We start from the raw sequence: 115,343 nt of genomic DNA, 5'->3' as shown, positions 1-115,343 counted from the left end.
TCCGACGGTGATTTATGGCCTCGGTGATCGCTACACCGGCAAACTGACCCGCGCACATTTGAAAGAGCCGACGCCTTACAACACCTACGTGATTCCAGGCTTGCCGCCGACGCCGATTGCGATGGTCGGGCGCGAAGCGATTCATGCTGCGCTCAACCCGGTGGAGGGCAGCAGCCTGTATTTCGTCGCCCGTGGCGATGGCAGCCATGTGTTCTCCGATGATCTGGATGCGCACAACAACGCAGTGCGCGAATACCAGCTCAAGCGCCGTGCCGATTACCGTTCCAGCCCGGCACCAGTAACCGCGCCGGCCACCGATGAGGCCATTCCGGCGGCCTCGCCGAACACCGCGCCCGAGGTGCTGCCCGAAGTGCCATCGAAAGCGCCGCCGCAAGATCCGGCGCCAGCCCAAGAACCGGACGCCGCTGCACCACAGAACGCGCAATGACTTTGATGAAGGACTGCCTGTGACTGGCTTGTTTATTACCCTGGAAGGCCCGGAAGGCGCGGGCAAGAGCACCAATCGCGAATACCTCGCCGAGCGCCTGCGCGCCGCCGGTATCGAAGTGCTGCTCACCCGTGAGCCTGGCGGTACGCCGCTGGCCGAGCGGATTCGTGACGTTCTGCTGACCCCGGCCGACGAAGTGATGCATCCGGACGCCGAGCTGTTGCTGGTGTTCGCCGCGCGCGCCCAGCACCTGGCCGAGGTGATTCGCCCTGCGCTGGCCCGTGGCGCTGTGGTGCTGTGTGATCGTTTCACCGACTCGACATACGCCTATCAGGGCGGCGGTCGTGGTTTGTCGCTGGAACGCATCGCCACCCTGGAAACTTTCGTGCAGGGCGACTTGCGGCCCGATCTGACACTTATTTTCGATCTGCCCGTAGAGATCGGTCTGGCCCGCGCCAGTGCCCGTGGTCGCCTGGACCGTTTCGAACTCGAAGGCCGGGCATTTTTCGAGAACGTGCGCAATGCGTTCCTGAAGCGCGCCGAAGCCGACCCATCGCGTTACGTGCGCATCGATGCCGGTCAGCCACTGGCCAAGGTCCAGCAATCGCTGGACACCTTGCTGCCGAATCTGCTGGAGCTGGCTCGTGGCTGAGGCCTATCCATGGCAGGACAGCCTCTGGCAGCAACTGGCCGGACGCAGTCAGCATGCCCACGCGTACCTGCTGCACGGTCCCGCCGGTATCGGCAAACGTGCTCTGGCCGAACGCCTGATGGCCAGCCTGCTGTGTCAGCGTCCTACGCCTGAGGCGTGCGGCGAGTGCAAATCCTGCTTGCTGCTCAAGGCCGGCAGTCATCCGGACAATTACATTCTGGAACCGGAAGAGGCGGACAAGGCGATCAAGGTCGATCAGGTTCGTGATCTGGTCAGTTTCGTCGTGCAGACTGCGCAGCTCGGCGGGCGCAAAGTGGTGTTGATCGAGCCGGTCGAGTCGATGAACATCAACGCTGCCAACGCCTTGCTCAAAAGCCTTGAAGAACCGTCCGGCGATACCGTGCTGCTATTGGTCAGCCACCAGCCAAGCCGTTTATTGCCAACAATCAAGAGCCGTTGCGTGCAGCAGGCCTGCCCGCTGCCTGGCGAGGCGATGAGCCTGCAATGGCTGGCCCAGGCGCTGCCGGATTGCGCGGAAGACGAACGCGTCGAACTGCTGACGCTGGCCGCCGGCTCGCCGCTGATGGCGGTCAGCCTGCAAGCCCAGGGTGTGCGTGAACAACGTGCACAAGTGGTCGAAGGCGTGAAGAAGTTGCTCAAGGGCCAGCAATCGCCGACGCAACTGGCGGAAGAGTGGAAAAGCATTCCGATGTTGCGTCTGTTCGACTGGTTCTGCGACTGGTCGAGCCTGATCCTGCGCTATCAACTGACTCAGGACGAAGGCGGCCTCGGCCTGGCCGATATGCGCAAGGTCGTGCAGTACCTGGCCCAAAAGAGCGCGCAGGGCAAAGTGCTGGATATTCAGGACTGGATTCTCGCCCAACGGCAGAAAGTGTTGAGCAAGGCCAACCTCAATCCGGCCCTGTTGCTGGAAGCATTGTTGGTGCAATGGGTGGGATTGCCTGGTCAAAGATAAGAATGTGTACCTAGACTCTGAAGATCAGCAGTGGAGGTGAACATGATTGAACCTGTCAGCCCGGGGCCGCGTAACGGCATCTTGTCCCTGACCATCAAGGACAAGTCGGTGCTATACGCCGCCTACATGCCGTTCATCAAGAATGGTGGCCTGTTCATCCCGACCAACAAAAGCTACCGGTTGGGCGACGAGGTGTTCATGCTGTTGCACCTGATGGACGAAGCGGAAAAAATCCCCGTCGCCGGCAAAGTCGCCTGGATCACCCCCAAAGGCGCACAAGGCAATCGCGCCGCCGGTGTCGGCGTGCAGTTCAATGACGGCGACGACACTGCGCGCAGTCGCATCGAAACTCATCTGGCCGGAGCGCTGAAATCCGACCGTCCCACTCATACGATGTAAGTTGCAGTCCTTTTTATGCTCGTAGATTCCCATTGTCACCTTGATCGTCTCGACCTCGCCGCCCATGACGGCTCGCTGGATGCCGCACTCGCTGCGGCCCGCGAGCGTGGGGTCGGACATTTTCTGTGCATCGGCGTCAGCGCCGACAACGCCGCCGACGTCAAAGCCCTCGCCGAGCGTTATGACGACGTCGATTGCTCGGTCGGCGTGCATCCGCTGGATGTGCAGCCGGGCGCGGCACCTGCGCTGGACTGGCTGCTGCACGAACTCAATCACCCGAAAGTGGTGGCGATCGGCGAAACCGGTCTCGACTATCACTACGAGCCCGAAGCTGCCGAGTTGCAGCAGGAGTCGTTTCGCCTGCACCTGCAAGCGGCGCAGCAGACCGGCAAACCGGTGATCATCCACACCCGTGGCGCCCGTGCCGACACCCTGGAACTGCTGCGCGAAGCGGCGTTGCCTCAGGCCGGTGTGTTGCATTGCTTCACCGAAGACTGGGACATGGCCAAAGCGGCACTGGACATGGGCTACTACATTTCCCTGTCGGGCATCGTCACGTTCCGCAATGCCGACGCCTTGCGTGATGTGGCGAGCAAAGTGCCGGCCGATCGCCTGCTGGTGGAAACAGACTCGCCGTACCTGGCGCCGATCCCGTATCGCGGCAAGCCGAACCTCCCGCAGTACGTGCGCGAAGTGGCGGAGTTTCTGGCGATGTTGCGTGGTGAGAACTACGAGCGCTTTGCCGAGCAGACCACAGAGAACTTCAAGCGTCTGTTCCCGCTGGCGAGTGTTAAATCTGCCCTGTGACGGCTGGCCAAATCGCAGGCAAAAAAAACCCGGGTTCTGGGGGGGGAATCCGGGTTAAGACCATTAGGAGTAAAACAAAGGCACGCGGTCCGTTGGTACCTTTACCGGCGCGACACTTGGGGGAGATGTCGCCCGACAGTTCAAGTATTGATCAGTCTGGCGTGCAGTCCAGTGAGCCGGTCGGGGTTTTTAAACAAATTTGGAATACGTTTGCTTCAGTTGAGTTCTCATTGCACCCGAATCGTTCTCGAAATGAACAAGAAACACAGATTTGGTCGATGAACCGTGCTTTTTTGCGCAAGTTAGGCATAATACGCGGCTTCGAATTTTGACCCTTCAGACCTTTTTCTTATGCATAAAGAACCTCGTAAGGTCCGTGAATTTCGTCGCCGCGAGCAGGAAATTCTCGATACCGCGCTCAAGCTGTTCCTCGACCAGGGTGAAGACAGTGTCACCGTCGAGATGATTGCTGATGCCGTGGGTATCGGCAAAGGCACGATCTACAAGCACTTCAAATCCAAGGCGGAGATCTACTTGCGCCTGATGCTCGACTACGAGCGCGATCTGAACGAGCTGCTGCATTCGGCAGATGTCGACAAGGACAAGGAAGCGCTGTCGCGCGCCTACTTCGAATTCCGCATGCGCGACCCGCAGCGCTATCGCCTGTTCGACCGCCTCGAAGAGAAAGTGGTCAAGGGCAATCAGGTGCCGGAGATGGTCGAGGAACTGCACAAGATCCGTGCCTCGAACTTCGAACGCCTGACCCTGCTGATCAAGGGTCGCATCAGCGAAGGCAAGCTCGAAGACGTGCCGCCGTACTTCCACTACTGCGCATCCTGGGCGCTGGTGCACGGCGCGGTGGCGCTGTATCACTCGCCATTCTGGAGCAATGTGCTGGAAGATCAGGAAGGCTTCTTCCAGTTCCTGATGGACATCGGCGTGCGCATGGGCAACAAGCGCAAGCGCGACCCGGAAACGCCGAGCACATAAGTCATTCAGCGGGCTGATTGCGCCGTGTTTTCGCAACATGGCGCAATAGCACAGGAATATACTCAGGCATAGGGCTTGCTAAAACCTGATTTCTCAGTCAAGTTTTGCTCGCTCGATTTTCTTTCGCCGGAGTGTTTCATGATCGTTGACCGTCAAGGCAGGCGTTTTCGCAATCTGCGCATCAGCCTGACCTCTGCCTGCAATTACGCCTGTACTTACTGCGTGCCCAACGGCAAGCGGTTGGTCGCTGCGCAGGATGAACTGTCGGCCGAAGCCATGGCACGCGGCGTCGAATACCTGATCGAAGCGGCCGGCATCGAGCGCCTGCGCATCACCGGCGGCGAGCCACTGGTCAGCCCCAAACTCGAATCGTTCATGACTGCCGTCGGCCAGATGGGCCTCGACGACATCAGTCTGACCACCAACGGTCAACTCCTCGCGAAAAAACTGCCGCTGCTGGTCGATGCCAGACTGCGCCGGATCAACGTTTCCCTCGATACTCTCGATGCCGCGGCTTTTCGCAGCATCGCCCGTGGCGGCGACCTGGCCAGCGTGCTCGATGGCATGGATCAGGCTGCCGCCGCCGGGATGAAGATCAAGGTCAACATGGTGCCGTTGCGCGGGCAGAACCTCGATCAGGTCATGCCGTTGCTTGATTACTGTCTGGAGCGCGGCTTCGAACTGCGCTTCATCGAGCTGATGCGCATGGGCCATCTGGCCAAGGATTCCAATGTCTTCCTGCAGCAGTTCGTCAGCCTTGAGCAGTTGCTCGGCCTGATTGGCGAGCGTTATGAATACGCCCAGACGGACGCACCGGTGGACGCCACCGCTGTGCGCTACTCGATTCCCGGTCGCGGCAATTTCGGGGTGATCGCCAACGAAAGCGTGCCGTTCTGCCGCACCTGCTCGCGTTTGCGCCTGTCGTCGACCGGTTGGCTGCATGGCTGCCTTTCGTCGAGCAACCGCCACTATGTCGGCGATCTGCTCGACAAGCCGCGCCACCAGGCTTTGCCGGCGCTGCAACGTTTGCTGGTCAAGGCGTTGGGTGACAAGCAGGAGGTGGCGTTTTCCGGTGGTGCGACCGTCATGAAGATCATTGGCGGCTGATTCATCGCCTTCGCGAGCAGGCTCGCTCCCACAGGGAACGCCTTTCAAGGAAAATGCCGAGCTGGCGCAAAAGCTGCATCCAACGGCCATTCGCCGGTTTTCCGACACCGGCTTCTGGAGGAATAGGATGCGTAGCCTGGTTTTGCTGCTGGCCGTTTTGGCGCTTGGTGGCTGCATGAATGTCAGCGATATGGCCGAAGGCACTCGTTATCACATGAGCGATGCGGGGCTTCTGGACCACAGCGACAGCCGCCGGGTGAACAATATCCGCATTCAGCCGGACTCGTTCATCTTCATCGCCCAGGGTGCGTTCGCACCGCCGGGAGGTTCCTATCCGCGGCCGAACGTGGTCGCCGAAGAAGCCTTCAAGGGCTTTGTCGAATATTTCCCGATGGTCCGCCGCGCCCGTGCGCCGGAAGGCCTCGATCAAGCCATGGGCGAAGCCCGTGATGCCGGCGCGCATTATCTGCTGTACACACGTTTCGCCAAGGCTGACGACCGCATCGGCAACTCTGACGAGTGGCTGGACCAGGAAGCCGTGGATCGCCTCGGTATCGACGGCGGCGTGATTCAGATCATGTTGATCGAGACCAGCACCCAGTATTTGATTGATACTGCACGGATCAAGAGTCGTGGCGGTTTACTGACGTTCCATGACTCCAAACCCGAAGACCTCATCGGTCCGCCGCTGGCGCAATACGCACGCAGCCTGCTGGGGATCGGCGACCAGTAATCAAGGAGTACGCCATGAGTGACCCGCAAACAGCCAATGACCTGCTGGGGCAGATCCCCAAGACCAAAGGCCTGCCACCGGTGCATTTGTGGAACCCGGATTTCTGCGGCGAAATCGACATGCGCATCGCCCGCGACGGCACCTGGTACTACCTTGGCACGCCGATCGGGCGCAAGCCAATGGTCAAACTGTTCTCCACCATCATCCGCCGCGACGGCGATGATTACTTCCTGATCACCCCGGTCGAGAAGGTCGGGATCAAGGTCGATGACGCGCCGTTCGTGGCGGTTGCCGTGGAAGTGCAAGGCGAGGGCGAGGCGCAGGTTTTGCGCTTTACCACCAATGTCGAGGAAACCATCGAGGCGGGGGCTGAACATCCGATCCGCGTCGAGATCAATCCTGAGACCCAGGAGCCTGCGCCTTATGTGCATGTGCGCAGCAACCTTGAAGCGCTGATTCACCGCAATGTGTTTTACCAGTTGGTGGAACTGGCGGTGAGCCGCGAGATCGATGGCCAGCGCTGGTTGGGCGTGTGGAGCGGCGGCGAATTCTTTCGCATCGGCCTGGAACCCTGACACAACATCAAAATGTGGGAGCGAGCCTGCTCGCGAATGCGCTGTATCAGTCGGTAGCAATGTTGACTGACACGACGCTTTCGCGAGCAGGCTCGCTCCCACAATGGTTTGTGCAAGCTGAAAAAAATCCGATTGACTGTTATTCGTATGATGATTAGCGTAGGCACCCATCGCGATTCGCCGTGAGGTGTACATGTCCAGCAGCTTTCATGCGTCGACCGTTGACTGGCTGGGCAGTTGGATTGCTGCCGGTCAGGTCAAGCCGGGGCAGACCATCAAGGTCGAGGCGGATCTGGGCGAACAGCTTGGTGTCAGCCGCACGGTGATTCGCGAAGCCATCAAAACCCTCGTCGCCAAAGGTATGCTCGAAGTCGGGCCGAAAGTCGGCACGCGGGTGTTGCCGGTCCGGCGCTGGAATCTGTTTGATCCGCAAGTGGTCGGTTGGCTATCGCGCAACGGCTTGCCGGAAAACTTCGTCGATGACCTGCTGGATTTGCGTCGCACCATCGAGCCGATGGCGGTGCGCTGGGCCTGTGAGCGGGCGACGCCGGAGCAGATCGAAGCGGTGCAACTGGCCTTCAACGCACTGGAACGTGCGGTCGACAGTGGCATCGATTACAACCGTGCCGACCAGGCCTTCCACGAATGCATCCTGGCCGCCAGCCATAATCAGTTCATCGAACAAATGGTCCCGGCCCTCGGCGCGTTGCTGGCGGTGTCGTTCGAAGTCTCCGCCGCCGACCCCGATGAACTGCGCCGCACCTTGCCGATCCATAAAGACATGGCCGACGCCATCGCCGCGCGCGATTCGACCCGTGGCGTGTGGGCGTGCATGACCTTGATCGACAACGCCGATCTGGCGATAAAACGCTTTTACCCGAAAGTCATGGCCAGTAAAAAAGCTAGCTGAAAATGTCGAGACATCCTGTGGGAGCGAGCTTGCTCGCGAATGCGTCAGGTCAGATAAATCATCATTGACTGACACTCCGCCTTCGCGAGCAAGCTCGCTCTCACAGTAAAACAACAACTCAGAAGGACTTGATATGCCGTTCACCGCCCTGACCCAACACCGCGCGCAACTCGGCGAAGGCCCGTTCTGGGATGCGCCGACCCAGGCGTTGTACTGGGTCGATATCGCCGGTAAACAAGCGTTGCGCCTGATCGGTCAGAACGTGCAGATCTGGCAGATGCCGGAGCACATCTCCGCCTTCATTCCCTGCGCCAGCGGCGATGCGCTGGTCACGCTGAGCAGCGGTGTCTATCGACTGGATCTCGATTCGCCCGGCCTCGAGCCACGCTTGACGCTGTTCTGCGTCGCCGACCCGCAACCGGGCAACCGCCCCAACGAAGCCCGTTGCGATGCCTTGGGCCGGTTGTGGTTGGGCACCATGCAGAACAACATTGGCGAGCACGGCGAGGATCTGCCGCTCGTACGCCGTTCCGGTGGCCTGTTCCGCATTGACCCCGATCAGCGCGTCACACCGCTGATACTCGGTCTGGGCATCCCCAACACCCTGCTGTGGAGTGACGACGGCACCACGCTGCTGTTTGGTGACAGCCTCGACAGCACGCTCAATCGATATTTCATCCGCACCGACGGCAGTCTTGATGCGCCGCAGGTGTTTTACTCGTCCGATCAACACGGTGGTCCCGATGGCTCTGCGATGGACGCCGAAGGCTACGTGTGGAATGCACGCTGGGACGGCAGTTGCCTGTTGCGCCTGACGCCGGACGGGCAGGTGGATCGCAAAATCGATCTGCCGATCAGTCGCCCGACCAGTTGCGTGTTCGGTGGCGAAGACTTGAAAACCCTGTTCATCACCAGTGCCAAGAGCCCGCTGAATCATCCTTTAGACGGTGCGGTGCTGAGCATGCGCGTTGATGTTGCAGGAAAACTCTGTACGCGTTTTGCTGGTTAGATCCCAAAATATGGGATGCAAAATTATATATTGAGATTATTTGGCGGTCGGGTTTATAGTCGGCTCCAGCAGTAACACGCACTCACACTTAAAAAGAACAAAACAGGTGAAGTGATGCAGCGAATTCTTCTCGCCCGCGCAAGCGGGATCCGCCTTTCGTCACGGCTTAATGCCGTCGGCGACGCTTGCCTGTTTGTTTTCCCCAGCCGTCAAAACCGGACATCGACCAATGCCCGGTTTTTTTGCGCCAGCGTGCAGGAGGCCTGAGCCATGGCTGAAGCGCTGACATTGCCGGCAGTGCCGGCGCCGCCGAAAGGCGAGCGCCTGAAAAACAAGGTCGTGCTGTTGACCGGGGCCGCTCAGGGCATCGGCGAAGCTATCGTTGCCGCGTTCGCCTCGCAGCAAGCCAGATTACTCATCAGCGATATCCAGGCCGACAAGGTCGAGCAGGTCGCCGCCCATTGGCGCGATCAGGGCCATGACGTGCAGGCGCTCAAGGTCGACGTATCGAATCAGCAGGATCTGCATGCCCTGGCCCGACGTGCTGTGGAATTGCATGGCCGCATCGATGTGTTGGTCAACTGTGCCGGGGTCAATGTATTCCGCGATCCTTTGCAGATGACCGAAGAAGACTGGCGCCGCTGCTTCGCCATCGATCTGGACGGCGCCTGGTATGGCTGCAAAGCGGTGCTGCCGCAGATGATCGAGCAGGGCGTCGGCAGCATTATCAACATCGCCTCGACCCATTCCAGCCACATCATTCCCGGCTGCTTTCCGTACCCGGTGGCCAAGCATGGCTTGCTCGGCCTGACTCGTGCGCTCGGCATCGAATACGCGGCCAAGGGCATTCGCGTCAACGCCATCGCGCCGGGCTACATCGAAACGCAGCTGAACGTCGATTACTGGAATGGCTTTGCCGATCCGCATGCCGAGCGTCAACGCGCCTTTGACCTGCACCCGCCCAAGCGCATCGGCCAGCCGATCGAAGTGGCAATGACGGCGGTGTTTCTGGCCAGCGATGAGGCACCGTTTATCAACGCTTCGTGCATCACCATCGATGGTGGTCGCTCGGTGATGTACCACGACTGAACAAAACGGATCTCCAGCGCTGAACTACGCTTGAAATCCAATCATCATACGATATGACTATTTTCAACCAGCTTCACTGAGAACACGCTTCAACGCTTTTCAAACCTTGCTCAAAAAAAATAACAAGGAGTCATCTGATGAAACGTCGTTTCGGGATTCGTACCCTGTGCAGCACTGCCCTGGCGGTCACTGCGTTCAGCCTGAGCAGTGCGCTGCTCGCCGCCGACGCGGTGAAGATCGGTTTTCTGGTCAAGCAAGCCGAAGAACCGTGGTTCCAGACCGAATGGGCTTTTGCCGAAAAAGCCGCCAAGGACAAAGGCTTTGAACTGATCAAGATTGCCGTACCGGATGGCGAGAAGACCCTCTCGGCCATCGATAGTCTGGCCGCCAACGGCGCCAAGGGCTTCGTGATCTGCCCGCCGGACGTGTCCCTCGGCCCGGCCATCATGGCCAAAGCCAAGATCAACGACCTGAAAGTAATTGCCGTCGACGACCGTTTTGTCGACGCCAACGGCAAATTCATGGAAGACGTGCCGTACCTGGGCATGGCCGCGTTTGAAGTCGGCCAGAAGCAGGGCGCCGCCATGGCTGCCGAAGCGAAAAAGCGTAACTGGGACTGGAAAGACACCTACGCGGTGGTCAATACCTACAACGAACTCGACACCGGCAAGAAGCGCACCGACGGCTCGGTCGATGCCCTGAAGAAGGCCGGCATGCCCGAGGATCACATCCTCTTCGCCGCACTGAAAACCCTCGACGTACCGGGCAGCATGGACGCCACCAACTCGGCGCTGGTGAAACTGCCGAGCGCGGCGAAAAACCTGATCATCGGCGGCATGAACGACAACACCGTGCTCGGCGGCGTGCGCGCCACCGAAGCGGCCGGGTTTGCCGCGAGCAACGTGATCGGCATCGGCATCAACGGCACCGACGCCATCGGCGAGTTGAAAAAGCCTAACAGCGGCTTCTTCGGTTCGATGCTGCCAAGCCCGCACATCGAAGGCTACAAGACCGCCGAGATGATGTACGAGTGGATCACCGCCGGCAAAGAGCCGCCGAAGTACACCGCCATGGATGACGTCACCTTGATCACCCGCGAAAACTTCAAGCAAGAGCTGGAAAAAATCGGCTTGTGGAACTGAGGCAGCGACGGCCCGGGCAGCCGGGCCGTTTTTCGGTGTGAAGAGGTGGCTTTATGCACGCGCAAGTACAGACACAAGAACAACACGGCGCCAGCGGCAGCCTGCGCTTCAACGGGATCGGCAAAACCTTTCCCGGCGTGAAAGCGCTCGACGGCATCAGCTTCGTCGCCCACCCCGGTCAGGTTCATGCCTTGATGGGCGAGAACGGCGCGGGCAAATCGACCCTGCTGAAGATTCTCGGTGGTGCTTACATTCCGAGCAGCGGCGAGCTGCAGATCGGCGAGCAGGCGATGGCGTTCAAGTCAACCGCTGACAGCATCGGCAGCGGCGTCGCGGTGATTCACCAGGAACTGCATCTGGTCCCGGAAATGACCGTGGCCGAAAACCTGTTTCTCGGTCATCTGCCGGCCAGTTTCGGCCTGATCAATCGCAGTGAGCTGCGCCAGAAAGCCTTGAATTGCCTGAAAGGCCTGGCCGACGAAATCGATCCGCAAACCAAGGTCGGACGCTTGTCGCTGGGGCAGCGGCAGTTGGTGGAAATCGCCAAAGCGCTGTCGCGCGGCGCACACGTTATCGCTTTCGACGAACCGACCAGCAGCCTTTCGGCACGCGAGATCGATCGCTTGATGGCGATCATCGGTCGTCTGCGCGACGAAGGCAAAGTGGTGCTCTACGTGTCCCATCGCATGGAAGAAGTCTTCCGTATCTGCGACGCCGTCACCGTGTTCAAGGACGGCCGCTACGTGCGTACCTTCGAGGACATGAGCCAGTTGACCCACGATCAACTGGTGACCTGCATGGTCGGCCGCGACATTCAGGACATTTACGATTACCGCCATCGCCCGCGTGGCGCCGTGGCGTTGAAAGTCGATGGTTTGCTCGGCCCGGGCCTGCGCGAGCCGATCAGTTTCGAAGCGCACAAAGGCGAAATCCTTGGCCTGTTCGGACTGGTCGGGGCAGGGCGCACCGAGCTGTTTCGCCTGCTCAGCGGACTGGAGCGCAACACCGCCGGCCGTCTCGAATTGCGCGGTCATGAGCTGAAGCTGCGCTCGCCCCGTGACGCGATTGCCGCCGGCATTCTGCTCTGCCCGGAAGATCGCAAGAAAGAAGGCATCATCCCCCTGGCCAGCGTCGCCGAGAACATCAACATCAGTGCCCGGGGCGCGCATTCCGGGCTCGGCTGCCTGATCCGCGGCCTGTGGGAAAAGGGCAACGCCGACAAACAGATCAAGGCCCTGAAAGTGAAAACCCCGCACGCCGGCCAGCAGATCAAGTTCCTTTCCGGCGGCAATCAGCAAAAGGCCATTCTCGGTCGCTGGCTGTCGATGCCGATGAAAGTCCTGCTGCTCGACGAACCGACCCGTGGCATCGACATCGGCGCCAAGGCCGAGATCTACCAGATCATTCATAACCTCGCCGCCGACGGTATTTCGGTGATCGTGGTGTCCAGCGATCTGATGGAAGTGATGGGCATTTCCGACCGCATCCTGGTGCTGTGCGAAGGCGCCCTGCGCGGCGAAGTCAGCCGCGACCAGGCCAATGAATCCAACCTGCTGCAACTGGCTTTGCCACGCCACCGCGCTGACGGCGTGGCGAACTGAGAGGTGACTATGATGACTACGCAAAATGAAACCCTGCCGACCGAGCGCAAACCGCTGGACCTGCGGCGCTTCCTCGATGACTGGGTCATGCTGCTGGCGGCGATCGGCATCTTCGTCGCCTGCACACTGCTGATCGACAACTTCCTCTCGCCGCTGAACATGCGCGGTCTGGGTCTGGCGATTTCCACTACCGGTATCGCCGCGTGCACCATGCTTTATTGCCTGGCATCCGGGCACTTCGACTTGTCGGTGGGCTCAGTGATCGCCTGTGCCGGCGTGGTCGCGGCGGTGGTGATGCGTGACACCAACAGCGTGTTTCTCGGCGTCAGCGCAGCACTGGTGATGGGCCTGATCGTTGGTCTGATCAACGGCATCGTGATTGCCAAGTTGCGCGTCAATGCGTTGATCACGACGCTGGCGACCATGCAGATCGTTCGCGGTCTGGCCTATATTTTTGCCAACGGCAAAGCGGTCGGTGTTTCTCAGGAATCGTTCTTCGTCTTCGGTAACGGCCAGCTGTTCGGTGTGCCGGTGCCGATCCTGATCACCATTGTCTGCTTCCTGTTTTTCGGCTGGCTGCTGAACTACACCACCTACGGGCGCAACACCATGGCCATCGGTGGCAACCAGGAAGCGGCGCTGCTGGCGGGCGTCAACGTTGACCGGACCAAGATCATCATCTTCGCCGTGCATGGTTTGATCGGTGCGCTGGCGGGTGTGATTCTGGCCTCGCGGATGACTTCCGGGCAGCCGATGATTGGTCAGGGTTTTGAACTGACGGTGATCTCGGCTTGCGTGCTGGGCGGGGTTTCGTTGAGTGGCGGCATCGGCATGATTCGCCATGTGATTGCCGGGGTGTTGATTCTGGCGATCATCGAAAACGCGATGAACCTGAAGAACATCGACACGTTTTATCAGTATGTGATTCGTGGTTCGATTCTGTTGCTGGCCGTGGTCATTGATCGCTTGAAACAACGCTAACGTCAAAAGCTACCCCTCACCCCAGCCCTCTCCCAAAGGGAGAGGGGGCCGACCGAGGTGTCTTGCGTTCTACATCGACCTGAAATATCGGGTCGATTGTGGATTCTCTAACACAACATCAGTTCGGCGCATTTCCTGAGCACTCCCCAATCAGTTCCCTCTCCCTCCGGGAGAGGGCTAGGGTGAGGGGCTCTTGATTTTGCTCTCTCCACCGGTCACCTCCCTCAAATTTTTGTTGCCCGCCACGTCCCGTTTCGGTTATCAATTTGTACATGATTAGACAGGTACGATTCGACAAGAAACAACGGGTGGTCGACGAGCTCGTCCGACGCATCGAGAGCGGCCTCATGGAGGACGGTTTTCTGTTGCCCGGCGAACATCAGTTGGCTCAAGAATTCCAGGTCAGCCGTGGCACCTTGCGTGAGGCGCTGGCCGAACTGAAGCGGCGTAATTACATCGTCACGCAGAGCGGTGTCGGTTCCATCGTCACTTTCGACGGTGTCGCGCTGGATCAGCGCAGCGGCTGGGCGCAGGCGTTGGCCGACAGCGGGGCGCTGATCAATACCGAAGTGTTGCGCCTCGAAGCCGTGACTCGCCCGGATCTGCTGGTGCGTTTCGGCACCGATCAATTCATCACGCTCGACCGTCGCCGGCGCGCCACCGACGGTACGCTGGTGTCTCTGGAACGATCCTTGATGCCGGCCAACGGCGGCCTGGAAAGCCTGCCCCGCGTCGGCCTGATCGACAATTCCCTGACCATCACCCTGGCCGCCTACGGCTACATCGGCGAGCGCGGCGATCAGTGGATCGGCGCCGAGCCGCTGAATGCCGAAGACGCCGAGCTGCTCGGCCGTCCGGTCGGCACTGTGTTTCTCAAAGCCCTGCGCACCACCTACGACCGGCAGAACCGTTTCATGGAACAGGTCGAAAGCCTGCTCGACCCGGTGCACTTTCGTCTGCACCTGCAATTCGGAGAATCGAAATGACCGCGCTCAATCGTGCGCTTGGCGCTTTCTATGGTCTGGCCCTGGGTGACGCGCTGGGCATGCCGACGCAATCGCTCGATCGTGAAACGATCAAGGCGCGCTTCGGCCAGATCACTGATCTGCAAGACGCCGGCCCACTGCAACCGATCGCCGCGAACATGCCCAAAGGCTCCATCACGGACGACACTGAACAGGCGATCCTGGTCGGCGAGTTATTGGTCGAAGGTCACGGCCGTATCGAGCCGGCGGTTCTCGCCCAGCGCTTGATCGAATGGGAAGCCGAGATGCAGGCCAAAGGCTCGCAGGACTTGCTCGGCCCCTCGACCAAACGCGCCATTGAGATGATCCTCGCCGGGCATTCCCCGGAAGAAGCCGGGCGCTACGGCACCACCAACGGCGCGGCGATGCGTATCACCCCGGTGGGCATTGCAGCGAACGTGGCCGATCCGCAGCGCTTCATTGCGGCGGTCGTGCAGGCGTGCCAGGTGACGCATAACACCACGCTGGGAATTTCCAGTGCGGCGGCGGTGGCGGCGGTGGTCTCCGCTGGCATCAATGACGTCGATCTCGGCGAGGCGCTGAACCTCGGCCAGCAGATCGCCCAGCAGGCCGAAGCCCACGGACATTGGGTGGCTGGCGGGCGCATCGCCTCGCGCATCAGTTGGGCGCGCAGCATCAGTGTCGACAGCGACAAAGCATTGCTTGCCGATCTGCTCTACGACGTAATCGGCACATCGGTGGCTTCGCAGGAGTCGGTGGTGGTTTCATTCGCCCTGGCCCAGCAAGTGGCCATCGGCGAGATGACGGCATTCGAAGCGCTGTGCATGGCGGCCAGCCTGGGCGGCGACACGGATACCATCGCGGCGATTCTCGGCGCCATGCTCGGGGCTTGCCTGGGGCTTGAGTGCTGGCCGGAGCCGATGATCGAGACGGTGAAAGCTGTTAATCAGCTGGAGCTTGAGCCTTTGGTGCAGGGGCTGTTGGCCTTGCGTTGACTGGCTGGCCTCTTCGCGAGCAGGCTCGCTCCCACAATTGGAATGCATTTCCTTGTGGGAGCGAGCCTGCTCGCGAAAGGGGCCGCGCATTTCTAATGAATTCACACAGCAATGGATCGCACAGACAGGCCTCGGAAGGCCGGTTGTCTTGTCGTTTTGCATCATTGCCACAACCACAAAAAAGGCAAACAGGAGCATCTTCATGAGTTCATCAACCGCCGGGCAAAGCGTCGGGCAATTGGAAACCCGGGGCATCGAGCCGGTACCGGAAGCGGAGTGCAACGGTCATCCGCTGCAACTGTTCTGGGTCTGGTTCGCGGCCAATATTTCCATCCTCGGCCTGCCGCTTGGCGCGACACTGGTGGCGTTTCGCGGGCTGGCGATCTGGCAGGCGATCATCGTCGCCATCCTCGGTGCCGCCGGTTCGTTTGCCGTGGTCGGGATCATCTCGATTGCCGGGCGGCGTGGCCGCGCGCCGAGCCTGACGCTGTCCCGGGCAATCTTCGGCGTACGCGGCAACATCGGCCCGACGCTGGTTTCGCTGATGTCGCGTCTGGGTTGGGAAACCGTCAACACCACCACCGCTGCCTTCGTTCTGCTGTCGCTGTGTTCGATCCTGTTCGGCTCGCCGGTCGAGGCGAAAAGTGCGCCGATACTGACGCTGATCTTTATCGCCATCTTCGTCCTGCTGACCTTGTCGGTGTCCGGCCTCGGCCACGCGACCCTGCTGGTGATCCAGAAGTGGGCGACGTACGTGTTCGGCGCGCTGAACATTCTCGTCGGTGGTTTTCTCTGCGCGACGATCGACTGGAGCGCGGTATTCAACGCCACGCCAGCACCGCTGAGCGCAATGATCATCGGCATCGGCACCATGGCCGCCGGTACGGGCATCGGCTGGGCCAACGCTGGCGCTGACATGTCGCGCTATCAGCATCGCAGCGTCAAGGCTGTGCGCCTGGTGGCGTCGGCGGCGTTCGGCGCGGGCATTCCGCTGGTGCTGCTGATCACTCTCGGCGGCTTGTTGTCGGTGGGCAACAATGATCTGGCGTCGGCGACTGATCCGATCGTGGCGATCCGCGACATGCTGCCGACGTGGATGGCCGTGCCGTACCTGATCACCGCGTTCGGTGGCCTGCTGCTGTCGAACAACCTGTCGGTGTATTCCGCCGGCCTGACCACGCTGACCCTGGGCCTGAAGGTCAAACGCGTCTACGCGGTAGTGGTGGATATCGTCGCGATCTTCGCCGGCTCGATCTACTTCATGCTGATCGCCGACAGTTTCTACGGCCCGTTCATCACCTTCATTTCCCTGCTGGCAGTGCCGATCACTGCCTGGGTCGGGATCTTCGTGGTCGACCTGATTCACCGTCACTACTACAGCCCCAAAGACCTGCTCGACGTCAGCCCGAGCAGCGCCTATTGGTATCGCGGCGGCATCGAGTGGCGCGCGTTTGGGGCCTGGGCGATCGCCATCGTCCTCGGTTTCAGCTTCACCACCATCGGCACCACGGCAGAAAACGTCTGGTTCAAGGGCTTTCTGTCCGACTCCTGGCTGGGCCACAACGGCCTCGGCTGGATCGTGACCTTCGTCGTCGCCGGTGGCATTTACCTGATACTTGGCGGTGCGAAAGATCGCCGCGCCGCGCAACCCGAGAATGCTCATGCCTAAGATGTTGCACACCGGCCAGGTCATCATCGACCTGGTCATGGCCGTGGAAAAACTGCCGCAGATTGGCGGCGACGTGCTGGCGCAGTCGGCAGGGTTCGAAGCCGGCGGCGGCTTCAACGTGATGGCCGCTGCGGTGCGTAACGGTCTGCCGGTGGTTTACCTCGGTCGCCATGGCACGGGGCGTTTCGGTGACCTGGCGCGCCAAGCGATGCAGGCGGAAGGTATCTGCATCGCCATCCGCGAACCGGCCGAGCGCGATACCGGTCTGTGCGTGGCGCTGACCGATGCGTCGGCTGAACGCAGTTTCATTTCCTACATCGGCGCCGAAGGCGAGGTGACCGAGGACGATCTGAACAGTGTGGCTGCCGAGCCCGGCGATTACGTTTATCTCAGCGGTTACAGTCTGCTGCACGAGGGCAAGGCGCAGGCGTTGCTCGACTGGACGCTGGCGCTGCCGGCGTCGGTCAATGTGGTGTTCGACCCGGGGCCGTTGGTGGAGTCACCTGACGCGCCGATGATGCAGACGTTGCTGCCGCGCATTGATGTGTGGACCAGCAACAGTGTTGAGGCGCTGCGGTTTACCGGAGCTGATGAGATTGGTATCGCGATGGATCGCCTCGCGGAACTGCTGCCGGAAAGTGTGCTGATGGTGGTGCGCGACGGGCCGCAGGGTTGCTGGATTCAGCAGCGTGGCGCGCGTCGACAGGTGCCGGGGTTTGCTGTCAAAGCAGTGGACAGCAATGGCGCTGGTGATGCACATGCCGGGGTATTTATTGCCGGATTGGCGCAGGGGCTGGATGCACTGGAAGCGGCACGGCGGGCCAATGCGGCAGCGGCACTGGCGGTGACTCGCTGGGGACCGGCTACATCGCCGGGTACGGCGGAGGTGGATGCGTTTATCCGCGAGTCCTGCGGCGGGTGACCCGACGCCTTCGCGAGCAAGCTCGCTCCCACTTTATATCTACGTCGTACACAAATCTTGTGTAGCTGCCGAAGGCTGCGATCTTTTGATCTTGAAAAGCAAAAGATCGCAGCCTTCGGCAGCTCCTACAGTGGGCGTCGTTCTAGCTCGCCTTGCGCAACGCCTCGATCAACTCCTGCTTGCGCATCGATGAGCGCCCCGGAATGTTCTTTGCCCGGGCCTCTTTCATCAGGCTATCGACAGTCTGCGTATCCTTCGAAGTTTCGCTGTTACGCGAATGACCCTTGCGGCTGGCCACCGCGCGGCGCGATGACTCTTTGCGATCTTCCGACTTGGCACTGGCGGGCTTCTTGCGCCCCGAGCCACCGGAATTCTCGCCGCCACCGGATTGTTTGTTCACCGTCGCCCAGGCGCGCGCCTCAGCTTCATCTTTCGACACGCCCTTTTTCTCGTAGCTGTCTTCGATGTGCTCGGCTTTGCGCTTCTGTTCGCTGGTGTATTTGTCTTTGCTTCCACGAGGCATGGGATTTCTCCTCAAATTGCGGATCCGGCCGCTCGCCGCTTCGACGGCGAGCGGCTTGGCACTACTGCAGATCCAGTTTGCGCGCCGCTTCGACGCCGGCAGAACTGAGCTTGATCGGCAGGTTCAGCGAGTGTTCACCCGCTTCGCTCAAGGTCACGTGACCATGATGAATCAGCCCGCGATCCTGCAGGGCGGCGAGGGCGCTGGCCACGACTTTCTCGCCCCGGTAATTGTCCAGCACCTCCTTGCCCAAGCCGTTGGGATGCGCGTGCAGCAGGCGGGTGAGGACTTCTTTTTCCAGGTCTTTGTCGACGTTCATGGTTACCTCTTCATGGGAGTGAATAGGGCGCTCGCGTCGGCGAACTACTGACCGGCACCTTCGGAACCGGAGCCACCAGTGGTGGTCTTCGAGCCGACACCGGGGCCGGCATTGTCAGGCGCAGTGGCAGGAGAATCAGGCGTGTTCATGCCACCCTGACGCCCCGGATCGCTGCCTTGAGTGCGCGGATCGGTGCCGGTGGCGGGTGGCTGATTGATCAGCGGCACGCCGGAACCATCGGTATTCATACCGGGGGCACTGTTAATGGCGGGCGCGCGTGGCGGGGTCGGATCGGTAGGGCCAGTGCCCGCTGCCGTGGACGAGGCGACGAACACCGCAGGGCAAAGCAGGGCGCTGAAGACTAAAGCGGTCAACCTTGACGGGATCATAGGGCTTCTCCAGTGATTGGAATCCTTACACTTGGTTGGTCAGCCCTGGTGACGGATTGGTGCCTGATGATCGACGAACGGTCTATGCCGGGCGCGCGTGTCTGCTGTTCAGACGATACCGATCGCTAGTGTTTCCGGCGGCGCAAAACAGTTAACGGTCATAAGCATCCTTTCAGAATTTGCGATATCAACTGTGGGAGCGAGCCTGCTCGCGAAAGCGTCATATCAGTCAGACGTTGATTCAACTGACAGAATGCTTTCGCGAGCAGGCTCGCTCCCACAAGGGCAACAGTGTTCAGCAAATTGGACAGATCAGTATGTTTGCCATGTGACGAGCGCCGCTGCGCGCCTTAGTATGGCGCTTTAATTTGCATACAAGGCCCGTCCATGACGATCGAAATCCGCCCGGCGACCCCCAGCGATGCGCCGCAAATCCTCACCTTCATCACCGAACTGGCAGATTTCGAGAAGGCCCGTCACGAAGTCATCGCCAGCGTCGCTGACATCGAACGCAGCCTGTTCGGCGAAGGCGCCACCGCCCACGGCCTGATCTGCCTGCGCGACGGCTTGCCGATTGGCTTCGCGGTGTTCTTCTTCAGTTATTCAACGTGGCTGGGCAGCAATTGCCTGTACCTCGAAGACCTCTACATCACCCCCGAACAACGTGGCGGCGGCGCCGGCAAAACCCTGCTGCGCCACCTGGCGAAAATCGCCTGCGCCAACGACTGCGGCCGCTTCGAATGGAGCGTGCTGGAATGGAACACCCCGGCCATCGAATTCTATAAATCGCTCGGTGCGCAACCGCAGGAGGAATGGGTGCGGTATCGCATGGATGGCAAGGTGTTGCGCGAATTTGCCGAGGGCTGAGCACAATGATGGCAATCTACTGCTGATTCAGTTGTCGCCACCGCTCTAGTCCGGCATTCTGTGCGCCATTTTTGCGCGCTCACGGACGACACCTGCAATGCATCTGGCAAAATTTCTCCGCGCCTGTGGAACCCTCGCTGCGTCAATGAGTGACCAGCTATGAGCGGACTGCAGGCGTCCATGCGTCTGTATGGTCTGGTGAAAACTACCGGCTCTTCTGACGACCCGAATCGACAGGCTGTGGAAATTCTCTGCATGGCCCAGCGCACTGGCGGCGTGGCTATACGGGCTTTCGTGTCGCGGCTTGATGCCGAGTTGATGACGCGCAGTGCCGACCTTGGCGACTACCGCGTGGTAGCGCTGAGAACCTTTGATCCCACAGCGATTATCGACGCCCATCAAGGCTGGCTGATGCTGCACGTCTGTTGCGGCTTCGTCGCTCTCGCCGGCCATTCTCTGTTGAAAAACGGTGCGTTGATCCCGATGGGCTGGCACGTCTACTCCGAAGTGGGGCGCTGGACCTCCAGGCATCATCTGGACCTTGGCGTGGAAATGGGCGACTTGCTGCAATCGACTTTCGAGCGCAATCACCTGCGCAACTACAACGCCTGGCTCAACGAACTTGATGATGCAACGCCTGCCGAGTTGAGTTGGCAAGCCAACGAAGTCTGGCGTGCCATACAAACCGCGACATCACCTGAAAGCCGTGAGCATTGTCATGCTCTGTTCGACCCGGTCGATAATCGCTGGCGCTTTGCCGCGACCGACATCGACAGCTATCAGCCATCCCCGGCACCCCTTAAGCAAGGAGCTTTGAATTGAGTGGTAAACCCGCAGCTCGCGTCACCGACCCAACCGCCTGCCCACTGCCAGGTCACGGCACCAACCCGATTGTCTCCGGCTCGCCGGACGTATTCTTCGACGGCCTCGCTGCTGCGCGCATGACCGATAAATCAGCGTGTGGCAGCCCTATCACCGGAGCGGTCTCCGGCACTGTTTTCATTAACGGCCTGAATGCCGCGATGCTCGATAGCACTGGTGGGCATGGCAATGTCGTGACCGGTGGCTCGGGCACGGTGATCATCGGCCAAAGTGGGGGAGGGGCCGCATTTAGTGGGCTGTCGCCGATGCCGGTGCATTTCACTGACAGGTTGCAAGTAGTCAATCAGGACACCGGAGAGCCGGTCTCTTATCACCCTTACATCATTCAGCGGGGTGACGGCAGTGAAGAGTCTGGCGTGACGGATGCGGCGGGATTTACCCATACCGTCAGTTCGCACCTGGCTGAGACGATTAAATTATTTGTGGAGTAATTAGAGATGGCAAATGGAAGTGCTACAGCAGAGGCTCCACCACCGCCAATGGCGAAAAGGGATCCGGTGAGTCATACACTTACTTGCAAGACAGATCAATCGGTCAAGCAAGTAACAGTAAGCGTCCGCGATGCAATGGTTTTTCTTGTTGGTGGAGCTGGCGATCAGGAACGGTATTACGTTGATGGTCCCAATCACAATGTCGACTATGTGCGAGACATGGTCGACGCGGACATCGAAGCGCTGGAAATACAGAAATCTTGTACGACGTTGCCTCTTGGTTATAACTCATTTATGAGTGAGGAGGATTTGGAGCGTAACGTTATTCGAAAAATTCCAAGTTGCAATACTGCGATTTATATCATTGGCCACAGTTTGGGCGGCTGGAACGGTGCTCATTTGTCTGCGATTTTAACCGAGCGCGGTTTCAAAATAAAAATTTTGGTGACCCTGGATCCCGTAGGACACGGCAAAATCGTATATGGTATTTCGAAAATATATCGTCAGGTTCCCAAGCCTAAAGCGCAGTATTGGATAAATATCAGGGCAGCTGCGGTCGATTGGAACCTGTCAGATCTGGTTGCAGACTTCGGTGAGCAATGGGAGATCTCCGAAGGACCGAACGTCATGGGGCGGCTCGATATCAATCACGCAGATGCCAACTCTATGTATGCTCACGCCTTGCCCGGTGGAAAGTCAGCGCGACAGATTGTAGCGGAGTCAATATTCAAATGGATTAAGGGGTAACTACCTGTGAAGGTTTTAATCTTGACAATATGTATGTCGGTACTCTCGGCTTGTTCTTTGAATCATGGTCGGCCCATTGCTAACCTCAAATACGAAAAGACAGAGCGGCTTCGTACTACCGGAATTTATCAAATTTATTTCAAGTCCGACGTGGAACTTCTCGGCCTGTTCAAGTCGTCTATAGGGCGTGGGCTGGTCTGCTCGTTGACGAATGACCTTGATTTCTCTCAGGCACACCGAATTAAACAGTCCGGCTTCGGGTTTATCGAGAGGGTTTCGCCGGACTCGTTAATCTATAGAGCAGATGTCATTTTTGACGAGTCGGTAGACGATGAGGGGGGAGAAAGGCGCCTGAAAGGGGAAACACTGGATCCCTTTTTAAAAGCCAGAGATTCCTTTTCCTGTGTTTATAGAGTCCACTCCACTACATACAAGACGTATTTTTCCAAGATTATGCGGGTACCTAGCGCGGATTTGCTGACAACTGGACCTGCAAAATAAAAAGTATCCCGTCCGGCCTTGCCTCTTTCGAGGGCCGCTCTCCCTGAGTATTTCCCGACCGCAGCGGCATGGCGAACCTTGCATTTTTGTCCGTGCAAGCCTGACTCGGCCCTTCGATCGCCATCGTTGCAGCCCAAGAGGGGGCGCTTTGAGTGAGGTGATACCGTTACTGTTGATCTTCCCATAATGTGGGATTGATATTTATATATTGAGATTTCCCGTCCCTCGGGTTTATAGTCCGTCGCACTCACTGCCAAAAACAAAACAGGTGAAGCGATGCAGGCGCAATTGATCGCGCTCGATTGGGGGACGACCTCATTACGTGCTTACAAACTCGCGGCGGACGGTGTGGTGCTGGAGCAGCGTGCGCTGTCGTCCGGGATCATGCAGTTGCCCAAGACCCCGCGGATCATCCACGGCCGTGAATGCGCCGATGGTTTTGAACTGGCCTTCGACGAAGCCTGTGGTGACTGGCTCGATGCGCAGCCGGATCTGCCGGTAATCGCTTGCGGCATGGTCGGCAGTGCGCAGGGCTGGCGCGAGGCGGCTTACTGCGAGACGCCGGCCGACGTCGCCCATCTCGGAAATTCCCTGCAAACCGTGGTCAGCTTGCGCGGTACGCCGGTGCATATCGTCCCGGGCGTGATTCAGCGTTCGCGACTGCCGAATGTAATGCGTGGCGAAGAAACCCAAGTCCTCGGCGTGCTGCAAAGTCTGCCGGCCGAGGCGGGTAGCGATCTGCTGATCGGCCTGCCCGGCAGCCACTCGAAATGGGTGGATGTGGTCGATGGCCGCATCATCCATTTCGACACGTTCATGACCGGCGAAGTGTTTGCCGTGCTCAGCGAGCACAGCATTCTTGGCCGTACCCAGAAGCCGAGCGCGACCTTCGATGCGCAGGCATTCGATCGCGGCGTACAGATCGCGCTGTCGACAGATGCCGCGCTCGGTGTGCTCTCGACCTTGTTCAGCGCCCGCACCCTCGGCCTGACCGGTGAACTGAGCCCGACTGCTCAGGCGGACTATCTGTCCGGCCTGATGATCGGCCATGAGCTGGCCGCGCTCGCCAATGTGCAGCGGCGCCGGCGCAATCAAGCGAATCTTCCAGCGATCGTGCTCATCGGCAATGCGCAATTGTGCACGCGATATCGCCGTGCCCTCGACGCCTGCGGCTTTGCTCAGGTGACGCTGGCCGAGCAGGCCACCGAGCGTGGCCTGTGGCAACTGGCGCGCGCCGCCGGACTGATCGATTCCTCATCCCGTTAACCCTGACTGGAGGCCTGACATGCTCAAGCAAGCACTGGCACAAAACGGTCTGATCGCGATTCTGCGTGGCCTGCAACCGCAGGAAGCGGCGGCTGTCGGAGAAGTCCTGTATTCCGCCGGATTTCGCGTCATCGAAGTACCGCTCAATTCCCCATCGCCGTACGAAAGTATCCGCATCCTGCGTGATGCGCTGCCCGCCGATTGCCTGATCGGTGCCGGCACCGTGCTCAGCCCTGAGCAGGTCGAGCAGGTCAAAGCGGCTGGCGGCCAAGTGATCGTCATGCCGCACAGCGATGCCAAGGTGTTGCGCGCGGCGAAAGCGGCGGGGCTGTACCTGTCGCCGGGCGTGGCTACGCCGACCGAAGCCTTCGCCGCATTGGCCGAGGGCGCGGACATTCTCAAGCTGTTTCCGGCCGAGCAAACGAGCCCGGCGGTCGTCAAGGCCTGGCTCGCGGTGTTGCCAGCCGGCACGGTGCTGGCGCCGGTCGGCGGCATTACGCCGGACAACATGCAGGCCTTTATCGATGCCGGTGTGAAAGGTTTCGGTCTCGGTTCCGGCCTGTTCAAACCGGGCATGACGGCCGAGCAGGTGGCGGTCAATGCCAAGGCCTACGTGGCTGCCTGGAAAGCCCTGCGTTAAGAATTTTTGGGCGCTGTGTGCGCTGCATCTAATAAAAGCTGCATTTACAAAAGAGAGCAGAGATGAAAATCACCAAACTCACGACCTTCATCGTTCCGCCGCGCTGGTGCTTCCTCAAGGTCGAAACCGACGAGGGCGTGACCGGTTGGGGCGAGCCTGTTGTCGAAGGGCGCGCGCATACCGTAGCGGCTGCGGTGGAAGAATTGTCCGACTACCTGATCGGCAAAGACCCACGCAATATCGAAGACATCTGGACCGTGCTCTATCGCGGCGGCTTCTACCGTGGCGGTGCGATCCACATGAGCGCGCTGGCCGGTATCGATCAGGCGCTGTGGGACATCAAGGGCAAGGCCCTTGGTGTGTCGGTCAGCGATCTGCTCGGTGGCCAGGTGCGCGACAAGATTCGTGTCTATTCGTGGATCGGCGGCGACCGTCCGGCCGACACCGCGCGTGCGGCGAAAGAAGCAGTGAGCCGTGGTTTCACGGCGGTGAAAATGAACGGCACCGAAGAACTGCAGTTCCTCGACACTTTCGAGAAAGTCGACCTCGCCTTGGCCAACGTTGCCGCCGTGCGTGATGCGGTCGGGCCGAACGTCGGTATCGGCGTCGACTTCCACGGCCGCGTGCACAAGCCGATGGCGAAGGTGCTGATGAAGGAACTCGACCCGTACAAACTGATGTTCATCGAAGAACCGGTGCTCAGCGAAAACTACGAAGCATTGAAAGAACTGGCGCCGCTGACCAGCACGCCGATTGCCCTCGGCGAGCGGCTGTTCTCGCGCTGGGACTTTAAACGGGTGTTGAGCGAAGGCTACGTCGACATTATCCAGCCGGATGCCTCCCACGCCGGCGGCATCACCGAAACCCGCAAGATCGCCAACATGGCCGAAGCCTACGACGTCGCGCTGGCGCTGCATTGCCCGCTGGGACCAATCGCCCTGGCGGCGTGTTTGCAACTCGACGCGGCTTGTTACAACGCGTTTATCCAGGAGCAGAGCCTGGGCATCCATTACAACGAGAGCAACGACTTGCTCGACTATGTGAAGGATCCGCGTGTGTTCGACTACGACCAAGGCTTCGTGAAGATTCCGAACGGCCCGGGGCTGGGCATCGAGATCAACGAGGAATACGTGATCGAGCGTGCCGCCGTCGGCCACCGCTGGCGCAACCCGATCTGGCGTCATGCCGATGGCAGCTTTGCCGAGTGGTGAGTCTCTGACTCGCTAGCATCAGATCGTTCCCACGCTCTGCGTGGGAATGCCTCAATGGACGCTCTGCGTCCGCTGCTGGGACGCGGAGCGTCCCGGGCTGCATTCCCACGCCGAGCGTGGGAACGATCAGTTCTCCGAGGGAGAGGAGATCTGCGTCATGACCTCAACAAACATAAAAAGAGGCATCTCTCATGCAAACGCACACCCTCTCCGGGCAGGCGTCTTTAGTCACGCCTAGCCGCAAGCGGTTTTTCATCATGGTGTTGCTGTTCATCACCGTGGTCATCAACTACCTCGACCGCAGCAACCTGTCGATTGCCGCGCCGGCGCTGACCAGTGAGCTGGGCATCGATCCGGTTCATGTCGGTCTGATCTTCTCCGCGTTCGGCTGGACTTACGCCGCGATGCAGATCCCCGGCGGCTGGCTGGTCGATCGGGTGCCGCCGCGCATCCTTTACAGCGTCGCGCTGCTGCTGTGGTCGGTGGCCACAGTGATGCTCGGATTCGTCAGCAGCTTCATCGCGCTGTTCGTGCTGCGCATGGCCGTCGGTGCGCTGGAAGCGCCCGCCTATCCGATCAACAGCCGCGTGGTCACCACCTGGTTTCCTGAGCGCGAGCGCGCCACGGCGATCGGTTTCTACACCTCCGGACAGTTTGTCGGTCTGGCTTTCCTGACCCCGGTGCTGGCGTGGCTGCAACATGCATTCGGCTGGCACATGGTGTTCGTCGCCACCGGCGCGGTGGGCATTCTCTGGGCGCTGATCTGGTACGCGGTGTATCGCGAGCCGCGCGATTTCAAAGGCACCAATCAGGCGGAAATCGACCTGATCCGCGAAGGCGGCGGGCTGGTCGATATCCAGGCCGAGGCGGCCAAGGTCAAAGCCAGATTCAGTTGGACCGATCTGGGCATCGTCCTCAGCAAGCGCAAGTTGTGGGGCATCTACCTCGGCCAGTTCTGCCTGAACTCGACGCTGTGGTTCTTCCTCACCTGGTTTCCGACCTATCTGGTGAAATATCGCGGCATGGACTTCATCAAGTCCGGTCTGCTCGCATCGCTGCCATTTCTTGCCGCGTTCGTCGGCGTGTTGTGCTCGGGATTCTTTTCCGACTTCCTGATCCGGCGCGGCTACACCGTGGGCTTCGCGCGCAAGTTGCCAATCATTGGCGGGCTGCTGATTTCGACTTCGATCATCGGCGCCAACTTTGTCGAGTCGACGCCGCTGGTGATTGCCTTCCTCGCCCTGGCATTTTTCGGCAACGGTCTGGCGTCGATCACCTGGTCGCTGGTGTCAACGCTGGCACCGGCGCGGTTGCTCGGCCTGACCGGTGGCGTGTTCAACTTCATCGGCAACCTGTCGGCGATTGCTACGCCGATTGTGATCGGCTTCCTCGCCAGCGGCGATTCGTTCGCGCCGGCGATCACCTACATCGCCGTGCTCGCACTGGTCGGTGCCTTGTCCTACGTGCTGCTGGTGGGCAAGGTCGAGCGTATCGAGTTGTAGTGCTCAGTCTCGGGCGACCATAATGCCGCCCGTTCCTTCGCTCAACGGTAAAAGGCTGGATATGCAGGAAGACGCCCCGGAAAAAACCAAGGACGCCGCGCCCACCGGCACCCAGACGCTGCTGCGCGGCCTCGGTGTGGTGCAGGCGGTGGCCAGTGGCGCGCGTGATCTCAAGGAGATTGCCCGGCTGATCGGCACCACGCGCAGCACCACCCATCGTCTGGCCAGTTGCCTGGTCGACGAGCGTTATCTGCGCGTGGTGCCGCAGATCGGTTATCTGCTCGGGCCGAAACTGATCGAACTGGGCTTTCAGGCCCGTGAAGAGTTGCCGATGGTGACCCTGGCCGGGCCGTATCTGGACGAGCTTTCGGCACTGACTGGCGATACAGTGCACCTCGGAATCCGCGAAGGCGACGAAGTGCTGTACCTGCTGAAGAATCCAGGACGCAACGGCCCGGAAATGCGCTCGCGGGTCGGCCATCGCATGCCGCTGGTGCGCACCGGGATCGGCAAGGCCTTGATGCTCGATGATTCGCCGCAGGATTGGCGGCGGCTGTACGACATCAGCCTGCCGGCAGGTGGGAAAAGTCAGTTCTGGCCGCAGCATCCGCAGCAGTCGTGGGAACAGCTTGAGCAGCGCATGGGCGAATACGTTGCCGGTGGCTATGCGTTCGATCTGGAAGACAACGAACCGTCGATCCGCTGTGTGGCGGCGCCGATTCGTGATGCGAGCAAGGGCATCGTCGCGGCGATCAGTATCGCCAGCACCGTGCCGTACATGCCGCTGGAAAAAATGGCCGAGTTGATCCCCCTGCTGAAAGGGGTCACAACCCGGCTGTCGGCGGAGCTGGGCTTGAAGGTGTAAGCCGTGAAGGTTTAGGCCTTCAGCGTGGCCATGTCGATGACGAAGCGGTACTTGACGTCACCGGCAATCATCCGCGCGTAGGCTTCGTTGATCTGGCGGATGTCGAGCATTTCGATGTCGCAGGTGATGTTGTGCTCGGCGCAGAAATCCAGCACTTCCTGGGTTTCGGCGATACCGCCGATCAAGGAGCCGGCCAATACGCGGCGGCTCATCACCAGTTTGCCGGCGTGAACGGGCGGGTTCACCGGCTCGATCAGGCCGACCAGAATGTGCACGCCGTCGAAACGCAGGGTGTCGAGGTACGGGTTCAAATCGTGTTGCACCGGAATGGTGTCGAGCAGGAAGTCGAAGTAGCCGGCCGCGGCCTTCATCTGCTCGGCATCGGTGGAGACGATGACGTGATCGGCGCCCTGACGGCGACCTTCTTCAGCCTTGCTCGCCGAGCGGGTGAACAGCGTGACTTCCGCGCCCATCGCCTTGGCGAACTTGATGCCCATGTGGCCGAGGCCGCCCATGCCGAGAATCCCGACCTTGTCACCGGCCTTGACGCCGTAGTGCTTGAGCGGCGAGTAGGTGGTGATGCCGGCGCAGAGAATCGGTGCGGCGCTGGCTAGAGCGAGTTTCTCGGGGATGCGCACAACGAAGTGTTCGCTGACCACGATGCTGTCGGAGTAACCGCCCATGGTGTTGCTGCCATCGACCCGGTCCGGGGTGGCGTAGGTCATGGTCGGGCCTTCGAGGCAATATTGCTCAAGGTTCGCCTGGCAGGCTTCGCAGCTGCGGCAGGAGTCGACCATGCAGCCGACGCCAACGAGATCGCCTACCTTGTGACGGGTGACATTCGCACCAACAGCGGTGACTTTTCCCACGATCTCATGGCCGGGCATCAGCGGATAAACGGCAATGCCCCATTCGTTGCGTGCCTGATGGATGTCGGAGTGGCAGACGCCGCAGTAGAGAATTTCGATCGCCACATCGTCGGCGCGCGGGCTGCGGCGTTCGAATTTCATCGGGGCGAGGGGAGTGGTGGCCGATTGGGCGGCATAGCCGATGGCGGTGTACATGGGTGACCTCGCAAAAACAGTGACAAGTGAGGCGGTGAATTCTGGCCGCCAGAGGCGGGTGCGGCCATGACGATTTCTCCGGGTCTCATGCCTAATCCTCCGGCATGCGGGTTTCGGCGATCGCATTGGCCAGCGGATCTGCGATGATGTTTTCATCCCTTTTTCCGTGAATTTTACGAAGACCTATTTGATGCAGTTGACCCGTCATCTTGATGCCAATGCCCGGCTGGTTTCGCTGATCGAACCGCTGGCGCTGCGCGATGGCTACAGCCAGACCGGCCTGCCCGGTGTGCAGATTTTGCGCGCCAGTTGCGACGTCGCCCGTGGCCCGCATATCTACGAGCCGAGCCTGATGATCATCGCCCAGGGCAGCAAACTGGCGTTCCTCGGCCCACGGACCATGGAATATGGCGCCGGGCATTACCTGATCCAGGCGCTGCCGGTGCCATTCGAATGTGAAACCTTTGCCTTGCCCGATGCGCCATTGCTCGGTGTGTCGGTGGCGATCGATCGCGTCCTGCTCGGCGAACTGGTGCTGGCCATGGGGCTGGCGCCGGGTCGGCATATTCCGGCGCAGACGCCGGAGTCGATGACCTCGGTGGTGCTCGACGATGGCATGCGCGGTTGTGTCGAACGGCTGCTCAGCTGTCTGCACGATCCGCTGGAATGCCAGATTCTCGGCCCGGCACGGGTTCGCGAGTTATTGTTCGTCGCGCTGCGCGGACCGCAAGCGGATGTGTTGCGGGCGTTGGTCGAGCAACAAGGGCAATTCGCCCGGGTGGCGGCGTCGATCAGCCATCTGCATGCGCATTACACCGAGCCGCTGAATGTCGAGACCTTGGCCGGTTGCGCGAACATGAGCGTGTCGACCTTTCATGAGCATTTCAAACGCAGCACGCTGTTGTCGCCGGTGCAGTATCTGAAGCGGTTACGTTTGTTGAAGGCGCAGACGCTGCTGGTGGCGGAGGGGCTGGGCGTGGCGCAGGTGGCGCATCGGGTGGGGTATCAGAGCACGTCGCAGTTCAGCCGCGAGTACAAGCGTTACTTCGAACGCAGTCCGGGGGATGAGCGCGCTGCCTGATCCACCGATAATCCCCTGTGGGAGCGAGCAGGCTCGCTCCCACAGTTGTTTTGTGGTGGCAGAAGAATTTTGGGCAACAAAAAGGCCCCCATGTCGGGAGCCTTGTTGTTCAGCGTTTCGACTTACATGTTCGGGTAAGTCGGGCCGCCGGCGCCTTCCGGCGCGACCCAGGTGATGTTCTGCGCAGGGTCCTTGATGTCACAGGTCTTGCAGTGCACGCAGTTCTGGGCGTTGATCTGGAAACGCTTCTCGCCGTCTTCCTTGGTGATCACTTCGTATACGCCGGCCGGGCAGTAACGCTGCGCCGGTTCGTCGTACAGCGGCAGGTTTTTGCTGATCGGGATGCTCGGATCGGTCAGCTTCAAGTGGCACGGCTGCTCTTCTTCGTGGTTGGTACCGGAGATGAACACCGAGCTGAGTTTGTCGAAACTCAGTTTGCCGTCAGGTTTCGGGTAATCGATCTTCTTGCAGTCGGCCGCGAGCTTGAGGCAGGCGTAATCCGGCTTGGTGTCGCGCAGGGTGAACGGCAGTTTCCCGCCGAAGATGTTCTGGTCCAGCCAGTTGAAACCACCGCCGATGATCGCGCCGTACTTGTGAATCGCCGGGCCGAAGTTACGGCTGGCGAACAGTTCTTCGTGCAGCCAGCTGTTCTTGAATGCGTCGACGTAAGTGGTCAGTTCGACGGTGCAATCCTGCTCGGCGAACAGCGCATCGGCCACCGATTCCGCCGCGAGCATGCCGGACTTCATCGCGGTGTGGCTGCCTTTGATCTTGGCGAAGTTCAGGGTGCCGAGGTCGCAACCGATCAGCGCGCCGCCCTTGAAGACCATTTTCGGCAGCGAGTTCAGGCCGCCCTTGGCGATGGCGCGGGCGCCATAGCTGACGCGCTTGCCGCCTTCCAGATATTGCTTGAGCACCGGGTGATGCTTGAGGCGCTGGAACTCATCGAACGGCGACAGGTAAGTGTTGCTGTAGGACAGGTCGACGATCAGACCGACCACCACCTGATTGTTTTCCAGGTGATAGAGGAACGAGCCGCCGGTGTTCTCGGTGCCCATGATGTCCAGCGGCCAGCCGGCGGTGTGCACCACCAGGCCTGGCTGATGCTTGGCCGGGTCGATTTCCCAGATCTCTTTCAGACCAATGCCGTAGTGCTGAACGTCGGCATCGCTGTCGAGGTTGTAGCGCTTGATCAGTTGCTTGCCGATGTGGCCACGGCAGCCTTCAGCGAACAGCGTGTATTTGCCACGCAGTTCCATGCCTGGGGTGTACAGGCCTTCTTTCGGGTTGCCTTCACGGTCGACGCCCAGATCACCGGTGATGATCCCGCGCACCACACCGTTTTCATCGAACAACGCTTCCTGAGCGGCGAAGCCCGGGTAGATTTCCACACCGAGGTTTTCCGCCTGCTGAGCCAGCCAGCGGCACAGGTTGCCCAGGGAGATGATGTAGTTGCCTTCGTTGTGCATGGTCTTGGGCACAAAGAAGTCAGGAATCTTCTGCGCGCTGTCAGCGTTTTTCAGCACGAAAATGTCATCGCGTGTGACGGGCGTGTTCAGCGGCGCGCCGAGCTCTTTCCAGTCCGGGAACAGTTCGTTCAGGGCGCGGGGTTCGAATACCGCACCGGAAAGGATGTGTGCACCGACTTCGGAGCCTTTTTCGACCACGCAGACGCTGATTTCCTTACCGGCGTCAGCGGCCTTCTGCTTCAAGCGGCAGGCGGCGGACAGACCAGCGGGGCCGGCACCGACGATGACGACGTCGAATTCCATGTATTCGCGTTCCACAGGCTATCTCCTACTCAAGGCTCAACAGTTTTTTTTCTAATATGGAGGTTTGATCTCGCATCCGTATTGCCTTTACGTTAACGTCAAAGGGAATATTGGCGAATCCACCTTTCTCTCTAGGCGGCGCATTATATCTACACCACTCCTAGCGTCCAATACAAACGTTTGTTTGAATCGCCTCCAGCCCTGATAAATCAAAGAAGCGCGGCTTATGACAGGGCATTTTGGCGTATTGACCAGAATGGGCGTTCCGGTCAAGATACGGGCGGTTTTGCGCTCGCCGTAGGCAGACTGGCGGTTTCAAGAGCACCTCTAAAGACAGGGCACAGGCAGTAGACGGTGATGCGCAGCGCAAGTCCGGCGCGCAGTTTACACAGCGTGAGAATGAATGACCCGGCAGTCACCCCTGACGAACGGTCACCTCCCTTCGCGAAGTGAATCACCTCACATTCAAGCCGGCGTTTTTAGAGGTGCCCTTGTCGCCCGATGAGCATCATCCGCCAGGTTCGCCTAGGCGACTTTCTTTTCACCGGAGAGTAACGAGGAATCCATGAAGGTTCTTGTAGCTGTCAAACGCGTTGTGGATTACAACGTCAAGGTCCGCGTCAAGGCGGACAATTCCGGCGTCGACCTCGCCAACGTCAAGATGTCGATGAACCCATTCTGCGAAATCGCCGTGGAAGAAGCCGTACGCCTGAAAGAGAAGGGCGTTGCGACTGAAATCGTCGTCGTCTCCATCGGCCCGACCACCGCTCAGGAGCAGCTGCGTACCGCACTGGCTCTGGGTGCCGATCGCGCCATCCTCGTCGAATCCGCTGAAGACCTGACCTCGCTGGCCGTGGCCAAGCTGCTCAAGGCTGTTGTCGACAAGGAACAGCCGCAGCTGGTGATTCTTGGCAAACAGGCGATCGACAGCGACAACAACCAGACCGGCCAGATGCTCGCGGCACTGAGCGGCTACGGTCAGGGCACCTTCGCTTCGAAAGTCGAAGTCTCCGGCGACAGCGTTGCCGTGACCCGCGAAATCGACGGCGGCGCGCAGACCGTTTCGCTGAAACTGCCAGCCATCGTCACCACCGACCTGCGTTTGAACGAGCCGCGCTACGCGTCCTTGCCAAACATCATGAAAGCCAAGAAGAAGCCTCTCGAAGTGCTGACTCCGGACGCTTTGGGCGTTTCCACCGCCTCCACCAACAAGACCCTGAAAGTCGAAGCGCCGGCTGCACGCAGCGCGGGCATCAAGGTCAAGTCGGTGGCTGAACTGGTTGAAAAACTCAAGAACGAAGCGAAGGTAATCTAAATGACTATCTTGGTTATTGCTGAACACGACAACAAAGTGCTGGCCCCGGCCACACTGAACACCGTGGCCGCTGCTGCCAAAATCGGCGGCGACATCCACGTTCTGGTAGCAGGTCAGGGCGCTGGCCCGGTGGCCGAAGCCGCGGCTAAAATCGCTGGCGTGAGCAAAGTCCTGAATGCTGACAACGCCGCTTACGCGCATCAGTTGCCAGAGAACGTAGCTCCGCTGGTTGCAGAGCTGGGCGCTGGCTACAGCCACATCCTCGCTGCCGCCACTTCCAACGGCAAAAACATCCTGCCGCGCGTTGCTGCTGCGCTGGACGTTGACCAGATCTCCGAGATCATCTCGGTCGAAAGCGCTGACACTTTCAAGCGTCCGATCTACGCCGGTAACGCCATCGCTACCGTGCAATCGACCGCCGCGATCAAAGTGATCACCGTGCGTGCCACCGGTTTCGATCCGGTTGCTGCTGAAGGTGGTTCGGCTGCCGTTGAAGCCGTTGGCGCTGCCCACGACGCCGGTACTTCGAGCTTCGTCAGCGAAGAGCTGGCCAAGTCCGACCGTCCTGAGCTGACCGCTGCCAAGATCGTCGTTTCCGGCGGTCGCGGCATGCAGAACGGTGACAACTTCAAACACCTGTACGCGCTGGCCGACAAACTCGGCGCTGCTGTTGGCGCTTCGCGCGCTGCGGTCGACGCAGGTTTCGTACCGAACGACATGCAGGTCGGTCAGACCGGCAAGATCGTTGCGCCACAGCTGTACATCGCCGTCGGTATCTCCGGCGCGATCCAGCATCTGGCCGGCATGAAAGACTCCAAAGTGATCGTTGCGATCAACAAGGACGAAGAAGCGCCGATCTTCCAGGTGGCCGATTACGGTCTCGTGGCGGATCTGTTCGAAGCAGTACCTGAGCTGGAGAAGCTGGTCTAATCCGGCGGCTTCACTTATAAAGAGCCCGGCCTGTTGGTCGGGCTTTTTTTTGTCTCGAATTTCAAGCGGGAGCGTTTTGCCATGGATCTGCGCTGCGGATGGTTGTTGGGATGGTTGCTGTTGCCAGGTTTGGCCATGGCCGCGGGCAAGTGCGAGCGCCTGGTCGTCACCGGCAGCCCGGACGCGCCGCCGTACTTGTGGCAGGACCCGCAAAACCCCAAGCGCCTGATCGGCGCCAGTGCCGATCTGTTGCAGCAAGTGGCCAAGGATCTGGGCATCAAAGTCGACCTGCTGTATGCCGGCAAACGCTCGCAGGCCCTCGATGAAGTGCGCAGTGGGCGCATGGACATGCTGGCCGACGCGCCGCTGACCGTGACCGAGCTGGAAAACTTCGACTTCATTCATCCGCCACTGCTGGAAAACGACTATCTGGTGTGGACGCGCAAAGGCTCGACGCTGACCTATGCCGAGGCCAGCGACCTGAAAGGCCATGCCGGCGCGGTGTCGGAAAAGTCGCGGATGACCCAGGCATTCGGCACTTTCGCCGAGCAGAATCTGACCCTGACCCGCACAGCAAACCTTACCGAGGCACTACAGAAGTTGCTGTTGGGCGAGGTGGAATATGTCCTCGCCGGCCGTTACTCAGGCCTTGCCGCCGCGCAGACATTGGGCATGACCAGCGATCTGTTGGCGTTCGAACAACCCATCGACCGGCCGGGTCTGTTCCTCGCGGTTTCGCATAACTCGGCCTGCAACGATCCGTGGTTGCGCGGACAGCTCGCCAAAAAGATGACAGAATTGCCCGCGTCCGGACTGACGGAAGCCGCGCTGCAACGCAACATCGAGCGCTGGAAGGCGCAACAGCAACAGCCGCCACTACCTGTCAGTGCCCCAAAACAGTAGGGATTCTTAGTGAGTATTCGACCTCTTTTCGCGGCAGTGGCCGTTCTGGCCCTGGCCGGGTGCGCATCCGATCCGGCACCCAGTGAACAAATGCGTTTGACCGAACAAGCCATCGTGCAGGCCAAGGCAGTCGGCGCCACCGCTGACGAAGTGCCGGAAATGCAACTGGCCGAAACCAAGTACAACCGCGCCAAAGGCAGCATGGTCGACGAGTCCTATCGCAATGCGCGCATGCGTGCCGAGCAGGCGGAACTGGATGCACGTCTGGCCGAAGCCAAGGTGCTGACGAAAAAAAGTGAAGAACAGCTGAATGTGCTCAATACCCGCATTGTCCGCCTGCGCAAGCAGCTGCAACTGGGGGAAGCACAATGAGCCTCAAGTCCAATGCTCTCGGCATTCTGCTCCTCGCCGGTTGCGCCAGCCTCTACGGCTGCGCCGGCCAGCACAGCGAGGCGGCGCTGCAACAGGCCGGCGCTGATTTCCAGAAGGTCAAGGAAGATTCCAACGTGCTGCGCATCGCGCCGAAGGACGTGATCCGCGCCGGCGAGTCCCTGGCCCGCGCCGATCGGCTGTCGACCTATTGGGGCAGCGGTGCCGACGTGGTGCATTACGCCTACCTGAGCCAGCGCTACAGCGAAATCGCCCGCGAGCACACCAACCAGGCGCTCAACGAGGAGCGCGCCGCCAAGCTCGAGCTTGAGCGCCAGCGTCTGCAACTGGCCCTGCGCGAATCGAAACTGCTCAGCGTGCAGCAACAAGGCAAGTGGCTGGAGGAACAGATCGTCGCGCTGGCGACCACGCAGACTGATCGCGGCCTGGTGATGACCCTCGGCGACGTGTTGTTCGACACCGGCCAGGCGGAACTGAAAAACTCGGCCAACCGCGTCGTGCTGAAGATCGTCCAGTTCCTGCAACTGAACCCCAAGCGCGTGGTGCGCATTGAGGGTTACACCGACAGCACCGGTGGCCGACAGGAAAACCTCAAACTGTCCCGCGATCGCGCGCAATCGGTGGCTGACGTGCTGGTCGATCTGGGTATCGACGAAAAACGCATTCAGGTCGAAGGTTACGGCGACCAGTTCCCGGTCGATGCCAATGCCTCCGAGCGTGGACGGGCGCAGAACCGCCGCGTAGAAATCGTGTTCTCTGACGAAAAAGGCCAGCTCGGCGCCGCCCGCTAAGGGCTGCGTCTCTGGAAAGCCCGGACTGTCATGCAGTGCCGGGCTTTTTTGTGTCTGTCGATTGCCGCGCAAAACCGTACAGATGGGGCAGACACCGCACTGTACGGTCGAGTAATCTGGCAACTGTCCCAGTACACTTCTAAACTGTTCCGGTATTGTTTCAGACAAGAATAAAACGCCCGTGAAATCGAGTGCTGCGTCATGACCAATCTCTTGCTCTACCAACGTATTGCTCAGCAACTGGCCGAAGACATCCGCCGTGGTGTCTATCAACCGGGGGAGCGCGTGCCTTCGGTGCGCAAGATGAGTTCGCAGCTCAACGTCAGCCATGCGACGGTGTTGCAGGCGTATGCCAACCTTGAAGATCAGGGCCTGATCCGCGCCCGGCCGCAGTCGGGTTACTACGTACACCAGACCCCGGCGCTGACCGCGCCTACGCCGGACATTGCCCGAGTCGAACGGCCGGGACTGGTGACGCGCAGCAGCATCATTCAACAGGTATTGGTCGAATCCCGCCGCGAAGGCGTGTTTCCGCTGGGCGCTGCGGTGCCGAGTGTCGATTATCTGCCGGTGCGCGCGCTGCATCAGCAATTGGCCAAGGTCACCCGCTTCCACAGCCCTCGGGCATTCAGCTACATGTTCAGCCCCGGCTTCGAACCGCTGCGCCGGCAAGTGGCGATCCGCATGCGTGACGCTGGCGTGGTGGTCGATCCGTCGGAAGTGGTGATCACCCACGGCTGTGTCGACGCCTTGCAGATGTCGTTGCGCGTGCTGACCCGGCCGGGCGATCTGATCGCAGCCGAATCGCCGACCTATTACGGCCTGCTGCAACTGGCCGATCTGCTCGGCCTGAAAGTCATCGAAATCCCCAGCGACCCCGCCACCGGCATGAGTCTGGAAGCCTTGCAACTGGCCGCCAACCAGTGGTCGATCAAGGCGCTGGTGCTGACCACGCGCCTGAGCAATCCCCTTGGCGGGACCATGCCGGAAGAGCGGCAGAAACAGTTGCTGCGCCTGGCCTCGGATTTCGACATTCAGATCGTCGAAGACGATATCTACGGCGAACTGATGTTCGAACAGGGCCGCACCAAAGCGCTGAAAGCCTACGACCGCCTGGATCGGGTGATCTACTGCTCAAGCTTCTCCAAAACCCTGTCACCGGGTGTGCGCATCGGCTGGATGATCGCTGGCAAATACCAGCAGGAAATCCAGCGCCTGCAAACCTTCAGTACCCATTCGGCGTGCAGCGTCACGCAGATGGCGATTGCCGCGTATCTGGAAAACGGCGGTTATGACCGGCATTTACGCTACATCCGCCAGGAATACCGGAAGAACCTCAGCGCGTTCCAGCTGGCGGTGCAGCAGCACTTCCCCGAGGGCACGCAAATGTCCCGGCCCACGGGCGGTTTCATCCTCTGGGTGAGCTTGCCGGGGCGGGTCAACACTCAGGAATTGCATGTCCGCGCGCTGCAACAAGGCATCAGCATCGCGCCGGGGCTGATCTTCAGTAATACCGAGCAGTTCAACCACTGTATCCGCCTCAACTGCGGCATTCCGTGGAACCGCGAAGCGGAGCGGGCGCTGATGACGCTGGGTCTGTTGGCCACCCAGCTGTGTCAGGAAACCGCTGGCGGATTCTGAACGGGGAGGGCGCTGAGGCTTGTCATGTGACGCACAACAGGCGAGCATGTGGCCCTCTGCCGTTAGTTCGTTGGGTCCATGAAAGCGATTGTTCCTGCCGCGTGGGTACTGCTGGGTTTGCTGATGATCGGTCAGGCGCCGGGTGTCCTGGCGGCCGCAGCCCAGGAAAAACCGGCAGCGACCAGTACCACGAACAAAGCCACCAAAACCGCGGCTCCGGCAAAAAAAGCCCAGGCCAAAAAAAACGCCACGGTGAAGAAGCGCCGCCCGGTGGCCTCGAAATCGAAATCCGCCCGTGAAGTGGCAAAGACCAAATTGCCGCCGGCAAAACTCGATCTCAGCCTGCCCAAGGATATGGTTGAAGATCTGAAGCCACAGGGCACCGTGGAGCTGCCCAAACGCGAGGCGATCCTGCCGCAGATGTTTGGCGAGAAAGATAACGGCTTCCAGCTCAACGGCCGCTTGCTCAGCAACGAAATGGAGTTGCAATTGCGCAACGAAGCGCGACGCGATGTGGAAGGCGCGGCGCTGGATTTTGAATTCAAGCAATAGATCCGACCGTCTTCGATGCGTATAGCAGACGCTTCGTCGGAGACTGCCCGGTCACTTTTACTTATCGTTGAAAAGCCGCTTGTAGCAATTTGAAACAGTCGTTTTAGCGGTTACTCTGTTTCCCGTCTCTTTACACATCGCCCGTCGCGAGGATCTGTTCGTCATGAAATGCCGTGAAGGCTGTGGCGCTTGCTGCATTGCCCCCTCCATCAGTTCGCCGATTCCCGGCATGCCCGATGGCAAGCCCGCCGGCGAACGTTGCGTGCAACTGTCGGTCGATAACCTGTGCAGCATTTTCGGCCGTCCGGAACGCCCAGCTGTGTGCTCGGGCTTCGCTGCGGATGTCGAGGTATGCGGCAGCAGTTCGGAAGAAGCGATCAGATTGATCGGCTGGTGGGAGCAGATGACGGCGGCGTGATGTGTTCACCAACGGAACTTCAACAATAAGGAATAACACTATGGGTTCGCTGCACCGTATCGCTGTGTTGTGTGGTCTGACTGCCGTACTTGCCACTTCGGTCGCCCACGCGGAAGACTGGAAAGTGGCGAAGAACGAAGACGGCATCAAGGTTTCCCTGAGCGAAATACCCGGTTCGGACTACAAGTCCTACCAAGGCGTCGCGCTGATGAAAACCACCGTTGCCAAACTGCGCGCCTTGCAGGAAGACGTCTCTGGCGCCTGCGCGTGGATTCACGAGTGCAAGAGCCAGAAACTGCTCAAGCACGAAGGCGATCTGAGCTGGACCTATTCGCAATTCAACACGCCATGGCCGGTGACCCCGCGTGATTCGGTGCTGAAGATCACCACCGTTGAGGGCGCCGATGGCAGCCTGACCCGTAATCTTGAAGGCGTACCGACCTATCTGCCGGAAGAAAAAGGCTTCGTCCGGGTCCAGCAAGTCAAAGGCTTCTGGAAGTTCGTGCCTAAAGGCGATCAGGTTGAAGTGACTTATCAGGTGCACACCGAGCCGGGCGGTAGCGTGCCGGCCATGGTCGCCAACAAGTTTGTGGTCGATGCGCCATTCAATACCCTGAAAGCGCTGAAAGAACGCGCCGAGAGATAATCAATTAGCTGTAAGCAAAACGCCCCGACCGGTTCGGGGCGTTTTGTTTTGTCTCTAAATTGTATTTCCAGATATGCGTTGCACGAAATTTTCACAAAGTCTCCAAGACAATTCGCCCGCACTTGTTGCCTGCCATTGCGCTGTCAGCCCTTTGAATGAAAGTCTCGAAGGGCAGGGCAGTAATCAATGGCAATGGTGTGAACGATCGTGCAACATTTGCGCACCGCGCACGCCCCGGGGTCTGGACTGACCAATAGAGGGCCTGGCGCCGCTGTATTTTTGCAACTTCAACTTCCAATGGGTCCTAAAACGACATGGCAAACCCGGACGCCCTGAATCAGCAGCGATCTTCTGCTCGCGTGCTGCAACCGACCGTCAAATCGCATCTGGCCTACACGCTGCTGTGCGCACTGGTCATGATGGTCATGTTTTCCGCGCTGCGCCTTGCGCTGCTGGTCTACAACCGCGAGATGATCCTCGACACCCCGGCCGCGACCTTCCTTGAAGCGTTCGTCAACGGTCTGCGTTTCGACCTGCGCCTGGTCGTCTACCTGTGCATTCCGCTGGTGCTGGCACTGTTCAGTGCCCGGGCCATGGCCGCGCGCGGTTTCTTCCGTCTGTGGCTGACCGTCGCGTCGAGCATCGCGCTGTTTCTCGGCCTGATGGAGATGGACTTCTACCGCGAGTTTCACCAGCGCCTCAATGGTCTGGTGTTCCAGTACGTGAAGGAAGACCCGAAAACCGTAATGAGCATGCTCTGGTACGGTTTCCCGGTGGTTCGCTACGTGCTGGCGTGGGTGATCGGTACGGTCATTCTGACCCTGGCGTTCAAAGGCGCCGACCGCGCCACCCGCCCGCGGGGACCGTTCAGCGGCGGCAGCGTCAGCTCCCGTCAGGTTGCGCCGTGGTACACCCGCCTTGCGGTGTTCGTGGTATGCCTGCTGATCTGCGTGGTCGCCGCTCGCGGCACCCTGCGTCAAGGCCCGCCGATGCGCTGGGGTGACGTCTACACCACCGATTCCAACTTTGCCAACCAGCTCGGCCTCAACGGCACGCTGTCGCTGGTCGCCGCAGCCAAGGCGCGCATGGGCGAAGACCGCGACAACATCTGGAAAGCCACCCTGCCGCAGGAACAGGCGCAGCAAGTGGTGCGCGACATGCTGCTGATGCCGGACGACAAACTGGTCGATGCCGACATCGCCGCTGTTCGCCGCGACTACATGCCGCCGGCCGACAAGACCCTGCCGATCAAGAACGTCGTGGTGATCCTGATGGAAAGCATGGCCGGTCACTCGGTCGGTGCTTTGGGCGCGCCGGGCAATATCACCCCGTACCTGGACAAGCTGTCGAAGGAAGGTCTGCTGTTCGACCGTTTCTTCTCCAACGGCACCCACACCCACCAGGGCATGTTCGCGACCATGGCCTGCTTCCCCAACCTGCCGGGTTTCGAATACCTGATGCAGACCCCGGAAGGCAGCCACAAACTGTCCGGTCTGCCGCAGCTGCTCAGCGCCCGCGACTATGACGATGTCTACGTCTACAACGGCGACTTCGCCTGGGATAACCAGTCGGGCTTCTTCAGCAACCAGGGCATGACCAACTTCGTTGGCCGCAACGACTTCGTCAATCCGGTGTTCTCCGATCCGACCTGGGGCGTGTCCGACCAGGACATGTTCGATCGTGGCCTGCAAGAACTGAAGGCGCGGGAAAACGGCAAGCCGTTCTACGCACTGCTGCAAACTCTGTCCAACCACACGCCGTACGCCTTGCCCACGCCATTGCCGGTCGAGCGCGTCACTGACCGTGGCAGCCTCAACGAACACCTGACCGCCATGCGCTACTCCGATTGGGCGCTCGGCCAGTTCTTCGAGAAGGCGCGCAAAGAGAAGTACTTCAACGAAACCCTGTTCGTCATCGTCGGCGACCACGGCTTCGGCAACGAGCGCCAGATCACCGAAATGGACCTGGGTCGCTTCAACGTGCCGATGTTGATGATCGCCCCGGGCATCCAGCAGAAGTTCGGTACCCGCGACCACACCGTGGGTACGCAGATCGACATCGTGCCGACCATCATGGGCCGCCTCGGTGGCGAAGTGCGTCACCAGTGCTGGGGCCGCGACCTGCTCAACCTGCCGCAGGGCGACACCGGTTTTGGTGTGATCAAGCCATCGGGCAGTGAGCAGACCACCGCCATCGTCACCGCCGATGAGATTCTGGTGCTGCCGCGTGACAAGGACATGGGCCCGAAAATCTGGAAATATCAGCTTGGCGCCAACCCGCACGCCGAAGTTGTGCCAGACGCGCCGCGCACTGCCGAACTCAAACTCAAACTTGAAGCGTTCCTGCAAACCGCAACCAAGAGCCTGCTCGATAACACCGCCGGTGTCATTCACGGCAAGCCGGACTGATCACTCCTTAAAGTCCACGCAATAAAAAAGAGGCCCTTGCAAAAGGGCCTCTTTTTTTACAGCTTCAAATCGTCATATCTTGCCGAGTAACAACAGCACCAGCAGCACGACCAACACCACGCCGATAATACCCGACGGGCCATAACCCCAACTTCTGGAGTGCGGGAAGACCGGCAGACCACCGATCAGCAACAGGATCAGGATGATGATTAGAATTGTGCCCATGGGTGATTTCCTTGTTCAGAGTCTGGAAGAGTCTTGATGCTCAGTGGGCAGCTGGAGAGCAACTAAATTCCAGCCGGCTTACATGTTCCGACTTGCGCCGGTGAAAAAAAATTCAATGTTTTTTTAATGTATTTGGATTGCTCGGTTATTTCCTTTCCAGCAAAAAGATCGCAGCCTCGTTGCACTCGTCAGCTCCTACATCAGACCAACCCGAAAACAATGACGGCTGGAATCTTTTGATCCTCCATTCAGCAACTGGATGGAGCGTGGGTGAACGAAGTTCCTTCGCTACACTCGGCGCATCTCTCCCGGAACAACAAGGCTGTCCGCTATGCAAAATCGCATGATGATCACTGGTGCAGGCTCAGGCCTGGGTCGCGAAATCGCGCTGCGCTGGGCCCGTGAAGGCTGGCGGCTGGCCTTGTCCGATGTCAGTGAACCCGGCCTGCAGGAAACCCTGAAACTGATGCGCGAGGCGGGCGGTGACGGCTTCATCCAGCGCTGCGACGTGCGTGATTACAGCCAGCTCACCGCCTTCGCCCAGGCCTGTGAGGAGAAGCTCGGCGGCATCGACATCATCGTCAACAATGCCGGCGTCGCCTCGGGCGGATTCTTCAGCGAGTTGTCGCTGGAAGACTGGGACTGGCAGATCGCGATCAACCTGATGGGTGTGGTCAAGGGCTGCAAGGCGTTCCTGCCGCTGCTGGAACAGAGCAAGGGCAAGATCATCAACATCGCCTCCATGGCCGCGTTGATGCAAGGCCCGGCAATGAGTAACTACAACGTGGCCAAGGCTGGCGTGGTGGCGTTGTCGGAAAGTCTGCTGATCGAACTGGCACAGCAGGAAGTGGCGGTGCATGTGGTTTGCCCATCGTTCTTCCAGACCAACTTGCTCGATTCTTTCCGTGGCCCGACTCCGGCCATGAAAGCCCAGGTCGGCAAGTTGCTGGAAAGTTCGCCGATCAGTGCCGCCGACATCGCTGACTACATCTACCAGCAAGTCGCCGCCGGCGAATTCCTGATTCTGCCTCACGAACAAGGGCGCATGGCCTGGGCCCTCAAACAGAAGAATCCGCAACTGCTCTACAACGAAATGACTTCCATGGCCGAGAAAATGCGCGCCAAGGCCAAACAAAACAACGCTTGATCTTGTTCGATGCCCGCCGCGTCGTTAGGGTGGCCGCCACGGTCACCCTGTCGAGACGCCTCCATGCTCAATTACTTGTGGTTCTTCCTTGCGGCGCTGTTTGAAATCGCCGGCTGTTTTGCCTTCTACATGTGGCTGCGCCAGGGCAAGAGTGCGTTGTGGGTGCTTCCCGCGTTGCTCAGCCTGACCCTGTTCGCGCTGTTGCTGACCCGTGTTGAAGCGGCCTACGCCGGGCGCGCCTATGCCGCGTATGGCGGGATCTACATCGTTGCTTCGATTGGCTGGCTGGCGGTGGTCGAGCGGGTGCGTCCGCTGGGCTCGGACTGGATCGGCATGGCCCTGTGCGTGGTCGGTGCCAGCATCATTCTGTTCGGGCCGCGCTTTTCCGCCGCCTGAGGCTTTTGTGCGAAGCGTCTGACAGCTGTGGGCGTGGGCAGCTGTAGGGCAAGACTGATTTGCTCGTCGTGGATTGTGAAGACGCTGTAAGCCGCGCATCTTCAGGGTTTGCCAGTCCTGAAGGATGAATCCCATGCTTGTACTCAGCCGTGTGGTCGGTGAGTTGATTTCAATCGGAGACGACATCACCCTGCGTGTTCTGTCGGTCAACGGCTCCAGCGTGCGCTTCGGCGTCGAGGCGCCGAAAAAGGTCCATGTACACCGCGCCGAGGTCTATGACCGGATCAAGCGCAAGGAGGCCGCGGCGAAGGCTGGCTGACGGTTTCAGTCGAACAGATGCTTGGGTACGTCGTGCTTGAGCATCAGCTGGCACTGTTCGCTTTCCGGGTCGAACACGATCAGGGCCTGGCCTTTGGTCAACGCCTGGCGCACGCGCAGGACGCGGGTTTCCAGCGGGGTGTCATCGCCGTTGTCGGTACCGTCGCGGGTGACGAAATCCTCGATCAGGCGGGTGAGGGTGTCGACTTCAAGCGCGTCGTGGGGAATGAGCATGGGCACCTCGGTCAAATCAATGTCGGGATGCTACGGGGATTGGGTTTCGTCTGCCAGTTCTGTATTGGCCGTGCCGGGCAATTCGCGAGCAGGCTCGCTCCCACCTTTGAAATGCGGTCTCTGTGGGAGCGAGCCTGCTCGCGAAAGCGGTTATCTGTTCACCGAAGGCTCAGCTGTCAGAACGCTGCCCCACCAGACTGTCCACCGGCGGCACGCGGGTTTCGCTTTCCATCTGCGTGTCATGCTCAATCTGATGGCTGAAGCGATCCAGTGAAGCATTGGCCGGTGCCGCGTCGCTGGCAAAGACCGGCGGGCTGAGGATGTACGCACCAAGCAAACGGCTGAGCGCTGCCAGACTGTCGATGTGCGTACGCTCGTAGCCGTGAGTGGCATCGCAGCCGAAAGCGAGCAGGGCGGTGCGAATATCGTGCCCGGCGGTGACCGCCGAGTGCGCATCGCTGAAGTAATAGCGGAACATGTCACGGCGCACCGGCAATTCGTGTTCATCGGCCAGACGCAACAGATGCCGCGACAGGTGATAGTCATACGGCCCGCCCGAATCCTGCATCGCCACGCTCACGGCGTGTTCACTGGAATGCTGGCCGGGGGCGACCGGTGCAATGTCGATGCCGACAAACTCGCTGACGTCCCAAGGCAATGCCGCCGCTGCACCGCTGCCGGTTTCCTCGGTGATGGTGAACAGTGGATGGCAATCGATGTTCAGTTCCTGGCCGCTGTCGACAATCGCCTTGAGCGCGGCAAGCAGTGCGGCAACGCCGGCCTTGTCGTCGAGATGGCGGGCGCTGATATGGCCGCTTTCGGTGAACTCGGGCAGCGGATCGAAGGCCACCACGTCGCCGACATGAATGCCCAGCGACTCGCAATCGGCCTTGGTCGTGCAGTAGGCGTCCAGACGCAGCTCGACATGGTCCCAACTGATCGGCATTTCATCGACCTGGGTGTTGAACGCATGCCCGGACGCCATCAGCGGCAACACGCTGCCGCGAATCACCCCGGTGTCGGTAAACAGGCTGACCCGGCTGCCCTCGGCAAAACGGCTCGACCAGCAACCAACCGGGGCGAGGGTCAGGCGACCGTTGTCTTTCACCGCACGCACGGCGGCGCCGATGGTGTCCAGGTGCGCCGACACTGCGCGGTCAGGGCTGCTCTTTTTGCCCTTCAACGTCGCGCGAATCGTGCCGCGCCGGGTCATTTCGAACGGAATGCCCAGCTCTTCGAGACGCTCGGCGACATAGCGCACGATGGTGTCGGTGAACCCGGTAGGGCTGGGAATGGCGAGCATTTCCAGCAGGACTTTTTGCAGGTAAGCCAGATCCGGTTCAGGGATTTGTGTGGTCATGGAAACTCCTGATGAGTTGAGCACACCGATGGTTTCGATGAGGAAAATTGGTGGTGACGTTCAGGGCCTCTTCGCGAGCAGGCTCGCTCCCACATTTGGATTGCATTCCCCTGTGGGAGCGAGCCTGCTCGCGAAGGCGTCAGCCGGAACAACGATGGTTCAAGAAACAGCCGGCTGACTATGCGGAAACAACAGATCGACAAAGCGTTCCGCCGTCGGCTGCGGTTCATGGTTGGCGAGGCCGGCGCGCTCATTGGCTTCGATGAACACGTACTCGGGCTGATCCGCTGCCGGCACCATCAGATCGAGCCCGACCATCGGAATATCCAGCGCCCGCGCCGCGCGCACGGCCGCGTCGACCAGCGTTGGATGAAGAATGTCGGTCACGTCTTCCAGCGTCCCGCCGGTGTGCAGGTTGGCCGTGCGCCGCACGAACAGATGCTCGCCGGCCGGCAGGATGCTGCTGTAGTCGTAACCGGCCGCATGCAGCGTGCGTTGGGTTTCGTGGTCCAGCGGAATCTTGCTTTCGCCACTGGTGGCGGCTTGCCGGCGGCGGCTCTGCGCTTCGATCAGCGCACCGATCGAATGCTGACCATCGCCGACCACTTCGGCGGGCTTGCGAATCGCCGCCGCCACCACTTCAAAGCCGATCACCACAATGCGCAGATCAAGGCCTTCGTGGAAGCTTTCCAGCAGCACGCGACTGTCGAACTGCTTGGCGGTTTCGATAGCCTTTTGCACCTCTTCGATGGTGCGCAGATCCACCGCGACGCCGTGGCCCTGTTCGCCATCGAGAGGCTTGACCACCACCCGTTGGTGCTCATCAAGGAAGGCCAGGTTGTCGTCGGCATTGCCCGCCAGTTGCTGCGCCGGCAGTTTCAGGCCTGCGGCCTTGAGCACCTTGTGGGTCAGACTTTTGTCCTGGCACAGGGTCATGCTGATCGCACTGGTCAGATCGCTCAGCGACTCGCGGCAGCGCACGCGACGGCCGCCATGGCTGAGGGTGAACAGCCCGGCGTCGGCGTCATCGACTTGCACGTCGATACCGCGTCGATGCGCTTCTTCGACGATGATCCGCGCGTAAGGATTGAAATTCGCCTCCGGGCCCGGGCCGAGAAACAGCGGCTGGTTGATGCCGTTCTTGCGCTTGATGGCAAAGGTCGGCAGGTTGCGGAAACCCAGTTTGGCGTAAAGGTTTTTCGCCTGACGGTTGTCGTGCAGCACCGACAGATCCAGATAAGCCAGACCACGACTCATGAAGTGCTCGACCAGATGCCGCACCAGCACTTCGCCGACGCCCGGGCGTGAGCAATGCGGGTCGACCGCCAGGCACCACAGGCTGCTGCCGTGTTCCGGGTCGTTGAAGGCTTTTTCATGATTGAGACCCATGACACTGCCGATCACCGCGCCGCTGTCCTCGTCTTCCGCCAGCCAGTACACCGGGCCGCCCTGATGATGCGGGGTGAGCAACTCCTGATCGATCGGCAACATGCCGCGCGCCTGGTACAAACGGTTGATGCCCTGCCAGTCGGTTTCGCTCTGCGCACGACGAATGCGGAAGCCGCGAAACACCCGCGTGGCTTGCCGGTAATCGCTGAACCACAAACGCAGGGTGTCGGATGGATCGAGAAACAGCTGCGTCGGCTCGAGACCCAGAATCTGCTGCGGTGCGGCAACATACAGGGCGATATCGCGTTCGCCGGGTTGCTCGTTGAGCAGCTCCTGCGCCAGTGACGCCGGGTCGGGAAAGGTGTGACCGATCAGCAGCCGGCCCCAACCGCAATGCACGGCAATCGGGGCGGTGGCAGGCTCGCTGCCGTCTTCGGCCAGGCGCGCCTGCAAACGTTCATACGAGGGGGCCTGACCACGCAACAGGCGTTGGTTGATGGACGTGGCATGGGGTTTCATCAATCAGATTCCTTGTTCACTGAGCCACAGGTTCAGGGCTGCCAGTTGCCACAGTTTCGAGCCGCGCAACGGGGTCAGCTGGCCTTGCGGATCAGTCAAAAGCTTGTCGAGCATGCTCGGGTTGAACAGGCCGCGATCCTGGCTCGGATCCAGCAGCAGCTCGCGCACCCAATTGAGTGTGTCGCCCTGCAAGTGCTTGAGACCCGGCACCGGGAAGTAGCCTTTCTTGCGGTCGATCACTTCGCTTGGAATGACCCGGCGCGCAGCTTCTTTCAGCACTTGCTTGCCGCCATCGGGCAGCTTGAATTTGCCCGGCACACGGGCCGACAGCTCGACCAGTCGATAGTCGAGAAACGGCGTGCGCGCTTCCAGGCCCCAGGCCATGGTCATGTTGTCGACGCGTTTGACCGGGTCATCGACCAGCATCACCGTGCTGTCCAGGCGCAGCGCCTTGTCCACGGCAGCCTCGGCGCCGGGCTGGGCAAAGTGCTGTTTGACGAAGTCGCCCGCCGCATCGTGGTCGACCAGCCATTTCGGCTGAACGGTCGCCGCGTAGTCGTCGTAGCTGCGATCGAAGAACGCATCGCGGTAAGCGGCGTACGGATCCGCCGCGCCGTCGACCTGCGGATACCAGTGGTAACCGGCAAACAGTTCGTCCGCGCCTTGGCCGCTCTGCACGACTTTGCAGTGCTTGGCCACTTCGCGGGACAACAGATAGAACGCGATGCAGTCATGGCTGACCATCGGCTCGCTCATCGCCCGGAACGCGGCGGGCAGTTGCTCGATGATTTCCTTCTCGTCGATGCGCAACTGGTGATGTCGGGTGCCGTAATGTTTGGCGATCAGGTCCGAATACTGGAACTCGTCGCCGCGCTCGCCGCCGGCATCCTGGAAACCGATGGAGAAGGTCGACAGATTTTCTACGCCGACTTCGCGCAACAGGCCGACGAGCATGCTCGAATCGACACCGCCCGAAAGCAACACACCGACATCCACTGCCGCACGCTGACGAATCGCCACCGCTTCGCGGGTGCTGTCGAGGACGCGATCGACCCAGTCTTCCAGATTGAGGTTTTTCTCGTCTTCATTCGGGCCGTAGGGCAGGGTCCACCAGGTTTTCTGCTCGGTGCGGCCATCGGCCTCAACGCGCATCCAGGTGGCCGGCGGCAGTTTTTCGATACCGGCCAGCAAGGTGCGCGGCGCAGGCACCACCGCGTGGAAGTTCAGATAGTGATTGAGCGCCACCGGATCGAGAATCGGGTTGATGTCGCCGCCCTTGAGCAGCGCTGGCAATGCCGAGGCGAAGCGCAGGCGTTGGCCAGTGCGCGACAGGTACAACGGCTTTACGCCGAGACGGTCACGGGCGATGAACAGGCGCTGGGCATCACGCTCCCAAATGGCGAAGGCGAACATACCGTTGAGTTTCGGCAGCAGTGCCTCGCCCCAGGCGTGATAACCCTTGAGCAGCACTTCGGTGTCGCCACCCGAATAGAAGGCATAACCCAGTGCTTCAAGCTCTGCGCGCAGTTCCGGGAAGTTGTAGATCGCACCGTTGAACGCCAGGGACAGGCCCAGTTGGCTGTCGATCATCGGCTGCGCCGAGCCGTCCGACAGGTCCATGATTTTCAGGCGTCGATGACCCAGGGCAATCGGCCCTTGGGCATGGAAGCCCCACGCGTCAGGGCCGCGAGGGGCCAGGTGATGGGTGATTCTCTCGATCGCTGCAAGGTCTGCAGGTTGTTGATCAAAACGTAACTCGCCAGCTAATCCGCACATAAAGTCCTTACCGGTTTTTCCGTTGGGGAAGGTCAAGCCGTACCACGCGAAAAGTGCGGGTACTCAGAAACTGACCTGTCACGGTAGGCGGAGTTTTAGATCGATAAGTTATAAGCGCGGCGTTACGGCCTCTGCAGGTCGGTGCTAGAGGGCGCCCTGGCAGCGTTAGCCGGTTTTTTTTGCGGGGCGGTAGCGGGCTGTTTTATAGGCCGAAAAACTGCGTGTGTTTGCGGCATTTGCCAGCAGTTTTTTCCATTATCAATTCATTCACACCATCGCTAAGGTCGAAAGCCCCAACAGCAATAAAGGACTATTGCCATGTCAGTGCAGCAACAGAAACAAAACCTTGCTCCATCTTCAGTGCTCGGCACGCTGCTGGAAGCCACCGCAGACCTCGACACGGCCGAAGCCCTGGAGAAAAGTCTGCCGCCTTATTTGCTCAAGGCTTCGACCGACACGCTGGCCACGCTGGATCAGACCGCTCGCGAGCTGCATCGCCTGCAGCTCAAAGTGGCCAAGGATCTGGCCGGATTGCAATCGTTGCGCGGTTTCTGCAAAAAAGAACTCACCGCTGCGTTGAACGCCAAGTGGCCGGCGGTCTATGACGTCGAACAGGATGTGCTCAGTCTGCCGGGTGACGATTGCGGCTGCGACGCGACGGCGACCAACCAGGCGGGTATCGATGTTGTAAAACACGCCGCGCAAACCCTGCTGCAGGCGGCGATGCAGAACTTCGCTGAAGACGAGGAGCAAGCCGATGGTTTCCCGTCCGGCAGTGTCGTGCGCATTGCCAGTGCGCCTGCGGGAGTGCAGGGCCTGACACCGCAGGCGTTCGCCGCGTTGTGCCGCACGCTCGACCTGGGCAAGAAATATCAGCAACATTTCCAGCAAGTCTTCGGCCTGCGCGATGCCGACGGCAAAGTCGTGACCAGCAGTGTCCTGACCCGCGACATTGGCGCGATGAAAAAAAACCTGTTGCAGCTCGACGCTCATTTGGCCGCGCTCAAGGCTGATATCACTCCGCAGGGATTGCGCATGCTGCAGGATCTGATTGATGCCCAGGGCGTGGCGTCGGCAACCCTGCGCCACGGCAACGACCCGATGATCGTGCAGGGCATCGAGATACTGGACAGCTGCGTGTGGGGCGTCGTGGTGTTCTGCGCGCGCTCGGTGCAGGAGCATCCCGAGGATGGTTGCCTGGTCTACATGGCGGGCGAGCCCGAGAGGGCGTTGTACGAATATCCGAGCTTCAATGCCTTCAAAAACTATCTCACGCAACAACTGCGCAAACCGGACTACAAGGATTATTTCGGTCGATGCCTTGATGAGGATGACAAGGCCGATTTCTTCAAAACGTTCGAGGAAAAGGGCGAGTTGGGCCTCATCAGGCAACTGTCGATGAGTGTCCCGCTTTTTGATTTCATGGTGCAGAGTCACGTCGGCAAATTACAGATCGATGCGCGCAAACTGGCGGTGCCGACGGCAGATATCGATGAGGACGCACGCCAGAAACGTCTGCTGGATTTTCTCCAGCTGGGCGTGACCATCGCGTCAGTGGCAGGCATGTTTGTGCCGGTCCTTGGCCAACTGATGATGGGCGTTGCGGTCGGGCAATTGCTCGGCGAAGTGTATGAAGGGGTCGAAGACTGGCAGCGTGGCGATCATCAGCAAGCGCTTTCGCACCTGCTCAGCGTGGTGGAGAACATCGCGCTGATGGCGGCGTTTGCCGGCGGGCAGAAGGCGTTGGGCACGCTGGGCGGCAAACTGCTGCGCTCGCACCCGGAGTTCTTCGGGCAATTTCGGGCCATCCTCAATCACGCAGGCAAGGCACGTCTGTGGAAGCCCGATCTCGTTGCCTATGAGCATTCACTCCCGGCGGGATTCACCATTGATGCCAGCTCCAAGGAGTTTTATCAGGTGGGCCGCAAAACCCTTGGGCGTGTCGATCATCGATTCTTTGCCGGCAGTTACGATGCCGATGCCAGCCTGTGGCGTCTGGAGCATGCCAGTCGCGCTGACGCCTATGCCCCGGAGTTGGCCCGACACGTTGAGGGGGGCTGGCGCATTCCTGGCGAAGAGCCCGAGGAGTGGGGCAGTTCTGCGTACACACTCAAACGCATCGACCCGCACCTGAGCGAATTCACCGACAGCGACCTGGATAACCTGCGTCGGCTCAGTGGCACCAGTCATGACCAATTGCTCCAGGCGTTCAACGATAACCTGGCGTTGCCGGAGCGTCTGCGCGACACGGTGGAACGCGTGCGTCTCTCCCGTCAACTGCGCCAGCTGACCCGCGAACTGCAGGCCGGCGAAGTACATTCCGGCCAGCCCGCCGAGGAGCAATTGCACGCATTGCCCAAGCTCAAGGGCTGGCCAACCGACCGCTACATCGAGGTGACCAACGCCGATGGCAGCGTCGAGGCAACTTATCCATTGACCCGCGAGCCCGACGAAGCTCTGAGCGTGGTAGTCAGCCGTGAACAACTGGCGGCGGGGCAGTTGCTGCGAACGGTCATTGATGGCCTGTACCAGAACGAAGTCGATGCTTTGCTCGGCGGTAAAACCGCCGCCAGCCTGGAAGAGTCGGCGCTGGCGAAAAAGCTCGGCGCGGCGCTGAAGACGGATCATCGGGCCGTGCTTGAGCGTATGTATCAGCGTTATGACCGGAGCGAGGCGGACGATGTGCTGAAGTTGCGCAAGGTCTTTGCCGCCATTACGACGCGCCATGGGCAGCGGCTGATCGAGCGCGCGCCGAGTATCGAACGATTGCATCTGCGCGAGACCGGGCAGGTGCCGTTACGGATGGGGCAACGCGTCAGGCAAAACATTAACGCAGTGCGACTCGATCGTGCCCTGGCAGGTTTGCATTGGCCACGACTGGCCAATGCCGATACCGACAAACTGGCCATTCAGTTGCTGCCACGACTGAGCGGCTGGGATGCGCAATTGCGCTTGCAAGTGCGTGACAAGACACTCGCCGGGCCAATCCTGGAAGCCATCGGCGCTGCCTCTGCGAAACCCGAAAATACCTGCTCGCTGGTGAAGTCTGCTGCCGGTTACGAGGCGTTCAGTGGCGACGGCAAGTCACTTGGCAAAGTGGCAGCAGCGCCGGGGGATCTGTACAGCGCGATTCTCAAAGCGCTGCCGTTGCGTCAGCGGACGGCCGCCGGGTTGGGCGGGTCTGCGCAGGCCGACACGGTGCGCTTGCGCAGCAAATTGCTCGATGCAGCGCTGGACGAACGCGAGGAGACGGCGCAGACATTGGTTCGCGGCACGTTTGAGCCTCGGCTTGTCGAGCCGGCCTGCATGCAGAGCGATCAGGCTGCCGGGACGGAGCATTCGCGGGCGCTGCTGCGCAAGGCGCGCAAACTGTATCCACGCTTGAATCAGCAGCAGCTCAGCCAATTGCTCGATGAGCTGGGCGATGATCCGTTGAGCCGTGCGACCCGCATCAAAGCTCTGCGTCAGGATCTGCAAACCCTGCGTGACGCGCTGTTTGTCTGGAGCGAAGATGCCGCCGCACTGAAAGCCATGGGTGGCGATCTGGCCGAAGCGCGGCACAGTCGGAAAATCGCCGCCGAGTTGATCGAAGAAGGATTTCGACGCTTTCATTGGGCCACCAACGAAGAGGGAAAAAGCCTCTGTACCCTCAACCTTGACGGCATGCGCATCGGTAAGGTGCCAACCTTGCCGCCGTCGGTGAGCTTCGACCACATAGAGCAATTGTCGATGCGCAACATGGCGCTGGGGGATGATGTGGCGCACTTCCTCAAGTCCTTCAAACAGCTCGAGCTACTGGAACTGGGCAGCAACACGATCACCCGGCTGCCTGAAGTGTTGTCGCACATGCCGCGTCTGCAACGGCTGAGTCTGGCAGGCAATCAGCTCAAGCTGACCGAACAGACCCTGGCGAAGCTGAACAACCTGAGCACGTTGCGTTACCTGAATCTGGACAAGAATCCGTTGGGCGCCACCCCGGATTTCAGTCAAATGACGCAACTGCGCCGCTTGTCCCTGCAAGACACCGGCATCACGGAACTGCCAGAAGGCCTGTCCAGTTCCGTCCACATTGAATTGATGAACCTGACCGGGAATAAAATCAAAGAGCTGCCCGACTGGTTATTCCAGAAAACACGCCATTTCACCAGCGCACTAAAGCTGGGACTGAATCCTTTTTCCGAACGCAGCAAAACGCATCTGGAAAACTATCGCGATAATTTCGGCATCGGTATGGACTACCTCCCCGATGACATCGCCAGGATGAACGAGCAACACGCCCGCTCGCTCTGGATGACCAAGAACAGGGGCGAGGAGTGGGCAGAACAGACGCGGATCTGGACGGCATTGCGAAACGAGCCGAAGGCCGATGGGTTGTTCACCGTGCTGGCGCAACTGGGCGATACCGCGGACGGGAAAAAGGCCAGCGCCGACTTGCAGCGACGCGTCTGGGCGGTACTGAAGGCGGCCGAAGCAGACGGGCCGCTGTGTGAACAAGTGCTCGACACGGCTGCCGATCCGCTTCATTGCACCGACAACGCAACGCTGGTGTTCAGTCGCCTGGAAGTCGAGGTGGAAGTCGAGCGGGTAACCAGCGCGGCAAGCGGCCGCAAGGTCACTGCCAAAGCTCTGCTGGAACTGGGCCGCAGTCTGTTCAGGCTGGACAAGCTGGAAGAAATTGCCCTGGAGCATTCGCTCCGGGCGCCGAAGGTCGATGCACTGGAAATGAACCTTGCTTATCGCATCGGTCTGACCGATGCGCTGGGGCTGCGCGGTCAACCGAAAGGTATGCTGTTCGATGCCCAGAGTGGCGTGACAGCCGCTGATCTTGAGGTCGCCAGAAATCGCGTGATGACTGCCGAACTTTCCCCGCAATGGCTGAAATACATGCAGGAGCGAACGTTCTGGCGTGATTATCTGAAGCGTACGTTTACGCGCAAATTTTCAATGATCGATGAATCGTTCGCGCCGCGCATGAGTGCCCTCGATGAGCAGGCGGACACCCTGCTCAGTGCCGACTATGTGAGTCAGGCGAATGCCCTCCAGCTTGAAAAGGAGCAGGCGCAAGAGGCAGTGATCAAGCGCCTGACCGAAGAGTCGATACGCCTGATGGATCTCGGCCTCTGTGTGATGCCGGACATCTGATATTCACTTGCCGCGAATCAGTTTGCGCAAGGCAAACCGGTTGGGATGGCACGCTTCGGCCACGCTGCGCGGCAACGGCAGCGGCTCGTTGTCCAGCCACGCGGCGAGCAGTTCGCCGGACAGCGGCGCGGTGATCAGCCCGCGAGAACCGTGGCCGCTGTTGACGTACAGACCATCGAGCCATGGGCAGGCGATGTCCGGCACTTGCCGGGCGTCTTTGCTCAATGCAGCGTAGGTTTGATTGAAGGTTTGCAGATCAGCGAGCGGACCGACAATCGGCAGGTAATCGGGGCTGGTGCAGCGATAGGCTGCGCGGCCCTCAAGGTTCTCAATTGGCTGCTCGCTGATGTTCAGACGGCTCAGCAGATCGCTGGAAATCTCTTCGAGCATCGCCAGATTGCCTTGGTGCTCGGCAGTCGTGGGCGTCAGGTCGTCGCTGTTGAAGTCGAAACTCGCGCCCAGGGTGTGCTCGCCCAGACGCGCCGGGGCGACGTAGCCTTCGGCGCACACCACGGTGGTCAGCGCACGACTGTCTGCGGTTTCAGGCAGACGCGTGATCTGCCCGCGAATGCGCTTGAGCGGCAATTCGGCACTCTGGGCAAAACGTTTGATTTCGGCAGCACCGGCCAGGATCACCACCGGCGCACTGGCGAGCGAACGCTCGCCGTCGAACGCTTGCCACTGGTCAGCGACTTTGCGCAGTTCCAAAGCTTCGTGATGGCTGAGCAATTCAATGTTGGCGTGCATCGCCTGGGCCTGACACAGTGCCGGCGGATGCACCCAGCCACCTTCGGGGTAATACAAGCCGCCGTGGGCTACGCCGACACCGGCGCGAGCCTGCGCTTCGGGTTGTTCCAGCCACTGCAAGAGATCTTCAGGAAACGCCGCCGCCAGTTGCCCGTGGCGCTCGGCTTCCTTGGCATTGAACGCCAATTGCAGCACGCCGCAGTCATCCCAGTCGCTGCCGCGTTGCAGGCTTTCCAGCAGGCGCCGGGTGTAACCGAAGCCACTGACAATCAACTGCGACAATGCCGTGCCATGGGCGGACAGCTTGAGATAAAGCACGCCCTGCGGGTTGCCCGAGGCTTCTTGCGCGACGGCCGCGTGACGCTCCAGCACACTCACTTGCCAGCCGCGCGCCGCTAGGCTCGACGCTGTCGCGCAGCCAGCCAGGCCGGCGCCGATCACGATCGCCCGGCGCTCACCGCGCAACGGAGCAGGGCGGGCGAACCAGGGTTTCGCCGGTATTGGCGCCGCCACCTCGGCGGGCCAGCCGAGAAATTCGCCACGCAGGATTTCCCACTTGTGGCCGATGCCCGGTGTGCGCTTCATCTTGAACCCGGCAGCGTTGAGCAGACGCCTTACCCAACCGGTGCTGGTGAAGGTGCTGATGGTCGATCCCGGTGCGGCCAAGCGCGCCAGTTCGACGAACAGCTCCGCGGTCCACATGTCCGGGTTTTTCGCCGGAGCGAAACCGTCGAGAAACCACGCGTCGATCTGCGCATCGAGTTGCGGCAGTTGCTCCAGCGCATCGCCGATCAGCAAGGTCAGCGTCACGCGGCCGTTGGCCAGAGTGATGCGTTGAAAGCCTTGATGAATCGCCACGTAGTGCTTGAGCAACTGATCGGCCAATGGCTTGAGTTCCGGCCACAGTGCCAAGGCCCGGCGCAGATCCGCAGGCGCCAGCGGGTACTTTTCCACGCTGACAAAATGCAAACGCGCGCCGGCCACCGCGTGCTGTTCGAACAACTGCCAGGCGCAGAGAAAATTCAGCCCGGTGCCGAAGCCGGTTTCGCCAATGACCAGGCGTCCATCCGCCGGCAGCGCAGCAAAGCGCTCGGCCAGACGGTTCTGCTCAAGAAACACGTAACGGGTTTCCTCCAGCCCCGACTGATCGGAAAAATACACGTCATCAAACACCCGCGAACGTGGGCGTCCCTGATCGTCCCAGTCGAGTTGGGCGTGGGGCATTTCGGCTTTCATGGCAGGCTCGGCAAACACAAGGCGGCCATTCTAGCCGATCGCGCCGGTACTACCTGATCCAGCACAAGACTCGCAGTGAAAAGAACCCTGTGGCGAGGGGATTTATCCCCGCTGGACTGCGCAGCAGGCCCAAAACCACAAGACTCGCAGTGAAAAGAACCCTGTGGCGAGGGGATTTATCCCCGCTGGACTGCGAAGCAGTCCCAAAACCATCCACCCCGGTTTCCCGATCCAAACCGCACTTCCCGGATCTACGACTACTGCACAGCCAGTCAACGCTAAATCCCCTCACCACAAAGTTCTCATCCCGTCCTGAGTTCGTGGGAATTTCTGCCCTGCGCCCGTGCCCAATCCGCTAGTCTTGCTGAACCCTGGAAGGAGCCGTCCCATGTTTGAATCCGCTGAAATCGGTCACGCCATCGACAAAGACACTTATGAGGCGGCGGTCCCTGCGCTGCGTGAAGCCTTGCTGGAAGCGCAGTTCGAGTTGCAGCAGCAGAAACGCTTTCCGGTGATCATCCTGATCAACGGCATTGAAGGGGCGGGCAAGGGCGAGACGGTCAAGCTGCTCAACGAATGGATGGACCCGCGCCTGATCGAAGTGCGCACCTTCGACCAGCAAACCGATGAAGAACTGGCGCGGCCACCGGCCTGGCGCTACTGGCGCATGCTGCCGGCCAAGGGCCGGATGGGCGTGTTCTTCGGCAACTGGTACAGCCAGATGCTCCAGAGCCGGGTGCACGGACTGTTCAAGGATCCGCGTCTGGACCAGGCCATCGCCGGCGCCGAGCGTCTGGAAAAAATGCTCTGCGATGAAGGCGCGCTGATCTTCAAGTTCTGGTTTCACCTGTCCAAGAAGCAGATGAAAGCGCGGCTCAAATCGCTGGCCGACGACCCGCTGCACAGCTGGCGCATCAGCCCGTTGGACTGGCAGCAGTCGCAGACCTACGACAAGTTCGTCAAATACGGCGAGCGCGTGCTGCGCCGTACCAGTCGCGATTACGCGCCGTGGCATGTCATCGAAGGCGTCGATGCCAATTACCGCAGCCTGGCGGTGGGCAAGATTCTCCTCGAAGGCCTGCAAAGTGCGCTCAAGCGTGCCGACGTCAATCCCCACGAAGTCAGTGCCGCGCCGCTGGGCACGCCGGTCGATCAGTTGAACCTGCTCGACAGCCTCGACCTGACCCAGCGTCTGGACAAGAAAGACTATGAAGAACAACTGATCACCGAACAGGCGCGTCTGTCCGGGCTGATGCGCGACAAGCGCATGCGCCGCCATGCGCTGGTCGCGGTGTTCGAGGGTAACGACGCGGCGGGCAAGGGCGGGGCGATTCGCCGCGTGGCAGCCGCGCTCGATCCGCGTCAGTACAGCATCGTCCCGATCGCCGCGCCGACCGAAGAAGAGCGCGCGCAACCGTATCTGTGGCGGTTCTGGCGACACCTTCCGGCGCGGGGCAAATTCACCGTGTTCGACCGCTCGTGGTACGGGCGGGTGCTGGTCGAGCGGATCGAAGGCTTCTGCACCCCGGCCGACTGGCTGCGCGCCTACGGCGAAATCAATGACTTCGAAGAGCAACTGGCCGATGCCGGCGTCATCGTCGTCAAGTTCTGGCTGGCTATCGACAAGGACACGCAGATGGAGCGCTTTCAGGAGCGCGAAGAGATTTCCTTCAAGCGTTTCAAGATCACCGAGGACGACTGGCGCAATCGGGAAAAGTGGGACGACTATCGCCGGGCGGTCGGCGACATGGTTGATCGCACCAGCACCGAGATCGCGCCGTGGACGCTGGTCGAGGCCAACGACAAGCGCTGGGCGCGGGTGAAAGTGTTGCGCACCATCAACCGCGCGCTGGAAGACGCGTTCGAGAAATCCGATAAGAAGGCCAAGAAGCACAAGGACTGAGGCGATGGCCGCGCATACGCCGGGTGAATGATCCTCGCGGTCGGCAAGAAGGTGGACTTATGCTCAGCTCCACTCTCAACCGACAACAACAATGAGGTATGCCATGCGTGAAGTGGTGATCGTCGACAGCGTGCGGACCGGCCTGGCCAAATCCTTTCGCGGCAAGTTCAACCAGACCCGCCCCGATGACATGGCGGCCCACTGCGTCAATGCGCTGCTGACCCGCAACGATATCGACCCGGCCAGCGTCGAGGACTGCATCGTCGGCGCCGGCTCCAACGAGGGCGCGCAGGGCTACAACATCGGCCGCAACGTCGCGGTACTGTCGTGCCTAGGCACCGGCACCGCCGGCATGACCCTCAACCGTTTCTGTTCCTCGGGTTTGCAGGCCATTGCGATTGCCGCCAACCAGATCGCCTCCGGTTGCAGCGACATCATCGTTGCCGGCGGCGTCGAGTCGATCAGCCTGACCCTGAAAAGCGTCAACACCGATCACCTGATCAACCCATTGCTCAAGCAACAGACTCCCGGCATCTACTACACCATGGGCCAGACCGCCGAAGTGGTGGCGCGCCGTTACGGCGTCAGCCGCGAGGCCCAGGATCGCTATGCGCTGCAAAGCCAGATGCGTACGGCCCAGGCCCAGGCTGCGGGTTTGTTCGATGATGAAATCGTGCCGATGGCGGTGAAATATCGCGTCGAGGACAAGAACAGCGGCGAAGTGCAGATTGTCGACGGCGTCGTCGAGCGCGACGACTGCAACCGCCCGGACACCACCTACGAAAGCCTTGTCGGTTTGAAACCGGTGTTCGCCGACGACGGTTCGGTGACGGCGGGCAATTCCTCGCAGCTGTCCGATGGTGCCTCGATGACGCTGGTGATGAGCCTGGATAAAGCCTTGGAGCTGGGGCTCAAGCCGAAAGCGTTTTTCCGTGGCTTTACCGTCGCCGGTTGCGAGCCGGACGAAATGGGCATCGGCCCGGTGTTCTCGGTGCCGAAACTGCTCAAGGCCAAGGGCCTGCAAGTGGCGGATATCGATCTGTGGGAATTGAACGAGGCGTTCGCTTCGCAGTGCCTGTACAGCCGCGACCGGCTGGAGATCGACAACGACAAATACAACGTCAACGGCGGCTCGATTTCCATCGGCCACCCGTTCGGCATGACCGGCTCGCGTCAGGTCGGGCATTTGATCCGGGAATTGCAGCGGCGCAATTTGCGCTACGGCATCGTCACCATGTGCGTGGGTGGCGGGATGGGGGCGAGTGGGTTGTTTGAGGCGGTGCGCTAAAGGATTGGTTGCCTGTTCAGGCCCCTTCGCGAGCAGGCTCGCTCCCACAGGTGATCGCATTACCCTGTGAGAGCGAGCCTGCTCGCGAAGGCAGCGCCACGGTTCAGCGGCTGGAATCCTGCCGCTGCATCCGCGCTATATAAGCCTGAATCTCCCGCTCGATCACCTGACTGTCATACGGCCCTTCGAGGGTATTTTCCCGGGTGCTGAAATACAGCTCGCCATTGACCCGACACACGCGGTCGCTGCGAAAACGGGTGGCGGGGGCGCTGTCCTCGGCGCGCATGGCGTACATGTCGGTCTCCCTGATATGCGTTGAAAAGTCTGCAATCAGCTTATGCCTGAAGCACTTGGCGCGCCTGCCCGGCCGATCAACGGCGGCGCGCCGGTTTACTGCTGCGACCTGCACAGTTTCATTCGCGGCCTGCCGGTAACTGTCCCTGTGTTGTGCGCAGCCGGACGCCTAGAATGAGTGTTCTTGTCAGCAGGCTTTTGGGGTTCGCATGCACATTTCATCGGGGCGCTGGGTGTACGGACTGTTCCTGGCGCTGCTGACCGCGTTTCTGTGGGGCATCCTGCCGATCAAGCTCAAACAGGTATTGCAGGTGATGGACCCGGTCACGGTGACCTGGTTTCGCCTGATGGTGTCCGGTGGCTGCCTGTTCATCTATCTGGCGTCGGTCAAGCGCCTGCCAAGTCGCAAGGTGCTCGGGCCGAAGGGTGGCTGGCTGGTGCTGATGGCGGTGCTGGGGCTGGTCGGCAATTACGTGCTGTACCTGATGGGCCTCAACCTGCTCAGCCCCGGCACCGCGCAATTGGTGGTGCAAATGGGGCCGATCATGCTGCTGATCGCCAGTCTGTTCGTGTTCAAGGAGCGCTTCAGCATTGGCCAGGGCATCGGCTTGCTGGTGTTGCTGATCGGCTTCGGCCTGTTCTTCAATCAGCGCCTGGCGGAGCTGCTGACCTCGCTGTCCGACTACACCGCCGGCGTGCTGCTGGTGCTGCTGGCGTCGACGGTCTGGACCTTCTATGCGCTGGGCCAGAAGCAATTGCTCACGGTGTGGAATTCGTTGCAGGTGATGATGGTGATCTATCTGTTCTGCGGGTTATTGCTGACGCCGTGGGTGCATCCGCTGGAAGCGCTCAACCTAAGCCCGTTGCAGGGCTGGCTGCTGTTGGCGTGCTGCATGAACACCTTGATCGCCTACGGCGCATTCGCCGAAGCACTGGCGCACTGGGAAGCATCGCGGGTCAGCGCAACATTGGCAATCACGCCGCTGGTGACGTTTGTGGCGGTGGCGATTGCGGCGCGGATCTGGCCGGACTATGTGCATGCCGAGCAGATCAATGCGCTGGGCTATGGCGGGGCGGTGCTGGTGGTGCTGGGTTCGGCGCTGGTGGCGTTGGGGCCATCGTTGATTGCCGGATTGAAGGCGCGTCGGATGAAGATGGCAGCCAGTTGAACCGCGCCGGCCGCATTAGCGAGCAAGCTCGCTCCCACATTTTTGCGCATTCCCAGCATGAGAATGCAGTCCACTGTGGGAGCGAGCCTGCTCGCGAAGACGGACTTTCAGGCGCTACATGACTCAGCCCTTGGCGCCAGCCTCGATCATGTTTTCCGGGCGCACCCAGGCATCGAACTCTTCATCCGTCAGATAACCCAGCTGCAACGCCGCCTCACGCAAAGTCAGCCCTTCGCTGTAAGCCTTCTTGGCGATCTCCGCCGACTTGTCATAACCGATGTGCGGGTTCAGCGCGGTCACCAGCATCAATCCACGTTCCAGATGCCTGGCCATGACCTCCGCATCCGGTTCGAGCCCGGCGATGCAGTGCTGCTGGAAGTTGCTGCAGCCATCACCAAGCAGACGGATCGATTGCAGCAGGTTGTGGATGATCACCGGTTTGAACACGTTCAGCTGCAAGTGCCCCTGACTGGCGGCAAAACCGATCGCCACGTCATTGCCGAGCACTTGGCAGGCGAGCATCGACAGCGCTTCGCACTGGGTCGGGTTGACCTTGCCGGGCATGATCGAGCTGCCGGGTTCGTTGGCCGGCAGCTTTACTTCAGCAAAACCTGCGCGAGGACCTGAGCCCAGCAGACGCAGGTCGTTGGCGATCTTCATCAAGGCCACGGCGAGGGTTTTCAGCGCACCCGACAGCGTTACCAGCGGTTCATGACCGGCCAGTGCAGCGAACTTGTTCGGCGCGGTGACGAACGGCAAACCGGACAGTGCTGCGAGTTCAGCGGCAATCGCCTCACCGAAGCCGTGCGGTGAATTCAAACCGGTACCAACGGCAGTGCCGCCCTGAGCCAGTTCGCAAACCGCCGGCAGCGCGGCACGAATCGCGCGCTCGGCGTAATCCAGTTGCGCGATGAAGCCGGACAGTTCCTGGCCGAAGGTGATCGGCGTCGCGTCCATCATGTGCGTGCGCCCGGTCTTCACCAGTTTCATGTGCCGCGCCGCCAGTTCGGCAAGGCCGCCGGACAGCTCGGCAATCGCCGGCAGCAGTTGTTCCTGCACCGCTTTGGCGGTGGCAATGCTCATGGCAGTGGGGAAGCAGTCGTTGGAACTTTGCGAGCGGTTGACGTGATCGTTTGGGTGCACCGGCGACTTGCCGCCGCGCGGGTTGCCGGCCAGTTCGTTGGCGCGACCGGCGATCACTTCGTTGACGTTCATGTTGCTCTGGGTACCGCTGCCGGTCTGCCAGACCACCAGCGGGAACTGCTCGTCATGCTCGCCGGCGAGCACTTCATCGGCGGCCTGTTCGATCAGGCGGGCGATGTCGGCAGGCAGGTCGCCGTTGCGGTCGTTGACCCGTGCGGCGGCTTTCTTGATCAGCGCCAGGGCGTGCAGCACCGGTAGCGGCATGCGTTCCTGACCAATGGCGAAGTTGATCAGCGAGCGTTGCGTCTGAGCACCCCAGTAAGCGTCGTCCGGGACCTCGATCTGGCCCAGGCTGTCGGTTTCGATACGGCTCATCGTGCACACTCCTGTTGGTCTGTTGGCGCAATTTAGGCCGGCATCGGCCCGGGTGGTTCCATCGGCTCGATTGTTGACCGCAAAACCCCGCCAATCAAGCGCGGCAAGGGCCGGGGGTTGAGCCACAGCGATTGTTAGGCGCAGAATGGTCGCCCTTGGGGTTCGACCTCGCTTTGCTTAAAGGAAACTCGATGACTCGTCTTCGCGCCATCTGTACCGCGGTTGCACTGGTTTGTGCCAGCGGCCAGGTGCTTGCCGATACCGCCAGCCACAACGCCAGTGCCGAAGCTTTCCTGACGCTGGCTCACGCTGACAAGCTGGGTACCCCGGTGTACATGCAAGTGCAGCAAATGTTCGCCCAGCGCTTTGAACAGACCAAAGCGCCTGAGTCGAAGAAAGCCGTGCTCGAAACCTACCAGGCCAAGGCCAACGCCGCGCTGGACCAGGCCATCGGCTGGAACAAGCTCAAGCCCGACATGGTCAAGCTCTACACCAGCAACTTCAGCGAATCCGAGCTGAAAGATCTGGTTGCCTTCTACCAGTCGCCACTGGGCAAAAAGGTCCTGGAAAAAATGCCGCAGCTGACCCAGCAATCGGCGCAGATGACCCAGGGCAAACTGGAAAGCGCGGTGCCAGTGGTCAACAAGCTGCTCGACGACATGACCAAAGAGCTGACCCCGGCCGCGGCGCCAGCCAAGAAGAAGTAAGCGGAGTTCGTGATGACCATGCAACAACGCATCGAATCGACGCTGGCCCTGTTACAGCCTGAGCACCTGCAAGTGCTGGATGAAAGCCACATGCACAGTCGCGGGTCACAGACCCACTACAAGGCGGTGGTGGTCAGCGCGCAGTTCGAAGGCCTGAACCGGGTCAAGCGCCACCAGAAAGTCTACGGCACGCTCGGCGAGCTGATGGGCGAGTTCCATGCGTTGGCGCTGCACACCTACACCCCGCAGGAATGGGCAGAGATCGACGGCGCCCCGGCGTCGCCGACCTGTGCGGGAGGAAGCAAGCTGTAAGCTGCAAGCTTCAAGCTGCAAGTTAAAAGCGGATCATCTTGCCGCTTGAAGCTTGAAGCTTGAAGCTGCTTTTTTGCTAGAATCCCGACGCGCCGCTTAGCCGGCGCGTTTTTTTTGAATCCGGTTCACCCTTTGCGAGGGTAGCCACCTGGAGAAATACCCATGACACAACCGATTGTCGTGGCGGCACTGTACAAGTTCGTCACCCTCGAAGATTACGTTGACCTGCGCGAGCCACTGCTGCAGGCGATGGTCGACAACGGCATCAAAGGCACTCTGCTGATCGCCGAAGAAGGCATCAACGGCACGGTTTCCGGCAGCCGCGAAGGCATCGACGGCCTGCTCGCCTGGCTCAAGAACGATCCACGCATGGTCGACATCGACCACAAGGAATCGTACTGCGACGAGCAGCCGTTCTATCGCACCAAGGTAAAGCTGAAGAAAGAGATCGTCACCCTCGGCGTCGAAGGCGTTGACCCGAACAAGAAGGTCGGCACCTACGTCGAACCGCAGGACTGGAACGCGCTGATCAGCGACCCGGAAGTGCTGCTGATCGACACGCGCAACGATTACGAAGTGTCGATCGGCACCTTCGAAGGCGCCATCGATCCGAAAACCACCAGTTTTCGCGAGTTTCCCGACTACATCAAAGAACACTTCGACCCGGCCGTGCACAAGAAGGTCGCGATGTTCTGCACCGGCGGCATCCGCTGCGAGAAAGCCTCGAGCTACATGCTCGGCGAAGGTTTCGAAGAGGTTTACCACCTCAAGGGCGGCATCCTGAAGTACCTCGAAGAGGTGCCGCAGGAAGAAACCAAGTGGCGCGGCGACTGCTTCGTCTTCGACAACCGCGTCACCGTGCGTCACGACCTGACGGAAGGCGACTACGATCAATGTCATGCCTGCCGCACGCCGGTCAGCGTTGAAGATCGCGCCTCCGAGCACTACGTCGCCGGCATCAGTTGCCCGCACTGCTGGGACAAGCTCAGCGAGAAAACCCGGCGCAGCGCCATCGATCGGCAAAAGCAGATTGAACTGGCCAAGGCGCGCAACCAGCCGCACCCGATCGGCTACAACTATAAGCAAGCATCCACCGAGGCTTAACCATGTCTGCGCGCCTGCTCTACGTGATGGATCCGATGTGTTCATGGTGCTGGGGTTTTGCTCCGGTGGCCAAGGCACTGGTCGAGCAGGCGCAGGCAGCCGGGGTCGAGCTGCATCTGGTGGTTGGCGGTCTGCGCACCGGCAGCGGCTCGGCGCTGGAGCCGACCACGCGGCGCTACATTCTTGAGCACTGGCAAGCGGTCACCGAGGCCACCGGCCAGCCGTTCAAGTTCGATGGCGCGTTGCCCGACGGTTTTGTCTACGACACCGAGCCTGCCTGTCGCGCGATTGTCACCGCGCGCAGTCTGGCGCCGGATTGCGCGTGGACACTGGTCGGGATGATCCAGCAGGCGTTTTACGCCGAAGGTCGCGATGTCACCCAGGCCAGCGTGCTGGTCGAACTGGCGGAGCAGGCCGGCGTGCCGCGTATCGAATTCGCGGCGTTGTTCGATCATGCCGATCAGCACAAGGCGACCCAGGCCGATTTCACCTGGGTACAGGATCTGGGCATCGCCGGTTTTCCGACCCTGCTGGCCGAGCGCAACGGGCAACTGGCGCTGCTGACCAACGGCTATCAACCGCTCAGCGAGCTGTCGCCGTTGCTCGGCCGCTGGCTGGAGCGCGCGGCCTGTGTCTGACCGTGCCGATGACACGCCAGCCGTAGAGCGTGTCGACCGGCTGAGCTGGGCTGAAGTCCGGCGTCTGGCACTGCATCACAAGAAATCCCTGTGGATCGCCAACGGCGTGGCCGTGCTGGCGACGCTGTGCAGCGTGCCGATTCCCTTGCTGCTGCCATTGCTGGTCGACGAAGTCCTGCTCGGCCACGGCGATGCCGCGCTGAAAGTCATGAACCATTTTCTGCCGAGCATGTGGCAGCAGGCGGCGGGTTATATCGGCCTGATGCTGGTGGTGACCCTGACCTTGCGTTGCAGCGCCCTGTGTTTTGGCGTGTTGCAGTCGCGGCTGTTCGCGCGCCTGGCCAAGGACATCGTCTACCGCATTCGCGTGCGCCTGATCGAGCGGCTCAAGCGCATTTCCCTCGGCGAATACGAAAGCCTCGGCAGCGGCACGGTGACCACGCATTTGGTCACCGATCTGGATACCCTCGACAAATTCGTCGGCGAAACCCTCAGCCGCTTCCTCGTCGCCATGCTGACCCTGGTCGGCACCGCCAGCATTCTGATGTGGATGCACTGGAAGCTGGCGCTGCTGATCCTGCTGTTCAACCCGTTGGTGATCTACGCCACGGTGCAGTTGGGCAAGCGCGTCAAACACCTGAAAAAACTCGAGAACGACAGCACCTCGCGCTTCACTCAGGCGCTGAGCGAAACCCTCGATGCGATTCAGGAAGTGCGCGCCGGCAACCGTCAGGGCTATTTCCTCGGGCGCCTCGGTTTGCGCGCGCAGGAGGTGCGCAACTACGCAGTCAACTCGCAGTGGAAAACCGACGCCTCGAACCGCGCCAGTGGTTTGTTGTTCCAGTTCGGCATCGACATCTTCCGGGCGGCGGCGATGCTCACCGTGCTGTTTTCCGACCTGTCGATCGGGCAGATGCTCGCGGTGTTCAGCTACCTGTGGTTCATGATCGGCCCGGTCGAACAGCTGCTCAATCTGCAATACGCCTATTACGCGGCGGGCGGTGCGCTGACGCGGATCAATGAATTGCTGGCGCGCGCCGACGAGCCGCAGTATCCCGGCGGCGTCGATCCGTTCAAGGGTCGCGACACCGTCGGCATCGAGGTGCAAGGCCTGAGCTTCGGTTATGGCGACGAGTTGGTGCTGGATCAGATGAACCTGTCGATCCTGCCCGGCGAAAAAGTCGCGATCGTCGGCGCCAGCGGCGGCGGCAAAAGCACCTTGGTGCAGTTGCTGCTGGGTCTGTACACGCCAGCGGCCGGGACCATTCGCTTCGGCGGATCGACCCAGCAGGAGATCGGTCTGGAGACGGTGCGCGAGAACGTCGCGGTGGTGCTGCAGCATCCGGCGCTGTTCAACGACAGCGTGCGCGCCAATCTGACCATGGGCCGCATGCGCAGCGACGAAGCCTGCTGGCAGGCGCTGGAAATCGCGCAGATGGCCGCGACCATCCGTGCGCTGCCCGCTGGCCTCGACAGCATCGTCGGTCGCTCCGGCGTGCGTTTGTCCGGCGGTCAGCGCCAGCGTCTGGCGATTGCGCGGATGATTCTCGCCGAGCCGAAAGTGGTGATTCTCGACGAAGCCACCTCGGCCCTCGATGCCGCCACCGAGTACAACCTGCACCAGGCGATGGCGAAATTTCTCCATGGCCGCACCACGCTGATCATTGCCCATCGCCTGTCGGCGGTGAAACAGGCCGACCGCGTGCTGGTGTTCGACGGCGGGCAGATCGCCGAGGACGGCGACCATCGCCAACTGATCGCCGACGGCGGTCTGTACGCCAAGCTCTACGGCAACTTGCAACAGCACTGATCGAAACCCTCGCCGACCTGTCAGAGGTTCTGCGCGCGGTGTAACGCCGCGCCTTGCCTTGAACGAGAACCCCACCTAGTCTCGTCATAGCGAATTCGCCCGGAAGGCGAGCGGGCAGTGCTCATGCAAGGACTCTCATGAAGCAAAAGCAGACTCTGGGAACACCACGGTTGTTGGGTATCGTCTGGCCCTTTATTGCTGTCGTGGTGTTCCAGGCATTACTGGGGGGCGTGAGCCTTTACGTGCTTTCGGCCGTGCGTGGCTACGTCGCTGGCGAAAGCCTGTGGTCCAAGGGCCAGAAAGACGCCATCTATTACCTCAACCTCTACGCCGACAGCCGTGACGAGGCGATCTATCGCAAATACCTGACGGCGATCGCCGTGCCCCAGGGCGGGCACCAATTGCGCCTGGCGCTGGATCGTCAGCCGCCGGATCTGCAAGCGGCGCGCGAAGGCATTCTCAAGGGCGGTAATCATCCGGACGATGTCTCCAGCGTCATCTGGCTGTACCTCAATTTCCGCCACTACAGTTATCTGGAAACCGCGATCGATCGCTGGACGATTGGCGATGCCTATCTCGACCGACTGCACGAAGTCGCGCAGGAGATGCACCAAGGCATTGCGCAGAACCAGGCCAGTCCCGGCGATGTGCAGCGCTGGAAGTTACAGATCTTCGCCATCAACGATGCAGTCACCCCAGCGGCCAGGGCTTTTAGCGATGCCTTGGGCGAAGGCTCGCGGGTGATCATGCGCCTGCTGCTGTTCACCAACCTGGCCACCGCGCTGGGTCTGATCGCGCTGGCGCTGTGGCGCACGCACAAACTGCTCAAGCAGCGCCATGAGTTTGCCCAGGCGCTGCAACTGGAAAAGGATCGCGCGCATATCACGCTGCAGTCGATTGGTGATGGCGTGATCACCACCGACGTCAACGGCGCGATCGATTACATGAACCCGGCCGCCGAGGCCATGACGCACTGGAAGGCCGAGCAGGCGGCAGGGCTGCCGTTGTCGGCGCTGTTCAACCTGCTCGACGATAACGCCCAGACCGAAGGGCTGACGTTGATCGAGCACATTCTCAGCGGCCAGCTCAGCGGCGGCAGCGAACATTCCAAGCTGATTCAGCGGCTGGACGGCAGCACCCTGTCGGTGACCCTGGTCGGCGCGCCGATCCGCAATGCCGGGAATGTCAGCGGCACGGTGCTGGTGCTGCACGACATGACCCAGGAGCGGCAATACATCGCCAATCTGTCCTGGCAGGCGACCCACGATGCGCTGACCGGGCTGGCCAACCGCCGCGAATTCGAATATCGCCTCGAACAGGCCTTGCACAAGCTGACGCGCCAGCCCGGGCGGCACGCGCTGATGTTCCTCGATCTGGACCAGTTCAAACTGGTCAACGACACCTGCGGGCACGCGGCGGGCGATGAGTTGCTGCGGCACATCTGCACGCTGCTGCAATCAGACTTGCGCGAGGGCGATACCCTGGCGCGACTGGGCGGCGATGAATTCGGGATTTTGCTCGAGAACTGCCCGCCGGACATCGCCGAGAAGATTGCCGAAAGCCTGCGCCAGACCGTGCAGAACCTGCATTTTGTCTGGAAGGGGCGGCCCTTCCTGACCACCGTCAGTATCGGCCTGGTGCATGTCGCGCAGAATCCGACCACCCTTGAAGCCTCCCTGCGTGCGGCGGACATGGCTTGCTACATGGCCAAGGAAAAGGGCCGCAACCGCGTGCAGGTCTATCATGCGGACGACTCCGAACTGTCCATGCGCTTCGGTGAAATGGCTTGGGTGCAGCGCCTGCACATGGCGCTGGAAGAAAACCGCTTTTGCCTTTACGCCCAACAGATCGCGCCGCTCAAGCCGCAACCCGGCCAGGCGGGGCACATCGAAATACTCCTGCGTTTGCATGATGAATCCGGGCGGATGATTTTGCCTGACAGCTTTATTCCGGCAGCGGAGCGATATGGTTTGATGACCCAGTTAGATCGCTGGGTAGTTGAAAATGTTTTCAAGGTTATTGCCCAGTGTATTGAACAGGAACATGAACTTCCTTTGGCAATGTGTGCGATTAATCTGTCAGGCATTACTATAGGAGATGACGCGTTTTTGCACTTCCTGCGGGAACAGTTTGTTAACTACGCTATACCGCCTGAAATGATTTGTTTTGAAATTACTGAAACCAGTGCAATCGCAAATCTTGGCAGTGCAATTCGTTTTATCAATGAACTCAAAGGCTTAGGTTGTCACTTTTCTCTGGATGACTTTTGTGCCGGAATGTCTTCATTCGCTTACTTGAAACATTTGCCTGTAGACTTCCTGAAGATCGACGGGAGTTTCGTTAAGGATATGCTGGACGACCCGATTAATCGGGCAATGGTCGAAGTGATCAATCACATCGGCCATGTTATGGGTAAGCAGACAATTGCCGAGTTTGTTGAAACTAACCAGATCGAACAGGCATTGCTTGAAATAGGTGTGGATTACGCTCAGGGGTATGTCATCGAGCGCCCGCAGTTATTTACCTGTGACAGTTTGCAAAGTCGCCCTGCCAGACCGCAGCCGTTGTTGTTCAAAGCGCCTGGCACGTTCCGTTGAAATCTCTCGCCGATCCTTGCCATCACAACTCAAAAGGAGCCGAACAGTGATCGACACATTCAACCGAACCGGACCCCTCATGGAAGCTGCAAGTTATCCTGCCTGGGCGCAACAGCTCATCAAGGATTGCAGCGAGAGCAAGCGCCGGGTTGTCGAACATGAACTTTATCAGCGCATGCGCGACAACAGACTCAGCGCGAAAACCATGCGCCAGTACCTCATCGGCGGCTGGCCGGTGGTCGAGCAGTTTGCCTTGTACATGGCGCAGAACCTCACCAAGACCCGCTTTGCCCGCCATTCCGGCGAAGACATGGCGCGGCGCTGGCTGATGCGCAACATCCGCGTCGAACTCAACCATGCCGACTACTGGATGCACTGGAGCCGCGCCCATGGCGTCAGTCTCGAAGACCTCCAGGCCCAGCAAGTGCCGCCGGAGCTGCATGCTCTGAGTCATTGGTGCTGGCACACCAGCTCGGCAGATTCGCTGATCGTGGCGATTGCCGCGACCAACTATGCGATCGAGGGCGCGACCGGGGAGTGGTCAGCGGTGGTCTGCTCGACCGGGGTCTACGCGGCAGCGTTCCCGGAAGAGGACCGCAAGCGCGCGATGAAGTGGTTGAAGATGCATGCCCAGTACGACGACGCTCATCCGTGGGAAGCGCTGGAAATCATCTGCACCCTGGCCGGCATGAACCCGAGCAAGGCGTTGCAGGCCGAGCTACGGCAGGCGATCTGCAAGAGTTATGACTACATGTACCTGTTTCTGGAGCGGTGCATGCAGCTGGAGACTTCGGAGCGCTTGCTGGTCAACCGCGAGCGCCGGACCGTAACCGAAAGCTGATTGAACTGTGGGAGCGAGCCTGCTCGCGAAAGCGGTGGGTCATGCAACGAATCGTTGTCTGACCCTCCCTCTTCGCGAGCAGGCTCGCTCCCACAATGATTTTCAGCCAGCCATCGCCAGCCGGTTCCGCCCCTCGCGCTTTGCGACATATAACGCGCTGTCGGCGCGGCGCAATAAGCTGTCTGCCGACTCGCCCGGCAACAACGTCGAGCATCCCAGGCTCACGGTGATCTCGATCAACTGGCCATCGGCAAAATATTCCTCTGACTGCGTCGCCTGGCGCAAACGCTCGCCGACCATCGCCGCCGCTTCGCGACCGGTGTTGGACAGCAGGATCAGAAACTCTTCGCCGCCATAACGGAACACCATGTCGACGTTGCGCAGTTGCGCCTTGATCGACGCGGCAATGGCTCTGAGCACTTCATCGCCGGCACCATGCCCGTGGTCATCGTTGACCCGTTTGAAGTGGTCGATGTCGAGCATCAGCACCGACAGCGGTTGCGCATGACGGCGCGACATGTCGATCTCGCGCTGCAAGGTCTGCTCCATGGCCACCCGATTGCCGGCACCGGTCAACGGGTCGCGCAAGGCACTTTGCGTCGCGGCGCGATAGAGCAGGGCGTTGCGCATCGGGTACAGCAGGCACGACAGCAGCGACTCGAGGTCGCCCTGTTCCTTGTCGTTGAAGCGTTGATTACGGCGGAAGACCAGCTCGCCCATGTGCTCGCCTTCGTGGCTCAGGGTGTAGCTGACCGAATGGTGACCGCGTGCACCGAACTCCAGGCGCAGGTCACTGGCCTGATGCACATAGCTCAGGGCGTCCAGCGGCACCAGGCGTTGGATTTCGCGAAAGAACAGGCCAAGGATGCGCTGTGGCTCCAGGCTGGTTTGCAGTTGCAGGCTCATTTGCTGACGCAGTTGCGCCAGGCTGGTCGGGCGCTCGATCAGCGCCGGTAGTTGACCGAAGCCCAGGCGCTGCAATTTGGCACTGTCAAAGTCAATTGCATGGGTCTGGGAAGGAGATTTCATATGGCGTGAGCCCCTAAGCAGTAAGTCTGTCTTACAGGCTGGGTGAGAGCGGCTATGGGCTGCGCGTCGTACTGATCCATCAGTCCCGTAGGACGTTTGGCGTAAGTTTAGTCTGCCGCAAGACGATCAGTCAGCTATCGAAATCGGCGTTGCCCCATGGCCATCACACGGCATGTTTTGAGGGAATTTAGAGCGAAACCCGTGCCATTCGGTTCGATTTAATTTAAAGCTTTTCGAATCAAAGACTTGCTGATGGATGCCGGGCGGCCGCGCTGGGTTATTGGCGGCTTTGTGACGGTTATGAGCGGCAATGGCTTGCCGCGACAGCATTCTGCCGCGGCAACAAATGCGACGTATGGCGTTATTGGGCGTTGAAAGCCTGGCCATTGACGCCCGCGCTGTCCGGGCCCATCAGGTATAGATACACCGGCATGATCTCTTCCGGTGTCGGGTTGTTCAGCGGATTTTCCCCCGGATAAGCCTGCGCGCGCATGCTGGTGCGCGTACCGCCCGGGTTGATGCTATTGGAGCGTACCGGCGCAACGCCTTCGACTTCATCGGCCAGGGTTTGCATCAGGCCTTCGGTGGCAAATTTCGACACACCGTAAGCGCCCCAGTACGCGCGACCCTTGCGCCCGACGCTGCTGGAGGTGAACACCACCGAGGCGTCCTTCGAGAGCTTGAGCAGCGGCAGCAGGGTGCTGGTCAGCATGAACATCGCGTTGACGTTGACCTGCATGACCCGCATGAAGTTTTCGCCGGAGAGTTGTTCGATCGGCGTGCGCGGGCCGATGATCGAAGCGTTGTGCAGCAGGCCGTCGAGATGGCCGAACTCGGTTTCGATCATCGCGGCCAGCTCATCATATTGATGGGGCAGGGCGGTCTCGAGGTTGAACGGGATCACCGCCGGTTGCGGGTGGCCCGCTGCTTCGATTTCGTCGTAGACCTCGGTCAGATTGGCTTCGGTCTTGCCCAGCAGCAGCACGGTGGCACCGTGGGCGGCATAGGTTTTCGCCGCAGCCGCGCCGATGCCGCGCCCGGCACCGGTGACCAGAATGACCCGATCCTTGAGCAATTCAGGGCGAGCGGTGTAATCAAACATAAAAACCTCACAATCCATTTCATGAAGATCTGCTTCACCCCTGTGGCGAGGGGATTTATCCCCGTTCGGCGGCGAAGCCGTCGCAAAACCTGTGTGTCACATTGCCTGGATGAAAGCGGGGGCCGCTTCGCAGCCCAGCGGGGATAAATCCCCTCGCCACACAGGGAGCTTGCAACAGTCAGGTCAGCAGCTGCACAGCGCGCTGTCGAGCACCTTGCGCAACTCCAGCGGGTGATCCACTACCACGTCCGCGCCCCAGTGCCGTGGATTGTCGTCCGGGTGGATGTAGCCGTAGGTCACCGCAGCGGTCTTGGTGCCGGCATCGCGGCCCGATTCGATATCGCGCAGATCATCGCCGATAAACAGCACGGTCGACGGATCCAGATCAAGCATCTTGCAGGCGAGGATCAGCGGCTCCGGATCCGGCTTGCTGTTCTTCACATGATCCGGGCAGATCAGCAGCGCCGAACGCTCGGCCAGCCCCAGACGCTGCATGATCGGCTCGGCGAAGCGCACCGGTTTGTTGGTGACCACGCCCCAGATCAGGTTGGCCTTTTCGATATCGGCGAGCAGTTCGCCCATGCCGTCGAACAGTTTGCTGTGCACCGCGCAGCCGACCAGATAGCGCTCGAGAAACTCCAGACGCAGCTCCTCAAAGCCCGGCGATTCCGGATCCATCGAAAATGTCACCGCAACCATGGCCTTGGCCCCGCCGGAAATCTCGTCGCGGATGTGCTTGTCGTTGATCGGCGGCAGACCGCGATCGGCGCGCATCGCCTGGCAGATGGCGATGAAGTCCGGCGCGGTGTCGAGCAGGGTGCCGTCCATGTCGAAAAGTACCGCTCTGATGGCCATCGGCTTATTCCTCGCGCAGGGTCTGGATCATGTAATTGACGTCAACGTCGTTGGCCAGCTTGTAGTGCTTGGTCAGCGGGTTGTAGGTCAGGCCGATGATGTCCTTGACGGTCAGGCCAGCCATGCGGCTCCACGCGCCGAGCTCGGATGGGCGGATGAATTTCTTGAAGTCGTGGGTGCCGCGCGGCAGCAGCTTCATGATGTATTCGGCGCCGATGATCGCGAACAGATACGCCTTCGGGTTGCGGTTGATGGTCGAGAAGAATACCTGGCCGCCCGGCTTGACCATGCGGAAGCAGGCACGGATTACCGAGGATGGATCCGGCACGTGCTCGAGCATTTCCAGGCAGGTGACCACGTCGAACTGCTCGGGCATTTCCTCGGCGAGGGCTTCGGCGGTGATCTGGCGGTATTCGACGCTGACCCCGGATTCCAGCTGATGCAGTTGTGCGACCGCCAGCGGCGCTTCGCCCATGTCGATGCCCATCACCGTGGCGCCACGCTGGGCCATGGCTTCGCTGAGGATGCCGCCGCCGCAACCAACGTCGAGGACTTTCTTGCCGGCCAGATTGACCCGCTCGTCGATCCAGTTGACCCGCAGCGGGTTGATGTCGTGCAGCGGCTTGAATTCGCTTTCGCGGTCCCACCAGCGATGGGCCAGGGCCTCGAATTTGGCGATTTCGGCGTGGTCGACGTTGCTCATGTTCAATTCCTCGAAAAACCTGAAAAGGGCTGTAGCCGCGGATATAGCGCCGCGGTGTTTACGATTCGGTGTGGCCGCTGATGCGCTGGCCCCAGTGGCGGGCGGTCGCGCCCAGCTGTTGTTCGTCCATGCGGGTCAGGCGCCGGTCGTCGAGCAGTTGCTTGCCGGCGACCCACAGGTGTTTCACGCAATCACGCCCGGTGGCATAAATCAGCTGCGACACCGGGTCATACACCGGTTGCTGCGCCAGGCCGGACAGGTCGAAAGCGACGATGTCCGCGGCTTTGCCAATCTCCAGCGAGCCGACCTGCGCCTCGATCCCCAGTGCACGCGCACCATTGAGGGTGGCCATGCGCAAGGCGCGATGGGCGTCCAGCGCAGTGGCAGAGCCGGCGACGGCTTTGGCCAGCAGGGCGGCGGTGCGGGTTTCGCCGAGCAGGTCGAGATCATTGTTGCTCGCCGCGCCATCGGTGCCGACGGCAACGTTCACCCCAGCCTGCCACAAACGTTCGACCGGGCAGAAGCCGCTGGCCAGTTTCAGATTGGATTCCGGGCAGTGGATCACGCTGCTGTTGCTTTCTACCAGCAGCGCGAGGTCGTCATCGCTGATCTGGGTCATGTGCACCGCCTGGAAGCGCGGGCCGAGCAGGCCAAGGCGACCCAGGCGCGCCAGTGGCCGTTCGCCGGTTTGCTCGACAGCCTGTTGCACTTCGAATGCGGTTTCATGCACATGCATGTGGATCGAGGCGTCAAGCTCCTCGGCGATCACCCTGATTTTCTCCAGGTTCTCATCACCGACGGTGTAGGGGGCGTGAGGGCCGAAAGTAATCTTGATGCGTTCGTGATGCTTGAGATCCCCGAACAATTCGACGCCCTGACGAATGGCTTCGTCGGCACTGCTGGCGCCGGGGATCGGGAAATCGAGGATCGGAATGGCGATCTGCGCACGGATGCCGCTGTTGTGTACGCGCTCGCTGGCGACTTTCGGGAAAAAGTACATGTCAGAGAAGCAGGTGATGCCGCCCTTGATCTGCTCGGCGATGGCCAGATCGGTGCCGTCGCGGACGAAATCCTCATCGACCCATTTGCCTTCGGCCGGCCAGATGTGGTTTTCCAGCCAGGTCATCAGCGGCAGATCGTCAGCCAGGCCACGGAACAGCGTCATCGCCGCGTGGCCGTGGGCATTGATTAGTCCCGGCGCCAACAGAACATCCGGCAGTTCACGGATTTCTGTCGCGTTACACTTCAACGCTTCGGCGCGCGGGCCGATAAACACAATGCAACCGTCACGGATGCCCAGGCCGTGCTCCTTGAGCACCACGCCTGCAGGTTCGACAGGGACCAGCCAGGTCGGCAGCAATAACAGGTCGAGCGCAATGGCAGGTTTCGGCATCGAGGGTCGGTTCCAGTGCTTTTGTAAAGGATGGCGAAGTATACCCGAGCGTCTTCGCGGGGGGATCGCTATAATCGGCGGCTTTTGTTCATGAGTGCGGGGTGTGGGATGCGCGATCGACTGTTGGCTGCGGAGAAAGTAAAGGCCATCGATTGGCGTGATGGCGCGCTGCACCTGCTGGATCAGCGTATTTTGCCGTTCGAGGAAAACTGGATCGCCTACACCAGCGCCGCCGGCGTGGCCGAAGCGATTCGCTCGATGGTCGTGCGTGGCGCGCCGGCTATTGGCATCAGTGCGGCCTATGGCATCGTCCTCGCGGCGCGGGCGCGGATTGCCGAGGGCGGCGACTGGTACGCGGCACTGGAAGAGGATTTCGCGCTGTTGGCCGATTCGCGGCCGACCGCGGTCAATCTGTTCTGGGCGCTGGGGCGCATGCACGATCGCCTGGATCGGCTGAAAAGCAACGCCGATCCGCTGGCGGCGCTGGAAGCCGAAGCTATCGCCATTCATGAAAGCGACCGCGAGGCCAACCTGACCATGGCGCAGCTTGGTGTCGATCTGATTCGCAAGCATCAGGGCAACGCTCAGGCCATCCTGACCCATTGCAATACCGGCGCGCTGGCCACCGGCGGGTTCGGTACTGCGCTGGGGGTGATCCGCGCTGCTTATATAGAAGGCATGGTCGAGCGCGTTTACGCCGACGAAACCCGGCCATGGTTGCAGGGCTCGCGGCTGACCGCGTGGGAGCTGGCCAACGAAGGCATCCCGGTGACCCTGAATGCCGACTCCGCCGCCGCGCACATCATGAAAACCAAAGGCGTGACCTGGGTGATCGTCGGCGCCGACCGCATCACCGCCAATGGCGACGTGGCGAACAAGATCGGCACCTATCAACTGGCGGTCAACGCCATGCACCACGGCGTGCGCTTCATGGTGGTGGCGCCGAGTTCGACTATCGACATGAATCTGGCCAGCGGCGATGACATCCCGATTGAAGAGCGTGATGGCGCCGAACTGCTGGAAGTCGGCGGTAAACGCGTCGGTGCCAATGTTGAAGCGTTCAACCCGGTGTTTGATGTCACCCCGGCGGATCTGATCGATGCGATCGTCACCGAAAAAGGCATCGTCGAACGCCCGGACACCGCGAAAATGGCCCAGCTGATGTGCCGCAAGCGCCTGCATTGACAGGCTTTGGTCTTGCAGCGAGCTCTTCGCGAGCAGGCTCGCTCCCACAGGTTTTGTGATCGCCACAGACACGTGTGGGAGCGAGCCTGCTCGCGAAGAGGCCGCTAATGTCAATAAACATCGCTAATTCAGCCCCAGATTTCACATTCAAAGAAGCTCAGAGCTTCTGTCGTCCCCCTCAAGCCTGTCATCGGTCAACTAACTATGCTCCATGCGCATCTGGGGGATAGGTGCGTGGCGGCCTTTGTGATAACATCCGGCGTTTTCCGAGGCGGCTCCACGGAGCTGTCTTTACTGCGCAAATCCGCGATCCAATGTTGATTTGTCGTAAGTCGGCGCATGGCACTCGGCCGGCCCCGACGAGCTTCGTTGCTCCCACATGGATATGACGAAGTTTCACCAGAAAAAGGAATCAGGCTTCTCATGGGCGAACTGGCCAAAGAAATCCTCCCGGTCAATATCGAAGACGAGCTGAAACAGTCCTACCTCGACTACGCAATGAGCGTGATCGTCGGCCGTGCACTGCCGGATGCGCGCGATGGCCTCAAGCCCGTGCACCGTCGCGTACTGTTCGCGATGAGCGAGCTGGGCAACGACTACAACAAGCCGTACAAGAAATCTGCCCGTGTCGTCGGCGACGTGATCGGTAAGTATCACCCGCACGGTGACACTGCCGTGTACGACACCATCGTTCGTATGGCCCAGCCTTTCTCCCTGCGCTACCTGCTGGTCGACGGCCAGGGCAACTTCGGTTCGGTCGACGGCGACAACGCTGCGGCCATGCGATACACCGAAGTGCGCATGACCAAGCTGGCGCACGAGCTGCTGGCTGACCTGCACAAGGAAACCGTGGACTGGGTGCCGAACTACGACGGCACCGAACTGATCCCGGCAGTCATGCCGACCCGCGTACCGAACCTGCTGGTCAACGGTTCCAGCGGTATCGCTGTGGGCATGGCGACCAACATTCCGCCGCACAACCTCGGTGAAGTCATCGACGGTTGCCTGGCCCTCATCGACAACCCCGAGCTGACCGTCGATGAGCTGATGCAATACATTCCCGGTCCGGACTTCCCGACGGCTGCGATCATCAACGGTCGCGCCGGCATCATCGAAGCCTACCGCACCGGTCGCGGGCGCATTTACATGCGTGCCCGCTCGATCATCGAAGACATCGACAAGGTGGGTGGCCGTCAGCAGATCGTCATCACCGAACTGCCTTACCAGCTGAACAAGGCGCGTCTGATCGAGAAGATCGCCGAGCTGGTCAAAGAGAAGAAGCTCGAAGGCATCACCGAGCTGCGCGACGAGTCCGACAAGGACGGTATGCGCGTCGTCATCGAGCTGCGTCGTGGCGAAGTGCCTGAGGTGATCCTCAACAACCTCTACGCCCAGACCCAGCTGCAATCGGTATTCGGCATCAACATCGTCGCGCTGATCGACGGCCGCCCACGCATCCTCAACCTCAAGGATCTGCTGGAAGCCTTCGTCCGTCACCGTCGCGAAGTGGTTACCCGCCGTACCGTGTTCGAATTGCGCAAGGCGCGCGAGCGTGGGCACATTCTCGAAGGCCAGGCCGTTGCGCTGTCGAATATCGATCCGGTAATCGCCCTGATCAAGGCTTCGCCAACACCGTCGGAAGCCAAGGAAGCGCTGATCAGCACGCCTTGGGAATCTTCGGCTGTGGTGGCGATGGTTGAGCGTGCCGGTGCCGATTCGTGCCGTCCGGAAAACCTCGATCCGCAATACGGTCTGCGTGAAGGCAAGTACTTCCTCTCGCCAGAACAGGCACAAGCCATTCTCGAACTGCGCCTGCACCGTCTGACCGGTCTGGAGCATGAGAAGCTGCTGGCCGAGTATCAAGAGATCCTCAACCAGATCGGCGAGCTGATCCGCATCCTCAACAGTGCCGTGCGCCTGATGGAAGTGATCCGCGAAGAACTGGAAGTGATCCGCGCCGAATACGGCGACGTGCGCCGCACCGAAATTCTCGATGCCCGTCTCGACCTGACCCTGGGCGACATGATCCCGGAAGAAGAGCGCGTCGTGACCATCTCCCACGGTGGCTACGCCAAGACCCAGCCGCTGGCTGCGTACCAGGCTCAGCGTCGTGGCGGCAAAGGCAAATCGGCTACCGGCGTCAAGGACGAGGACTACATCGCTCACCTGCTGGTTGCCAACAGCCACACCACGCTGCTGCTGTTCTCCAGCAAGGGCAAGGTGTACTGGCTCAAGACCTACGAAATTCCGGAAGCCTCCCGCGCGGCCCGTGGTCGTCCGCTGGTCAACCTGTTGCCGCTGGATGATGGTGAATACATCACCACCATGCTGCCGGTCGAGGAATACACCGAAGGTCACTACATCTTCATGGCCACCGCCAACGGCACCGTGAAGAAGACCCCGCTGGAATCCTTCAGTCGTCAGCGCAGCGTCGGTCTGATCGCGCTGGAGCTGGACGAAGGCGACGTGCTGATCTCTGCAGCCATCACCGATGGCGAGCGAGAAGTGATGCTGTTCTCCGATGGCGGCAAGGTCACCCGTTTCAAAGAGTCCGACGTGCGTGCCATGGGCCGTACCGCTCGCGGCGTGCGCGGCATGCGTCTGCCGGAAGGGCAGAAGCTGATTTCCATGCTGATCCCGGAAGAAGGCAGCCAGATCCTCACCGCTTCCGAGCGTGGTTATGGCAAGCGCACCGCGATCACCGAGTTCCCTGAGTACAAGCGTGGCGGTCAGGGCGTGATCGCCATGGTCAGCAACGAGCGTAACGGCCGTCTGGTCGGCGCAGTTCAGGTGCTCGACGGCGAAGAAATCATGCTGATCTCTGATCAGGGCACCCTGGTGCGTACCCGTGTCGGCGAAGTGTCGAGCCTGGGTCGTAACACTCAGGGCGTGACGCTGATCAAGCTGGCCAAGGATGAAACCCTGGTCGGGCTGGAGCGGGTTCAGGAGCCTTCGGAAATCGAAGGCGAAGAACTCGAAGGTGAAGAGGGCGAGGAAATCGCAGGCAGCGTCGGTATCGACGAAGCAGGTGAAGACCAGCAACTCGACGCCGCAGCAGACGAAGAACCGCAGGAATAAGCGGACAAACGAGGGGGCGGATGAGAATTCGCCCCCTTGTTATTTGTCCGGTATGAAAATTTGCAACACTGCGGATGATCGTTCCCACGCTCTGCGTGGGAATGCCGCTGGGGACGCTCCGCGTCCCATGACGCAGAGCGTCATTGGATGCATTCCCACGCGGAGCGTGGGAACGATCAGCCGTAAACCAGAAGATTCAAGTGACCACCAAATCAGAGCGAGATTGGATGTGAGCAAGCGAGCCTATAACTTCTGCGCCGGTCCGGCGGCGCTGCCTGAAGCTGTCCTGCAGCGCGCCCAGGGTGAACTCCTTGATTGGCACGGCAAGGGTCTGTCGGTCATGGAAATGAGCCATCGCAGCGATGAGTTCGTGTCCATTGCCACCCAGGCCGAGCAGGATCTGCGTGACCTGCTGAATATCCCGTCGAACTACAAAGTGCTGTTTCTGCAGGGCGGCGCCAGCCAGCAGTTCGCACAGATCCCGCTGAACCTGTTGCCTGAAGGCGGCTCGGCCGACTACATCGACACCGGTATCTGGTCGCAGAAAGCCATCGAAGAAGCCTCGCGCTACGGCCACGTCAACGTTGCTGCCACTGCCAAGCCTTACGACTATTTCGCCATCCCAGGCCAGAACGAGTGGAACCTGTCGAAAGACGCCGCGTACGTTCACTACGCGCCGAACGAAACCATCGGCGGTCTGGAATTCCAGTGGATCCCGCAAACCGGTGACGTACCGCTGGTGGCGGACATGTCTTCGGACATCCTCTCGCGCCCGGTCGATATTTCGCGTTTCGGCATGATCTACGCCGGCGCGCAGAAGAACATCGGCCCGAGCGGCATCGTCGTCAATATCATTCGCGAAGACCTGCTCGGCAAGGCCCGCTCGCTGTGCCCGACCATGCTCAACTACAAGGTCGCGGCCGATAACGGCTCCATGTACAACACCCCGCCGACGCTGGCCTGGTACCTGTCCGGTCTGGTGTTCCAATGGCTGAAAGAGCAGGGCGGCGTCGAAGCGATTGCCAAGCTCAACGACGTCAAGCAGCGCACCCTGTACGACTTCATCGACGCCAGCGGCCTCTACAGCAACCCGATCAACAAGTCGGATCGCTCGTGGATGAACGTGCCGTTCCGTCTCGCTGACGATCGTCTGGACAAGCCGTTCCTCGCCGGTGCCGACGAGCGCGGCCTGCTCAACCTCAAGGGCCATCGCTCTGTGGGCGGCATGCGCGCCTCCATCTACAACGCCGTCGACATCACCGCAGTTAACGCGCTGGTGGCGTACATGGCGGAATTCGAGAAGGAACACGGCTGATGTCCGAGCAAGAACTCAAGGCACTGCGCGTTCGCATCGACGCTCTGGACACCAAAGTCCTCGAGCTGATCAGTGAGCGTGCGCGTTGCGCCCAGGAAGTCGCCCGCGTGAAGATGGCCTCGCTGGCCGAAGGCGAAGTGCCGGTGTTCTATCGTCCCGAGCGCGAAGCTCAGGTGCTCAAGCGTGTGATGGAGCGCAATCAGGGGCCGCTGGGCAACGAAGAAATGGCGCGGCTGTTCCGCGAGATCATGTCGTCGTGCCTGGCGCTGGAGCAGCCACTGAAAGTGGCGTACCTCGGCCCTGAAGGTACCTTCACCCAAGCGGCGGCGATGAAGCATTTCGGTCACGCGGTGATCAGCAAGCCGATGGCAGCGATCGACGAAGTGTTCCGTGAAGTCGCCGCCGGTGCGGTGAATTTCGGCGTGGTGCCAGTGGAAAACTCCACCGAAGGCGCGGTCAATCACACGCTGGACAGCTTCCTCGAGCACGACATGGTGATCTGCGGCGAAGTCGAGCTGCGCATCCACCATCATCTGCTGGTCGGCGAGAACACCAAGACCGACAGCATCAGTCGCATCTATTCCCACGCGCAGTCGCTGGCCCAGTGCCGCAAGTGGCTGGACGCGCATTACCCGAATGTCGAACGCGTCGCGGTGTCCAGCAACGCCGAAGCGGCCAAACGGGTCAAGGGTGAGTGGAATTCCGCGGCGATCGCCGGCGACATGGCGGCAGGGCTGTATGGCCTGACGCGTCTGGCCGAGAAGATCGAAGATCGCCCGGACAACTCGACGCGCTTCCTGATGATCGGTAATCAGGAAGTCCCGCCGACCGGTGACGACAAGACCTCGATCATCGTGTCGATGAGCAACAAGCCCGGCGCGCTCCACGAGCTGCTGGTGCCGTTCCACGACAATGGGATCGACCTGACCCGTATCGAAACCCGACCGTCGCGCAGCGGCAAATGGACCTACGTGTTCTTCATCGACTTCGTCGGCCACCACCGCGATCCGTTGATCAAAGGTGTGCTGGAAAAGATCAGTCAGGAAGCAGTAGCACTCAAAGTGCTGGGTTCCTACCCGAAAGCAGTTCTCTAAGGGGCGGTAGCAAATGAGTGGCAACTTCCTCGCTCTGGCACAGCCGGGCGTGCAACAACTTTCGCCGTACGTTCCGGGCAAGCCTGTGGACGAACTGGCGCGCGAGCTCGATCTGGATCCGGCAAAAATCGTCAAACTGGCGAGCAACGAAAACCCGTTGGGCGCCAGCCCGAAGGCATTGGCGGCGATTCGCGAAGAGCTGGCCGAGCTGACCCGCTACCCGGACGGCAATGGTTTCGCCCTGAAATCGCTGCTCGCCGAGCAGTGCCGTGTCGAGCTGAACCAGGTCACGCTGGGCAATGGCTCCAACGACATTCTTGAGCTGGTTGCGCGTGCCTATCTGGCGCCGGGCCTGAATGCGGTGTTCAGTGAGCACGCCTTCGCGGTGTATCCGATCGCGACTCAAGCAGTCGGCGCACAAGCCAAAGTCGTTCCAGCCAAAGACTGGGGCCATGACTTGCCGGCGATGCTCGCAGCCATCGATGCCAACACTCGCGTGGTGTTTATCGCCAACCCGAACAACCCGACCGGCACCTGGTTCGGCGCAGAAGCGCTGGACGAGTTCCTGCAGGACGTTCCCGAGCATGTGCTGGTAGTCCTCGATGAGGCTTACATCGAGTACGCCGAAGGCAGCGACTTGCCGGACGGTCTCGACTTCCTCGCGGCGTACCCGAACCTGCTGGTGTCGCGCACCTTCTCCAAGGCCTATGGTCTGGCCGCGCTGCGCGTCGGTTATGGCTTGTCGACACCTGTGGTGGCGGACGTGCTGAACCGCGTTCGTCAGCCGTTCAACGTCAACAGCCTCGCGCTGGCGGCGGCGTGTGCGGCGCTGAAGGACGAGGAATATCTGGCGCAAAGCCGTCAGCTCAACGAATCCGGCATGCAGCAGTTGCAGGCCGGTTTCCGTGAGTTGGGGCTGGGCTGGATCGAATCCAAAGGCAACTTCATCTGCGTCGATCTCGGCCAGGTCGCGGCGCCGATTTTTCAGGGCTTGCTGCGCGAAGGCGTGATCGTGCGTCCGGTGGCCAATTACGGCATGCCGGACCACCTGCGGGTGACCATCGGTCTGCCGGCGGAAAACAGCCGTTTACTCGAGGCGCTGCGCAAGGTTCTGGCTCGTGGTTGATGTCACTGCGCTGCAACCTGCTGCACCTATGATCGGTCGCCTTGTGGTGGTCGGTCTGGGGTTGATCGGTGGTTCGTTTGCCAAGGGTTTGCGTGAAAGCGGCCTGTGCCGTGAAGTGGTCGGCGTCGATCTCGACCCGCAATCGCGCAGGCTCGCGGTCGAATTGGGTGTGGTCGATCGCTGTGAAGACGACTTGGCGGCGGCTTGCGTCGGTGCCGATGTGATTCAGCTGGCGGTGCCGATTCTGGCCATGGAAAAGCTGCTCGCGCGTCTGGCTGTCATGGATCTGGGGCAGGCGATTCTTACGGATGTCGGCAGCGCCAAAGGCAATGTGGTGCGCGCGGCGACCGAGGCGTTTGGCGGCATGCCGGCGCGCTTCGTCCCCGGGCACCCGATTGCCGGTTCCGAGCAGAGCGGGGTGGAAGCCTCGAATGCCGAGCTGTTCCGCCGGCACAAGGTGATCCTGACGCCGCTCGAGCAGACCGATCCTGCCGCGCTGGCGGTGCTCGATCGTCTCTGGCGCGAACTGGGCGCCGATGTCGAGCACATGCAGGTCGAGCGTCACGATGAAGTGCTTGCCGCGACGAGCCATCTGCCGCACCTGCTGGCCTTCGGTCTGGTCGATTCATTGGCCAAGCGCAATGAAAATCTGGAGATCTTCCGTTACGCTGCCGGTGGTTTTCGCGATTTCACAAGAATCGCCGGAAGCGACCCGGTGATGTGGCACGACATCTTCCTCGCCAACCGCGAGGCTGTCCTGCGCACACTCGATACATTTCGCAGCGACCTCGACGCCTTGCGCGACGCGGTCGATGCAGGGGATGGGCACCAATTATTGGGCGTTTTCACGCGCGCCCGGGTTGCCCGCGAGCATTTCAGTAAAATCCTGGCCCGCAGGGCCTATGTGGACGCTATGAATTCCAACGATCTGATCTTCCTGGCTCAACCTGGTGGCCGCCTGTCCGGTCGGATTCGCGTACCGGGTGACAAATCGATTTCCCACCGTTCGATCATGCTCGGCTCGCTGGCCGAAGGCGTCACCGAAGTCGAAGGCTTCCTTGAGGGCGAAGACGCCCTGGCGACCTTGCAGGCGTTTCGCGACATGGGCGTGGTCATCGAAGGCCCTCATCACGGCCGCGTGACCATCCACGGTGTCGGCCTGCACGGCCTGAAACCTGCGCCGGGCCCGATCTATCTGGGCAACTCCGGCACCTCGATGCGTCTGCTCTCTGGCCTGCTGGCGGCGCAGAGCTTCGACAGTGTTTTGACGGGTGATGCCTCGCTTTCGAAGCGTCCGATGAACCGCGTGGCCAATCCTTTGCGGGAAATGGGTGCGGTCATCGAAACCGCTGCTGAGGGTCGTCCACCGATGACCATTCGTGGTGGCCACAAACTCAAGGGTCTGACCTATACCATGCCGATGGCCAGTGCTCAGGTGAAATCCTGTCTGCTGCTTGCCGGTCTGTATGCCGAAGGCAAGACCACCGTCACCGAGCCGGCACCGACCCGCGACCACACCGAGCGCATGCTGCGCGGCTTCGGCTACTCGGTCAGCGTCGACGGCGCCACGGCTTCGGTCGAGTCCGGCGGCAAGCTCACCGCGACTCACATCGAAGTGCCGGGCGATATTTCGTCGTCGGCATTCTTCTTGGTCGCGGCCTCGATCGCCGAGGGTTCCGAGCTGGTGCTCGAGCACGTCGGCATCAACCCGACCCGCACTGGCGTGATCGATATCCTGCGTCTGATGGGCGCCGATATCACTCTGGAAAACCAGCGTGAAGTCGGCGGCGAGCCAGTGGCTGACTTGCGCGTGCGGGCAGCTAAACTCAAAGGTATCGAGATTCCGGAGGCGCTGGTGCCGCTGGCGATCGACGAATTCCCGGTCCTGTTCGTTGCTGCTGCGTGCGCCGAAGGGCGTACCGTGCTCACCGGCGCAGAAGAGCTGCGCGTCAAGGAATCCGACCGGATTCAGGTCATGGCGGACGGCTTGCTGGCGCTGGGCGTCAAGTGCGAACCGACCCCGGACGGCATCATCATCGACGGCGGCCAGATCGGCGGCGGTGAAGTGCACGGTCACGGCGATCACCGTATCGCCATGGCGTTCAGCGTCGCCTCGTTGCGCGCTACCGCACCGATCCGCATCCACGATTGTGCCAACGTCGCGACCTCGTTCCCCAACTTCCTCGCGCTGTGCGGGCAAGTCGGCATTCGTGTGGCACAAGAGGCTCAGTCGTGAAAAACATTGCACCGGTCATCACCATCGATGGGCCAAGCGGCTCCGGCAAAGGCACGGTCGCCGGGATTCTGGCCAAGCGTCTGGGCTGGAACCTGCTGGATTCCGGTGCGCTTTATCGCTTGCTCGCGTTTGCTGCGCACAACCATGGCGTCGACCTGACCAATGAAGAGTTGCTGAAAACGCTGGCCGCTCATCTGGATGTGCAGTTCATCGCCGCGACCGAAGGTCAACTGCAGCGGATCATTCTGGAAGGCGACGAAGTCAGCGATGTCATTCGCACCGAAAGTGTCGGTTCCGGCGCCTCGCAAGTGGCTGCGCTGCCCGCCGTGCGCGAGGCGCTGCTGCAGCGCCAGCGTGCGTTCCAGGAAGCGCCGGGGCTGGTGGCGGACGGTCGCGACATGGGCACGGTGGTATTTCCGGATGCACCGCTGAAGATTTTCCTCACCGCCAGTGCCGAGGAGCGGGCGCGCCGTCGATATTTGCAGTTGAAGGGCAAAGTCGAGGGTGTTAGTCTGTCGAGTCTGCTAGATGAGATCCGTGCACGCGATGAGCGTGACACCCAGCGCGCAGTAGCCCCGCTCAAGCCGGCGGCCGACGCGATTCAGCTGGATTCCACGGAGCTTTCCATCGATCAGGTGCTTGAACGCATCATGAGCGAGATCGCCATTCGCGATATCGCCGGGTGACCAAGAGGGCCGCAGGGGACCAGTCATAGTCCTGCGGTGCTTCTTTTAAATGAAACTAACCCACACCGTCTGGGGTGTGGAGATGGGCGTTTACTTCGCCCTCATCTACAGGAATTAAAATGAGCGAAAGCTTTGCGGAACTCTTTGAAGAAAGCCTGAAAACCCTGAACCTTCAGGCAGGCTCCATCATCACCGGTGTTATCGTTGATATCGATTACCAGGCTCGCTGGGTAACCGTTCACGCTGGTCTGAAGTCTGAAGCACTCATCCCGCTTGAGCAGTTCTACAACGATGCTGGCGAACTGAACATAAACGTTGGTGATGAAGTTCACGTTGCTCTGGATTCGGTTGAAGACGGCTTTGGCGAAACCAAGCTGTCCCGTGAAAAAGCCAAGCGCGCTGAATGCTGGATCGTTCTGGAAGCAGCCTTCGCAGCCGAGGAAGTGGTCAAGGGCGTTATCAACGGTAAGGTTAAAGGCGGCTTCACTGTCGACGTTAACGGCATCCGTGCGTTCCTGCCAGGTTCCCTGGTTGACGTCCGTCCAGTGCGCGACACCACGCACCTGGAAGGCAAAGAGCTGGAATTCAAGGTCATCAAGCTGGACCAGAAGCGCAACAACGTTGTCGTTTCCCGTCGCAGCGTCCTCGAAGCCGAGAACTCCGCCGAGCGTGAAGCTCTGCTGGAATCCCTGCAGGAAGGCCAGCAAGTCAAAGGTATCGTCAAAAACCTCACCGATTACGGCGCATTCGTCGATCTGGGTGGCGTGGACGGCCTGCTGCACATCACCGACATGGCCTGGAAGCGCATCAAGCATCCTTCCGAGATCGTCAACGTTGGTGACGAAATCGACGTCAAGGTTCTGAAATACGATCGCGAACGCAACCGTGTTTCCCTGGGCCTGAAGCAACTGGGCGAAGATCCATGGGTTGCTATCAAAGCCCGTTACCCAGAAGGCACTCGCGTTACCGCTCGTGTAACCAACCTGACCGACTACGGCTGCTTCGCTGAGCTGGAAGAAGGCGTTGAAGGTCTGGTACACGTTTCGGAAATGGACTGGACCAACAAGAACATCCACCCTTCGAAAGTCGTACAAGTCGGCGACGAAGTGGAAGTCATGGTTCTGGACATCGACGAAGAGCGTCGTCGTATCTCCCTGGGCATCAAGCAGTGCAAGTCGAACCCATGGGAAGACTTCTCTGGCCAGTTCAACAAGGGCGACAAGATCTCCGGCACCATCAAGTCGATCACCGATTTCGGTATCTTCATTGGTCTGGACGGCGGCATCGACGGTCTGGTTCACTTGTCCGACATCTCCTGGAACGAAGTGGGCGAAGAAGCCGTACGTCGTTTCAAGAAGGGCGACGAGCTGGACACCGTCATCCTGTCGGTTGACCCAGAGCGCGAGCGCATCTCCCTGGGCATCAAGCAACTGGAAAGCGATCCGTTCTCCGAGTACGTCTCGGTTAACGACAAGGGCGCTATCGTGACCGGTACCGTGAAAGAAGTTGACGCCAAAGGCGCCATCATCGTTCTGGCCGACGACATCGAAGCTACCCTGAAAGCCTCCGAAATCAGCCGTGACCGCGTTGAAGACGCGCGCAACGTTCTGAAAGAAGGCCAGGAAGTTGAAGCCAAGATCATCAGCGTTGACCGCAAGAGCCGCGTAATCCAGCTCTCGATCAAGTCGAAAGACGACGCTGAAGAGAAAGAAGCCATCCAGAGCCTGAAAGCAGCTCCGGAAGGCGAAGCAGCTGACACCACTATGGCGGCACTGCTGCGTCAAGCAATGGCCAAACAGAACTGAGTTCTGGTTGATCATTAAAAAGGGCGACTTCGGTCGCCCTTTTTTGTGCCTGCGATTTGGTCTTTGTACGTCCGTGCATGAAACCAATAGCTTCGGCTGCGGGTCTGTTTCTTTAATCGGATCAATCGCCTATTCGCGACTAAGCTTGATCTTGAGCATTAGTCGTCAGGCTTGCCTGGCATAAGGAAGTGGATGAACAAGTTACTTGTTGTTGCAGTGGTCTTGGCGCTGGCAGGGTGCACCACCAGTGCGAAAACCCATGCGGTGCGCGGCGTCAGTGGTATCGAGGTCGATTGCTCTGGGCTTGGTTCCGGTTGGGAGAAGTGTCAGAAGCGTGCGGCCAAGGAATGCAAAGGCAAGGGCTACAAGGTCATCACCCGCTCTGACGATGCCAAAGATGAAGACGAATACCCGTTTGGCTTCAATCCGGCGGGCTTCGTGACCCGGACCATGCTGGTGATGTGTCGTTAGGGCAGCGGCGATCCGACTCGCCACTGGAGTGCCCTGAAAATGGGCGTTTTGACCCCGGGAAAGATATGTCAATCCCTGGGCTGTTCAAAATCATCCGGGCATGCTAAAACCTTTCAAGCGCTGATCTAGCTGCTTGAAAAAGAAGGGAAAAATATGACGAAGTCGGAGTTGATCGAACGAATTGTCACCCATCAAGGGCTACTCTCATCCAAGGATGTGGAGCTGGCCATCAAGACCATGCTTGAACAAATGTCTCAGTGCCTCGCCACAGGTGATCGTATCGAGATCCGTGGATTTGGCAGCTTCTCCCTGCACTACCGCGCACCGCGCGTCGGCCGCAATCCAAAGACCGGCCAGTCGGTAAGTCTGGACGGTAAATTCGTTCCGCATTTCAAACCGGGCAAGGAATTGCGTGACCGCGTGAACGAAGAAGAGGAGGAGGGGGTTTGACAGTCGCTATCTTTCAAGGGGTTACTCATGCGTAACCTTAAGCGAATATTAATCGGTTTTTTTATACTTTTATTGATTTTGGTGATTCTGGCGTTTGTCCTCGAGAATCAGCAGTCGGTTTCGTTATTGTTTCTGGGTTTGTCTGGGCCTCAATTGCCGATTTCGTTGATCGTGGTTTTGGCTTTTCTTGTCGGGATGCTGATCGGGCCGGTGTTAGGCTGGTTATTGGGGCGCTCATCAAGGATTGCAGGTAGAAACAGAGCTGCGCGCAAGCATTTGATGCAGTGAAAGGCTCATGTGCTTACTGCGAGGGCATGGCTATATCCAATAGTAAAACGCCTATGAAGCTGTAAAATGCGATCCTCTTTTGGTTGTGAGGCACTCACACCCATTCAGATTGAATTTGATAAAGCTACGACGACTAGCTTTTTGCATTCATGGATTGGACAGCGCTCCCGAATCGCTGTCAGCAGCTCAAGGGCATGGTACCGCGTGAAAATTCTAGTAACCGGCGGCGCCGGGTTTATCGGCTCAGCAGTTATCCGTCACATCATTGCCAACACCGGCGATTCTGTCGTTAACGTCGATAAGCTGACCTACGCCGGCAATCTGGAGTCTTTGGCTGCTGTCAGTCAAAGCTCGCGTTATGCCTTTGAGCGCGTGGACATTTGTGATCGCGAACAAATGGATCGAGTTTTCCTCGAGCACCAGCCTGACGCCGTCATGCATTTGGCGGCAGAGTCGCACGTTGACCGCTCCATATCGGGTCCGTCGGAATTCATCCAGACCAACATCATTGGCACCTACACGCTTCTGGAATCAGCGCGTCATTACTGGAGCGGCCTGGAGCAAGGTCGTAAAGCCGTTTTTCGCTTTCATCATATCTCTACTGATGAAGTGTATGGCGACCTGGAAGGGCCTGAAGATCTGTTTACCGAAACCACGCCATACCAGCCAAGTTCGCCTTACTCTGCCAGCAAGGCCAGCTCCGATCACTTGGTTCGCGCGTGGTCTCGCACCTATGGTCTGCCGACCCTGGTTACCAATTGTTCGAATAACTATGGTCCGTACCACTTTCCGGAAAAGCTGATTCCGCTAATCATACTCAACGCTCTAGAAGGCAAGGCGCTACCGGTTTACGGCAAGGGCGACCAGGTACGTGACTGGCTGTATGTCGAGGATCACGCTCGTGCACTCTACAAAGTCGTCACCGATGGCGTCATCGGCGAGACTTACAACATTGGTGGCCACAACGAGAAACAAAATATCGAAGTAGTGCATGCCCTCTGCGCGCTGCTTGATGAGTTGCGCCCGGCTTCGCCTCACCGCCCCCATGCGAGGCTGATCACTTACGTGCAGGACCGCCCCGGTCATGATCAGCGCTACGCGATTGATGCAAGCAAGATACAGAAAGAGCTCGGTTGGTCGCCGGAAGAAACGTTTGATAGCGGTATCCGCAAGACTGTGGAGTGGTACCTGAACAACACTGAATGGGTCGCGCATGTGAAGAGCGGCAGCTATCAGCAGTGGATTGATCAGAACTACGCAGATCGTGCGGGCAAGGCATGAAAATCCTTCTTCTGGGAAAAAACGGCCAGGTCGGTTGGGAGTTGCAGCGCTCTCTCGCGCCGCTCGGTGAGTTGGTGGCACTGGATCGTCAATTAGCCGATGGCCTGTGCGGTGACCTGAGCAATATTGATGGGTTACGAGCAACTCTCCGCGCAATCAGGCCAGATGTCGTTGTCAATGCGGCCGCTTACACCGCAGTTGACAAGGCTGAAGCCGAGACTGAGTTGGCAGATCTTGTGAACGCCTGTGCTGTTGGAGTATTGGCACAAGAGGTGAAAGCGCTCGGCGGGTGGCTGGTTCATTACTCGACAGACTATGTCTTCGATGGGCATGGATCTGCACCATGGCGGGAGAGCGCTGCCGTGTCTCCGGTAAATCACTACGGTGCCAGCAAGCTTGCGGGAGAGCGATTGATCATCGAATCCGGCTGCAAGCATCTTATCTTTCGCACCAGTTGGGTGTATGGCGCTCGTGGCAATAATTTCGCCAAAACGATGTTGCGCCTGGCAAAGGAGCGCGAAAGTCTGAGCATTATCGCTGATCAGATTGGCGCGCCAACCGGCGCAGACCTGATTGCGGACGTCAGTGCTTTAACCCTTCAACAGGCTTTGCTGCGTCCCCAATTGTCAGGTCTTTATCACTTGGCGGCCGCTGGTGAGGTTTCTTGGCATGGGTATGCCACTCTTGTGATTGACTTCGCTAAAGCGCAAGGGGAAGAGCTCCGTGTGAAGGACATTAATGCGATCGAGACTTCCGCCTATCCAACGCCTGCACGCCGCCCGCTGAACTCTCGGTTGAACACCGGGAAACTGCGGGACAGTTTTTCTTTGCACTTGCCCGATTGGCGCAGTGGTGTAACCCGAATGCTTATGGAAGTTCTAGATAAATGACCACAACAACGCGCAAAGGCATCATTCTCGCTGGTGGTTCGGGTACTCGTCTGCACCCACTGACCCTTGGCGTGTCCAAGCAAATGCTGCCGATCTACGACAAGCCGATGATCTTCTATCCCTTGTCCGTGCTGATGTTGGCGGGGATGCGCGAAATTCTGATTATTTCCACGACTGAAGATTTGCCGTGCTTTCAAAAGCTGTTGGGCGACGGTAGCCCATATGGCATCAAGCTGTGTTACGCCGAACAGCCAAGCCCGGACGGGCTGGCTCAGGCTTTCATTATCGGTGAGGAGTTCATTGGTGATGATCCCTGCTGTCTGATCTTGGGAGACAACATCTTCTACGGTCAGCACTTCTCGGACAATTTGCGTTCCGCCTGCCTGCGAGAGGAGGGTGCCACTATCTTCGGGTATCACGTCTCTGATCCCGAGCGCTTTGGTGTGGTTGAGTTTGACGCTAATGGATCAGCATTGAGTATCGAGGAAAAGCCGATAGTGCCCAAGTCCAGCTACGCTGTGACAGGCCTCTATTTCTACGATAATCAGGTTGTCGATATTGCCAAGAGGATCAAGCCGTCCGCGCGCGGCGAGCTGGAAATAACCGACGTCAATCTCGCTTATCTTCAACAGAAGTCGCTGAAGGTTGAAATGCTCGGTCGAGGCTTCGCATGGCTTGATACCGGTACGCATGATTCGCTGCTAGAGGCCAGTCACTTCGTGCATACCATCGAAAAACGCCAGGGCTTGAAGGTCGCCTGCCTTGAGGAAATTGCTTACAGTAATGGCTGGATTGACATGGCGCAGTTGCGTGCTCAAGCCGAGCGCCTAAAGAAAACCGGCTATGGACAGTACTTGGAGAAGCTTCTGGATTCCGCAGTGCGCGAGGGCTGACATTGTTGGCGCAGTAGTCATTTTTCGTAGAGATTGTGATGTGGTTACGCCGAGCCGGGTTGATGTTGGTTTGATATCGATCTTGTTTGGATGCTTTCAATTTTAAGGACGTTTTTTGTGCCTTCCGCCGGGAGGAAGTTATTAATGTCCAGGCACAAGCTGTAGAATGTTCAGCAATCATACCGGTTCTTGCACTCACGGTCGTGGGCGGGCGGCTTCGCCTCATTGGGTACGCCTCATAAAAGAAGCTCCACCCCAATCGTTGATCGGCAAGGATCCGGGTGTTGCGTATGGATTTGGATTTAGGCCGAGCGGCTGTTTTTTCTGGCGGCTTGGCGCAAAGTATTTGCGTCAGTCAGGACGCACAAATGACCGGAAAATATAACTGAACCCGTTTCTGGAAGTATCCACTGGAGAGGGGACTAAGGATTGAGAGCATGGAACTGATTCCCGTAATTATGTCTGGCGGAGTGGGCAGCCGGTTGTGGCCTGTTTCTCGAGAAACCCATCCAAAGCCGTTCATGGCGCTGCCAGATGGCCAGAATCTAATCCAGAAAACGTTCCTTCGTGCTTCGCGTCTGGAAGGTGTGGTGGAAGTTCTGACGGTGACCAACCGCGAACTCCTGTTCAAGACTGAAGATGAGTACAGCGCAGTCAATTCTGCCAAGCATGCTCAGGCTTTCATTCTTGAACCCTTTGGTCGCAATACAGCGGCGGCCGTTGCCGCAGCGGCGCTTCAACTCGAATCCACGCACGGCCCCGATGCCCAGATGCTGGTGTTGGCTGCTGACCACCTGATCAAAGACGAAAAGGCTTTCGCTGCGGCCGTCTCCAGCGCCATGGCGCTGGCTGCCGACGGTTGGTTGGTAACGTTTGGTATTCAGCCAACCTATCCTGAGACTGGTTTCGGTTACATTGAAGCGCAGAAGGATGCCCCTCTTAAAGGTGGCTTGAAAGTCGCGCGTTTTGTCGAAAAGCCTAACCTTGCAACCGCTCAAAATTACATCGGCGCGGGGAACTACTACTGGAATTCCGGGATGTTCTGCTTCCGTGTGGGCTCCGTCCTGGAAGAGCTTCGTCAGCATGCTCCGGATGTAGTCGAGGCAGTTAGCAAAACGATCGATAGCTCGCGTCTGACCTCGTCCGCCAAATATCGTTGCCTGGCCCTTGATGCCGAAGCATTCGCAGCGGTGCCGGACATCTCTATCGATTACGCGTTAATGGAGCGCTCTTCCAAAGTTGCGACTGTTCCCTGTGACATCGGTTGGAGTGATATCGGTTCGTGGAATGCTGTCAGCGAATTGACCGAGCCCGACGAGAACGGTAACCGCTTTGAGGGCGAGGTACTGTCCCATGATTCGCGCAATAACTATGTCAACAGTGAAGACAGGTTGACTGCGCTTGTCGGGGTTGAGGACTTGCTGGTCATTGATACTCCCGACGCGGTGATGATTGCTCACAAGGATCACGCTCAAGACGTGAAGCATATTGTCAATCAGCTAAAGGCCTGCAGTCATACGGTGCATTTGCTTCACCGTACGGTGCATCGTCCGTGGGGTACTTACACCACGCTGGAAAACGGCGAGCGTTTCAAGATCAAGCGCATTGTTGTGAAGCCTAAAGCTTCTTTGTCGCTGCAAATGCATCACCACAGAAGCGAGCACTGGATCGTTGTGAGCGGTATGGCAATCGTGGTCAACGATCAGCAGGAGCTGATGCTGAACACCAATGAGTCCACGTTCATTCGCGCCGGCCACCAGCATCGCCTGATGAACCCGGGAGTCATCGATCTGGTGCTGATCGAAGTGCAGAGTGGTGATTATCTGGGTGAAGACGACATCGTGCGTTTTGAAGATAACTATGGTCGTGTCGACAAATAACGACACTGAACCCGATGCGAGCCCTGCGCCTTGCAGGGTTCAAGCGCCAGTGACATAAAGCCTGGCGGTCCATTCTTGCCGTTGCCGCCTCAGGGCGGCATCGGACATTTCAGCTATGTGAGTAGAATGTATCCTCCTATCGTGACGCAGTGTTTCAAAGCCTATGACATTCGTGGTCAGGTTCCCGCTCAACTCAACGAAGATATCGCTTACCGTATAGGTCGAGCACTCGTGACTGAGTTGCAGGGAAAGGCTTTTGTAGTCGGCCAGGACATGAGGCTCGAAAGTCCTCCTTTGGCGGCAGCGCTGAAGCGTGGCATTACTGAGGCGGGTGCCGACGTAATCGACATCGGGCTATGCGGAACCGAGGAAGTCTATTTCGCTACTAGTCACTATAAAGTCGATGGCGGAGTGATGATTACCGCCAGTCATAACCCCAAAGGCTACAACGGGATGAAGCTTGTCAAGGCCGAGTCTCGTCCTATCAGTGGTGACACCGGTCTTGATGCCATCCGGCAACGCGTCGAACAGGGTGACCTGGGTGACATGGCGGCGGAAAAGGGGACAGTCCGTCAGGCGTTCGATAAAAGTGCTTACATCGACCATTTGCTTACTTATGTCGACATCAGCGCACTGAAACCTTTGAAAATCCTCGCAGACCCAGGTAATGGCGCCGCCGGCCCTGTATTGCGGGCGCTGGCCGCGCGACTACCTTTGAAGTTGCTGTTTATCAATGAAGAGCCTGATGGCACCTTCCCGAACGGCGTCCCTAATCCATTATTACCGGAGAATCGCGAACTGACGCGTGATGCACTGTTAGCAAACCAGTGCGATATCGGACTGGCCTGGGATGGTGACTTCGACCGCTGCTTTTTCTTCGATGCGAATGGGCGTTTCATCGAGGGCTATTACTTGGTTGGCCTTCTGGCCGAGATGCTGCTCATTAAGCACCCTGGCAGCAAGATCATCCACGATCCGCGACTGACCTGGAACACCATCGAGCGAGTTGAGCAGGCGGGTGGTATCGCCGTGCAGAGTAAAACCGGCCACGCATTTATCAAGGAGCGTATGCGCGAAGAGGATGCAGTGTATGGCGGCGAAATGAGCGCTCACCACTACTTCCGTGATTTTGCGTACTGCGACAGTGGCATGATTCCGTGGTTGCTGGTAGCCGCTTTGATGTCGGCTAATGAAAAGAGCCTGTCTCAGTTAGTTGACGAACGAATTTCCGATTTTCCATGCAGCGGTGAAATCAACTATCGCGTTGATGATGTGCCGACAATTATTGAAAAAATACGCAAAGCCTATCTTCCTCTGGAACCAGCGATCGATATGACTGATGGTTTGAGCATGGACTTTGGCGCTTGGCGTTTCAATCTTAGAGAGTCCAATACGGAATCTCTGTTGCGACTGAACGTCGAATCGCGCGCCAGTGAAACCACGCTTTCATCGCAGCTTGCACTGCTTGAGGGGTTGATTTTAGGAGAGAACCAATGAGCTCTATGCTTAAAGCGCTCTGGAGCTATCGCGGGTTTATCTCAGGAAGTGTCAAACGAGAGTTTCAGTCCAAATACAGAAATTCTTTGCTGGGTGCGTTGTGGACGATACTCAATCCGCTGGCGATGATTATCGTATATACCGTCATTTTCGCTGAGGTGATGAGAGCTAAGTTGCCGGGTGTCGAAGGCACTTTTGGTTACAGTATCTACCTGTGCGCTGGGATACTTACTTGGGGGCTATTCGCCGAACTGGTCGGGAGAAGTCAGACTGTTTTTCTCGATAACGCCAATTTGTTGAAGAAAATCAGTTTTCCGCGGTTGTGTCTTCCAGTCGTGGTTGTTGCGAATGCCGGCATAAATTTCATCATCACATTTGGTCTTTTTACTGCTTTTCTGATCATTAGCGGTAATTTTCCTGGTTTGGCATTTCTTGCCTTGGTTCCGTTGCTGTTGATTTTGGTCCTATTTTCAATAGGACTCGGCATTACATTGGGGGTGCTCAATGTATTTTTCCGCGATGTCGGACAGTTCTTTGGGATCTTCATTACATTTTGGTTTTGGCTGACTCCCATCATCTATCCGATTACCGCGCTCTCCAAAGAGTTGCGAGTGTTTATTGACCTTAACCCGATGACCAGCCTCATGGCCGCCTTTCAAGGGGTTCTTGTTACCGGTCAATGGCCGCAATGGGGAACTTTGTGGCAGATCACCACCTTGGCGGTGTTTTTGTGTTTTGTGGGTATGCGTTTTTTCCGCAAGCATGCAGGCGAAATAGTGGACGAACTTTGATGGGTAGTATTTCGGTTGTTGGACTGGGCAAAGCATACAAACAATATCGCACGCGTTGGGGGCGATTGGCTGAGTGGCTCATTCCCAAACTCAAGCCCCAACATACCCTCAAGTGGGTATTACAAGACATCAGCTTTAGGGTGAATGCCGGTGAGGCCGTAGGGATAATCGGGGTCAATGGTGCAGGCAAAAGCACGTTGCTGAAAATGATTACGGGCACTACCCAACCTACGACCGGGAGTGTGGGCATCAATGGGCGAGTCGCCGCTCTGCTCGAGTTGGGTATGGGGTTTCACCCTGATTTTACGGGCAGACAGAATGCCTACATGGCCGGTCAGTTGCTTGGGCTTTCTCTGGAGGAGGTCTCTCTGCATATGTCGGAAATCGAGGCGTTCGCCGACATAGGTGATTACATTGATCAACCGGTGCGTGTGTACTCCAGCGGTATGCAGGTGAGGCTGGCATTTGCAGTGGCAACTGCGGTGCGTCCAGAGATTCTCATCGTCGATGAAGCCCTGTCGGTTGGGGATGTTGCTTTTCAGCGAAAGTGCTATCGACGCATTGAACAGTTTCGTGAAAAGGGCACAACTCTGCTTTTTGTAACTCATGATACTGAAACAGTAAAAAAAATTTGCGATAAAGCGCTCTTCCTTCAGAATGGAAGTGTCGCCGCCTTTGGTACTGCGAAAGAAGTATGCGATACCTACGAACAAGTTTTGTTCGGCGGTGGGAAGAAACCGGCTTTGCCAGTACTAAAGAGTGTCGAGGCAGTGGTTGACCCCAGCTTGCTGAGCAGTTGTGAGCTTTCTTACGGCGATGGTCGCGCGGTTGTTGAGTCGATATGGATGGAAAGCTCGGAGGGGCATCCAGCCAACGTTTTCGGCAGCAACGATAGCTTGATACTGAAGTATCGCGTTCGTTTTACCGAAGAGGTGACACAGATCGCATTTGCCTTCATGGTCAAGACGCGTGATGGCATTGCACTGTTTGGAATGGACACTGCGGATATGCCTGAAGTGAAAGGCAGAACCTTCAGTGCCGGCGAAACGCTCCTGTTAAAATTTGAATTTGGTAATTCATTCGCCCCCGGAACCTATTACGTGAACTGCGGTGTACGGGACGATACCGGTGATGTTGCTTTGTTCTTACATCGCCGTATTGATGTTGTCCTTTTTCGCGTCCGAGCAGATGAGGGTACGTTTGCGAAAACTGGCTTTATAAATGTCCCAGCAAAATTCGAACTTGCAGCGGAGTAAGAGGGTGAGCATTCTAAAGGATTCTAAAGCCTGTCCTGTATTCGTTCACTCTTTGTTTCGGGCGGGAAGTACCTACATATTCAGTGTTTTTAGAAGCTCCAGCGCAGGCTACTGGTGTTATCAGGAACCCATGAGCGAGTTTGTGTTATCTGCGCGGAACGAGCGTGAAAGCATGCTTGCTGCAGACGACAATATGGCAAAGGTGCTGCGTCATCCGGATATGAAGGGGGCGTATTATTCCGAGCTATATAGCGTGTCCGACGAGTGTATAACTCTGCTGGATGAATCCTGTATCTATGATGGTTATTTTGCCACGACTCCAGAGCAGGCGGGCGTGTCATATTTGTCGGGTCTGATATCTTCGGCCAAGGGCAGGCCACTGATTCAAGAGTGTCGTACTAGCTCTCGTATCGGTGTGATAAAGAGTGAGTTGGGCGGGGCTCACATCTATCTATGGCGCAATCCCTGGGACCAATGGTGGTCTTATAAAGTGGATCACTACTTTGATGATGCAAATCAGATTTGCATCAATGGCGCCGATCATCCAAACGTCATCAGTCGCTTGATCGACGAAGTCGGCTTCAACGGTTTGAAAGAGGGGAATATTTTTCAGAAGTTTTCCTGGTTCTACGAGCACCGCTTGTCTCCGGAAAACAGCTACCTTGTTTTTTATGTACTGTGGTTTTTGGGTTTGAAAGAAGGCTTGGAGCACTCTGATTTGCAGATCAATATTGATCGACTCAGCGACAGTCTAGAGTACCGAAATGACATTACCCATGCTCTAAGGGAAATGGGCGTCGACGGACTCGATTTTTCTGAATGCTCAGTACCTCAAGCCGCATACGGTGCGAAAGACAGAGCTTTCTTTCAAGGCATTGAACAGCGTGCCCATGGTCTTTTACTACTTTCCGGGACATCACAGACACTGATTGATGAGGTTGTAGCACTTCGTAAAGTAAGCGAGCCGCTTGTTTGGCATCGAGATTATAGCGCCGAGGCAAGCGCTAATCTGGTTAGGGATGCTGAAAGAGCTCGCGAATTGGCTCTCGGTTTTGAGAAAAGAGTAGTGACTGCGCGCATTGAGCATGAGCGGCAGTTACTTGTTGAGCACGAAAGGTATAATTCTATAGAAGCACGTTTGTTGGCCGAGACGGCTCAAGTACAGATGCTTGATGCCAAGTGTTTGGAACTCATGGATATCTTGGGCGCGGCTGACGCTAAAGCATCCGAAGCGAACATGGTCCGTCAGGAGGTCGAGGACAAACTTGCGTCCAAGGAGGCTGTGTTTCAGAGTGCGCAGCTGGAATCTAAAGCGTTGGCGGCCGAGCTTGAAAGACAGATTCAAGAACTAATGAAAAGTACTTCATGGCGGCTGACCCGACCGCTGCGCGTTTTGAACAAACTGATAAAGGACCCAGGTATTAATTTGAAGGCTTCTCCATTATTGAAGATCAAGCACCAGCTAAAGTCTTTCATTTCTCGTTTAATGCGAAAGGCAGTCGCAAATCCGAGAATTAAGAGTTGGGCTGTCGGTTTTCTTTCGCGTCGCCCGGTATTGAAGGCCCGACTTAAGCGTATTGCGTGGGGAATGCAACAGAGTCATGTTGGCGCCGTGAGTCCTTTGAACCCCACGGTAGGTGCGTCAACATCGTATGTACAGCTTTCCAGATTTAAGAAAAAAGGGAACGGTGAAGATTTGAAATCACCCCTTGAATCTTTTTTCTACTGAGTATTTATTTTGAAAAAAATATTGGCGTTTAGCTTTTTTCCTGCATTTACACCCGTCTCGAACGGTGGTGAATCTAGAATTTTTAATTTTTACAGATCGCTGAGTCGCACGCATCAAGTTACCTTGTTGAGCTCAACTCACCAAGGCAGCGATGAAGAGCGGGTTTTTCATGGCGCCAACTTCATCGAGCGTAGAATTCCCAAGGATATGGCGTTTGATGAAGTCTGGGCCGCACTGTCCAAAGTTTCCGGGAAGGGGGATCTGTCAGGTCCTGCCCTTGCTGTTTGTGCCAAGTACCCAGGCGCCTTTCACGACGCTTATCTTGAAGAGTATGAGTCGGCGGATATAGTTATCCATGACTTCCCATTTACTATTGACTACGATGTGTTCGCCGGTTTTGATAGTAAACTTCGTATTTATAATTCTCAGAATTGCGAAAGTGTTCTCTATCGTTCCTTGCATAGCGATGCAGGATCGGACGAAATTCCGAACTTGGTAGAAGGTCTGGAAAAGAAGATACTTGAACTTTCGGATCTGGTTTTTTACTGCGGTGACGCTGACCTCGTCGCTTTCCATGATCTGGCGCCAACTGCAAAATTCGAGAGTGTTTTTGTTCCTAACGGTATGACACCTGTTCGAACAACGTCTTCGAAAGACAATTCGAGATCAGTTTTCTCTACTGTTTTCATGGGCAGCGGCCATTTACCTAACCAGATCGCTGCGCTGACACTGGCCAATAAAATTGCGCCTCTGGTGCCAGAGGTCAAGTTCAATATTTTGGGTACATGCCTTCCTGAAGGTAAGTATCCCGCTAACGTCATCCGCCATGGTCGGGTGAGCGATGTGCTGAAAGAAGAGTTGCTGGGGGCTAGCCATTTGGCATTGAACCCTATGTCCACTGGCAGTGGATCCAATATTAAGGTGTTGGAGTATCTGGCTAGGGGGCTGCCGGTTCTTTCAACTGAGTTTGGTGTCAGAGGACTTTCTGGTCAGGAGGATGAGCATTTTATCATCTCCTCACTGGAGATGTTTGATCAGGCCATTAGAGATGCTGCGCATTCTCCAGAGCGTCTCTCGTGTATAGGTCAGGCCGGGTTGTCATTTGTTAATGCCAACTTTACATGGGATGCTATTGCTGAAAATGCCAGTAAAAAAATAGTAGACGCTTACCATCGTAATAAAAAAAGTGGCGCGAAGAAGATTGTGACGGTATTAAACGATTACAATTCTTTTGCAGGAATTGGCGGTGGTGCCACTCGGACGCGTGGATTATACGCAGCAGTTTCCGAGACAAGTACGGTTGTATTTTTATGTTTTTCCAGCGATTGTTTCTTGCAGGTAGATTGTCACGATGATAATACATTAGTCATTGCTGTTCCAAAAACTGCGCAGCATCTCGAAGAACAGCGATACGTGAATGCACAATCGCATATATCGTGCGACGACATTGTCGCCGGCCGACATTGCGCACATAATCCTCTTCTGATCAAAATCTACCAGGCCCTGAGGCGGGAAGCTGACAGTGTAGTGATTGAACATCCATTCATGGTGGAGTTGCCAGTCGCATATGCTGACAGATTTGTTTATTCCTCCCAGAATAATGAATTGACGCTGAAAACCCGTCTGTTGGAACACCACCCACTCAGAGACTCTTTAATTAGTGATGTGGCTGAGTTTGAGCGCAAAGCTGTCGAGCTTTCGGCGCTTACGATTGCTGTTTCTGACGACGATGCCGATAGTCTTCTGAGAAAACGACGTACAGCAGGTCCCGCAATAGTTGTACGCAATGGGTCTGCGCCTGCGGCATTGGTAGATGCAACGAGAGCAAGTAAAATTCAGGCTGGTATTTCTGCGCGATCCGCAGTTTTTCTTGGCTCGGCGCATATGCCCAATGTTGACTCCGCTAACTATATTGTTGAACACATTGCTCCAAACTGCCCGGACGTCGAGTTTCATCTGATCGGCTCTGTGTGTAGTTCGATTAGTGTCAAGATGACTCGAAATGTTCATCTATGGGGTGTTTTGGATGATTCGGACAAGTCCGCAGTTATGCAGGCATGTTCTATTGCCATCAACCCCATGATGTCCGGTAGCGGTTCGAATGTGAAGTTGGCCGACTATCTCGCCAACGGATTATTTGTGGTGACGACGATTTTTGGACAGCGAGGTTATCCTGACGTTATTCTAGATCATATAGATGTCGTGACGCTGGAGGATTTTCCAAAGGCGATAATGACAGCGCTTTCCGATTTGGAACTGCTTACACCCGAAGTAAGGCTTTTACGTCAGTCCATATTTAATCATTGCCTGTCCATGCAGGCGCTGGCGGCGGATTTTGTTCACGCGTTAAAAGGTCTTTCAGCGCCTAAGAAGCGTGTGCTCTTTGTGACTTATCGTTATACCTCTCCTGCCATGGGCGGCGCTGAGTTAATGGTTGAGCAACTATTAAGAGCTCTTGGCAGAAGTAATATTTATCAAATTGATGTGGTCGCTCCTGAAGTCAGCTCGATGCACAGCAAATTTCGATTTGCGGAACACTATCATTTCAATGCGAATGACAGTGCGTTCATCAATATGCACAACGTCAGATTTGCCCGCTTTCCTATTGAGCAATCAATGTCGCAATCCGCGGCGCAGGTTCTGGAGCGTGCATGGCAACTGCAACCGACATTTGAGCGTATCGTCTCAGACTCTGTTAAAGCCGGATATGACCGTAGTGGCTTGACGTGGGGTTGGGCATTGCCGGAAGGCCAGGCTCTAAAAGCATCTCGCTGGGCGTATTCGACGTGTGGGTTGTATGTTGCAGAGGAGACAGACGTTCGCATTGAAGGCTACGTCCACCAAAAGGCCTATATCACGGTAATGGACGCTGAAGGAGTGATAATCCTGAGTTCAGAAGTTCAGGGGCACTTTGTGTTGGCGTTTTCCTCTCCTGCTGGGGCGTTGGAAATTACTACATCAATTGGATCCCCTCACCATGAAGATCCTCGTCCTCTGTCATTTATAATGACAGCGTTGTATTTCAATACCGTGCAACTTGATATCTCCAACCCGTCGCTGGTTAATTTGGCTACTGTCGATGCCGAGACGGCTTTTGAGGTTTTGGCGGAAGCTGCCAAGGGGACTCGTGATCCTTTGAGTGTCAAGCTAAGTGATATACGTGGCCCTTTCTCCGAAGCCCTTGAGCATTATGTTGAGTCTCAAGTAAGTAATTATGATCTGGTGATTACTCATAATCACGTGTTTCGCCCGGCTATTGTCGCGGTTGAAAGTGCCAAACGGCATAAGGTGCCGGTAATTATCATACCTCACGCGCATTTAGATGATGATTTTTACCACTTTCCAGATATTAATGACGCGGCGCGTGACGCCGATCTGGTATTGGCTTCTCCTCTCGCTGCTTGTGAGTTTTATCGTCGCCGAGGCGCCAATGTCAGTTATCTGCCAGCCGGGATTGATACCAGTGAAATATTCCATCAAGACGATGTAGATGCTTTTCGAGCCGTGTTTCCGGTAGATCGCCCTTTTGTTTTAGTATTGGGCAGAAAATCAGGTGCGAAGGGCTATAACGACACAATTGCAGCCATTGAGAGGTTGAATGGCAAAGGTAAAAACTTACATGTAGTACTGATTGGACCTGACGATGACGGTCTGCCTGTACTATCCGCCCATGCGAGTTACTTGGGCAAGCAGCCCAGGAATGTAGTTCGTGGAGCGCTCATGTCATGTTTTTCATTGATCAATATGAGTAGTAGCGAGAGCTTCGGAATAGTGCTGCTGGAAGCTTGGTTAGCCGGTAAGCCGGTAATTGCGAACAGTGCTTGTGCAGCTTTTCATGATATGGCGGTTGATGGTGTCAATGCTGTATTGACGGACCGCGAAGGATTGGAAGAGGCAATCACTCGACTGATTGGAAATCCAGCATTGTGCTCGACATTGGCGGAGAACGGCCGACGCATTACTCATGAGTATGACTGGTCGGTTATCGGTGATCGCTTTATCACCACTTGCAACGAGGTTCTGATATAACGGTCGAGGTAATTATTGGTTTTCGTGGGGAACGGCCTGTGACGTCGAATATAAGTCGTTCTTCGCATTGTTAAGGAAATTGATTCTATAATGTCCAGTGTTACTTGATCAACGGGAACGAAAAAATGGTCGGTGTTGAAAGTTGTTTTTCGAAAGTGATTGTGACTTTATTGGTGGGGGTATGAGGCTTTGTCCATTGGGCGTGTCGAAGGCTCAATTGGCAGATTTGCAGAATTTTAAAGGGAGCTGTTCTTTACCGGTTACAGATTGTCGAGGTGCAATAAACTCAGGGTTTGAAGGGGCAGGGTTTTGAATAACGGTGATTTTGGCGTGAGGCCATTGAAGTGGCTCGCGTTGGTCCTGGCTATATTGGCATGCGCGTTTTACGCAGTTTACCTGGGACACGCGATTCTAAGTGACAGAGTCTTGTATGCCGATGGTTCGAATTTTTTTGTGCAGTTGTTGAGCCAAAATAAGGCGTGGCCGATTGCTGATGATCCGAAGCACATACGGTTGTTTGCGAATATAGTAAATCAACTTCCTGTTGCTATCGCTATTAAGTTAGGGATGGAAAGCGTCAGCGGACTGAGATTTCTGTTTGGTGCTGGAGCTTTTTTGGGCACGGCGCTTGTTTATTTTTTCTGTTTCTTCTTAAGTCGTCGGGCAAATGACTCTCGCGTTTTTTTCTTTGCTCTAGCCAGTCTGATTACTTGCGCAATTCCGTCCGATATTTTCATTCTGAATCAGTCTTTTATTTCGTTGGCCTTTGCGTGGGTGCTGATTCATTACCTGCTGTTGAAAATCAATATTCGATGGTTTGACTGGCTAGTGATTGCAGTTGTTTCTTTGATATTGTTCAGAGGGCATGAAAATCTGGTTCTTTGGGGGTGCGTTATTTTTGTTGGCGCGCTAGCTGCAGTTTGGTTCAGCGGTGCACGCGGTGATTTTCGTAAAAGCCCACACCTCTATGTAATCGGTGCTGTCGGCGTGGCCCAGTCACTGTTTGTTCTCTATTGGCAGTTTACTCATCCTGTTGGTCAGGAAACCGACGCTTTTCTAGAACTTGTCAAATTTGCAATGCCGCAGGAAATGTGGGTCGGCAATACGAGAGTAAGTCTTTTGGCGACTGTTTTACTTGTTGTGGCAGTGCTTTACGGATGGTTCGCTCGTAGCATAGGTAAGGGCGGCGCACTACTTTTCGTGCTGGTCTTTTTAATATTTCTGTCATTGTCCGGTGTCGCGCTGCATGCCGGGGTTTTAGCAATACAGGATTTCAATCTGACTGACCCGCGCAGGGAGTTTAATTATCGGTTTCTGATGACCATCGGCTCCCCTGGATGGATGCTCGCTTCGATTTTATTTGTGTGTGCAAAAATCGATGTTGATGTGCGTGGTGCTTATTTTGCGATCATCGCGCTTTCAGTTGGCTTGATATCCGCATCTCTCTGGCAGGTCTCCAATAACCTACAGTGGCTCGAATTCAAGAACGCTGCTCTTCACGAACTTAATGAGGCACCAGGGCCAATTTTACAACCTGACTCTGTGAGAGAAAGGCTGAGTTCGGAGCAGCGCGAGTATGCTTATAAGTATCGTTGGGTCTGGACGTGGCCAGTATTCGGTATGAGCTTACAGAACGACGGTAGGGTTGTTAAAATGTTCAGGCCTGAAGGGTTTGATGATTATTTCAAACCTCCGAAAAAGATTCCTTTTGTTCCACTTTCGGGCGGCGAATATGGCAGCGAAGGACAAGGTTTGTATTCATTTGACGGTTTTCAAGCCGCTGGAAAAAAACAATGATGAAGTTGTTTTTAGGTTTTTTATTGGTATCTGGGGTTGGGTGGATTCTTGATCTGTTTTCCTATACGGCTCTGACCCAGGCTTTTGATGTGTCGCCTGCCTTTGCAAATTTCGCATCATCTATGGTCGGTGTTACGTACGTATGGTTGATTGCTCTCAATCGTGTTTTCAAACGAGGTGGGCACGGCAAGTATGTTTTTTTACCGATCTACTGGGCTTATCAAGCGGTGTCTATCATAGGGTATTCGCTGCTGATTTCCATCGTCGTTGTAAAACTGGTAGATTTCGGGGTTGATCAGGCATTTGCACTGCCAGTGGCTGTTATGGCGAAGCTTATGGTCACCCCCGTTAATTTATTGACGAATTTTCTGTTTATGACTGTTCTTACGAAATTTATGAGTGCTGATTCCGATGGCCAAGTCTGAAGCTAATCCGAAAATCCTGGTGTTCGTCCCTACCTATCGCTGTGAAACGCAGATCACTCGCGTTATCGATCAGTTTGATGAGAGCGTACAGGCCAGGATCGATACCGTCATGGTTGTTGATAACCGCTCACCTGACGGTACCCTTGAGGCTGCCATCGAGCGCGGCAAATTAGTCCTGAAGAGTTGTAATTTCATCGCTTGGTGTAACGATGATAACTATGGCTTGGGAGGATCGCACAAAGCGGCCTTTCGCTATGCCGTAGAGAACGGCTTTGATTTCCTTATTGTGCTGCACGGTGACGACCAGGCCGATATTCGTGATTTGATGCCACAATTGCAATCCGGATTGGATAAAGACGTTGATTGTTTGTTAGGTGCACGTTTCATGCGTGGTAGCCGTTTGAAAGGATATTCCTGGTTTCGTACATTCGGTAATCGGGTTTATAATGCATTGTTTTCCATGGTCACAATGCGTGCGATTTATGATTTGGGATCTGGATTGAACCTCTATCGTGTAGCGGCGTATCGCGACTTCTACTACAAAACATTTCCTGACGACTTAACGTTCAATTATATGATGCTGCTGGCTAGCTATCAGCGGAAGCAAGTGGTGCGCTTTTTTCCCATCAGCTGGAGAGAAGACGATCAGATATCGAACGTCAGATTGTTCCGTCAAGCACTTAAAGTCTTGAGGTTGCTTGCGGGATTTGGTCTGCGGCGCGACAGGTTCGTCACTAAAGAGTTGCGCTCTCGGGCATTTGATGCTTACACGGGACAAATTCGCTATAGCCAAGGCTCAGCTTCCAATGAGTAAAAGCTTGAAGGTCTACTTCGGACTACTGCTGATCGTGGTGATGGGTTGGTTGTGGTTACGTGCGCCGGATATCGCCAGTTTTGGTCGTGAGACACACTGGGCTGGTCTGGTGGGCATTACGCTTCTTTATCTCTGCTCACATGTATTGCGCATGCTGCGCTTGGTGTTGTTGACACTGGATGATCGCGATAAAGCGTTTCCTTTGGTTGCTGCGCACACACTGACAGCGTTTCCAAGTAGTTTTCTGCCATTCAAGCTGGGCGAGATTTTACGCCTCGCTTCTTTTTTTCATGTGTACGGAAAACGGCAAAAAGCACTGGCTGTCTGGCTGGCGGAGCGCTTTGGAGATGTAGTGGTCATCTCCGCCTTTATTCTCGGGTTGTACATTTTTAATATTCAAGTCGTGCCCGCAATGCGCACGGTTTTTGTATTGTTTGTATTGGCCAGTGGTTTGAGTCTATTGGGTTTTTTTGCTGTCGCTAAGATCTTTGTATATTTGAATCGTCATCTTGTACTGACCAGTTATACGCCGCGCGGACTCATCCTGCTACGCGCGAGCCAAGTATTGCGCAGGCTTGAAGTCGCGATCTATAAGTCCGTCGAGGGGCGGGTTTCAGGTTTTCTGCTGCTCTCCGTACTTATCTGGTCTATCGAGATTCTGGCGTTGTCTTTATTCATCAATCAACTTGGGATCGGAGACCCAGATCTCGCGGCGCTGTTCACCTCCGGTTTGCTGGCGAGCTTACCCGGCGGCGGTGGAGTCTCGAGTGCCTTCGGTCTTTACCAGTCGCTGGGGCTGGTGGCATTGACATTGGTATTTCTGCTCGTCGTTTCGCTGTCGGCGCGCTCCAAAATTCTAAGGACCCGAGATGTCTGAAGCTTATACCAAACTATTGCTGATCCTTGATGATCGTGAGTTCGCCTTTGGGGAGGTGCGTAGCTTGGTTGGCTCGCGTCGATTCGGTGATATCGTCTTCAAACGCCGACCACTGATTGAACATTTCCTTGCCGCACTGCCGGCGTGGAGTCGTTCACAAGTGATTCATTTGCAGAATGACGCTGATCTTGTCGCGCTGCGCTCGACGCTGGAAGCATGCAGTGAGGATACATCTGTCTGCGTGATCGCCGGGCGCGCCGGTTTTTCACAACCTGAACGCCTTACCCAGTTAGTAGAGCGCCTGCCGTATGCGGAAGAGGACTTTACCGATACGCTTTACAAACCGATGCTGGTATTTCTGCGTAATGCCCATGTGTTGGTCGACCAATGGTCGGCGTTTCTGGCGGCACCTCTTCATACGTGGGAGAGGGCGTGGCAGGGCGCTCAGCGCTTGCAATCCGTCGAACCCTTGGATTTGGGAAAGATCCGCGATTTCCTTTCTTACACCAGCGGTTCTACAGCAACGCGCCATTTCAACGAAATGCAGATGGACGCGTATTACTACACGAAGCGATCCACTGACAAGACCAAGATGCGCGCGGAGTACTCCTTTTATAGTCTCGCTCCCGAAGGCATGCGGCCTTGGCTGATACAACCTTTTGGTTTTCAGGATGATGGTGATCGTGCATCTTACAAAATGTTGCGTTATTACCTGGCAGATACTGCTTTGCAATGGGTTCACGGCGCTTTTGAACCTGATACCTTCACTTCTTTTGTTGACCGACTGCTGTTCTTTCTTTCGGAGCGCTCAAGGGAGGCCTGCACAAAGGAGCAGTCGGCTGCCACGGCGCGAGAACTGTTCGTTAGTAAACTTGAAAAACGGGTTGAGCAGTTCCTTGCGATGGAAGAGGGGCAGCGGATCAATCGTTTGGCTGCCAGCGCTAGTCCTGAACTGGATATCTCGCGCCAGTTAGAGCGTTTCGTGAAGCTCTACAAACGCTTCGAGAAAGGTTTTGCATTTGATTACCGTGTGGTTGGGCATGGTGACCCTTGCTTCTCCAACATACTTTATGATCAACAACGCTATCTGCTAAAGCTGATCGATCCTAAAGGCGCGCTGACGGAGGAGGGGCTGTGGACGCACCCTTTGTATGATCTGTGCAAGGTATCGCACAGCGCATTGGGCGACTACGATTTTATTAATAATGGTCTCTACCACGTAGGTTTCACCGACAGTAATCAGTTGTTGCTGAGTTTTAAACACACCAATCACTCCGTGCTGAAATCTGTCTTTGTTCAGCGAGTCAAGGCCGCAGGCCACGACGTTCGCGTCATGCGTCTGGGCGAAGCATCACTTTTTTTGTCGATGCTGCCGCTGCATATAGATTATCCAAACAAGGTGATTGCTTTCCTGCTGAACGCTCACCATATACTCAATGAGGTTGAAAGTGAATCAAGAGTTTGAGAGCGTTGACGGTGTATTGGTCGTTGATATTGATGGCACACTGTGTGGAATTAAAACGGCGGATCAGTCGTACGCCGATCTGACTCCCGATCAGGCAATGCTGGCTAAACTTCGCGAATATCAGGGTAAAGGCTATCGGATCTTGCTGTTTACGGCGCGTAATATGAACACTTATAAGGGTAGTCTGGCGCTTATCAATAAACATACTGCCCCAGTTCTTCTCGAGTGGCTCGCCAAGTGGGAGGTTCCTTACGACGAAATTCTGTTTGGCAAGCCTTGGCCGAAAAAGCGCGGCTTTTATATAGATGATCGGTCTGTGCGCCCGGACGAGTTTCTCAATATGACCGAAGAAGAAATCCATAAATTGCTGGGGCAGGAGTAGGAGTCTGACATGTCGGTGAATATTGTTATCACTATGGCGGGCCGCGGATCGCGTTTCTATGAGGCCGGTTACACGGTACCAAAGTATGAAATCCCTGCGCATGGAAAAAGTTTGTTCGATTGGTCGATGCTTTCTTTACGGAATTTTCTTACAGCCGATTGCCGTGTAATTTTTGTATGTCTGGAAGAAAATAATTCGGCTGATTATGTTCGCAGGCAGAGCGAGGCAATGGAGCTTCGTGATGTCCACGTTATCGAGATTGGTCAGGTGACTGATGGCCAAGCGACGAGTGCGTATCTGGCACGTGAATTCTGGCGGCCAGAAGATCCTCTGCTTATTTATAATATCGATACATATGTTAATCCACACGCCTTGCTCCCAGCCTCTATTCGTGAGGGTGCTGACGGATGGGTTCCGTGCTTCCAGGTTCCGGGCGATCATTGGAGTTTCGTCAAATTGGGTGATGATCAGTGGGCTACCGATTTGGCTGAAAAGCAGCGTATCTCGGATTTCGCGTCAATTGGTCTGTACTGGTTTTCGCGAGCTGAAGACTATGAGAAAGCCTATGATCGTTTCTTTGCTGACGCCGAAAATCTCGTTCGGGGCGAGCGTTACATTGCGCCACTTTATCGACAACTGATTGCCGAGGGCCGGAAAATTTCAATAACGGATCTTGCTGTTAATGACGTCCATGTATTAGGTACACCGGCTGAATTGAATGCATTTCTGGAGTTGAACCGAGAAGATCTGCTTGTCGATTGATTGGTGCGCTTCGAGATTGGCTAGCTAAAGTAAGTTCCTGTATTTGGCGGGCGGATTACAATATGTTGTCCGCCGGATCTTCTCGAGTGATGCTCGGTGTCCACGTTTCAATCGATCAGTCGTGCGACGGGATTGTTCTCTATTGCCCTTGATATCTTGGCGGTGGGTTGGAATGGGGTGAAAGGCCGCCTTCGAGGCCGCTGTCGTGAGTACGCGACTTCAATGGTAATCTGAGATATCAGTGATACGAGGTACCGGTGTGTCCAATAAAAATTTAGTCTTCCAGGCGTCTGTTGTCGACGCCTCAACGAGAGCGCTTGTCAAGTCGCAGAAGCCGATCACCTTATGGTTGACCGGGTTGAGTGGCGCTGGCAAATCGACCATCGCCAACGCTTTGGAATTGGCATTGGTCAAGCGTGGTCGGCATACTTATTTACTGGATGGCGACAATGTGCGTCTGGGGCTGTGTAAAGACCTAGGATTCAGTGATGCTGACCGGGAAGAAAACATCCGCCGAATTGCAGAACTGGCCAAATTGTTCATGGATGCCGGCCTGATCGTGATCACTGCATTCATCTCCCCATTTCAACGTGATCGTGCGTTGGCTCGCGACGTGATTGGCGATGAAAAGTTTATCGAGGTCTTCATTGACACGCCTTTGGCGGAGTGTGAGCGTAGAGATCCAAAGGGCCTTTACGGCAAGGCTCGCTCCGGCGTGATCAAGAATTTCACGGGGATTGACTCGGTCTATGAGAGCCCGCTGGATCCCGATGTTCGTGTCAATACGCTGGAAGAGAGTCTAGAAACCTGCGTGGCGAAAATTCTCGACTGTCTGAATCAGCGGGTGCTGGCATGAAGACTCTCGTCATTATCGGCGCAGGTTTTAGTGGGACAGTAACGGCCATTCAGTTTTTGACGCATTGCCCGCTTGGTGTTCGAGTGATTCTGATCAACCGCTCAGGCGGTATGGCTCGAGGTTTGGCGTATGGAACAAATAGTGCTCAGCATTTGCTCAATGTTCCGGTTGGCAATATGACAGCCTTGGTGGATGAGCCCGATTCATTTCAACAGTTTTGCCAGAAAACTGATCCGAGCGTGTCGGGGTCCTCTTTTGTGCCACGTAAGCTTTATGGTGATTATCTGTCCTTCTTGCTGGACTCCGCCGTGGAGCGTGCAGAAAACGTTTCGCTTGATCGATTGGCGGCGGAGGTGCACAGCCTCCGGTCTGATCAGAAGGGTGCGATCGTCGAGCTGGCAGACGGAGAGCAAATACGTGCTGATCACGTCGTGCTTGCATTCGGACACTTTGCGCCACTGAATCCTCAATGCGTTGGACCTGCTATCTCCGCGGGTTGCTATCAGCAGGATCCGTGGGATCGTGAGCGTCTGTTACCCAATGCAGACAACCCCGTCCTTCTGATCGGTGCCGGGCTGACCGCTCTGGATGTAGCGCTCAACATCGATCGGTGCAATTCACGCCCGATCTACATGTTGTCGCGCCGTGGCTTGCAACCATTGGCTCATCGCCATCACGGTAAGGGGCTGGCGTTGAATGCCGGAATCACCGAACGATTGCTTGGCGTAAAGCCTACGGCGAGCAATTATCTTCGGGAAGTTCGTGGTCTTGTTAAAACGGGTGAAGTTGAAGGTCGTGATTGGCGGGATTTCATTGCTGCCTTGCGCCCAGCGACGCCGGCGCTTTGGGCTCGACTGCCAGAGATCGAGCGGCGCCGTTTTTTGCGCCATCTGCAACCTTACTGGGATGTGCATCGTCATCGTGTTGCCCCTGAGACTCATGAGCGCTTTCTAGAGGCGCTGGGCAGCGGACGAATCATTTCATTGGCAGGGCGAATTAAGGAAATAAGCCCAGAAGGCAAGGGCGTGCGTGTTAGCTTTCAGAGACGTGGTAGCCACCAGACCGAATATATCGATGTTGGGCAGGTTATCAATTGTACCGGGCCCAATTCGAATTTACGGTATGTCGATGATCGGTTGATTACTCAATTACGCGATGAAGGACTTCTCCTGCCAGACTTACTCGGTTTGGGGTTGCACGTAGATGAACGCTTGGCGGTTAAAAACGCTGACGGGAATGTTTCAACATGGCTTTCCTATATAGGTCCGATGCTCAAGGCCGATTTATGGGAAGCCACAGCCGTACCTGAATTGCGCGAACTTGCGAAAAATTTGGCTTGTAGGCTTGCCGATGGCTTTCGACAAGGTCCCCTGGCAGGTTGATCCAAACGCCTAAAAAGTCGTCAGGGGGGCGGCAAATATCGGTTCATGGGGTACTATTCTCCCGTTCCGCAGAAAAATGCAAAGTCTCGGCCTCATCCACATTGCCAGACTGCATTTTTTCTTGTTATCACGACGTTCAAATGGAGTTTAGAGGATTCGCATGAAAGCAATCGTAACTGGCATCACTGGTCAAGACGGCGCCTACCTGGCGGAACTGCTGCTGGAGAAGGGGTACACCGTTTACGGTACCTACCGTCGTACCAGTTCTGTCAATTTCTGGCGTATCGAAGAGCTGGGTATCCAGCAGAACCCTAACCTGCATTTGGTCGAATATGATCTGACAGATCTCTCTGCCAGCATCCGTTTGCTGCAAACCACTGAAGCTACCGAGGTGTATAACCTCGCCGCGCAGAGCTTTGTGGGCGTGTCGTTCGAGCAGCCAATCACTACTGCCGAAATCACTGGCCTTGGTGCCGTGAACCTTCTGGAAGCGATCCGCATCGTCAATCCAAAGGTGCGTTTCTACCAGGCATCGACTTCTGAAATGTTTGGTCAGGTACAGGCTATTCCGCAGGTCGAGAGCACGCCTTTCTATCCGCGCAGCCCCTACGGCGTCGCCAAGCTTTACGCTCACTGGATGACCATCAACTACCGTGAGTCGTACGGTATTTTTGCGACCAGCGGTATTTTGTTCAACCACGAATCGCCTCTGCGTGGTCGTGAGTTCGTAACCCGCAAAATCACTGACTCCGTGGCCAAGATCAAGCTCGGTCTGCTCGATAAAGTGGAGCTGGGCAACCTCGATGCCAAACGTGACTGGGGTTTTGCCAAGGAGTACGTAGAAGGGATGTGGCGCATGCTGCAGGCTGATGTACCGGATACCTTCGTATTGGCGACCAATCGTACCGAGACCGTCCGTGATTTCGTATCCATGGCGTTCAAGGCCGCTGGTATCACTATTTCCTGGTCGGGCACTGCTGAAGCCGAACAGGGCACTGATGCTGTTACCGGCAAGGTACTGGTTACCATCAATCCGAAGTTCTACCGTCCTACCGAAGTTGAGTTGCTGATTGGCAACCCGGCCAAGGCCAAAGAAGTGTTGGGTTGGGAACCGAAAACTTCGCTTGAAGAGCTTTGCCGCATGATGGTCGAGGCTGACCTGCGTCGTAACAAGCAAGGGTTCTCTTTCTGATGATCAATGCTGGCAAACGTGCGCTGATTACGGGTATTCATGGATTTACCGGTCGCTACATGGCGGCTGAGCTGCAAGCTCATGGCTACGAAGTTGTCGGGATGGGCAGTCAACCCTCCGACGATCACAATTATCATCAAGTCGACCTGGCTGACGGTATTGGTCTACGCACGTTGCTGGCAAAGATTCAGCCGGATGTCGTTGTGCACCTTGCAGCTCTGGCATTTGTCGGACATGGTGCGGCGGATGCCTTCTATCAAGTCAACTTGATAGGCACGCGTAATCTGCTGGATGCTGTTGCCGCTAGCGGGAAGGCTCCGGATTGCGTTTTGATTGCCAGCAGCGCCAATGTCTATGGCAATGCATCGGGAGGCATGTTGTCGGAAGCTACAGTGCCGGCTCCTGCCAACGATTACGCCGTTAGCAAGCTGGCCATGGAGTACATGGCCAAGCTCTGGATGGATCGTCTTCCCATAGTTATCGCGCGGCCATTCAATTACACAGGTGTTGGGCAGGCCGAGAACTTCCTGTTGCCGAAAATCGTCTCCCATTTCCTGCGCAAGGCGCCTAGGATTGAATTGGGTAATCTCGACGTTTGGCGCGACTTCAGTGATGTTCGGGCTTTGGTCAAGGCTTATCGAGGTTTGATCGACGCGAAACCCTTGGGGCAGATCGTGAATGTCAGTTCGGGACAAACGCACTCACTTCGAGAGGTTATCGAGTTGTGCAAGTCGCTGACTGGGCATGACATCGAAGTCGACGTGAATCCAGCGTTCGTCCGCGCCAACGAGGTGAAAACCTTGTGCGGGGATAACTCGAAGCTGCGGGATCTGGTTCCCGGATGGGCAACGGCGCCTTTGAGCGAAACCCTGAGCTGGATGCTGACGGTTGATAAATGAAGTTAATTCTTTCTGTTGAGCCGGTCCGTTTTCCACTGACCGGCATTGGTCGCTACACCTATGAGTTGGCGCTGCGACTGCAGCAGAATCGTGAAATTACTGACCTGCAGTTTTTTGCAGGTCGGCGATTTCTACCGTCGTTGCCTGCTGCTTCCGATACGTCGGGTAACGGTTATGGTCTGAAGCGAGCCGTTCAGAAGAATTTCCTGGCGGTTGAGGCCTATCGTTTGCTGATGCCATTGCTCAGGAAGCGAGCGCTTAAAGGTCATGGTGAATTTCTTTACCACAGCCCCAATTATTATCTGCCTCCGTTTGCCGGGCGCAGTGTTGCTACCTTTCACGATCTTTCTCCCTTTACGTGGTCCCACTGTCATGCGCCGCAGCTTGTGCGCTATTTGCAGAAGGAGCTCAAGACGACGTTGGTCAGGGCTGATGCTTTGATAACGGACTCTGAATACACGCGTAAAGAGTTGTCCGACTATTTTTCCTGGCCTATTGAGCGGATTCACACTGTGCCGTTGGCCAGTTCTGCCGAGTTTCATCCTCGGTCCGCGGCCGACCTCCGGTTGACTCTGTCGCGACATGGTCTTCAGGCGGGCGGCTACAGCTTGTTTGTGGGTACCATCGAGCCGCGCAAGAATATTGATACCTTGCTCAATGCTTATTCACGTCTGCCACTGGAGCTGCGCAAGCGCTGGCCGCTCGTGTTGACGGG

Annotated in this window: 103 protein-coding genes (2 of these 103 cut by a window edge); 85 read left to right on the top strand and 18 right to left on the bottom strand. The window is 58.1% G+C overall.

What is annotated here, in order from left to right; genetic code table 11:
* The 19 genes from mltG to V8J63_RS09780 form a co-directional block, all read left to right on the top strand.
* Positions 1-448, top strand: the 3' portion of a protein-coding gene (gene mltG / locus V8J63_RS09870; protein ID WP_016770986.1) for an endolytic transglycosylase MltG. Its footprint begins 734 nt before the window's first position; the window shows 448 of its 1,182 coding nt (coding positions 735-1,182); its start codon lies beyond the left edge, outside the window; the stop codon is at positions 446-448.
* Positions 449-467: 19 nt separating this feature from the next.
* The gene (gene tmk / locus V8J63_RS09865) at positions 468-1,100 is read left to right on the top strand and encodes a dTMP kinase (RefSeq protein WP_016770985.1); all 633 of its coding nucleotides are present in this window, start codon (positions 468-470) and stop codon (positions 1,098-1,100) included.
* The gene (locus V8J63_RS09860; RefSeq protein ID WP_130888452.1) at positions 1,093-2,076 is read left to right on the top strand and encodes a DNA polymerase III subunit delta'; all 984 of its coding nucleotides are present in this window, start codon (positions 1,093-1,095) and stop codon (positions 2,074-2,076) included. The genes tmk and V8J63_RS09860 overlap by 8 nt, the downstream gene beginning before the upstream one ends.
* A 42-nt stretch (positions 2,077-2,118) precedes the next feature.
* A complete protein-coding gene (locus V8J63_RS09855; RefSeq protein WP_016770983.1) occupies positions 2,119-2,475 on the top strand; it encodes a PilZ domain-containing protein in 357 nt (118 codons plus the stop codon).
* 15 nt (positions 2,476-2,490) lie between these two features.
* Positions 2,491-3,282 (top strand): TatD family hydrolase, encoded by a 792-nt coding sequence (locus tag V8J63_RS09850; RefSeq protein WP_101156243.1) that lies wholly within the window; start codon positions 2,491-2,493, stop codon positions 3,280-3,282.
* A 351-nt stretch (positions 3,283-3,633) separates the two neighbouring features.
* Entirely contained in the window at positions 3,634-4,272 is a 639-nt protein-coding gene (locus V8J63_RS09845; RefSeq protein ID WP_016770981.1) for a TetR/AcrR family transcriptional regulator, read from the top strand.
* A gap of 138 nt (positions 4,273-4,410) precedes the next feature.
* Positions 4,411-5,379 (top strand): GTP 3',8-cyclase MoaA, encoded by a 969-nt coding sequence (locus V8J63_RS09840; RefSeq protein WP_336353861.1) that lies wholly within the window; start codon positions 4,411-4,413, stop codon positions 5,377-5,379.
* 127 nt (positions 5,380-5,506) lie between these two features.
* The gene (locus V8J63_RS09835; protein WP_024013915.1) at positions 5,507-6,112 is read left to right on the top strand and encodes a DUF4823 domain-containing protein; all 606 of its coding nucleotides are present in this window, start codon (positions 5,507-5,509) and stop codon (positions 6,110-6,112) included.
* Positions 6,113-6,126: 14 nt separating this feature from the next.
* Positions 6,127-6,687, top strand: coding sequence for a DUF1285 domain-containing protein (locus V8J63_RS09830; RefSeq protein WP_125926401.1), 561 nt, complete (start codon positions 6,127-6,129; stop codon positions 6,685-6,687).
* Between the two features lie 193 nt (positions 6,688-6,880).
* Complete coding sequence (locus V8J63_RS09825; protein WP_130888455.1) at positions 6,881-7,597, top strand: FadR/GntR family transcriptional regulator; 717 nt, start codon at positions 6,881-6,883, stop codon at positions 7,595-7,597.
* Positions 7,598-7,730: 133 nt separating this feature from the next.
* A complete protein-coding gene (locus V8J63_RS09820) occupies positions 7,731-8,606 on the top strand; it encodes an SMP-30/gluconolactonase/LRE family protein (protein WP_130888456.1) in 876 nt (291 codons plus the stop codon).
* Positions 8,607-8,876: 270 nt separating this feature from the next.
* Positions 8,877-9,695, top strand: coding sequence for an SDR family oxidoreductase (locus V8J63_RS09815; protein ID WP_076563800.1), 819 nt, complete (start codon positions 8,877-8,879; stop codon positions 9,693-9,695).
* 137 nt (positions 9,696-9,832) lie between these two features.
* Positions 9,833-10,837, top strand: a complete 1,005-nt coding sequence (locus V8J63_RS09810; protein WP_016770973.1) for a substrate-binding domain-containing protein — start codon at positions 9,833-9,835, stop codon at positions 10,835-10,837.
* Between the two features lie 53 nt (positions 10,838-10,890).
* Complete coding sequence (araG, locus tag V8J63_RS09805) at positions 10,891-12,438, top strand: L-arabinose ABC transporter ATP-binding protein AraG (protein WP_016770972.1); 1,548 nt, start codon at positions 10,891-10,893, stop codon at positions 12,436-12,438.
* A 12-nt stretch (positions 12,439-12,450) separates the two neighbouring features.
* Positions 12,451-13,419, top strand: a complete 969-nt coding sequence (araH, locus tag V8J63_RS09800) for an L-arabinose ABC transporter permease AraH (protein WP_038861078.1) — start codon at positions 12,451-12,453, stop codon at positions 13,417-13,419.
* Positions 13,420-13,691: 272 nt separating this feature from the next.
* Positions 13,692-14,405, top strand: coding sequence for a GntR family transcriptional regulator (locus V8J63_RS09795; protein ID WP_336463950.1), 714 nt, complete (start codon positions 13,692-13,694; stop codon positions 14,403-14,405).
* Positions 14,402-15,400 carry an ADP-ribosylglycohydrolase family protein gene (locus V8J63_RS09790; protein ID WP_122751498.1) on the top strand — a complete coding sequence of 333 codons (999 nt, stop codon included), beginning with the start codon at positions 14,402-14,404 and terminating at the stop codon, positions 15,398-15,400. Before V8J63_RS09795 ends, V8J63_RS09790 begins: the two co-directional genes overlap by 4 nt.
* A 202-nt stretch (positions 15,401-15,602) precedes the next feature.
* A complete protein-coding gene (locus V8J63_RS09785; protein WP_150742570.1) occupies positions 15,603-17,069 on the top strand; it encodes a purine-cytosine permease family protein in 1,467 nt (488 codons plus the stop codon).
* Complete coding sequence (locus V8J63_RS09780) at positions 17,062-17,991, top strand: PfkB family carbohydrate kinase (protein WP_336463949.1); 930 nt, start codon at positions 17,062-17,064, stop codon at positions 17,989-17,991. Before V8J63_RS09785 ends, V8J63_RS09780 begins: the two co-directional genes overlap by 8 nt.
* A gap of 142 nt (positions 17,992-18,133) precedes the next feature.
* Here V8J63_RS09780 and V8J63_RS09775 read toward each other — a convergent pair whose 3' ends face one another.
* The 3 genes from V8J63_RS09775 to V8J63_RS09765 all read right to left on the bottom strand — a co-directional run bounded on the left by V8J63_RS09775 (position 18,134) and on the right by V8J63_RS09765 (position 19,222).
* Positions 18,134-18,514: a Rho termination factor N-terminal domain-containing protein gene (locus V8J63_RS09775; protein WP_110601681.1), complete on the bottom strand. Its 381-nt coding sequence runs from the start codon at positions 18,512-18,514 to the stop codon at positions 18,134-18,136.
* Positions 18,515-18,575: 61 nt separating this feature from the next.
* A complete protein-coding gene (locus tag V8J63_RS09770) occupies positions 18,576-18,833 on the bottom strand; it encodes a hypothetical protein (protein ID WP_024013907.1) in 258 nt (85 codons plus the stop codon).
* A 44-nt stretch (positions 18,834-18,877) separates the two neighbouring features.
* Entirely contained in the window at positions 18,878-19,222 is a 345-nt protein-coding gene (locus tag V8J63_RS09765) for a hypothetical protein (protein WP_336463948.1), read from the bottom strand.
* A 387-nt stretch (positions 19,223-19,609) separates the two neighbouring features.
* On the opposite strand from V8J63_RS09765, the gene V8J63_RS09760 reads away from it, so the two are divergent.
* The 9 genes from V8J63_RS09760 to V8J63_RS09720 all read left to right on the top strand — a co-directional run bounded on the left by V8J63_RS09760 (position 19,610) and on the right by V8J63_RS09720 (position 28,134).
* Complete coding sequence (locus V8J63_RS09760) at positions 19,610-20,089, top strand: GNAT family N-acetyltransferase (RefSeq protein WP_016770628.1); 480 nt, start codon at positions 19,610-19,612, stop codon at positions 20,087-20,089.
* Positions 20,090-20,248: 159 nt separating this feature from the next.
* Positions 20,249-20,911, top strand: a complete 663-nt coding sequence (locus V8J63_RS09755) for a hypothetical protein (RefSeq protein WP_336463947.1) — start codon at positions 20,249-20,251, stop codon at positions 20,909-20,911.
* Complete coding sequence (locus V8J63_RS09750) at positions 20,908-21,402, top strand: PAAR domain-containing protein (RefSeq protein ID WP_016770965.1); 495 nt, start codon at positions 20,908-20,910, stop codon at positions 21,400-21,402. The genes V8J63_RS09755 and V8J63_RS09750 overlap by 4 nt, the downstream gene beginning before the upstream one ends.
* Before the next feature lie 6 nt (positions 21,403-21,408).
* Positions 21,409-22,149, top strand: coding sequence for an alpha/beta hydrolase (locus V8J63_RS09745; protein ID WP_125926393.1), 741 nt, complete (start codon positions 21,409-21,411; stop codon positions 22,147-22,149).
* Between the two features lie 777 nt (positions 22,150-22,926).
* Positions 22,927-23,916, top strand: coding sequence for a 2-dehydro-3-deoxygalactonokinase (locus V8J63_RS09740; RefSeq protein ID WP_130888460.1), 990 nt, complete (start codon positions 22,927-22,929; stop codon positions 23,914-23,916).
* 19 nt (positions 23,917-23,935) lie between these two features.
* Positions 23,936-24,556, top strand: a complete 621-nt coding sequence (locus V8J63_RS09735; RefSeq protein WP_130888461.1) for a 2-dehydro-3-deoxy-6-phosphogalactonate aldolase — start codon at positions 23,936-23,938, stop codon at positions 24,554-24,556.
* A gap of 62 nt (positions 24,557-24,618) precedes the next feature.
* Positions 24,619-25,767 carry a galactonate dehydratase gene (dgoD, locus tag V8J63_RS09730; protein WP_016770960.1) on the top strand — a complete coding sequence of 383 codons (1,149 nt, stop codon included), beginning with the start codon at positions 24,619-24,621 and terminating at the stop codon, positions 25,765-25,767.
* Positions 25,768-25,958: 191 nt separating this feature from the next.
* Positions 25,959-27,269 (top strand): MFS transporter, encoded by a 1,311-nt coding sequence (locus V8J63_RS09725; protein WP_130888462.1) that lies wholly within the window; start codon positions 25,959-25,961, stop codon positions 27,267-27,269.
* A gap of 61 nt (positions 27,270-27,330) precedes the next feature.
* Positions 27,331-28,134: an IclR family transcriptional regulator gene (locus V8J63_RS09720; protein WP_130888510.1), complete on the top strand. Its 804-nt coding sequence runs from the start codon at positions 27,331-27,333 to the stop codon at positions 28,132-28,134.
* An 11-nt stretch (positions 28,135-28,145) separates the two neighbouring features.
* On the opposite strand, the gene V8J63_RS09715 is transcribed toward V8J63_RS09720, so the two are convergent.
* On the bottom strand, positions 28,146-29,198 hold the full coding sequence (locus tag V8J63_RS09715; RefSeq protein WP_016770957.1) for an NAD(P)-dependent alcohol dehydrogenase: 1,053 nt from the start codon (positions 29,196-29,198) through the stop codon (positions 28,146-28,148).
* A gap of 190 nt (positions 29,199-29,388) precedes the next feature.
* Between V8J63_RS09715 and V8J63_RS09710 the strand changes: the two genes are divergently transcribed.
* Entirely contained in the window at positions 29,389-30,279 is an 891-nt protein-coding gene (locus tag V8J63_RS09710; RefSeq protein ID WP_016770956.1) for an AraC family transcriptional regulator, read from the top strand.
* A gap of 122 nt (positions 30,280-30,401) precedes the next feature.
* Here the strand turns inward: V8J63_RS09710 and V8J63_RS09705 are convergent, their stop codons facing one another.
* On the bottom strand, positions 30,402-32,066 hold the full coding sequence (locus tag V8J63_RS09705) for an electron transfer flavoprotein-ubiquinone oxidoreductase (protein ID WP_336463946.1): 1,665 nt from the start codon (positions 32,064-32,066) through the stop codon (positions 30,402-30,404).
* A 550-nt stretch (positions 32,067-32,616) separates the two neighbouring features.
* Here V8J63_RS09705 and V8J63_RS09700 point away from each other — a divergent pair.
* From V8J63_RS09700 to V8J63_RS09655, 10 genes are all read left to right on the top strand, one after another.
* A complete protein-coding gene (locus V8J63_RS09700; protein WP_007908338.1) occupies positions 32,617-33,366 on the top strand; it encodes an electron transfer flavoprotein subunit beta/FixA family protein in 750 nt (249 codons plus the stop codon).
* Positions 33,367-34,296, top strand: a complete 930-nt coding sequence (locus tag V8J63_RS09695; protein ID WP_016770954.1) for an electron transfer flavoprotein subunit alpha/FixB family protein — start codon at positions 33,367-33,369, stop codon at positions 34,294-34,296.
* A gap of 81 nt (positions 34,297-34,377) precedes the next feature.
* A complete protein-coding gene (locus V8J63_RS09690; RefSeq protein ID WP_125926388.1) occupies positions 34,378-35,199 on the top strand; it encodes a substrate-binding periplasmic protein in 822 nt (273 codons plus the stop codon).
* A gap of 9 nt (positions 35,200-35,208) precedes the next feature.
* Entirely contained in the window at positions 35,209-35,571 is a 363-nt protein-coding gene (locus tag V8J63_RS09685; RefSeq protein ID WP_336463945.1) for a DUF4398 domain-containing protein, read from the top strand.
* On the top strand, positions 35,568-36,380 hold the full coding sequence (locus V8J63_RS09680; protein ID WP_024013894.1) for an OmpA family protein: 813 nt from the start codon (positions 35,568-35,570) through the stop codon (positions 36,378-36,380). The genes V8J63_RS09685 and V8J63_RS09680 overlap by 4 nt, the downstream gene beginning before the upstream one ends.
* 201 nt (positions 36,381-36,581) lie before the next feature.
* A complete protein-coding gene (locus V8J63_RS09675; protein WP_024013893.1) occupies positions 36,582-38,021 on the top strand; it encodes an aminotransferase-like domain-containing protein in 1,440 nt (479 codons plus the stop codon).
* A gap of 78 nt (positions 38,022-38,099) precedes the next feature.
* On the top strand, positions 38,100-38,573 hold the full coding sequence (locus V8J63_RS09670) for a translation initiation factor 2 (protein ID WP_336463944.1): 474 nt from the start codon (positions 38,100-38,102) through the stop codon (positions 38,571-38,573).
* Positions 38,574-38,736: 163 nt separating this feature from the next.
* The gene (locus tag V8J63_RS09665; protein WP_016770949.1) at positions 38,737-38,991 is read left to right on the top strand and encodes a YkgJ family cysteine cluster protein; all 255 of its coding nucleotides are present in this window, start codon (positions 38,737-38,739) and stop codon (positions 38,989-38,991) included.
* Between the two features lie 40 nt (positions 38,992-39,031).
* A complete protein-coding gene (locus V8J63_RS09660; RefSeq protein ID WP_336463943.1) occupies positions 39,032-39,637 on the top strand; it encodes an START domain-containing protein in 606 nt (201 codons plus the stop codon).
* A 314-nt stretch (positions 39,638-39,951) separates the two neighbouring features.
* Entirely contained in the window at positions 39,952-42,045 is a 2,094-nt protein-coding gene (locus V8J63_RS09655) for an LTA synthase family protein (RefSeq protein ID WP_336463942.1), read from the top strand.
* A gap of 72 nt (positions 42,046-42,117) precedes the next feature.
* On the opposite strand, the gene V8J63_RS09650 is transcribed toward V8J63_RS09655, so the two are convergent.
* On the bottom strand, positions 42,118-42,270 hold the full coding sequence (locus V8J63_RS09650) for a DUF3309 family protein (protein WP_003183939.1): 153 nt from the start codon (positions 42,268-42,270) through the stop codon (positions 42,118-42,120).
* Positions 42,271-42,601: 331 nt separating this feature from the next.
* On the opposite strand from V8J63_RS09650, the gene V8J63_RS09645 reads away from it, so the two are divergent.
* From V8J63_RS09645 to csrA, 3 genes are all read left to right on the top strand, one after another.
* Positions 42,602-43,417, top strand: a complete 816-nt coding sequence (locus V8J63_RS09645) for an SDR family oxidoreductase (protein ID WP_123443582.1) — start codon at positions 42,602-42,604, stop codon at positions 43,415-43,417.
* 63 nt (positions 43,418-43,480) lie between these two features.
* Positions 43,481-43,813, top strand: a complete 333-nt coding sequence (locus tag V8J63_RS09640) for a YnfA family protein (protein WP_073472324.1) — start codon at positions 43,481-43,483, stop codon at positions 43,811-43,813.
* A 133-nt stretch (positions 43,814-43,946) separates the two neighbouring features.
* Positions 43,947-44,132, top strand: coding sequence for a carbon storage regulator CsrA (csrA, locus tag V8J63_RS09635; protein ID WP_024013891.1), 186 nt, complete (start codon positions 43,947-43,949; stop codon positions 44,130-44,132).
* A gap of 5 nt (positions 44,133-44,137) precedes the next feature.
* Here the strand turns inward: csrA and V8J63_RS09630 are convergent, their stop codons facing one another.
* The 4 genes from V8J63_RS09630 to V8J63_RS09615 form a co-directional block, all read right to left on the bottom strand.
* The gene (locus V8J63_RS09630; protein ID WP_003172962.1) at positions 44,138-44,365 is read right to left on the bottom strand and encodes a YheU family protein; all 228 of its coding nucleotides are present in this window, start codon (positions 44,363-44,365) and stop codon (positions 44,138-44,140) included.
* A 169-nt stretch (positions 44,366-44,534) separates the two neighbouring features.
* Positions 44,535-45,725, bottom strand: a complete 1,191-nt coding sequence (locus tag V8J63_RS09625) for an osmoprotectant NAGGN system M42 family peptidase (RefSeq protein ID WP_024013890.1) — start codon at positions 45,723-45,725, stop codon at positions 44,535-44,537.
* A 159-nt stretch (positions 45,726-45,884) separates the two neighbouring features.
* Complete coding sequence (gene ngg / locus V8J63_RS09620) at positions 45,885-47,633, bottom strand: N-acetylglutaminylglutamine synthetase (RefSeq protein ID WP_336463941.1); 1,749 nt, start codon at positions 47,631-47,633, stop codon at positions 45,885-45,887.
* A 3-nt stretch (positions 47,634-47,636) separates the two neighbouring features.
* Complete coding sequence (locus V8J63_RS09615) at positions 47,637-49,409, bottom strand: N-acetylglutaminylglutamine amidotransferase (RefSeq protein ID WP_123443580.1); 1,773 nt, start codon at positions 49,407-49,409, stop codon at positions 47,637-47,639.
* A gap of 318 nt (positions 49,410-49,727) precedes the next feature.
* Between V8J63_RS09615 and V8J63_RS09610 the strand changes: the two genes are divergently transcribed.
* Entirely contained in the window at positions 49,728-54,551 is a 4,824-nt protein-coding gene (locus V8J63_RS09610; protein WP_336463940.1) for an NEL-type E3 ubiquitin ligase domain-containing protein, read from the top strand.
* Positions 54,552-54,554: 3 nt separating this feature from the next.
* On the opposite strand, the gene mnmC is transcribed toward V8J63_RS09610, so the two are convergent.
* A complete protein-coding gene (gene mnmC / locus V8J63_RS09605; RefSeq protein WP_336463939.1) occupies positions 54,555-56,534 on the bottom strand; it encodes a bifunctional tRNA (5-methylaminomethyl-2-thiouridine)(34)-methyltransferase MnmD/FAD-dependent 5-carboxymethylaminomethyl-2-thiouridine(34) oxidoreductase MnmC in 1,980 nt (659 codons plus the stop codon).
* Positions 56,535-56,922: 388 nt separating this feature from the next.
* On the opposite strand from mnmC, the gene pap reads away from it, so the two are divergent.
* Entirely contained in the window at positions 56,923-58,437 is a 1,515-nt protein-coding gene (gene pap / locus V8J63_RS09600; RefSeq protein WP_336463938.1) for a polyphosphate:AMP phosphotransferase, read from the top strand.
* A 103-nt stretch (positions 58,438-58,540) separates the two neighbouring features.
* Positions 58,541-59,725, top strand: a complete 1,185-nt coding sequence (locus V8J63_RS09595; protein WP_336463937.1) for a thiolase family protein — start codon at positions 58,541-58,543, stop codon at positions 59,723-59,725.
* A gap of 103 nt (positions 59,726-59,828) precedes the next feature.
* Here V8J63_RS09595 and V8J63_RS09590 read toward each other — a convergent pair whose 3' ends face one another.
* A complete protein-coding gene (locus tag V8J63_RS09590; protein ID WP_123443761.1) occupies positions 59,829-60,020 on the bottom strand; it encodes a DUF6316 family protein in 192 nt (63 codons plus the stop codon).
* A 208-nt stretch (positions 60,021-60,228) separates the two neighbouring features.
* On the opposite strand from V8J63_RS09590, the gene V8J63_RS09585 reads away from it, so the two are divergent.
* A complete protein-coding gene (locus V8J63_RS09585) occupies positions 60,229-61,188 on the top strand; it encodes a DMT family transporter (RefSeq protein ID WP_125917301.1) in 960 nt (319 codons plus the stop codon).
* Between the two features lie 123 nt (positions 61,189-61,311).
* Here the strand turns inward: V8J63_RS09585 and V8J63_RS09580 are convergent, their stop codons facing one another.
* On the bottom strand, positions 61,312-62,706 hold the full coding sequence (locus tag V8J63_RS09580; protein ID WP_056788329.1) for a class II fumarate hydratase: 1,395 nt from the start codon (positions 62,704-62,706) through the stop codon (positions 61,312-61,314).
* A 191-nt stretch (positions 62,707-62,897) separates the two neighbouring features.
* Here V8J63_RS09580 and V8J63_RS09575 point away from each other — a divergent pair, with 191 nt between their 5' ends.
* The 7 genes from V8J63_RS09575 (at position 62,898) to V8J63_RS09545 (ending at position 70,715) form a co-directional block, all read left to right on the top strand.
* On the top strand, positions 62,898-63,413 hold the full coding sequence (locus V8J63_RS09575) for a DUF2059 domain-containing protein (RefSeq protein WP_016770936.1): 516 nt from the start codon (positions 62,898-62,900) through the stop codon (positions 63,411-63,413).
* A gap of 12 nt (positions 63,414-63,425) precedes the next feature.
* Complete coding sequence (locus V8J63_RS09570) at positions 63,426-63,725, top strand: BolA family protein (protein WP_122880394.1); 300 nt, start codon at positions 63,426-63,428, stop codon at positions 63,723-63,725.
* A gap of 162 nt (positions 63,726-63,887) precedes the next feature.
* Positions 63,888-64,829, top strand: coding sequence for an oxygen-dependent tRNA uridine(34) hydroxylase TrhO (trhO, locus tag V8J63_RS09565; protein WP_016770934.1), 942 nt, complete (start codon positions 63,888-63,890; stop codon positions 64,827-64,829).
* A gap of 35 nt (positions 64,830-64,864) precedes the next feature.
* Positions 64,865-65,467, top strand: coding sequence for a DsbA family protein (locus tag V8J63_RS09560; protein ID WP_177433361.1), 603 nt, complete (start codon positions 64,865-64,867; stop codon positions 65,465-65,467).
* Positions 65,460-67,277: an ABC transporter ATP-binding protein gene (locus V8J63_RS09555; RefSeq protein WP_076563770.1), complete on the top strand. Its 1,818-nt coding sequence runs from the start codon at positions 65,460-65,462 to the stop codon at positions 67,275-67,277. The genes V8J63_RS09560 and V8J63_RS09555 overlap by 8 nt, the downstream gene beginning before the upstream one ends.
* A gap of 137 nt (positions 67,278-67,414) precedes the next feature.
* A complete protein-coding gene (locus tag V8J63_RS09550) occupies positions 67,415-69,874 on the top strand; it encodes an EAL domain-containing protein (RefSeq protein ID WP_073472344.1) in 2,460 nt (819 codons plus the stop codon).
* A gap of 79 nt (positions 69,875-69,953) precedes the next feature.
* Entirely contained in the window at positions 69,954-70,715 is a 762-nt protein-coding gene (locus tag V8J63_RS09545; protein WP_232245629.1) for a TenA family transcriptional regulator, read from the top strand.
* Between the two features lie 102 nt (positions 70,716-70,817).
* On the opposite strand, the gene V8J63_RS09540 is transcribed toward V8J63_RS09545, so the two are convergent.
* The 5 genes from V8J63_RS09540 to V8J63_RS09520 all read right to left on the bottom strand — a co-directional run bounded on the left by V8J63_RS09540 (position 70,818) and on the right by V8J63_RS09520 (position 75,797).
* Entirely contained in the window at positions 70,818-71,744 is a 927-nt protein-coding gene (locus V8J63_RS09540; RefSeq protein WP_024013877.1) for a GGDEF domain-containing protein, read from the bottom strand.
* Between the two features lie 361 nt (positions 71,745-72,105).
* Positions 72,106-72,846 (bottom strand): YciK family oxidoreductase, encoded by a 741-nt coding sequence (locus V8J63_RS09535; protein ID WP_130927657.1) that lies wholly within the window; start codon positions 72,844-72,846, stop codon positions 72,106-72,108.
* A 183-nt stretch (positions 72,847-73,029) separates the two neighbouring features.
* Positions 73,030-73,701: an N-acetylmuramic acid 6-phosphate phosphatase MupP gene (mupP, locus tag V8J63_RS09530; protein WP_016770929.1), complete on the bottom strand. Its 672-nt coding sequence runs from the start codon at positions 73,699-73,701 to the stop codon at positions 73,030-73,032.
* 4 nt (positions 73,702-73,705) lie between these two features.
* Positions 73,706-74,404, bottom strand: coding sequence for a bifunctional 2-polyprenyl-6-hydroxyphenol methylase/3-demethylubiquinol 3-O-methyltransferase UbiG (ubiG, locus tag V8J63_RS09525; RefSeq protein ID WP_007908399.1), 699 nt, complete (start codon positions 74,402-74,404; stop codon positions 73,706-73,708).
* Between the two features lie 58 nt (positions 74,405-74,462).
* Entirely contained in the window at positions 74,463-75,797 is a 1,335-nt protein-coding gene (locus tag V8J63_RS09520; protein WP_071173171.1) for a TRZ/ATZ family hydrolase, read from the bottom strand.
* A 108-nt stretch (positions 75,798-75,905) separates the two neighbouring features.
* On the opposite strand from V8J63_RS09520, the gene mtnA reads away from it, so the two are divergent.
* The 32 genes from mtnA to V8J63_RS09360 form a co-directional block, all read left to right on the top strand.
* Positions 75,906-76,982 carry an S-methyl-5-thioribose-1-phosphate isomerase gene (gene mtnA, locus V8J63_RS09515; protein WP_197891864.1) on the top strand — a complete coding sequence of 359 codons (1,077 nt, stop codon included), beginning with the start codon at positions 75,906-75,908 and terminating at the stop codon, positions 76,980-76,982.
* A 423-nt stretch (positions 76,983-77,405) separates the two neighbouring features.
* Positions 77,406-80,060 (top strand): DNA gyrase subunit A, encoded by a 2,655-nt coding sequence (gene gyrA / locus V8J63_RS09510; protein ID WP_122611473.1) that lies wholly within the window; start codon positions 77,406-77,408, stop codon positions 80,058-80,060.
* Between the two features lie 229 nt (positions 80,061-80,289).
* The gene (gene serC / locus V8J63_RS09505; RefSeq protein WP_038860448.1) at positions 80,290-81,375 is read left to right on the top strand and encodes a 3-phosphoserine/phosphohydroxythreonine transaminase; all 1,086 of its coding nucleotides are present in this window, start codon (positions 80,290-80,292) and stop codon (positions 81,373-81,375) included.
* Positions 81,375-82,469, top strand: a complete 1,095-nt coding sequence (gene pheA / locus V8J63_RS09500; protein ID WP_016770924.1) for a prephenate dehydratase — start codon at positions 81,375-81,377, stop codon at positions 82,467-82,469. The genes serC and pheA overlap by 1 nt, the downstream gene beginning before the upstream one ends.
* Before the next feature lie 13 nt (positions 82,470-82,482).
* The gene (gene hisC / locus V8J63_RS09495; RefSeq protein WP_197891860.1) at positions 82,483-83,595 is read left to right on the top strand and encodes a histidinol-phosphate transaminase; all 1,113 of its coding nucleotides are present in this window, start codon (positions 82,483-82,485) and stop codon (positions 83,593-83,595) included.
* Between the two features lie 28 nt (positions 83,596-83,623).
* Positions 83,624-85,831 (top strand): bifunctional prephenate dehydrogenase/3-phosphoshikimate 1-carboxyvinyltransferase, encoded by a 2,208-nt coding sequence (locus V8J63_RS09490; RefSeq protein WP_336463960.1) that lies wholly within the window; start codon positions 83,624-83,626, stop codon positions 85,829-85,831.
* A complete protein-coding gene (gene cmk, locus V8J63_RS09485) occupies positions 85,828-86,517 on the top strand; it encodes a (d)CMP kinase (protein WP_024013869.1) in 690 nt (229 codons plus the stop codon). Before V8J63_RS09490 ends, cmk begins: the two co-directional genes overlap by 4 nt.
* Positions 86,518-86,636: 119 nt before the next feature.
* The gene (gene rpsA, locus V8J63_RS09480; RefSeq protein WP_016770920.1) at positions 86,637-88,322 is read left to right on the top strand and encodes a 30S ribosomal protein S1; all 1,686 of its coding nucleotides are present in this window, start codon (positions 86,637-86,639) and stop codon (positions 88,320-88,322) included.
* Positions 88,323-88,514: 192 nt separating this feature from the next.
* Positions 88,515-88,793 carry a hypothetical protein gene (locus V8J63_RS09475; RefSeq protein ID WP_110646032.1) on the top strand — a complete coding sequence of 93 codons (279 nt, stop codon included), beginning with the start codon at positions 88,515-88,517 and terminating at the stop codon, positions 88,791-88,793.
* Between the two features lie 153 nt (positions 88,794-88,946).
* Positions 88,947-89,243, top strand: a complete 297-nt coding sequence (gene ihfB / locus V8J63_RS09470; protein WP_003189779.1) for an integration host factor subunit beta — start codon at positions 88,947-88,949, stop codon at positions 89,241-89,243.
* 27 nt (positions 89,244-89,270) lie between these two features.
* Positions 89,271-89,531, top strand: a complete 261-nt coding sequence (locus V8J63_RS09465) for a LapA family protein (RefSeq protein WP_336463936.1) — start codon at positions 89,271-89,273, stop codon at positions 89,529-89,531.
* A gap of 204 nt (positions 89,532-89,735) precedes the next feature.
* Positions 89,736-90,812 carry a dTDP-glucose 4,6-dehydratase gene (gene rfbB, locus V8J63_RS09460; RefSeq protein WP_336463935.1) on the top strand — a complete coding sequence of 359 codons (1,077 nt, stop codon included), beginning with the start codon at positions 89,736-89,738 and terminating at the stop codon, positions 90,810-90,812.
* Positions 90,809-91,702, top strand: a complete 894-nt coding sequence (rfbD, locus tag V8J63_RS09455) for a dTDP-4-dehydrorhamnose reductase (protein ID WP_336463934.1) — start codon at positions 90,809-90,811, stop codon at positions 91,700-91,702. The genes rfbB and rfbD overlap by 4 nt, the downstream gene beginning before the upstream one ends.
* Positions 91,699-92,595: a glucose-1-phosphate thymidylyltransferase RfbA gene (gene rfbA, locus V8J63_RS09450; protein ID WP_336463933.1), complete on the top strand. Its 897-nt coding sequence runs from the start codon at positions 91,699-91,701 to the stop codon at positions 92,593-92,595. The genes rfbD and rfbA overlap by 4 nt, the downstream gene beginning before the upstream one ends.
* A gap of 437 nt (positions 92,596-93,032) precedes the next feature.
* Positions 93,033-94,475 (top strand): mannose-1-phosphate guanylyltransferase/mannose-6-phosphate isomerase, encoded by a 1,443-nt coding sequence (locus V8J63_RS09445; RefSeq protein WP_130888483.1) that lies wholly within the window; start codon positions 93,033-93,035, stop codon positions 94,473-94,475.
* Between the two features lie 126 nt (positions 94,476-94,601).
* Entirely contained in the window at positions 94,602-95,972 is a 1,371-nt protein-coding gene (locus V8J63_RS09440) for a phosphomannomutase (protein WP_130888512.1), read from the top strand.
* Positions 95,969-96,763 (top strand): ABC transporter permease, encoded by a 795-nt coding sequence (locus tag V8J63_RS09435; protein ID WP_177434927.1) that lies wholly within the window; start codon positions 95,969-95,971, stop codon positions 96,761-96,763. Before V8J63_RS09440 ends, V8J63_RS09435 begins: the two co-directional genes overlap by 4 nt.
* Positions 96,763-98,019: a Wzt carbohydrate-binding domain-containing protein gene (locus V8J63_RS09430; RefSeq protein ID WP_130888484.1), complete on the top strand. Its 1,257-nt coding sequence runs from the start codon at positions 96,763-96,765 to the stop codon at positions 98,017-98,019. The genes V8J63_RS09435 and V8J63_RS09430 overlap by 1 nt, the downstream gene beginning before the upstream one ends.
* Before the next feature lie 130 nt (positions 98,020-98,149).
* Complete coding sequence (locus tag V8J63_RS09425; RefSeq protein WP_130888485.1) at positions 98,150-99,748, top strand: hypothetical protein; 1,599 nt, start codon at positions 98,150-98,152, stop codon at positions 99,746-99,748.
* A gap of 9 nt (positions 99,749-99,757) precedes the next feature.
* Positions 99,758-103,777 (top strand): glycosyltransferase, encoded by a 4,020-nt coding sequence (locus tag V8J63_RS09420; RefSeq protein WP_336463932.1) that lies wholly within the window; start codon positions 99,758-99,760, stop codon positions 103,775-103,777.
* Positions 103,778-104,086: 309 nt separating this feature from the next.
* Positions 104,087-105,574, top strand: coding sequence for a hypothetical protein (locus tag V8J63_RS09415; RefSeq protein ID WP_336463931.1), 1,488 nt, complete (start codon positions 104,087-104,089; stop codon positions 105,572-105,574).
* A complete protein-coding gene (locus tag V8J63_RS09410; RefSeq protein ID WP_130888488.1) occupies positions 105,571-105,999 on the top strand; it encodes a GtrA family protein in 429 nt (142 codons plus the stop codon). The genes V8J63_RS09415 and V8J63_RS09410 overlap by 4 nt, the downstream gene beginning before the upstream one ends.
* Positions 105,986-106,813: a glycosyltransferase family 2 protein gene (locus V8J63_RS09405; RefSeq protein ID WP_177434928.1), complete on the top strand. Its 828-nt coding sequence runs from the start codon at positions 105,986-105,988 to the stop codon at positions 106,811-106,813. The genes V8J63_RS09410 and V8J63_RS09405 overlap by 14 nt, the downstream gene beginning before the upstream one ends.
* Positions 106,814-106,817: 4 nt before the next feature.
* Positions 106,818-107,690, top strand: coding sequence for a lysylphosphatidylglycerol synthase domain-containing protein (locus V8J63_RS09400; RefSeq protein ID WP_130888489.1), 873 nt, complete (start codon positions 106,818-106,820; stop codon positions 107,688-107,690).
* The gene (locus tag V8J63_RS09395) at positions 107,683-109,155 is read left to right on the top strand and encodes a hypothetical protein (RefSeq protein WP_130888490.1); all 1,473 of its coding nucleotides are present in this window, start codon (positions 107,683-107,685) and stop codon (positions 109,153-109,155) included. Before V8J63_RS09400 ends, V8J63_RS09395 begins: the two co-directional genes overlap by 8 nt.
* Entirely contained in the window at positions 109,139-109,537 is a 399-nt protein-coding gene (locus V8J63_RS09390) for a capsular biosynthesis protein (RefSeq protein ID WP_241664244.1), read from the top strand. Before V8J63_RS09395 ends, V8J63_RS09390 begins: the two co-directional genes overlap by 17 nt.
* A 9-nt stretch (positions 109,538-109,546) precedes the next feature.
* Positions 109,547-110,299: a glycosyltransferase family 2 protein gene (locus V8J63_RS09385; protein ID WP_130888492.1), complete on the top strand. Its 753-nt coding sequence runs from the start codon at positions 109,547-109,549 to the stop codon at positions 110,297-110,299.
* 259 nt (positions 110,300-110,558) lie between these two features.
* Positions 110,559-111,155, top strand: a complete 597-nt coding sequence (gene cysC / locus V8J63_RS09380) for an adenylyl-sulfate kinase (protein ID WP_130888493.1) — start codon at positions 110,559-110,561, stop codon at positions 111,153-111,155.
* Positions 111,152-112,537, top strand: coding sequence for an FAD/NAD(P)-binding protein (locus V8J63_RS09375; protein ID WP_336463930.1), 1,386 nt, complete (start codon positions 111,152-111,154; stop codon positions 112,535-112,537). Before cysC ends, V8J63_RS09375 begins: the two co-directional genes overlap by 4 nt.
* A 160-nt stretch (positions 112,538-112,697) precedes the next feature.
* Complete coding sequence (gene gmd / locus V8J63_RS09370) at positions 112,698-113,729, top strand: GDP-mannose 4,6-dehydratase (RefSeq protein ID WP_130888495.1); 1,032 nt, start codon at positions 112,698-112,700, stop codon at positions 113,727-113,729.
* A complete protein-coding gene (locus tag V8J63_RS09365; RefSeq protein ID WP_336463929.1) occupies positions 113,729-114,628 on the top strand; it encodes a GDP-mannose 4,6-dehydratase in 900 nt (299 codons plus the stop codon). Before gmd ends, V8J63_RS09365 begins: the two co-directional genes overlap by 1 nt.
* Positions 114,625-115,343 carry the 5' portion of a glycosyltransferase family 4 protein gene (locus V8J63_RS09360; RefSeq protein ID WP_336463928.1) on the top strand. 427 nt of this gene lie beyond the right edge of the window, so only the first 719 of its 1,146 coding nucleotides appear in the window; it begins with the start codon at positions 114,625-114,627; its stop codon lies off the right edge, out of view. The genes V8J63_RS09365 and V8J63_RS09360 overlap by 4 nt, the downstream gene beginning before the upstream one ends.

The sequence above is a fragment of the Pseudomonas sp. CCNWLW23 genome (assembly GCF_037095675.1).
Lineage (GTDB): Bacteria > Pseudomonadota > Gammaproteobacteria > Pseudomonadales > Pseudomonadaceae > Aquipseudomonas > Aquipseudomonas atacamensis.
Note: the sequence above shows the minus strand (reverse complement) of the source record. Positions and strands in the feature narration are given on the sequence as shown.

Excerpts from the sequence above, each read along its gene's own strand:
- V8J63_RS09765 (WP_336463948.1), bottom strand. The coding sequence starts at position 19,222 with ATGATCCCGTCAAGGTTGACCGCTTTAGTCTTCAGCGCCCTGCTTTGC.
- V8J63_RS09810 (WP_016770973.1), top strand. The coding sequence starts at position 9,833 with ATGAAACGTCGTTTCGGGATTCGTACCCTGTGCAGCACTGCCCTGGCG.
- gyrA (WP_122611473.1), top strand. The coding sequence starts at position 77,406 with ATGGGCGAACTGGCCAAAGAAATCCTCCCGGTCAATATCGAAGACGAG.
- V8J63_RS09820 (WP_130888456.1), top strand. The coding sequence starts at position 7,731 with ATGCCGTTCACCGCCCTGACCCAACACCGCGCGCAACTCGGCGAAGGC.
- rpsA (WP_016770920.1), top strand. The coding sequence starts at position 86,637 with ATGAGCGAAAGCTTTGCGGAACTCTTTGAAGAAAGCCTGAAAACCCTG.
- V8J63_RS09690 (WP_125926388.1), top strand. The coding sequence starts at position 34,378 with ATGGATCTGCGCTGCGGATGGTTGTTGGGATGGTTGCTGTTGCCAGGT.
- ihfB (WP_003189779.1), top strand. The coding sequence starts at position 88,947 with ATGACGAAGTCGGAGTTGATCGAACGAATTGTCACCCATCAAGGGCTA.
- rfbD (WP_336463934.1), top strand. The coding sequence starts at position 90,809 with ATGAAAATCCTTCTTCTGGGAAAAAACGGCCAGGTCGGTTGGGAGTTG.
- V8J63_RS09520 (WP_071173171.1), bottom strand. The coding sequence starts at position 75,797 with ATGCCGAAACCTGCCATTGCGCTCGACCTGTTATTGCTGCCGACCTGG.
- pheA (WP_016770924.1), top strand. The coding sequence starts at position 81,375 with ATGTCCGAGCAAGAACTCAAGGCACTGCGCGTTCGCATCGACGCTCTG.
- V8J63_RS09580 (WP_056788329.1), bottom strand. The coding sequence starts at position 62,706 with ATGAGCCGTATCGAAACCGACAGCCTGGGCCAGATCGAGGTCCCGGAC.
- V8J63_RS09475 (WP_110646032.1), top strand. The coding sequence starts at position 88,515 with ATGAACAAGTTACTTGTTGTTGCAGTGGTCTTGGCGCTGGCAGGGTGC.
- V8J63_RS09740 (WP_130888460.1), top strand. The coding sequence starts at position 22,927 with ATGCAGGCGCAATTGATCGCGCTCGATTGGGGGACGACCTCATTACGT.
- V8J63_RS09570 (WP_122880394.1), top strand. The coding sequence starts at position 63,426 with ATGACCATGCAACAACGCATCGAATCGACGCTGGCCCTGTTACAGCCT.
- V8J63_RS09405 (WP_177434928.1), top strand. The coding sequence starts at position 105,986 with ATGGCCAAGTCTGAAGCTAATCCGAAAATCCTGGTGTTCGTCCCTACC.
- V8J63_RS09435 (WP_177434927.1), top strand. The coding sequence starts at position 95,969 with ATGAGCTCTATGCTTAAAGCGCTCTGGAGCTATCGCGGGTTTATCTCA.
- V8J63_RS09590 (WP_123443761.1), bottom strand. The coding sequence starts at position 60,020 with ATGTACGCCATGCGCGCCGAGGACAGCGCCCCCGCCACCCGTTTTCGC.
- V8J63_RS09780 (WP_336463949.1), top strand. The coding sequence starts at position 17,062 with ATGCCTAAGATGTTGCACACCGGCCAGGTCATCATCGACCTGGTCATG.
- araH (WP_038861078.1), top strand. The coding sequence starts at position 12,451 with ATGACTACGCAAAATGAAACCCTGCCGACCGAGCGCAAACCGCTGGAC.
- V8J63_RS09645 (WP_123443582.1), top strand. The coding sequence starts at position 42,602 with ATGCAAAATCGCATGATGATCACTGGTGCAGGCTCAGGCCTGGGTCGC.
- mupP (WP_016770929.1), bottom strand. The coding sequence starts at position 73,701 with ATGGCCATCAGAGCGGTACTTTTCGACATGGACGGCACCCTGCTCGAC.
- mtnA (WP_197891864.1), top strand. The coding sequence starts at position 75,906 with ATGCGCGATCGACTGTTGGCTGCGGAGAAAGTAAAGGCCATCGATTGG.
- V8J63_RS09655 (WP_336463942.1), top strand. The coding sequence starts at position 39,952 with ATGGCAAACCCGGACGCCCTGAATCAGCAGCGATCTTCTGCTCGCGTG.
- V8J63_RS09660 (WP_336463943.1), top strand. The coding sequence starts at position 39,032 with ATGGGTTCGCTGCACCGTATCGCTGTGTTGTGTGGTCTGACTGCCGTA.
- V8J63_RS09700 (WP_007908338.1), top strand. The coding sequence starts at position 32,617 with ATGAAGGTTCTTGTAGCTGTCAAACGCGTTGTGGATTACAACGTCAAG.
- gmd (WP_130888495.1), top strand. The coding sequence starts at position 112,698 with ATGAAAGCAATCGTAACTGGCATCACTGGTCAAGACGGCGCCTACCTG.
- V8J63_RS09840 (WP_336353861.1), top strand. The coding sequence starts at position 4,411 with ATGATCGTTGACCGTCAAGGCAGGCGTTTTCGCAATCTGCGCATCAGC.
- V8J63_RS09640 (WP_073472324.1), top strand. The coding sequence starts at position 43,481 with ATGCTCAATTACTTGTGGTTCTTCCTTGCGGCGCTGTTTGAAATCGCC.
- V8J63_RS09835 (WP_024013915.1), top strand. The coding sequence starts at position 5,507 with ATGCGTAGCCTGGTTTTGCTGCTGGCCGTTTTGGCGCTTGGTGGCTGC.
- V8J63_RS09710 (WP_016770956.1), top strand. The coding sequence starts at position 29,389 with ATGCAGTTGACCCGTCATCTTGATGCCAATGCCCGGCTGGTTTCGCTG.
- V8J63_RS09695 (WP_016770954.1), top strand. The coding sequence starts at position 33,367 with ATGACTATCTTGGTTATTGCTGAACACGACAACAAAGTGCTGGCCCCG.
- V8J63_RS09850 (WP_101156243.1), top strand. The coding sequence starts at position 2,491 with ATGCTCGTAGATTCCCATTGTCACCTTGATCGTCTCGACCTCGCCGCC.
- araG (WP_016770972.1), top strand. The coding sequence starts at position 10,891 with ATGCACGCGCAAGTACAGACACAAGAACAACACGGCGCCAGCGGCAGC.
- V8J63_RS09445 (WP_130888483.1), top strand. The coding sequence starts at position 93,033 with ATGGAACTGATTCCCGTAATTATGTCTGGCGGAGTGGGCAGCCGGTTG.
- V8J63_RS09585 (WP_125917301.1), top strand. The coding sequence starts at position 60,229 with ATGCACATTTCATCGGGGCGCTGGGTGTACGGACTGTTCCTGGCGCTG.
- V8J63_RS09785 (WP_150742570.1), top strand. The coding sequence starts at position 15,603 with ATGAGTTCATCAACCGCCGGGCAAAGCGTCGGGCAATTGGAAACCCGG.
- V8J63_RS09490 (WP_336463960.1), top strand. The coding sequence starts at position 83,624 with ATGATCGGTCGCCTTGTGGTGGTCGGTCTGGGGTTGATCGGTGGTTCG.
- V8J63_RS09720 (WP_130888510.1), top strand. The coding sequence starts at position 27,331 with ATGCAGGAAGACGCCCCGGAAAAAACCAAGGACGCCGCGCCCACCGGC.
- V8J63_RS09410 (WP_130888488.1), top strand. The coding sequence starts at position 105,571 with ATGATGAAGTTGTTTTTAGGTTTTTTATTGGTATCTGGGGTTGGGTGG.
- V8J63_RS09670 (WP_336463944.1), top strand. The coding sequence starts at position 38,100 with ATGAAAGCGATTGTTCCTGCCGCGTGGGTACTGCTGGGTTTGCTGATG.
- V8J63_RS09680 (WP_024013894.1), top strand. The coding sequence starts at position 35,568 with ATGAGCCTCAAGTCCAATGCTCTCGGCATTCTGCTCCTCGCCGGTTGC.
- V8J63_RS09385 (WP_130888492.1), top strand. The coding sequence starts at position 109,547 with ATGTCGGTGAATATTGTTATCACTATGGCGGGCCGCGGATCGCGTTTC.
- V8J63_RS09430 (WP_130888484.1), top strand. The coding sequence starts at position 96,763 with ATGGGTAGTATTTCGGTTGTTGGACTGGGCAAAGCATACAAACAATAT.
- V8J63_RS09745 (WP_125926393.1), top strand. The coding sequence starts at position 21,409 with ATGGCAAATGGAAGTGCTACAGCAGAGGCTCCACCACCGCCAATGGCG.
- pap (WP_336463938.1), top strand. The coding sequence starts at position 56,923 with ATGTTTGAATCCGCTGAAATCGGTCACGCCATCGACAAAGACACTTAT.
- V8J63_RS09365 (WP_336463929.1), top strand. The coding sequence starts at position 113,729 with ATGATCAATGCTGGCAAACGTGCGCTGATTACGGGTATTCATGGATTT.
- V8J63_RS09675 (WP_024013893.1), top strand. The coding sequence starts at position 36,582 with ATGACCAATCTCTTGCTCTACCAACGTATTGCTCAGCAACTGGCCGAA.
- V8J63_RS09775 (WP_110601681.1), bottom strand. The coding sequence starts at position 18,514 with ATGCCTCGTGGAAGCAAAGACAAATACACCAGCGAACAGAAGCGCAAA.
- V8J63_RS09790 (WP_122751498.1), top strand. The coding sequence starts at position 14,402 with ATGACCGCGCTCAATCGTGCGCTTGGCGCTTTCTATGGTCTGGCCCTG.
- rfbA (WP_336463933.1), top strand. The coding sequence starts at position 91,699 with ATGACCACAACAACGCGCAAAGGCATCATTCTCGCTGGTGGTTCGGGT.
- V8J63_RS09755 (WP_336463947.1), top strand. The coding sequence starts at position 20,249 with ATGAGCGGACTGCAGGCGTCCATGCGTCTGTATGGTCTGGTGAAAACT.
- V8J63_RS09830 (WP_125926401.1), top strand. The coding sequence starts at position 6,127 with ATGAGTGACCCGCAAACAGCCAATGACCTGCTGGGGCAGATCCCCAAG.
- hisC (WP_197891860.1), top strand. The coding sequence starts at position 82,483 with ATGAGTGGCAACTTCCTCGCTCTGGCACAGCCGGGCGTGCAACAACTT.
- V8J63_RS09770 (WP_024013907.1), bottom strand. The coding sequence starts at position 18,833 with ATGAACGTCGACAAAGACCTGGAAAAAGAAGTCCTCACCCGCCTGCTG.
- V8J63_RS09545 (WP_232245629.1), top strand. The coding sequence starts at position 69,954 with ATGGAAGCTGCAAGTTATCCTGCCTGGGCGCAACAGCTCATCAAGGAT.
- V8J63_RS09630 (WP_003172962.1), bottom strand. The coding sequence starts at position 44,365 with ATGCTCATTCCCCACGACGCGCTTGAAGTCGACACCCTCACCCGCCTG.
- V8J63_RS09575 (WP_016770936.1), top strand. The coding sequence starts at position 62,898 with ATGACTCGTCTTCGCGCCATCTGTACCGCGGTTGCACTGGTTTGTGCC.
- V8J63_RS09540 (WP_024013877.1), bottom strand. The coding sequence starts at position 71,744 with ATGAAATCTCCTTCCCAGACCCATGCAATTGACTTTGACAGTGCCAAA.
- V8J63_RS09550 (WP_073472344.1), top strand. The coding sequence starts at position 67,415 with ATGAAGCAAAAGCAGACTCTGGGAACACCACGGTTGTTGGGTATCGTC.
- V8J63_RS09665 (WP_016770949.1), top strand. The coding sequence starts at position 38,737 with ATGAAATGCCGTGAAGGCTGTGGCGCTTGCTGCATTGCCCCCTCCATC.
- V8J63_RS09725 (WP_130888462.1), top strand. The coding sequence starts at position 25,959 with ATGCAAACGCACACCCTCTCCGGGCAGGCGTCTTTAGTCACGCCTAGC.
- V8J63_RS09735 (WP_130888461.1), top strand. The coding sequence starts at position 23,936 with ATGCTCAAGCAAGCACTGGCACAAAACGGTCTGATCGCGATTCTGCGT.
- V8J63_RS09610 (WP_336463940.1), top strand. The coding sequence starts at position 49,728 with ATGTCAGTGCAGCAACAGAAACAAAACCTTGCTCCATCTTCAGTGCTC.
- V8J63_RS09535 (WP_130927657.1), bottom strand. The coding sequence starts at position 72,846 with ATGTTTGATTACACCGCTCGCCCTGAATTGCTCAAGGATCGGGTCATT.
- V8J63_RS09855 (WP_016770983.1), top strand. The coding sequence starts at position 2,119 with ATGATTGAACCTGTCAGCCCGGGGCCGCGTAACGGCATCTTGTCCCTG.
- V8J63_RS09845 (WP_016770981.1), top strand. The coding sequence starts at position 3,634 with ATGCATAAAGAACCTCGTAAGGTCCGTGAATTTCGTCGCCGCGAGCAG.
- V8J63_RS09815 (WP_076563800.1), top strand. The coding sequence starts at position 8,877 with ATGGCTGAAGCGCTGACATTGCCGGCAGTGCCGGCGCCGCCGAAAGGC.
- V8J63_RS09440 (WP_130888512.1), top strand. The coding sequence starts at position 94,602 with ATGTATCCTCCTATCGTGACGCAGTGTTTCAAAGCCTATGACATTCGT.
- V8J63_RS09595 (WP_336463937.1), top strand. The coding sequence starts at position 58,541 with ATGCGTGAAGTGGTGATCGTCGACAGCGTGCGGACCGGCCTGGCCAAA.
- V8J63_RS09825 (WP_130888455.1), top strand. The coding sequence starts at position 6,881 with ATGTCCAGCAGCTTTCATGCGTCGACCGTTGACTGGCTGGGCAGTTGG.
- V8J63_RS09715 (WP_016770957.1), bottom strand. The coding sequence starts at position 29,198 with ATGTACACCGCCATCGGCTATGCCGCCCAATCGGCCACCACTCCCCTC.
- ubiG (WP_007908399.1), bottom strand. The coding sequence starts at position 74,404 with ATGAGCAACGTCGACCACGCCGAAATCGCCAAATTCGAGGCCCTGGCC.
- ngg (WP_336463941.1), bottom strand. The coding sequence starts at position 47,633 with ATGAAACCCCATGCCACGTCCATCAACCAACGCCTGTTGCGTGGTCAG.
- dgoD (WP_016770960.1), top strand. The coding sequence starts at position 24,619 with ATGAAAATCACCAAACTCACGACCTTCATCGTTCCGCCGCGCTGGTGC.
- V8J63_RS09560 (WP_177433361.1), top strand. The coding sequence starts at position 64,865 with ATGTGTTCATGGTGCTGGGGTTTTGCTCCGGTGGCCAAGGCACTGGTC.
- V8J63_RS09395 (WP_130888490.1), top strand. The coding sequence starts at position 107,683 with ATGTCTGAAGCTTATACCAAACTATTGCTGATCCTTGATGATCGTGAG.
- V8J63_RS09465 (WP_336463936.1), top strand. The coding sequence starts at position 89,271 with ATGCGTAACCTTAAGCGAATATTAATCGGTTTTTTTATACTTTTATTG.
- V8J63_RS09615 (WP_123443580.1), bottom strand. The coding sequence starts at position 49,409 with ATGTGCGGATTAGCTGGCGAGTTACGTTTTGATCAACAACCTGCAGAC.
- trhO (WP_016770934.1), top strand. The coding sequence starts at position 63,888 with ATGACACAACCGATTGTCGTGGCGGCACTGTACAAGTTCGTCACCCTC.
- V8J63_RS09375 (WP_336463930.1), top strand. The coding sequence starts at position 111,152 with ATGAAGACTCTCGTCATTATCGGCGCAGGTTTTAGTGGGACAGTAACG.
- V8J63_RS09425 (WP_130888485.1), top strand. The coding sequence starts at position 98,150 with ATGAGCGAGTTTGTGTTATCTGCGCGGAACGAGCGTGAAAGCATGCTT.
- csrA (WP_024013891.1), top strand. The coding sequence starts at position 43,947 with ATGCTTGTACTCAGCCGTGTGGTCGGTGAGTTGATTTCAATCGGAGAC.
- V8J63_RS09625 (WP_024013890.1), bottom strand. The coding sequence starts at position 45,725 with ATGACCACACAAATCCCTGAACCGGATCTGGCTTACCTGCAAAAAGTC.
- V8J63_RS09795 (WP_336463950.1), top strand. The coding sequence starts at position 13,692 with ATGATTAGACAGGTACGATTCGACAAGAAACAACGGGTGGTCGACGAG.
- V8J63_RS09760 (WP_016770628.1), top strand. The coding sequence starts at position 19,610 with ATGACGATCGAAATCCGCCCGGCGACCCCCAGCGATGCGCCGCAAATC.
- mnmC (WP_336463939.1), bottom strand. The coding sequence starts at position 56,534 with ATGAAAGCCGAAATGCCCCACGCCCAACTCGACTGGGACGATCAGGGA.
- V8J63_RS09650 (WP_003183939.1), bottom strand. The coding sequence starts at position 42,270 with ATGGGCACAATTCTAATCATCATCCTGATCCTGTTGCTGATCGGTGGT.